Annotated in this window: 85 protein-coding genes and 3 pseudogenes (2 of these 88 only partly in view); 40 read left to right on the top strand and 48 right to left on the bottom strand. The window is 49.7% G+C overall.

The features are described from left to right. The 8 genes from AC6I4B_RS10530 to ycgN all read left to right on the top strand — a co-directional run. Window positions 1-313: the 3' portion of a tail assembly protein gene (locus AC6I4B_RS10530; protein ID WP_497771509.1), read on the top strand. 281 nt of this gene lie to the left of the window's left edge; only the last 313 of its 594 coding nucleotides appear in the window; the start codon falls outside the window, past its left edge; it ends in the stop codon at window positions 311-313. A gap of 58 nt (window positions 314-371) precedes the next feature. Further along, window positions 372-3,614 carry a TipJ family phage tail tip protein gene (locus AC6I4B_RS10535; protein ID WP_497771511.1) on the top strand — a complete coding sequence of 1,081 codons (3,243 nt, stop codon included), beginning with the start codon at window positions 372-374 and terminating at the stop codon, window positions 3,612-3,614. Window positions 3,615-3,931: 317 nt separating this feature from the next. After that, complete coding sequence (locus AC6I4B_RS10540) at window positions 3,932-4,582, top strand: DUF6453 family protein (RefSeq protein WP_497771512.1); 651 nt, start codon at window positions 3,932-3,934, stop codon at window positions 4,580-4,582. A gap of 10 nt (window positions 4,583-4,592) precedes the next feature. Beyond that, window positions 4,593-5,219, top strand: coding sequence for a hypothetical protein (locus AC6I4B_RS10545; protein ID WP_497771513.1), 627 nt, complete (start codon window positions 4,593-4,595; stop codon window positions 5,217-5,219). A gap of 443 nt (window positions 5,220-5,662) precedes the next feature. Then, window positions 5,663-5,908: a basic helix-loop-helix domain-containing protein gene (locus AC6I4B_RS10550; RefSeq protein WP_497766791.1), complete on the top strand. Its 246-nt coding sequence runs from the start codon at window positions 5,663-5,665 to the stop codon at window positions 5,906-5,908. A gap of 310 nt (window positions 5,909-6,218) precedes the next feature. After that, on the top strand, window positions 6,219-6,503 hold the full coding sequence (locus AC6I4B_RS10555) for a YcgL domain-containing protein (RefSeq protein WP_497772107.1): 285 nt from the start codon (window positions 6,219-6,221) through the stop codon (window positions 6,501-6,503). A 54-nt stretch (window positions 6,504-6,557) separates the two neighbouring features. Then, window positions 6,558-7,217 carry a fumarylacetoacetate hydrolase family protein gene (locus AC6I4B_RS10560; RefSeq protein ID WP_497771514.1) on the top strand — a complete coding sequence of 220 codons (660 nt, stop codon included), beginning with the start codon at window positions 6,558-6,560 and terminating at the stop codon, window positions 7,215-7,217. Between the two features lie 93 nt (window positions 7,218-7,310). Next, window positions 7,311-7,757: a cysteine cluster protein YcgN gene (gene ycgN / locus AC6I4B_RS10565; RefSeq protein ID WP_497771516.1), complete on the top strand. Its 447-nt coding sequence runs from the start codon at window positions 7,311-7,313 to the stop codon at window positions 7,755-7,757. Between the two features lie 153 nt (window positions 7,758-7,910). Here ycgN and dsbB read toward each other — a convergent pair whose 3' ends face one another. Together dsbB and nhaB are read right to left on the bottom strand one after the other, a co-directional pair. Next, window positions 7,911-8,441, bottom strand: coding sequence for a disulfide bond formation protein DsbB (dsbB, locus tag AC6I4B_RS10570; RefSeq protein WP_497771517.1), 531 nt, complete (start codon window positions 8,439-8,441; stop codon window positions 7,911-7,913). A 139-nt stretch (window positions 8,442-8,580) separates the two neighbouring features. Beyond that, window positions 8,581-10,134 carry a Na(+)/H(+) antiporter NhaB gene (gene nhaB / locus AC6I4B_RS10575; RefSeq protein WP_497771519.1) on the bottom strand — a complete coding sequence of 518 codons (1,554 nt, stop codon included), beginning with the start codon at window positions 10,132-10,134 and terminating at the stop codon, window positions 8,581-8,583. A 212-nt stretch (window positions 10,135-10,346) separates the two neighbouring features. On the opposite strand from nhaB, the gene fadR reads away from it, so the two are divergent. Beyond that, window positions 10,347-11,066 carry a fatty acid metabolism transcriptional regulator FadR gene (gene fadR / locus AC6I4B_RS10580; protein ID WP_497771520.1) on the top strand — a complete coding sequence of 240 codons (720 nt, stop codon included), beginning with the start codon at window positions 10,347-10,349 and terminating at the stop codon, window positions 11,064-11,066. Window positions 11,067-11,142: 76 nt separating this feature from the next. Here fadR and AC6I4B_RS10585 read toward each other — a convergent pair whose 3' ends face one another. Continuing rightward, window positions 11,143-12,675, bottom strand: a complete 1,533-nt coding sequence (locus AC6I4B_RS10585; protein ID WP_497771521.1) for a SpoVR family protein — start codon at window positions 12,673-12,675, stop codon at window positions 11,143-11,145. Between the two features lie 320 nt (window positions 12,676-12,995). Between AC6I4B_RS10585 and AC6I4B_RS10590 the strand changes: the two genes are divergently transcribed. Both AC6I4B_RS10590 and dadX read left to right on the top strand, forming a co-directional pair. Then, entirely contained in the window at window positions 12,996-14,294 is a 1,299-nt protein-coding gene (locus AC6I4B_RS10590) for a D-amino acid dehydrogenase (RefSeq protein ID WP_497771523.1), read from the top strand. A gap of 9 nt (window positions 14,295-14,303) precedes the next feature. Next, window positions 14,304-15,374, top strand: coding sequence for a catabolic alanine racemase DadX (dadX, locus tag AC6I4B_RS10595; protein ID WP_497771524.1), 1,071 nt, complete (start codon window positions 14,304-14,306; stop codon window positions 15,372-15,374). A 44-nt stretch (window positions 15,375-15,418) separates the two neighbouring features. Here the strand turns inward: dadX and AC6I4B_RS10600 are convergent, their stop codons facing one another. Both AC6I4B_RS10600 and ldcA read right to left on the bottom strand, forming a co-directional pair. Continuing rightward, window positions 15,419-17,152, bottom strand: coding sequence for a potassium/proton antiporter (locus AC6I4B_RS10600; protein WP_497772109.1), 1,734 nt, complete (start codon window positions 17,150-17,152; stop codon window positions 15,419-15,421). Between the two features lie 95 nt (window positions 17,153-17,247). Beyond that, complete coding sequence (gene ldcA / locus AC6I4B_RS10605) at window positions 17,248-18,162, bottom strand: muramoyltetrapeptide carboxypeptidase (protein WP_497771526.1); 915 nt, start codon at window positions 18,160-18,162, stop codon at window positions 17,248-17,250. A 93-nt stretch (window positions 18,163-18,255) separates the two neighbouring features. Here ldcA and emtA point away from each other — a divergent pair, with 93 nt between their 5' ends. Next, complete coding sequence (gene emtA, locus AC6I4B_RS10610) at window positions 18,256-18,867, top strand: membrane-bound lytic murein transglycosylase EmtA (RefSeq protein WP_497771527.1); 612 nt, start codon at window positions 18,256-18,258, stop codon at window positions 18,865-18,867. Here the strand turns inward: emtA and ycgR are convergent, their stop codons facing one another. Beyond that, window positions 18,868-19,599 (bottom strand): flagellar brake protein YcgR, encoded by a 732-nt coding sequence (gene ycgR, locus AC6I4B_RS10615; RefSeq protein ID WP_497771529.1) that lies wholly within the window; start codon window positions 19,597-19,599, stop codon window positions 18,868-18,870. A 269-nt stretch (window positions 19,600-19,868) separates the two neighbouring features. Here ycgR and AC6I4B_RS10620 point away from each other — a divergent pair, with 269 nt between their 5' ends. The 3 genes from AC6I4B_RS10620 to AC6I4B_RS10630 all read left to right on the top strand — a co-directional run bounded on the left by AC6I4B_RS10620 (window position 19,869) and on the right by AC6I4B_RS10630 (window position 23,789). Then, window positions 19,869-20,123 carry a GlsB/YeaQ/YmgE family stress response membrane protein gene (locus AC6I4B_RS10620; protein WP_106927628.1) on the top strand — a complete coding sequence of 85 codons (255 nt, stop codon included), beginning with the start codon at window positions 19,869-19,871 and terminating at the stop codon, window positions 20,121-20,123. Between the two features lie 151 nt (window positions 20,124-20,274). Then, the gene (locus AC6I4B_RS10625) at window positions 20,275-22,380 is read left to right on the top strand and encodes a TonB-dependent siderophore receptor (protein ID WP_497771530.1); all 2,106 of its coding nucleotides are present in this window, start codon (window positions 20,275-20,277) and stop codon (window positions 22,378-22,380) included. A gap of 512 nt (window positions 22,381-22,892) precedes the next feature. Then, window positions 22,893-23,789 (top strand): flagellin N-terminal helical domain-containing protein, encoded by an 897-nt coding sequence (locus tag AC6I4B_RS10630; RefSeq protein ID WP_497771532.1) that lies wholly within the window; start codon window positions 22,893-22,895, stop codon window positions 23,787-23,789. A 67-nt stretch (window positions 23,790-23,856) separates the two neighbouring features. Here the strand turns inward: AC6I4B_RS10630 and AC6I4B_RS10635 are convergent, their stop codons facing one another. Next, complete coding sequence (locus AC6I4B_RS10635) at window positions 23,857-25,479, bottom strand: hypothetical protein (RefSeq protein WP_497771533.1); 1,623 nt, start codon at window positions 25,477-25,479, stop codon at window positions 23,857-23,859. Window positions 25,480-25,564: 85 nt separating this feature from the next. On the opposite strand from AC6I4B_RS10635, the gene AC6I4B_RS10640 reads away from it, so the two are divergent. From AC6I4B_RS10640 to AC6I4B_RS10665, 6 genes are all read left to right on the top strand, one after another. Next, entirely contained in the window at window positions 25,565-25,930 is a 366-nt protein-coding gene (locus AC6I4B_RS10640) for a hypothetical protein (protein WP_497771535.1), read from the top strand. Between the two features lie 372 nt (window positions 25,931-26,302). Beyond that, window positions 26,303-27,691 carry a hypothetical protein gene (locus AC6I4B_RS10645; RefSeq protein ID WP_497771537.1) on the top strand — a complete coding sequence of 463 codons (1,389 nt, stop codon included), beginning with the start codon at window positions 26,303-26,305 and terminating at the stop codon, window positions 27,689-27,691. Continuing rightward, the gene (locus tag AC6I4B_RS10650) at window positions 27,688-29,595 is read left to right on the top strand and encodes a hypothetical protein (protein ID WP_497771538.1); all 1,908 of its coding nucleotides are present in this window, start codon (window positions 27,688-27,690) and stop codon (window positions 29,593-29,595) included. Before AC6I4B_RS10645 ends, AC6I4B_RS10650 begins: the two co-directional genes overlap by 4 nt. Beyond that, window positions 29,585-32,239, top strand: coding sequence for a helicase C-terminal domain-containing protein (locus tag AC6I4B_RS10655; protein WP_497771540.1), 2,655 nt, complete (start codon window positions 29,585-29,587; stop codon window positions 32,237-32,239). Before AC6I4B_RS10650 ends, AC6I4B_RS10655 begins: the two co-directional genes overlap by 11 nt. A 210-nt stretch (window positions 32,240-32,449) precedes the next feature. Next, on the top strand, window positions 32,450-33,286 hold the full coding sequence (locus AC6I4B_RS10660; RefSeq protein WP_497771541.1) for a hypothetical protein: 837 nt from the start codon (window positions 32,450-32,452) through the stop codon (window positions 33,284-33,286). Between the two features lie 169 nt (window positions 33,287-33,455). Continuing rightward, window positions 33,456-33,893 carry a hypothetical protein gene (locus AC6I4B_RS10665; protein ID WP_497771543.1) on the top strand — a complete coding sequence of 146 codons (438 nt, stop codon included), beginning with the start codon at window positions 33,456-33,458 and terminating at the stop codon, window positions 33,891-33,893. 18 nt (window positions 33,894-33,911) lie between these two features. Here the strand turns inward: AC6I4B_RS10665 and AC6I4B_RS10670 are convergent, their stop codons facing one another. The 6 genes from AC6I4B_RS10670 to AC6I4B_RS10695 all read right to left on the bottom strand — a co-directional run bounded on the left by AC6I4B_RS10670 (window position 33,912) and on the right by AC6I4B_RS10695 (window position 40,282). Beyond that, the gene (locus tag AC6I4B_RS10670; protein ID WP_497771545.1) at window positions 33,912-34,202 is read right to left on the bottom strand and encodes a Bor family protein; all 291 of its coding nucleotides are present in this window, start codon (window positions 34,200-34,202) and stop codon (window positions 33,912-33,914) included. A 168-nt stretch (window positions 34,203-34,370) separates the two neighbouring features. Beyond that, entirely contained in the window at window positions 34,371-35,036 is a 666-nt protein-coding gene (locus AC6I4B_RS10675; RefSeq protein WP_497771546.1) for a fimbrial biogenesis chaperone, read from the bottom strand. Between the two features lie 56 nt (window positions 35,037-35,092). Further along, window positions 35,093-36,439, bottom strand: coding sequence for a fimbrial protein (locus AC6I4B_RS10680; protein ID WP_497771548.1), 1,347 nt, complete (start codon window positions 36,437-36,439; stop codon window positions 35,093-35,095). After that, on the bottom strand, window positions 36,439-38,967 hold the full coding sequence (locus AC6I4B_RS10685; protein ID WP_497771549.1) for a fimbria/pilus outer membrane usher protein: 2,529 nt from the start codon (window positions 38,965-38,967) through the stop codon (window positions 36,439-36,441). Before AC6I4B_RS10685 ends, AC6I4B_RS10680 begins: the two co-directional genes overlap by 1 nt. An 18-nt stretch (window positions 38,968-38,985) precedes the next feature. Continuing rightward, window positions 38,986-39,708: a fimbrial biogenesis chaperone gene (locus AC6I4B_RS10690; protein ID WP_497771551.1), complete on the bottom strand. Its 723-nt coding sequence runs from the start codon at window positions 39,706-39,708 to the stop codon at window positions 38,986-38,988. Window positions 39,709-39,751: 43 nt separating this feature from the next. After that, complete coding sequence (locus AC6I4B_RS10695; protein WP_497771553.1) at window positions 39,752-40,282, bottom strand: fimbrial protein; 531 nt, start codon at window positions 40,280-40,282, stop codon at window positions 39,752-39,754. A gap of 901 nt (window positions 40,283-41,183) precedes the next feature. Here AC6I4B_RS10695 and AC6I4B_RS10700 point away from each other — a divergent pair. The 4 genes from AC6I4B_RS10700 (at window position 41,184) to AC6I4B_RS10715 (ending at window position 44,683) form a co-directional block, all read left to right on the top strand. Then, on the top strand, window positions 41,184-42,665 hold the full coding sequence (locus tag AC6I4B_RS10700; RefSeq protein ID WP_497771554.1) for an EAL domain-containing protein: 1,482 nt from the start codon (window positions 41,184-41,186) through the stop codon (window positions 42,663-42,665). A 329-nt stretch (window positions 42,666-42,994) separates the two neighbouring features. Continuing rightward, window positions 42,995-43,441 (top strand): DUF3290 domain-containing protein, encoded by a 447-nt coding sequence (locus AC6I4B_RS10705; RefSeq protein WP_497771556.1) that lies wholly within the window; start codon window positions 42,995-42,997, stop codon window positions 43,439-43,441. Between the two features lie 7 nt (window positions 43,442-43,448). Then, window positions 43,449-44,084, top strand: coding sequence for a DUF421 domain-containing protein (locus AC6I4B_RS10710; protein WP_497771558.1), 636 nt, complete (start codon window positions 43,449-43,451; stop codon window positions 44,082-44,084). Between the two features lie 284 nt (window positions 44,085-44,368). Next, window positions 44,369-44,683, top strand: a complete 315-nt coding sequence (locus tag AC6I4B_RS10715) for a hypothetical protein (RefSeq protein WP_497771559.1) — start codon at window positions 44,369-44,371, stop codon at window positions 44,681-44,683. Window positions 44,684-44,752: 69 nt separating this feature from the next. Here the strand turns inward: AC6I4B_RS10715 and AC6I4B_RS10720 are convergent, their stop codons facing one another. The 5 genes from AC6I4B_RS10720 to AC6I4B_RS10740 all read right to left on the bottom strand — a co-directional run bounded on the left by AC6I4B_RS10720 (window position 44,753) and on the right by AC6I4B_RS10740 (window position 50,163). Continuing rightward, window positions 44,753-44,932 (bottom strand): hypothetical protein, encoded by a 180-nt coding sequence (locus AC6I4B_RS10720; protein ID WP_497771561.1) that lies wholly within the window; start codon window positions 44,930-44,932, stop codon window positions 44,753-44,755. Window positions 44,933-45,390: 458 nt separating this feature from the next. Beyond that, entirely contained in the window at window positions 45,391-45,744 is a 354-nt protein-coding gene (locus AC6I4B_RS10725; RefSeq protein ID WP_497771562.1) for a DUF1294 domain-containing protein, read from the bottom strand. Between the two features lie 72 nt (window positions 45,745-45,816). Continuing rightward, on the bottom strand, window positions 45,817-46,431 hold the full coding sequence (locus tag AC6I4B_RS10730; protein WP_497771563.1) for a TetR/AcrR family transcriptional regulator: 615 nt from the start codon (window positions 46,429-46,431) through the stop codon (window positions 45,817-45,819). Continuing rightward, a complete protein-coding gene (locus AC6I4B_RS10735) occupies window positions 46,424-49,555 on the bottom strand; it encodes a multidrug efflux RND transporter permease subunit (protein WP_497771564.1) in 3,132 nt (1,043 codons plus the stop codon). Before AC6I4B_RS10735 ends, AC6I4B_RS10730 begins: the two co-directional genes overlap by 8 nt. A 158-nt stretch (window positions 49,556-49,713) precedes the next feature. Continuing rightward, entirely contained in the window at window positions 49,714-50,163 is a 450-nt protein-coding gene (locus AC6I4B_RS10740) for a nuclear transport factor 2 family protein (RefSeq protein WP_497771565.1), read from the bottom strand. A gap of 322 nt (window positions 50,164-50,485) precedes the next feature. On the opposite strand from AC6I4B_RS10740, the gene AC6I4B_RS10745 reads away from it, so the two are divergent. Next, complete coding sequence (locus AC6I4B_RS10745) at window positions 50,486-51,463, top strand: DUF1852 domain-containing protein (protein WP_497771567.1); 978 nt, start codon at window positions 50,486-50,488, stop codon at window positions 51,461-51,463. Window positions 51,464-51,518: 55 nt separating this feature from the next. Beyond that, window positions 51,519-52,547, top strand: a pseudogene (locus AC6I4B_RS10750) (methionine synthase); the annotation flags it as partial. Between the two features lie 105 nt (window positions 52,548-52,652). Here AC6I4B_RS10750 and AC6I4B_RS10755 read toward each other — a convergent pair. Next, window positions 52,653-53,534 carry a LysR family transcriptional regulator gene (locus AC6I4B_RS10755; RefSeq protein WP_497771568.1) on the bottom strand — a complete coding sequence of 294 codons (882 nt, stop codon included), beginning with the start codon at window positions 53,532-53,534 and terminating at the stop codon, window positions 52,653-52,655. A 160-nt stretch (window positions 53,535-53,694) separates the two neighbouring features. Here AC6I4B_RS10755 and AC6I4B_RS10760 point away from each other — a divergent pair, with 160 nt between their 5' ends. The 9 genes from AC6I4B_RS10760 (at window position 53,695) to AC6I4B_RS10800 (ending at window position 62,872) form a co-directional block, all read left to right on the top strand. Beyond that, window positions 53,695-54,546, top strand: coding sequence for a Vmh family MBL fold metallo-hydrolase (locus AC6I4B_RS10760; protein ID WP_497771570.1), 852 nt, complete (start codon window positions 53,695-53,697; stop codon window positions 54,544-54,546). A 169-nt stretch (window positions 54,547-54,715) separates the two neighbouring features. Further along, a complete protein-coding gene (locus AC6I4B_RS10765) occupies window positions 54,716-55,276 on the top strand; it encodes a fasciclin domain-containing protein (protein WP_497772110.1) in 561 nt (186 codons plus the stop codon). Window positions 55,277-55,423: 147 nt separating this feature from the next. Beyond that, entirely contained in the window at window positions 55,424-55,972 is a 549-nt protein-coding gene (locus AC6I4B_RS10770; protein WP_497771572.1) for a sigma-70 family RNA polymerase sigma factor, read from the top strand. Beyond that, a complete protein-coding gene (locus AC6I4B_RS10775) occupies window positions 55,969-56,646 on the top strand; it encodes an anti-sigma factor (protein WP_497771573.1) in 678 nt (225 codons plus the stop codon). Before AC6I4B_RS10770 ends, AC6I4B_RS10775 begins: the two co-directional genes overlap by 4 nt. Window positions 56,647-57,445: 799 nt before the next feature. After that, window positions 57,446-58,075: an aKG-HExxH-type peptide beta-hydroxylase gene (locus tag AC6I4B_RS10780; protein ID WP_497771575.1), complete on the top strand. Its 630-nt coding sequence runs from the start codon at window positions 57,446-57,448 to the stop codon at window positions 58,073-58,075. 47 nt (window positions 58,076-58,122) lie between these two features. Next, window positions 58,123-59,262 (top strand): MFS transporter, encoded by a 1,140-nt coding sequence (locus AC6I4B_RS10785; RefSeq protein WP_497771577.1) that lies wholly within the window; start codon window positions 58,123-58,125, stop codon window positions 59,260-59,262. Window positions 59,263-59,433: 171 nt separating this feature from the next. Continuing rightward, window positions 59,434-60,807 carry an ATP-binding protein gene (locus AC6I4B_RS10790; protein ID WP_497771578.1) on the top strand — a complete coding sequence of 458 codons (1,374 nt, stop codon included), beginning with the start codon at window positions 59,434-59,436 and terminating at the stop codon, window positions 60,805-60,807. 87 nt (window positions 60,808-60,894) lie between these two features. Continuing rightward, window positions 60,895-61,341: an eCIS core domain-containing protein gene (locus AC6I4B_RS10795; protein ID WP_497771580.1), complete on the top strand. Its 447-nt coding sequence runs from the start codon at window positions 60,895-60,897 to the stop codon at window positions 61,339-61,341. 133 nt (window positions 61,342-61,474) lie between these two features. Next, on the top strand, window positions 61,475-62,872 hold the full coding sequence (locus AC6I4B_RS10800) for a hypothetical protein (protein ID WP_497771582.1): 1,398 nt from the start codon (window positions 61,475-61,477) through the stop codon (window positions 62,870-62,872). A 312-nt stretch (window positions 62,873-63,184) separates the two neighbouring features. Here AC6I4B_RS10800 and AC6I4B_RS10805 read toward each other — a convergent pair whose 3' ends face one another. The 15 genes from AC6I4B_RS10805 to AC6I4B_RS10875 form a co-directional block, all read right to left on the bottom strand. Next, window positions 63,185-65,737 (bottom strand): hypothetical protein, encoded by a 2,553-nt coding sequence (locus tag AC6I4B_RS10805; RefSeq protein ID WP_497771583.1) that lies wholly within the window; start codon window positions 65,735-65,737, stop codon window positions 63,185-63,187. A gap of 11 nt (window positions 65,738-65,748) precedes the next feature. Continuing rightward, window positions 65,749-69,813: a contractile injection system tape measure protein gene (locus AC6I4B_RS10810; protein WP_497771585.1), complete on the bottom strand. Its 4,065-nt coding sequence runs from the start codon at window positions 69,811-69,813 to the stop codon at window positions 65,749-65,751. Then, window positions 69,810-72,176, bottom strand: coding sequence for a hypothetical protein (locus tag AC6I4B_RS10815; RefSeq protein WP_497771586.1), 2,367 nt, complete (start codon window positions 72,174-72,176; stop codon window positions 69,810-69,812). The genes AC6I4B_RS10810 and AC6I4B_RS10815 overlap by 4 nt, the downstream gene beginning before the upstream one ends. Before the next feature lie 8 nt (window positions 72,177-72,184). After that, window positions 72,185-73,015, bottom strand: a complete 831-nt coding sequence (locus AC6I4B_RS10820; RefSeq protein WP_497771588.1) for a hypothetical protein — start codon at window positions 73,013-73,015, stop codon at window positions 72,185-72,187. Then, window positions 73,008-76,979: a baseplate J/gp47 family protein gene (locus tag AC6I4B_RS10825; RefSeq protein ID WP_497771589.1), complete on the bottom strand. Its 3,972-nt coding sequence runs from the start codon at window positions 76,977-76,979 to the stop codon at window positions 73,008-73,010. Before AC6I4B_RS10825 ends, AC6I4B_RS10820 begins: the two co-directional genes overlap by 8 nt. Then, the gene (locus AC6I4B_RS10830) at window positions 76,979-77,428 is read right to left on the bottom strand and encodes a GPW/gp25 family protein (RefSeq protein WP_497771591.1); all 450 of its coding nucleotides are present in this window, start codon (window positions 77,426-77,428) and stop codon (window positions 76,979-76,981) included. Before AC6I4B_RS10830 ends, AC6I4B_RS10825 begins: the two co-directional genes overlap by 1 nt. Window positions 77,429-77,457: 29 nt before the next feature. After that, window positions 77,458-77,757, bottom strand: coding sequence for a PAAR domain-containing protein (locus tag AC6I4B_RS10835; protein WP_497771592.1), 300 nt, complete (start codon window positions 77,755-77,757; stop codon window positions 77,458-77,460). 19 nt (window positions 77,758-77,776) lie between these two features. After that, window positions 77,777-79,570, bottom strand: a complete 1,794-nt coding sequence (gene vgrG, locus AC6I4B_RS10840) for a type VI secretion system tip protein VgrG (RefSeq protein ID WP_497771594.1) — start codon at window positions 79,568-79,570, stop codon at window positions 77,777-77,779. Window positions 79,571-79,584: 14 nt separating this feature from the next. After that, window positions 79,585-80,238: a CIS tube protein gene (locus AC6I4B_RS10845; protein ID WP_497771596.1), complete on the bottom strand. Its 654-nt coding sequence runs from the start codon at window positions 80,236-80,238 to the stop codon at window positions 79,585-79,587. Window positions 80,239-80,263: 25 nt separating this feature from the next. Continuing rightward, window positions 80,264-80,434, bottom strand: coding sequence for a hypothetical protein (locus AC6I4B_RS10850; RefSeq protein WP_497771597.1), 171 nt, complete (start codon window positions 80,432-80,434; stop codon window positions 80,264-80,266). A gap of 2 nt (window positions 80,435-80,436) precedes the next feature. Then, a complete protein-coding gene (locus AC6I4B_RS10855; protein ID WP_497771599.1) occupies window positions 80,437-80,913 on the bottom strand; it encodes a phage tail protein in 477 nt (158 codons plus the stop codon). A gap of 48 nt (window positions 80,914-80,961) precedes the next feature. Further along, a complete protein-coding gene (locus AC6I4B_RS10860; RefSeq protein WP_497771600.1) occupies window positions 80,962-81,432 on the bottom strand; it encodes a phage tail protein in 471 nt (156 codons plus the stop codon). 78 nt (window positions 81,433-81,510) lie between these two features. Beyond that, window positions 81,511-83,070: a phage tail sheath family protein gene (locus tag AC6I4B_RS10865; protein WP_497771602.1), complete on the bottom strand. Its 1,560-nt coding sequence runs from the start codon at window positions 83,068-83,070 to the stop codon at window positions 81,511-81,513. Between the two features lie 583 nt (window positions 83,071-83,653). Further along, a complete protein-coding gene (locus AC6I4B_RS10870) occupies window positions 83,654-84,418 on the bottom strand; it encodes a hypothetical protein (RefSeq protein WP_497771603.1) in 765 nt (254 codons plus the stop codon). Then, window positions 84,419-85,003 (bottom strand): Pvc16 family protein, encoded by a 585-nt coding sequence (locus tag AC6I4B_RS10875; RefSeq protein ID WP_497771605.1) that lies wholly within the window; start codon window positions 85,001-85,003, stop codon window positions 84,419-84,421. It lies immediately after the preceding gene. A 410-nt stretch (window positions 85,004-85,413) separates the two neighbouring features. Between AC6I4B_RS10875 and AC6I4B_RS10880 the strand changes: the two genes are divergently transcribed. After that, window positions 85,414-86,529 (top strand): hypothetical protein, encoded by a 1,116-nt coding sequence (locus tag AC6I4B_RS10880; RefSeq protein WP_497771606.1) that lies wholly within the window; start codon window positions 85,414-85,416, stop codon window positions 86,527-86,529. Window positions 86,530-86,930: 401 nt separating this feature from the next. On the opposite strand, the gene AC6I4B_RS10885 is transcribed toward AC6I4B_RS10880, so the two are convergent. The 7 genes and pseudogenes from AC6I4B_RS10885 to pth form a co-directional block, all read right to left on the bottom strand. Next, on the bottom strand, window positions 86,931-87,368 hold the full coding sequence (locus AC6I4B_RS10885; RefSeq protein ID WP_497771608.1) for a lipocalin-like domain-containing protein: 438 nt from the start codon (window positions 87,366-87,368) through the stop codon (window positions 86,931-86,933). Between the two features lie 37 nt (window positions 87,369-87,405). Beyond that, window positions 87,406-95,790 (bottom strand): SDR family NAD(P)-dependent oxidoreductase, encoded by an 8,385-nt coding sequence (locus AC6I4B_RS10890; RefSeq protein WP_497771610.1) that lies wholly within the window; start codon window positions 95,788-95,790, stop codon window positions 87,406-87,408. Between the two features lies 1 nt (window position 95,791). Then, window positions 95,792-97,396 carry an acyltransferase domain-containing protein gene (locus AC6I4B_RS10895; RefSeq protein WP_497771612.1) on the bottom strand — a complete coding sequence of 535 codons (1,605 nt, stop codon included), beginning with the start codon at window positions 97,394-97,396 and terminating at the stop codon, window positions 95,792-95,794. Between the two features lie 65 nt (window positions 97,397-97,461). After that, complete coding sequence (locus AC6I4B_RS10900; RefSeq protein ID WP_497771613.1) at window positions 97,462-101,493, bottom strand: AprA-related methyltransferase; 4,032 nt, start codon at window positions 101,491-101,493, stop codon at window positions 97,462-97,464. 367 nt (window positions 101,494-101,860) lie between these two features. After that, window positions 101,861-101,989, bottom strand: a pseudogene (locus tag AC6I4B_RS10905) (4'-phosphopantetheinyl transferase superfamily protein); the annotation flags it as partial. 398 nt (window positions 101,990-102,387) lie between these two features. After that, window positions 102,388-103,482, bottom strand: a complete 1,095-nt coding sequence (ychF, locus tag AC6I4B_RS10910) for a redox-regulated ATPase YchF (protein ID WP_497771615.1) — start codon at window positions 103,480-103,482, stop codon at window positions 102,388-102,390. A 171-nt stretch (window positions 103,483-103,653) separates the two neighbouring features. Beyond that, window positions 103,654-104,238: an aminoacyl-tRNA hydrolase gene (gene pth / locus AC6I4B_RS10915; protein ID WP_497771617.1), complete on the bottom strand. Its 585-nt coding sequence runs from the start codon at window positions 104,236-104,238 to the stop codon at window positions 103,654-103,656. 279 nt (window positions 104,239-104,517) lie between these two features. Here pth and ychH point away from each other — a divergent pair, with 279 nt between their 5' ends. Beyond that, entirely contained in the window at window positions 104,518-104,802 is a 285-nt protein-coding gene (gene ychH, locus AC6I4B_RS10920; protein ID WP_497771618.1) for a stress-induced protein YchH, read from the top strand. A 108-nt stretch (window positions 104,803-104,910) separates the two neighbouring features. On the opposite strand, the gene lysC is transcribed toward ychH, so the two are convergent. Beyond that, entirely contained in the window at window positions 104,911-106,272 is a 1,362-nt protein-coding gene (gene lysC, locus AC6I4B_RS10925; RefSeq protein WP_497771620.1) for a lysine-sensitive aspartokinase 3, read from the bottom strand. 608 nt (window positions 106,273-106,880) lie between these two features. Here lysC and AC6I4B_RS10930 point away from each other — a divergent pair. Together AC6I4B_RS10930 and AC6I4B_RS10935 are read left to right on the top strand one after the other, a co-directional pair. Then, window positions 106,881-108,266, top strand: coding sequence for a diaminobutyrate--2-oxoglutarate transaminase (locus tag AC6I4B_RS10930; protein WP_497771622.1), 1,386 nt, complete (start codon window positions 106,881-106,883; stop codon window positions 108,264-108,266). Window positions 108,267-108,280: 14 nt separating this feature from the next. Continuing rightward, the gene (locus tag AC6I4B_RS10935; RefSeq protein WP_497771624.1) at window positions 108,281-109,744 is read left to right on the top strand and encodes a pyridoxal phosphate-dependent decarboxylase family protein; all 1,464 of its coding nucleotides are present in this window, start codon (window positions 108,281-108,283) and stop codon (window positions 109,742-109,744) included. A 43-nt stretch (window positions 109,745-109,787) separates the two neighbouring features. Here the strand turns inward: AC6I4B_RS10935 and AC6I4B_RS10940 are convergent. The 6 genes and pseudogenes from AC6I4B_RS10940 to sapD form a co-directional block, all read right to left on the bottom strand. After that, window positions 109,788-109,925 (bottom strand): annotated as a pseudogene (locus tag AC6I4B_RS10940) (IS4 family transposase); the annotation flags it as partial. Window positions 109,926-110,038: 113 nt separating this feature from the next. Beyond that, window positions 110,039-111,973, bottom strand: a complete 1,935-nt coding sequence (locus AC6I4B_RS10945) for an exoribonuclease II (protein ID WP_497771625.1) — start codon at window positions 111,971-111,973, stop codon at window positions 110,039-110,041. Between the two features lie 93 nt (window positions 111,974-112,066). Next, the gene (locus tag AC6I4B_RS10950) at window positions 112,067-113,212 is read right to left on the bottom strand and encodes a CMD domain-containing protein (RefSeq protein WP_497771627.1); all 1,146 of its coding nucleotides are present in this window, start codon (window positions 113,210-113,212) and stop codon (window positions 112,067-112,069) included. A 201-nt stretch (window positions 113,213-113,413) separates the two neighbouring features. Then, window positions 113,414-114,202 carry an enoyl-ACP reductase FabI gene (gene fabI / locus AC6I4B_RS10955; protein WP_497771629.1) on the bottom strand — a complete coding sequence of 263 codons (789 nt, stop codon included), beginning with the start codon at window positions 114,200-114,202 and terminating at the stop codon, window positions 113,414-113,416. A gap of 172 nt (window positions 114,203-114,374) precedes the next feature. Further along, the gene (gene sapF / locus AC6I4B_RS10960) at window positions 114,375-115,181 is read right to left on the bottom strand and encodes a putrescine export ABC transporter ATP-binding protein SapF (RefSeq protein WP_497771630.1); all 807 of its coding nucleotides are present in this window, start codon (window positions 115,179-115,181) and stop codon (window positions 114,375-114,377) included. A 1-nt stretch (window position 115,182) separates the two neighbouring features. Further along, window positions 115,183-115,343, bottom strand: the end of a protein-coding gene (sapD, locus tag AC6I4B_RS10965) for a putrescine export ABC transporter ATP-binding protein SapD (RefSeq protein ID WP_497771632.1). The gene runs 832 nt beyond the window's last position; 161 of the gene's 993 nt are visible here — the last part of the coding sequence; its start codon lies beyond the right edge, outside the window — the gene reads right to left on this strand; its stop codon occupies window positions 115,183-115,185.

The raw sequence follows: 115,343 nt of genomic DNA on the forward strand, positions 1-115,343 counted from the left end.
CCAGACAATTCTGGGGGCCGTAATGGTTGTCGCCGGGATTTTTGTTACAGGCATGTCTTTTGGTAGTGCTGGGGTCGTGGGTGCTGGAATGGTCTCTGCTGGTATCGGCATGATGGCTGGTGGCATCTATCAGATGTTGTCTCCACAACCAAAAGGTCTTCAGGGGCGTGACGATCCAGATAATAAGCCAAGTTATGCCTTTGGTGGCTCAGTGAATACCCTGGCAATGGGTAACCCTGTTGCATTGCTTTATGGTGAGCGCGAAGTTGGCGGAGCCATTATCAGTGCGGGTATTGTTGCTGAAGACATTTGATAACCCTTTCTAACTGAATATTAAGCACCCTGTCGGGTGCTTTTTTTATGGATGCGATATGACAACGATAACTGGTGCAAAGGGTGGAAGCCAGAAACAGCATACGCCTGTAGAACAACCTGACTCTGCTCAGTCAATGGCACGATGCCGTATGCTTCTGGCGCTTGGAGAAGGTGAGTTTGCTGGCGGGCTGGATGCAACGCGCATTTTTCTCGACGGCACGCCGCTTGGCAATACTGATGGAACGATGAATTTTGAGAATGTGGCATGGGACTTTCGTCCAGGTACGCAAGTTCAAGAGCCGATCCCCGGCTTTCCTGCTGTTGAGAACGAGACGACGGTTGGGGTTTCGCTAACAAAGGTTACGCCTTGGACTCGGGCTATCAGCAACACGCAAATCGATGCCGTTCTGGTGCGTATTGGGATTCCCGGATTGCAGCAGCAGGAGAGCGACGGCGATATTGTCGGGACAACCGTTCAGTACCATATAGATATTGCTGTTGACGGTGGTGCTTATTCAACCGTTATGACCAAAGTGGTGACGGAGAAACTCAGTTCGCTCTACGAGCTTACCCACCGAATCAATTTGCCCAAAGCCAGTACCGGCTGGCAAATCCGCGTTGTTCGTGACACCGACGACAGTACAAGTCAGATGCTTCAGAACAAAACGCAGGTACAGGCGATAACCGAGGTGATTGATGCGCGGCTTCGTTATCCGCATACGGCGCTGCTGTATGTGTCATTTAACGCTAAGTCATTCAACAATATTCCGAAGATTTCCTGCAAGCCAAAAGGTCGCATCATCCGCATCCCTTCTAACTATGACGCCGTTGCCCGAACATATAACGGCTCATGGGATGGAATATTTAAATGGGGCTGGACGAACAACCCCGCGTGGATATGGTTCGACGTTCTGACGGAGCCGCGTTTTGGTCTTGGGCGCCGGGTGACGGCTGACATGCTGGATAAGTGGGAGTTGTACCGTATTGCTCAGCGCTGTGATCAGCTTGTGCCGGACGGCAGGGGCGGAAGCGGTACTGAGCCGCGTTTCATGTTTGACGTATACATTCAGTCGCAGGCGGACGCCTGGCAGGTCATTAAGGATATTGCGGCTGGGTTTAACGGCATGACGTTCTGGGGTAACAACATGTTCAATGTTGTCTCCGACATGCCTGCGGATGCGTCGAAGCTGCAAATCCTTACCCGAGCCTCAGTGGTTGGCAAGCCTGCATACTCAAGTGGCAGCGAAAAAAACCGCTACAGCTCGGCGCTTATCAACTTCAGTGACCCGGATAACCACTATCAGGATCGCACTACGGCGGTCATGTTTCCTGACCTGGTAAAACAGTTCAAATTCAGGCAGACGCAAATTACCGCTATCGGCTGCACGCGTGAGAGCGAGGGGCAACGCCGTGGTGGGTGGGCAGTATATTCCAACTCACTGGACAGAATTATTACGGTGCAAACGGGGCTTGATGGCTTTATCTATGTTCCGGGCACTGTGTTTGCTTTTGCTGATGAGCGTCTTTCCGGGAGAATATATGGCGGTCGTATAACCGATTACGATGCATCGTTAAAATCTGTGATTACCGACCGTGGCACTAGCGCGGTGACGGGTGATACGTTGATGATCCGCACTCAAGGGGGCGCTGTTGAGAGCCGTATTATACAGGCGGTTAACGGCACTCAGTTGATTCTTGATTCGACATTCTCGGCTCCTCCAGCACCTAACGCTGTGTTTGTTATTGATGCTGGTCAGTTACGGCTTCAGTATTTCCGAGTCACCAACCTGGCATTCAATGATGAGGAAAACACCTTCACCATCACTGGTGCGGAGTACAACGCATCCAAATATGATGCTGTTGATAACAATGCCCGCCTGGATGAACCACCCATCAGCCTGATACCCACCGGCATTGTCGCCCAGCCTGGAAATATTCAGGTGTCGAGTTACGATTCGGTACGGCAGGGTCAGCGCCAGGCCAACCTCGTCGCAACGTGGGATGCTCCGGTAGACAATGACGGGAAACCGCAGTCAGATATTGTCGCTTACCAGATGCAGTGGAAGCGCGGTAATAACGAATGGATTAACGTGCCGGAGACGGGGCTGCGCAACATCGAAGTGCCGGGAATCTTCGAGGGTGACTACCTTGTCAGGGTTCGGGCCATCAATACCGGCGGAGCTTCCAGCCTGTGGGCGTCGTCGGCGCTTACCCACCTAAAGGGGCGAGCTGGCGACGTGCCAAAGCCGGTAGGTCTAAAAACAACGGCTATTAACTGGGGGATTCAGGTTGACTGGGGATTTCCTGCCGATACGGAAGACACCCTCCAGACCGAGCTGCAATATTCCGTCAACAGCAACGGAGATAATCCATTGCTGCTTGCTGGCGTTCCTTACCCACAGCGAAACTATACTCAACTGGGATTAAAAGCCGGTGTCGAGTTCTGGTATCGGGCCAGGCTGGTTGACCGTATAGGAAACCAGAGTGACTGGACAGACTGGGTCAGGGGCATGTCGAACGACAACGCCGACGATTACCTGGGCGACATTACAGGTGATTTTCTGACGTCAAAAGACGGTGACGCGCTGACGAGCGCGATAGACCAGAACATTGAGGGCATTCTGCAAAACGCGCTGGCGAACAACTCAACCATCGAGCACCAGTGGGCACAATATGGGACGGTTCGTGCAGATATTCTCGTTGTGAAAACCACCATTGCCGAAGTTGATAAATCCCTTGCGGAGCTTTCAACAACCGTACAGGCGCAGATCGACGATGTAACAGCCACGCTGGAAGACAAACTGACTGCGACCGTCGATGCTGATGGTGCTACAGCGATTCATACGCTCAAAGCGGGTGTCAGAATTAACGACGTATTTTACAGCGCCGGGATGAGTATTGCCGTGCTGGCTGAAAACGGTAAGCCGGTTGTCACCCGTATTGGATTTAATGCGAACCAGTTTGTATTAATGAGCGGTACTGGTGATACACAATACTCACCGTTTGCCGTAATTAACGGTCAGGTATTTATCAGCAGCGCATTTATTCAGGATGGAACGATTACTAATGCCAAAATCGGTAATTACATTCGCTCGAATAATTATGTTGCTGGCGCTACAGGATGGAACATCCCTAAAGATGGCTCACCTGAATTTAACAATGGCACATTTCGTGGTGCTCTTTATGCATCATCCGGCGCATTCAGTTTTAACGGTGTGAATAATACCGTTGTGCTGAATGGTAATGGTGTGACCGTAAATCTTTCAAACGGCGGGCGTATTGTGCTCGGGGAATGGTAATGGGATGCCAAGAGGATTATTGATTGATTTAAATGATGGCCGACCGATGGCTATTACTGCGGGGCTTCGTGCCCCGGTATTTAGTACGGGGTTTCTGGTGGCTTTTATGGTGATGGCGATGAGGTTTCATATGTTGATACACCTGGATGGGGAAATGGTTATGAATCGGTCTATATCCCCGTAGAAACGGTCGCCGCCTATGAAGTCGGACAGGACTTGTACCCAACGGTTGCCTACCTGACCAGTGTAACGCAGGAGTCAGGGCGCTTACGCCTTACCTCCGGTTCAACCAGTGGACGCCCGCGTAGGCGCAATCTGTGGGCGGCCAGGTCTGGTTCATCACCCCGGCCTATCAATCTGGCAACTCAGGCCTGCTCATTGAAAATTCAACTGACTTCACCGCAATACCCACAAATGCCAATCTTGGAAGCTGTGTGTGGTATGGCGACGTTAATATAAACGGCGCATGGGATATACCTGTTGACGGCATGGTATTCGCTTACTGGGATAATCCCGACGCAGTGCTGTCGAGAATGGGGAATACCATTTATTGCACTCTCGACCAGAATATTTACGAAGAAACCAGCGGGAATATCTGGGTGCGTATCGCGATATTTGCGAATGTTGCCCCATATCCTGGCACCGGGCTTAATTATTTCAACGCCGCAGGTCAGTGTACTTTCTCAACTACGCGCAAACCATTTGTGATTCAGAGCTTTTTCTACCCATCGACCAACTGGCAGGGCGCTGGCGGCATGGTTCCGCTCGGGACTTGTGGCTGGTCGGTGCGACCCGCCACCAATTCAGCAAGCTGGAACATCGTCAGGATGAAAGGGCTGATGATGAGCGGCGGTAATGTCAGGGCCGGATTTGGCAGGATTGTCAGGCAAGTTTCACGCCAAAATTTCGATATTCAGTCTGAGGGCGTGTCGGGCGTAAAACTCCCCGTCATACCGAACTTTTATTAAGGAGTAGGCAATGTCCGCTGGAACAATTTCCATTCAAAATAATGCAGCGGCGGTGGCCGGTGATGGAACGGTATTCACCACTGAACTCTCCGCCGGTGATTTTATTGTTATTACCACTGGCGGGGTTACCTATACGCTTCCGGTGAAATCTATCGAGAGCGATACCGCACTGACTCTAGCCCGAAACTACAACGGCCCGTCGGTAACAGCCGGCGCATGGACAGCGGTGCCGCGTGATACGCTAAACCGCATCAGCGGACAAATGGCAGCGGATACTTCCTACGCTATCCGCCAGCGAGTTCTGGAAATCGATAACTGGTATCAACTGCTGGAAGTCAACGGTGACGTAACCATTAAGGTGGCTGACGGCTCGACCTACACAGGGCCATCCTGGCTCAAGATGATTGATGCCATGAACAATCCGACCTGGGCGCTGGCGAAAAGCAAAAACCTGTCCGACCTGGAAGACCGCGATGAAGCCTGGATGAATGTTCGCCCTACAGGCCCGACACCGCTGGCGGCGGCTCCTGTGAGTGAGGGTGACGCGGCGACAAAGGGATATGTTGATAATAAGAAAATAGATATTGCGCACGGAGGAACCGGGGCGACGACAGAATCGGGGCGAGAGAAGCCTTAAAGCTGACATCAGCGGCCACAACTGAAATAGGGACCAGTGGTGCAAAACTTCCGCTTCTGAATACAGCGAATACATGGGGCGCGACTCAAACTATAAAATCGCCAATGGTGGTCGCTGCCGATGGACCCGCCAGCCCGGTATCAGGGCAGCTTATTAATAGCCCTGTGTTGAGAATGCGTGTTAACGGACGCGGTGCTAATGGTGATGCCCTGGTGAAGTTGGCGATATATTCATCCAGGAGAAAGTAGGTACTTATGTTGCTTTAACATTCAATATTAGCGCTTTTTCTGATAACAAATTCTGGAGTATGAATGCTTCTACGGGAAACCTTCTCCCCTTGGAACTCTCGCGGTTCAGGGGTCTGACGTTCGTATCAAATATAATTTCACCCCGCCAAAATCGGCGCATGGAAACGCGTAGAAGCAATCGGCATCTGCGAATATATGTATAACGGAAGCACCATCCCGCAGCGCGGTTTTCTGGCGCAACAGATGGGTGAAGTTGATGAGATGTATGTGTTCGAATCATCTGTCTCTACCGCGAAAGACGCGGACGGTAACGCATTCAACATTCTGAATGTCAATGACCGTGCTGTGATGGCGGATATGATTATCGTCATTCAGGAGCTACAGAAGAAAGTCACAGACCTGGAAACACTGGTGGGGAATAAGGTGGCATCTGGTAGTTAATGTGAGATGGCAGCGGTCTGTCGTATGCAAGCGCAGGCTGCTGGCTGGATCTGACGTAAGGGGAAGTTGGTGCGGTGCACGCGGGAAAAAAATTAGCGCAAAACAACTCAAAACCGGCGAGGTGATGATTCGTCTTGCGCTAATGCTTTGTGGGTTGCGATGCGCTGTGACGAGAATGTGCCAGAAAATTGGCACAGTGTTGATGAAGGCTGCAAAAATCTGCAAAAGAAAAGTGGAGGCGGCTGGCTTGTGGTGCGGGTTTGATTGATGTTAGCGTATGGCAAGTTTACGCATGAAAAAGAGTAAAAGTATGTTTTGTGTAATTTATCGTAGTACCAAACGTGACCAAACCTATTTATATGTCGAAAAAAAAGACGATTTCTCACGAGTACCTGCGGAATTGATGCAGGGATTCGGTCAGCCGCAGTTAGCGATGCTGTTTCCGCTGGACGGTCGTAAGAAGCTGGTCAATGCCGACCTGGAAAAAGTGAAACAGGCGTTAAGCGAGCAGGGATATTATTTGCAGATCCCGCCACCGCCTGAAAATTTGTTAAAGCAGCATTTGGCGGAGTCGCAAAATAAGGGCGAAGAGTAATCTTCGCTTCCGGCCAATGTGCGTCCATGGTTGAACAACAAGTAAGGGAAAAGAATGTATCAGCATCATAACTGGCAGGGTGCTCTGCTGGATTACCCGGTAAGCAAAGTTGTCTGTGTTGGCAGTAATTATGCAAAACATATCCAGGAAATGGGCAGCGCAACGCCGGAAGAACCCGTACTGTTTATCAAACCGGAGACGGCGCTGTGCGATATTCGCCAGCCGCTGATCCTGCCTCAGGGGCTTGGCTCGGTACATCATGAAGTCGAATTGGCGGTGCTGATTGGCGCTACACTGCGCCAGGCCGCGCCGGAGCACGTACAGCAGGCGATTGCCGGCTACGGCGTCGCACTGGATCTCACCTTGCGTGAGGTGCAGAGCAAAATGAAAAAAGCCGGGCAGCCGTGGGAAAAAGCCAAAGGGTTTGATAACGCCTGCCCAATTTCCGGTTTTATCCCGGCCAGCGCTTTTGATGGCGACCCGCAAAATATCATGCTTGGCCTGAGCGTCAACGGTGAAGTTCGCCAGCACGGTTCAACCGCCGACATGATCCACAAAATCGTGCCGCTGATTGCTTATATGAGCCGCTTCTTTACGCTGAAACCGGGTGACGTGGTGCTCACCGGCACGCCAGAAGGCGTTGGCCCGCTGCACAGCGGCGACGAACTCGACGTACAGTTTAACGGCCTTTCCCTTAATACCCGCGTACTGTAACCCTCGCTTGCCGCCCCATTTGGGCGGCAAAACTTGCATCCCCGTGCCAGACTGGTTATAAGATGCAACCCGATTTTTGATGTGGACATCCTGATGAGCGAAATACCTTTCTGGCAGAGCAAAACCCTTGATGAAATGACCGACGCCGAGTGGGAGTCGCTGTGTGACGGCTGTGGGCAGTGCTGCCTGCATAAGCTGATGGATGAAGACACCGACGAAATTTATTTCACCAACGTTGCTTGCCGCCAGCTCAATATCAAAACATGCCAGTGCCGCAACTACGCCCGCCGTTTTGAATATGAACCCGATTGTATCAAGCTCACGCGCGATAATTTACCGACCTTCGAATGGTTGCCGCATACCTGCGCGTATCGCCTGTTGGCTGAAGGGCAAACGCTGCCGCAGTGGCATCCGTTACTCACCGGTTCCAAAGCTGCGATGCACGGCGAGCGTATTTCGGTACGCCATATTGCGGTGAAAGAAACCGAAGTGCGTGACTGGCAAGATCATATTTTAAATAAACCCGAGTGGGCTGAGTAAAGCGCAGTTGCGTCTTGCTGCAATTTGAATGATTGGGCGGGTAAATCCCCGCAAACTGTTATGCGGGTGTCGGGCTATGGAATTGGGTTTATAGCAGGGTAGTGGTCTTGAAACGCACTGCCAGCCGCAGACGCCGCTGGCAGTGGTGAAACATTAACGACCGAACAGATCGCGTCTTTTCGGTTTGAACGGTTGGGCAATCAGCACCAGCAGCGCAACAATCAGATAAGCGGCGAAGATGCCGACCAGCCATTGTGGCATTTCCAGCGATAAAAACTTCCACTGACGCACCGCGCAATCACCATAGGCGACGAACATCTGTGGCAGCCATTTATCCAGCGGCAGCCAGCTCGGGAAACGGACCATAAAATCACAGGTCATGAACGGCGACGGATACAACTGAATCATGGTGTGTTCCCACGCCAGTTGCAGGCCGCGAAAGGCGCTGTATAACCAAATCAGCAGGGCGACGTAACGCAGCGGGCTTTTCGGGGCGATGGCGCCCACAATACCCGCACCCATCACGCCCAACAGCGCACAGCGCTCATAAATACACAACACGCATGGCTGCAATAGCATCACATGTTGGAACCATAATGCCACTAACTCAAGCGCAAAAGCGGTTAACGCCAGTAATAACCAGGCACTGCGGCCACGTGAGCTCTGGTTTAAATATCGCAACATAATCATTTCCCTGGAACGAGCTTTGAAAAGGCAGTGTAAACGAAAACGTTAGCCATGCCATCGGGCTATACGCAATTATTCGTAAATGAAACATTAACGCCCGCGATAAATCTCGCGGGCATCAATAATTTTCTCTTTTTTAAGGCGTTATGGTTGGAAGTGCCAATAATCCCTGGTTCATCATCCAGTCGATTGCGGGCTGTAAAGTGAACTCGACGCACAGCAGACCGACCAGCGTTAACACCAACGTATAGGGCAACGCCATCCACACCATTCTGCCGTAAGAAAGGCGAATCAGCGGCGCAAGTGCGGAGGTTAACAGGAACAGAAACGCTGCCTGACCGTTCGGCGTCGCCACCGAAGGCAGGTTAGTCCCGGTATTAATCGCCACCGCCAGCAGTTCAAACTGCGGCAGGCTGATAGCGCCGTTATCGAGCGCGGTTTTGGCCTCGTTGATGTAAACCGTACCGACAAACACGTTATCGGAAATCGACGACAGTACGCCGTTGAACAGATAGAACAACGAGCGCTGGGCGTTCGGCGATGCCTGTAACACGAAATCGATAATTGGCGCAAAGAGATGCTGGTCGATAATGACCGCCACCACCGCGAAAAAGACCGTCAGCAGCGCGGTAAACGGCAGGGCTTCGGTAAAGGCTTTGCCGATAGCGTGCTCGTCAGTGACCCCGGTAAACGAGGTGGCAAAGATAATCACCGACAGGCCAATCAGCCCCACTTCCGCCAGGTGCAACGCGAGCGCCAGCACCAGCCAGACGCCAATAATTCCTTGCACAACCAACCGCATATTATCCTGCGCCGAACGCTGCTTACGGCTGCGTTCATCATAGTCAGCGAGAATTTTGCGTACCGGTTCTGGCAACTCTGCGCCATAGCCAAAGGCTTTGCATTTTTCCAGCAAGAAACAGGTCAACATGCCGCAGAAAAAGACGGGCACGGTCACCGGAGCCATCCGTAGGAAGAACTCGCCGAAGTGCCAGCCCGCGACCTTCGCGATAATCAGGTTTTGCGGTTCGCCGACCATCGTCATCACGCCGCCGAGCGCCGTACCGACGCCAGCATGCATCATCAGGCTGCGTAAAAAGGCGCGGAACTGCTCCAGCACTTCGCGTGAGTGCACATCAATGTGGCTGTCGTCCAGCAGATCCCCATCGTCCGGGCGGGCAGAAGCGACCTGATGATAGATGCTATAAAAGCCCACGGCGACGCTGATAATCACCGCCACCACCGTCAGCGCATCGAGGAAGGCCGACAGGAACGCGGCGGCAAAACAGAAGGCCATTGATAACAGGCGTTTACTGCGAATGCTCAGTAACAGACGCGTGAAAATAAACAGCAGAAGCTGTTTCATAAAGTAGATGCCCGCCACCATAAAAATCAGCAGCAGCAAGACTTCAAGATTAGCGGCGATTTCATCGCGTACGTGACCTGCTGAGGTCATACCGATAAATACCGATTCTATAGCCAGCAGGCCACCGGGAATCAGCGGATAGCACTTCAGCGCCATCGCCAGGGTAAAGATAAACTCAACGACCAACAGCCAACCAGCGACAAACGGGTTGAATAAAAACACCAGTGGGTTGATAACGAGAAACGTCAGTAATAATAATTTATACCAGTCTGGGGACTGACCAAGAAAGTTCCGCCACAGGGCGCGACCGTAAGAGATTTCCATGACTATTGTCTGCCTCCTGAAAAGATGCCATTTTTTACCATTAAATCGGTGTCACTGCCAGAAGTCCCCTCGGAAGAGTCCTTTCCGCCGCTAGAAAGAAATATGAAAAATGAAACGGCGATCCCTTTTTAATTCACGCATCCTGCTATCTGCACTATGTTGGCTCTGGTATGATGAGTCTAATTGCAACGCTGTGTAATGGAATTTTTACTATGGTTATTAAGGCGCAAAGCCCGGCGGGTTTCGCGGAAGAGTATATTGTCGAAAGTATCTGGAATAACCGTTTTCCTCCAGGATCTATCCTTCCGGCTGAACGTGAACTCTCTGAATTAATTGGCGTTACCCGCACTACCTTACGTGAAGTGTTGCAACGTCTGGCACGAGATGGTTGGTTAACGATTCAGCACGGTAAACCGACGAAGGTGAATAACTTCTGGGAAACGTCTGGCCTGAATATTCTTGAAACGTTGGCGCGTCTTGACCACGACAGTGTTCCGCAGCTGATTGATAATCTGCTGTCCGTACGCACTAATATCGCCACGATTTATATTCGTACCGCGTTCCGTCAAAATCCTGAAAAAGCGCTGGAAGTATTAGCAACGACGCGCGAAGTTGAAGATTATGCGGATGCTTTTGCTGAGCTGGACTATAGCGTATTCCGTGGTCTGGCATTTGCCTCCGGCAACCCGATTTATGGCCTGATCCTCAACGGCATGAAAGGGCTGTACACCCGTCTGGGGCGTCACTATTTCTCCAGCCCTGAAGCCAGGGCGCTGGCGCTGGGTTTCTATCACCAACTGGCGCAACTGTGTGAGCAGGGCGACCACGAAAACGTCTATGAGACGGTGCGTCGCTATGGTCGTGAGAGTGGTGAAATTTGGCATCGGATGCAGAAAACGCTGCCAGGCGATTTAGCGCTGCAAGGGCGTTAATATTGTCCGATGCCGCGCGGCTCGGTAAGCGAATAATAAAACACCCCGGTTATGCCGGGGTGTTTTGCGTTCAGGGCTACAGCGCGTTAGGGCGCGGCGGGCAGCGTTCCAGCAGTTCAACGCTGCCATCGGCGTTCTGCTGCTCCAGATGGACATCAAACCCCCATAAGCGATGCACATGTTTAAGCACTTCCCGGCGCCCCTTATCCAGCGGAGCGCGGTTGTGCGGCACATAGCGCAGCGTCAGCGAACGATCGCCGCGCAGGTCAACGTTCCACACCTGAATATTCGGCTCCAGGTTACTGAGATTGTACTGTGACGAGAGCTGTGAGCGAATTTCGCGATATCCCTCTTCGTTGTGAATCGCCGAAATCTCCAGATAGTTATTCCGGTCGTCGTCCAGCACGGTGAACAGGCGGAAATCCCGCATGATTTTTGGCGACAAGAACTGGCTGATAAAGCTCTCATCTTTAAAATCACGCATCGCAAAATGCAGCGTGGTTAACCAGTCGGAACCAGCGATATCCGGGAACCAGTATCTGTCTTCCTCGGTGGGATTCTGGCAAATACGTTTAATATCCTGGAACATCGCAAAACCTAGCGCATACGGGTTAATTCCGCTATACCACGGGCTGTTGTAAGGTGGCTGGAACACCACATTCGTATGGCTATGCAGGAACTCCAACATAAAGCGATCGGTCACTTTTCCTTCATCATACAGATGGTTAAGAATGGTGTAGTGCCAGAAGGTCGCCCAACCTTCGTTCATTACCTGCGTCTGCTTTTGCGGATAAAAATACTGGCTGACTTTGCGCACGATGCGCAAGATCTCACGCTGCCACGACTCCAGCAGCGGGGCGTTTTTCTCCATAAAATAGAGCAGGTTTTCCTGTGGCTCGGAAGGATAGCGGCGCGCCGACTCAATGGCTTTTTCTTCGTCGCGCTTCGGCAGGGTGCGCCACAGCATATTGACCTGGCTTTGCAGGTACTCCTCGCGGCTTTTCTGCCGCGCTTTCTCCTCCTGCAACGAGATTTTTTGCGGGCGTTTGTATCTATCCACCCCGTAGTTCATCAGCGCGTGACAAGAGTCGAGCAGCTTCTCCACTTCATCCACGCCGTAGCGCTCCTCGCACTCGGTAATGTACTTACGGGCGAACAGCAGGTAGTCAACAATTGAGCTGGCGTCTGTCCAGCTACGGAACAGGTAATTGTTTTTAAAGAAAGAGTTATGCCCGTAACAGGCGTGCGCCATCACCAGCGCCTGCATGGTAATGGTGTTTTCTTCCATTAAATAGGCGATACACGGGTTGGAGTTAATCACTATTTCATAGGCCAGCCCTTGCTGCCCGTGTTTGTACTGACGCTCGGTTTCAATAAACTTTTTGCCAAAAGACCAGTGCGTGTAGTTAATCGGCATCCCGACGCTGGAGTAGGCATCCATCATCTGCTCGGAGGTAATCACTTCAATTTGATGCGGATAGGTGTCCAGCCGGTAGAGTTTCGCCACCCGATCGATTTCTGCGAGGTAGGTCTCCAGCAGCGGGAATGTCCAGTCGGGTCCATCGCTCAGACGAGTTGTGTCCTTATTCATCGAGTCAATCGTAGCCATTAGCGCGCCCTCATTGTTGGCGACTCTCTCTGTCTGGAGAGCCTCACTTCAAGAATAGAACACCGCAGAAAAACTGTAACAACCGCCATTTCTTTTCTTCATGATTTATTCATTTTAGCGGCGATAATTTTGCAGTTTTGCAGAACTTTATGCTGACAAAAAATAGCGGGTAGCAGGAGATCGCAAATTCACCGCCACCCTGTGGCATGGGCGCTGTGTGAGGTAAGTCACCATAAAAAAAGCCTATGTTGAATAATATTTTCATCTGGGTTATCAATTTGTAATCAGATGATTGTTCTTTTGCTTATTCTGGAGTGGCTATGCACGTTGTCATACTGGGAAGTGGTGTAGTGGGCGTAACCAGCGCCTGGTATTTAAGTCAGGCAGGACATCAGGTCACGGTGATTGATCGCGAAGCGGGGCCGGCGCTCGAAACCAGCGCCGCCAACGCCGGGCAAATCTCACCGGGTTACGCTGCGCCGTGGGCGGCGCCAGGAGTGCCGTTGAAAGCGATTAAATGGATGTTCCAGCGCCATGCGCCGCTGGCTATCCGCCTTGATGGCACGGGGTTCCAGTTGAAATGGATGTGGCAAATGCTGCGTAACTGCGACACGCGCCACTACATGGAAAACAAAGGGCGGATGGTGCGCCTGGCGGAATACAGCCGTGACTGCCTGAAAACCCTGCGCGACACCACTGGCATCAGCTATGAAGGGCGTCAGGGCGGGACGCTGCAACTGTTCCGCACCGCGCAACAGTATGAAAATGCCACCCGTGACATCGCCGTGCTGGAAGAGGCCGGCGTGCCGTATCAACTGCTGGAAGCCTCGCGTCTTGCCGAGGTAGAACCGGCACTGGCCGACGTCGCGCACAAACTCACCGGTGGCCTGCGCTTGCCGAATGACGAAACCGGCGACTGCCAACTCTTTACCCAGCGGTTGGCGAAAATGGCGGAACAGGCTGGCGTACAGTTCCGCTTCAATACACCGGTTGATAGTCTGATTCAGGACGGCGAGCGTATCATCGGCGTAAAATGTGGCGATGAGCTGGTAAAAGCCGATGCCTACGTGATGGCCTTTGGTTCCTACTCAACGGCGATGCTGAAAGGGCTGGTGGATATTCCGGTTTATCCGCTCAAAGGCTACTCGCTAACGATTCCTATCGTTGAAGAAAGCGGCGCGCCAGTTTCAACCATCCTTGATGAAACCTACAAAATCGCGATTACCCGCTTTGACAACCGCATTCGTGTGGGCGGCATGGCGGAAATCGTCGGCTTTAATACCGAGTTGCTGCAACCGCGTCGGGAAACGCTGGAGATGGTGGTGGGCGATCTGTTCCCGCGCGGCGGTAAGATTTCAGAAGCCACGTTCTGGACGGGGCTGCGCCCGATGACGCCAGACGGCACGCCGGTTGTCGGCAAAACGGCCTTTAAAAACCTGTGGTTGAACACCGGACACGGCACGTTGGGGTGGACCATGTCCTGCGGGTCTGGTCAATTACTCAGCGATTTGATGTCCGGGCGAATGCCTGCTATTCCCTATGATGACCTCAGCGTTGCGCGTTACTCGCCAGGCTTCACGCCGGCGCGCCCACAGCATCTGCACGGCGCTCATCAATAAGGAGAAGGTATGTCACGTCCCGTACTCGCGAGCCTTGATTTACAGGCACTGCGGGAAAATTTAGCGATTGTGCGCCGGGCTGCTGCTGGCGCTCGCGTGTGGTCAGTGGTGAAAGCCAATGCCTACGGTCATGGTCTGGAACGGGTCTGGAACGCGCTGCGAGAAACCGACGGCTTTGCGATGCTAAACCTGGAAGAGGCTATCTTGCTGCGTGAAAAGGGCTGGAAGGGACCGATTCTGCTTCTCGAAGGGTTCTTCCACGCCGATGAACTGGAACTGTTTGATAAATACCGTTTAACGACCAGCGTACACAGCAACTGGCAGATTAAGGCGTTACAAAATGCGCGCTTACATGCACCGATCGACGTTTATCTGAAGGTCAACAGCGGTATGAATCGGCTGGGGTTTGCCCCGGATCGCATCCACACCGTCTGGCAGCAGTTGCGTGGCATCCGCAACGTCGGTTCCATGACGCTGATGTCGCATTTTGCCCAAGCGGAAAACGCCGACGGCGTGGTTGAACCGATGCGCCGTATTGAGCAGGCGGCAGAAGGGCTGGAGTGCCCGCGCTCGCTGGCGAATTCGGCGGCAACCTTGTGGCATCCTGAAACCCATTTTGACTGGGTAAGGCCGGGGATTGTGCTGTACGGCGCGTCACCTTCCGGCCAGTGGCAGGACATTGCTAACAGCGGCCTGAAACCGGTCATGAGCCTTAGCAGCCAGATTATCGGTGTTCAGAATCTCAAGGCGGGGGATGCGGTGGGCTATGGCAGCCGTTATCGCGCCAAAGAGGAGCAGCGTATTGGCATTGTGGCCTGCGGTTACGCCGACGGTTATCCGCGTATTGCGCCAAGCGGCACGCCAGTGTTGGTTGACGGTATTCGTAGCACCACGGTAGGGACTGTCTCGATGGACATGCTGGCTGTCGATTTAACCCCATGCCCACAGGCGGGGATCGGTACGCCGGTTGAGCTGTGGGGGCAGGAGATTAAAATCGATGAAGTGGCGGCGAGCGCCGGAACCGTGGGCTATGAGCTAATGTGCGCATTAGCGCCACGCGTGCCGGTAGTGACGGTGTAACTTTTATATCGCCCGGCAGCATGACGCTTGCCGGGCAAAACCGCTTATTCGACCTCTTCCTCGGCGACACGTACACCGACTTTCAACACCTGGTTCTCTTCTTTTTCTGCGACAGTCCACACCATTCCGGCAAACTCCACCTGGTCACCGACCACCGGCGCAGCCCCCAGCAAGTGCTCGACAATATCGCCCAGCGACTGTTGGCTATCGCGGAATTCCTCACCGCCGTCGAGGCCGTAAACCAGCGCCACATCAGCAAACTTGGCTCTGGCTTCCAGAATAAAGTCACCGAAGAAGCGTTGATCCAGCGACACCGGCGGCGATTGGCTAAACATCTTGCCCAGCGAGGGCAAATCACGCTCACGACCAATTACGCACAGAATATCGTTTTCCCGCAGGCGGGTGCTGCCGGTCGGGTGCAGCAGCACATTGTCGCGAAACAGGGCGGCAATGTGGGTTTGCGGTGGCATCTGCAAGTCGCGCAGCGCTGCGCCAACGCACCATTTTTCGGCGCTGAGCTGGTAGACGAACTGTTCCCACGGGTTATTCGGATGAATATCCAGCCCTACGCGGGAAATCGGCCAGCCAACCGGCGGAACCACCACTTTGGCTTTTTTTGCCGCCCACGACAGCGACGTACCCTGCAACAGCAGCGACACCAGCACCACGAAGAAGGCGACGTTAAAGAACAAACGTGCGTTTTCAAGCCCTGCCATCATCGGGAACACGGCGAGAATAATCGGCACTGCGCCGCGCAGACCCACCCAGCTGATAAAGGTACGCTCACGCAGATTAAACCCACGGAATGGCAGCAGACCGGCAAACACCGACAGCGGGCGAGCAATAAAGATCATCCACATAGAGAGCAACAGCGCAGGAACCGCAATGGGCAGTAAATCTGACGGCGTGACCAGTAGCCCCAGCACCAGGAACATAGCAATTTGCGCCAGCCAGGCAAGGCCATCGAAGTTTTGCAAAATGCCGAAGCGGTTGCGAATAGGACGGTTGCCTAACAGAAAACCGCACAGATACACCGCCAGAATCCCGCTGCCGTCGAGGGTAGTAGTGACAGCAAAAATCATGATCCCGCCGCTTAATGCCAGTAACGGATACAGGCCTGGCGGCAGGGCGATACGGTTGATCATCTGCAACAGCAAATAGCCGCCGCCAATACCGATAATAATCCCCAGCCCGAACTGCTGAATAATATGCACCAGGAACATCCAGCTCAGGCCGGTTTCATGTTGCTGGATCATCTCAATTAAGGTGATGGTCAGGAAGACCGCCATCGGGTCGTTACTACCGGATTCAATCTCCAGCGTTGAGCCTACGCGCTCGTTCAGCCCTTTGCCGCCCAGCAATGAGAACACCGCGGCGGCGTCGGTCGAGCCGACAATCGCGCCAATCAACAGGCCATCCATCAGGTCGAGGTGGAATAACCACGCCGCCATCATGCCGGTAAGCCCGGAGGTTATCAGGACGCCGATGGTGGCTAATGACAGCGCGGGGCCAAGTGCAACACGAAAGGAGCTTGCCTGGGTACGCATACCACCATCAAGCAAAATCACCGCCAACGCCAGGTTACTGACCATGTAGGCGAAAGGGTAGTTATCGAAAGGAATGCCGCCAATGCCGTCAACACCCGCCAGCATCCCAATGGCTAAAAAGATAACCAGAATAGGGATGCCAAGACGGGAGGAAAATGAACTTAAGAGAATACTACAGGTTACTAAGACCGAACCTAAAATAAAGAGACTAATGACTGCCGTGGCGTCCAATGTATACGCACTCCCCTGTAACGTGCCTGCTAGTGACAAAACGTTACCATATTTAGCGCGTAAACATTGGATTAATAAGCGCTGATTATCGTTTTTTATCCAACTAATATCGGGTGTCCGGTCATGGTCAGCGATGAATGGCCCGCAAAGTGACGCAACTGTGCCTGCGCGCCCAGCGCCAGCGTTACCGTGCGTTGCTCATGACCAAATTCAAGGCCGGTAATCAGCGGAATCGACAGCCTGGATCGCACATAGCGATACATGGCGTCCAGGTCATAACCCGCGTCATAATCATTCGGTTTCGCGCCGCTAAAACTGCCCAGCACAATCGCTTTCTGGCGAGGCAAAATACCTGCGTACAGCAGTTGCAGCAACATGCGCTCAACGCGGAATGGATGCTCGTTAATGTCTTCCAGTACCAAAATACCGCCGTCAATCTGCGGCATCCACGGCGTACCAATTAGCGAGGTCACCATCGCCAGATTGCCGCCCCACAGCGTGCCCTGAGCTTCACAATGGGGGCCATCACCGTGCCAGTCAACGCTATACGTTGGGTTGCGCAGCGCCTGCCAAAAGTGCTGCTCGGTGAATGTATTCAGGGTTTCTGCGCCAAAATTCCCCGCCAGCATCGGGCCGCTAAAGGTGACAACGTTACTTTTCGCCAGTAACCCCAGTTGGATAACGGTGAAATCGCTGTGCCCGCAGATAAGCAGCGGGTCGTGCTGTTGGCGGGTTGCGATAGCCTGCCAATCAATATCTTCCAGCAGACGGCTGGCGCCATAACCGCCACGCACTGCCATCACAATCTGATTTTTGCCGTGCAACTGCGCCAGGCCGTTGATATCGCCCAGCCGTTCAGACTCTACGCCTGCAAATCGACGGTCGCGGCGGGTAATCACCTGCTGGTTATTCACCTGATGCCCGGCCTCCTCTAATCGCGCAGCCCCGCACTGTGCGGCGGGTTGATTAATGCAGTACCCGGAAGGGGCGATGAGATGAAACTGAGACATGGCATTTCCTTGCTGATAATGAAACGGGTATCATGCCGCCTGAGCCAGTGGTTGTCATTAGCGGCAACAAAGTTCAGTCAAAAGGATAGATGCGTGAAATTGAGATGGTTTGCTTTTTTAATTGTATTACTTGCCGGATGCAGTTCGAAATCGGATTACCGTAATCCACCGTGGAATCCTGAAGTGCCGGTTAAACGAGCAATGCAATGGATGCCCATCAGTCAACAAGCGGGTGCTGCCTGGGGCGTTAGCCCACGCCTGATTACCGCGATTATTGCGGTGGAATCAGGGGGTAACCCAACGCTTGTCAGTAAATCTAATGCGGTGGGATTGATGCAGCTAAAAGCATCAACATCGGGTCTTGATGTTTATCGCCATATGGGCTGGAGCGGGCAGCCGTCTACCAGCGAGCTGAAAAACCCGGAGCGTAACATCTCAATGGGTGCGGCATATCTGAGTATTCTGGAGCACGGTTCGTTGGCCGGAATCAACGACCCGCAGGTGATGCAATATGCGCTGGTGGTGTCGTATGCGAACGGAGCAGGCGCGCTGTTGCGAACCTTCTCGTCCGATCGCAAAAAGGCAATTTCTAAAATTAACGAACTGGATGCGGATGAATTCTTCGACCACGTGGTGAAGAATCACCCCTCACCACAAGCTCCGCGCTATATCTGGAAAATCCAGAAGGCGATGGATGCGATGTAACTAGCGAACGTTATTAGCCCGTTCGCGCGCTTCACGCTCCAGCGAAAAAATAATTAGCTGGAGCGAGCGCTCAAGCACCGGCGTCATATGCAGAAACCGGAAGCTTAAACGCGGCGTAACGATGGTTTCATTTTTGCTGTCCACCACTTTGCGCTCGCTAATCGCCAGCAGTTGCGCGTCAAAACGAAAACGCCCCCATTGCCCCATATCCAGTTCAATTTGCGACAGCTCCATCCCCGGGATGAGGTTGTCCGGCGGTGTGATGTCCAGCAAAGCGCCCATTCCACCGAGCGACAGGTCATACAGCCGAAAGCGCAGGGCGCTTTTATCCGGTAGCGTGGCTTTACCGTAGTAGGCCGGATGAAGCGGCGCAGAAATACGGAAAAACTCACGACGCTGGATATACCAAACCGTCGGCGGCGTCGGCATTACAAACGCCGGTAGCCCCTGATACATCTCGACTTGCATCTGCGAGACGGTAAATTCTATTTTCGCGCCGTTAGTTTCCGCCACCAGCGAGATATTTTTCGCCGTCTGTGCGGCGTTGTTATCTTCCTCCCGACTGCCGAAGTCGATAACCAACTGTTGCTGACTAACATCGAGGATTCGGCTAATAAACTGCCGCGAACCCCAGCTCACGCGCAATACGGCATTACCATGCTGTAAATCACGCAGAATATTTAATACCGCCAGTGGGTTTTGCTTTAGAAACTGTGCGTTGTGCTCACTCACCTAAAATGGCTCCTGAATGGCAGACTCTCTCATTGGTATCGGCGGGGTAAAAGAGAACTTCAGCGTTGAAATAGAAATATTTAACATCTTTATGGGTTTGCGCTGAGAAATGCACTTAAGGCAGCGTCTACGTCAATTTTCGACTTTATCTGGATAAAATATCATCGTCACTGCCAATTTTTTAAGAACTATTACCTATACTTGAAACATTAACGGCGCAGAATGTCAGCGCTTTTATTGTTGTTAATGGAACTGAAGAGGTGGGAAAAATGGGTATTATTACCTGGATTATTTTTGGTCTGATTGCCGGTGTTATTGCCAAACTGATTATGCCGGGGCGCGATGGGGGTGGATTTATCCTCACCTGTATTCTGGGGATCGTCGGTGCGGTAGTGGGAGGCTGGTTAGCCACTACGTTTGGCATCGGGGGTAGCGTCACCGGGTTTAACCTGCACAGCTTCCTGGTGGCGGTTGTTGGTGCCATCGTAGTGCTTGCCGTTTTCCGCCTGATTCGCCGCGAATAATGAACTCTCCAAACGGCCCTGCAAAGGGCCGTTTCTTTTTGTAGTCAAATGTGATCTGAATCACATTCTCATACCCCTGCATAAATTGGCGTTGAATAGTTATCGGTAATGATAATAATTATCGTTCTGTTTTCTTTTGGCCAATACGATAATGATGCACACTGGTTTTCGCATTTGTACGCTTTCAGGGATGATTGCTCTTGCACTTTCAACACAGGTTTACGCTGAAAAAAGTGAAACCACGATGGTCGTCACCGCCTCTGGCGAGGGGAGTGAACTGCCGGGCTGGACGAACAGCGCCACCAAATCTGCGGTAGCGGAAAGCAAAACCCCGCAAGTGATTAACACCCTTAGCGAGCATGAAATCAGCCTGCGTCATGCGACGTCGGTTAATGAGATTTTGCGCTACGTCCCCGGCGTATCGACCGAACCGCGCGGCAACACCAGCTATATGAGCGAATATAAAATTCGCGGCTTTACCGTCGATAACGAGTTCTACAACGGGCTACAGCTTCCTTATAACGTGACCGGGAATACCAAAGCGCGGATAGACCCACTGCTGATTGAAAGCGTCGATGTGCTGAAAGGGCCGTCCTCGGTGCTGTACGGCAATGGCTCGCCGGGTGGGCTGGTCAATATTCAGGGCAAAAAACCGCAAACCACGCCGCGCACTGAAGTTGGCTTTAACACCGGTACGCGTAATCTGAAAGAGGGGTACGTTGATTCCACCGGACGTATCGCCGACAGCGACTGGAGCTACCGCCTGCTGGGTAAAGCGACAGAAGGCGACGATCAGCCGCACACCACCAAATACGAAGATTATCTGTTAGCGCCCAGCGTCACCTGGCAGCCGAGCGACAAAACCCGCCTTACGCTGGATGCCCTCGCGCAGAACACGCCAAGCCTGACGCCCTCAAACCCGCTGCCGCTGGCCTATTTGCGCTCCGGTTATGCCAATAAGCGCGATTTCGCCGGTGACAAATGGAGCGGCTTTAAGCAACGCCAGTGGATGGTGGGCTACAGCTTTGAACATGAGTTCGATAGCGGCTGGGGCGTGACCCAAAAAGCGCGGTATTTCGATATCGATACGCACCAAAAAAGCGTCTATTCGACCGGCATTAACGGCGAGGTTTATCAGCTCGATCGCTTTGCCTACGCCACCGATGAAGATTTGCACAGTTTCAACATTGATAACCAGCTAACGCGTACCCTGGTGCTGGGCGACTGGCAGCATCATCTGCTGGCGGGCTTTGACTATCAGAAGCTCAATTCGCACTATCACTACCGTTACGCAACCACCACGCCAGGCATTGATATGCGTCACCCGGACTACGGGCAGGTGCATGAAGATGCGCTGGGGCTGTACACCGACCAGAAAAATCGCCTGTCCTATAACCAGAAAGGATATTACCTTCAGGATCAAGTAGCGTTCGGCGGCCTGAATCTGCTTGCCAGTTTGCGCTATGACGAGTATCAGTCGGCGACCACCGACTATCTCAATAGCGGTAAAAAAGAGTGGATCTCGCAGGATCGCGTCACCAAACGTCTGGGCGCGTTGTATGCTTTTGATAACGGTATTTCGCCGTTTATCAGCTACTCGGAAGGGTTTAAGCCGGTATCGCCAAGCCGTAACTTGACGGCGAGCCAGGTGAAACCGACCACCAGTAAACAGGTGGAAGGTGGGGTGAAATATCTGCTGGAAGACTACGCCACGACCTTCACGGCCTCGGTGTTTAACATTCGCCAGAAAAATGTCCTGAGCCTTGATCCAAGCTGGAATTACCATCAGACCGGCGAAATCGAGTCGAAAGGGGCGGAGCTGTCGATGATTAGCCGCCCGACGGATAACCTCAATCTGATTGCTAATTACGCGTACACGCACGCCATCAATACGGTGGATGAACGTTATCAGGGCAAACGCCCGACGCAGGTCCCGGAAAACGCCTTTAACTTGTGGAGCGATTACACCTTTGATAACGGTATTGTCCGTGGTTTGACGGTCGGTGCGGGCGCACGTTACACCGGCCCGATGGAGATCTCGCCGAATAACGACGAGGGGAAACTCGGCGGAACCACCCAGTATGATATGTCGCTGTCGTACGACATGTCGGCGGTTGACAGTCGTCTTTCCGGTCTGATGCTGAAAGCCAGCGCGCAGAACCTGACCAACAAAGAGACGCTGACCTGTTATGACTGCACCAACTGTTGGATTGGCCGCGACCGTACCGTGCAGGTTGGCGCAAGTTATACCTTCTGACCGGTGAGATTGCCGGATGGCGGCTCGCGCCTCATCCGGCCTACGATTGTAGGCCCGATAAACGCAGCGCCATCGGGCAATCACCGTCAATATTCCCCCGCCCACCGCAAGTGCAGGCCGACGAGATTAAATAACAATAAACCTTATCTTTTAAATAACGAGGAATACGTAATGTCACTTAATCCAGAGGAATAAAATCAACTGGAATCATTACTTATTATTAGCCGTGACTTAAATAATTTTGATATTACCGAAGAATAATTCTCGCTGGCAGCCAGTTGGCGTAGGAACAGAATATTAACCAACCGCACAGCGAAGTGAGTTTTAATTATTCACCGGCTCGCCGTAGCTAAACGTGCATATGTAATGCAATAAAGATGCCGTGGGAATAAATATCCAGGCCGCTCACTCTATTTATTTTAACTTCCCCTTAATTAACTCATCCGATGTGTCGCTAGATTTTCGGTAATGGAAAAAGTCTGGAACTCAGGCTTTATTAAGGAGAAGTAAACGTGTCTTTATCTATATTCACGAGCAGCTCATCAATGGCTTCGCTCAATGCGATGAATCAATCTAACAACGTACTCTCAACAGCAATGGAAAGGCTGGGTACAGGGAAACGTATCAACTCTGCGGCTGATGATGCGGCGGGCTTGCAAATAGCCTCGCGTATGCAAGGCCAAACCCGTGGTATGGCGGTTGCGCAGCGTAATATCTCTGACGCGACGGCGTTGCTCCAGATTGGTGAAGGGGCGTTTGACGAGGTCAGCAATATTCTGTTCCGTATGAAAGACCTGGCGACGCAGTCCTCGAACGACACCAATACCCAAAAAGACCGTGATGCGATTAACGTGGAGCTGACGGAGCTAAACGCTGAGCTGGGTAATATTATGGGCAGTACCACATTTGGTGGTGAAAAACTGTTGGGTGAACTGCTGCCGAGCGGCAACATCGATTACTCAAACGCCAAATTATACAAAGAGATGAACTTCCAGATTGGTGCCAGCACCGATGAGAGCATGAAGGTCGATATGAGCGATGCGCTGGATACCACCATGATCGCAATTTATGAAATGACCGCCGATAACTTTGATACCGCGAGCGGCGGCTTCACCATCAGCGATAGTTCAGGCGCGCAACTGCTGATGAATCGTATTGATGGTGCATTGGCGCAGACCGGGCAATTCCGTGCAGACCTGGGAGCAACGATTAACCGCCTGGGTCACAGTGCGGCGAACCTCGCCAATATGAAAGACAATACGGATCTGGCGTTAGGCAACATTCAGGATGCCAATTATGCCACCGAGGCATCGACGATGTCCCGCAACCAGCTATTGGCGCAAACCAGCATGTCGATGCTGAAGCAGTCCAACAGTATGCAGGGCATGGTGATGTCTCTGCTGGGATAATGTTCTATCGCTAAATAACCGGTGGGAGCGCGTTCAGGCTCCCACCTTATTGCCGTAGTTTAATCGACTATTCGATGGCCGCGAGGATCAATGCCTTACAGCGTGGGGATTTTTCAAACTCGAAGAATTCATAGGGTGCGTGGATATTTACCAAAGCATAAAGATCAACGGCGATGTCCAGACTCTCACTCAGAGAGAGGCGTTTACTGAAGGGGAGCGCCTGGGGTGTGCGGAGGATATTTTTGTCAATTTTCTTTTTAAACACGGGCAGTAACTCGGTGATGGGTAACTCATTGTCTGCACATGTTTCTAACGCCGCATGAATTAATTCAGCCAGTTTTTTAAACGGGCTCACGGTATTATGTCTATGGCGCTGATTGAAGAGACGGAACAACCGCACCATCATCAATTCTTCATCATCAAAACTGGCCACTAATTGCTGAACCTTAGGGTTGATTGTCGCGATGAAATCCAATTCATCAGGGAGTGTCATAATGATTTTAGTGATATCTTCTGAAAACTGTCCGTGCTGCATTTTCCCATTAATTGCCCAGTAAAGAACCACTTTATGCAGTAGGTTATAGGAGTTAAATCGACCTAAATGCACGGACTTAGCCAGCTCTTCAACAGTTAAACAATGTTGATAGGCGTCATCAAATTTCCCCTGATCAACATATTGATACATGATCCAGTAATGGGTGAGCGCGACAGTGAGCGGGGTACTGTTCAGAAGGTCATCTGCATGCAGACATAATAAAACGGTTAATGAGCCTTCATCAGGCCAGGCGGGGTCGTTATATTGGCTTTTGATAACGTCGATAACGCCAGGATAGCTCGGTTCCAGTGAAGAAAAAATAAAATCATCAAGACGTGTAATAAGCTCACTTCCTCCCCACTGGAAAAGGGTATCGTTATGGTTGGCGACCATTATTTGGCTAATTTCAAGATGCAGGGCCAGTAGTTCCGTGATGTCGTCATGATGTAATTGGGATAGCTGTTCTCTGACCAACATTAAATAGGCATCGTTTCCATTATCTTCTAGCCGTCTGATGATCATGGCAGCATGATAAACGGCGGATACCCGCAGCAATATCTCTTTTTGTTCTTCGACAGGTAAATGATTTATTTCTCCGTGCAGAATGGCAAGATTATTTTTTATTGTTTCTCGGCTTTGCACGCTATCACCACGAATATCGTTGACCTGCTGTGTAAATAATGGGGCTTTGATTTCATATTGTTGTTTTATCGCCTCCTTGACCCATCGAGCACGTTCACCAGGGGTTTTACTGCTTTCCCATGTGAGAAGTAACCTGCCAATATGATTAATTGGCGTAGGCTGGGTTTCATCATGGCGGAATGTAAAAAGCAGGGTCGCTAACATGGGAGCAAAAAGGCATTCCCAGTAAACGTTTAACGCCGCATCAGGCGATAGCTCGGTTTCATAAGGGGCTTCATTAAGATGACAGAAAAAATGCTGGGCATTGGCGAGGTAATTTCTCAACACAACAGCGTCATCGCCTGCCACGAATGACAGTAACAGCGGGGTCATATCGCTATACGCTTGCTGGTGTCTTGGTAGCGCCCGATGATCCTTGTAGGCCAGTTTAGTATTGCGGGGGCATTTCTGAGCGACATCAAGGCTATCGTATAACCCACTAACGATTTCCAGCATATTGAATGGAACAAACATGGCTTACCCTTATTTTACGGCAGACGAATCTGAGTGAGTGGTTTAGTTTGACTATACCAATTAATTCAATCAGTAAGGAGCCGTTATGAGCAATAAACCGACGCAAATCGTTATCACAGGACAGACAATCTTTAATGCCGTACATACCCAGGCAGGGACTATCCGCATTTACCGCAAAGACGATCGAGCGGGAAGAATGGCGCGTGCCGGTCGGCACACCAATTGGGGGTACTCGGGCTACTATCTCGCCAGCATTTATGATGGTGAAAACTGGCGTAAGCTGCAATTTAATGCGTTGGTTCCCTATGAGCAACGCTGTTACGAGCAGGCGGGTGAGTGTGCGTATGTTGAAGCGCATTTGCAGTCTGTGATTGCAAGCTGGCAGGGATTAGTCGCGAGTTATGACTCGGATCTGCGTAGCTTCCGCATCCCGGGCCATGAAATTGCCTAGCGCGTGTGGCTACCTGTCAGGGTAGCCACTCTCTCACGGTTTTAGTGAACGAATAGTTAACATCAATCCATTCCAAATAATAACGTTAAGAAATAATGTACATCACTGCATTATGCGTATTTTCTGAGCAAATAATATTACAGCGCATTGTGGGGGAATAAAGTATTGCCGCCTGACATTATCTTTGCTTAGCGTGGATTAACGATATTTTTATGGCTATTGCGGATTATGTAGACGATCGTTCTGTGCTGTCCGGCACAGACAAATTAATAATACCGATAATGAGTAAAAAGAAACTCGATTTAATTTCCCGGTATTGTAAAGTGCGGTGCAAAACAGAGGCGTGGATAGCAATAAGGTTTTTGTAACGCAATGTATATAGAACAATTTCTAACCGCTTACGATGATTCGTTAAGCGCCGATTCGAAGATAGATCCGCTAGGGCAGTTAGTTATCTGGTCGTCCTGGGGGCAGCATATCTTCAATAGTCGCATTACCTCTATTGCTAACGATGTTCGGCAGTACACGCTAAACCTGTTGCATCACAGTGTGATGCGCCAGCTATTGGCTGATGATAACCAGCAAACAGCCGGAGCGATGAAAAGCCGTTATGGCAAAAAACAGCTACCGGAGTTCAGAGCCGCTTGCTTAATCCACATGGAGAATATTTATATTTATTCTATGCTGGCGGAAGAAAAAAAAGGCGTGGAGTTGACGGGGGTGCAGGGCATCAATAAAGCCCGGCCAAAATGGATACCCGGAGAGAACAATCCGGTGCTGTGTTTTGGTCATGACCATCATAGTGAGCTATTGAGAAACCAGCTCGCCTTAGGAACCAATGGCCGCTATAAATCACCGATGATGAATATGGGCTTTTTCTCAACCGACTACCGCTACGACTTACCGAAAAATAAAGCAGTCTGGCAGGACGCAGAAGCCTTTATTAAACGTACCCCGGTGCTGAAAAAGTTGCGTGCAGAAGCATTGAATTACTTGCAATCACTGATGCAAGTCTCGGGGAAACGCGGGTTGAATCCGTTGTTCAAAGAGATCTCTCCTGCGCTCAAAAAAGCCTATGTCAACGCCTTCCGCGATCCGAAAATGGTCGGTGATTATGCCTGTGATTTTTGGCTGCGCATGACGGGGCTTAATAAAAATGCCGCAGGGGCGATTTATCACGTGCTGGAACAAGAACGCCAGCGGGGCGATGAGGTGTATTACTCCCCATCAGAGGTGTTCAAACTGGCGGAGCGTCAGGCGAAAAAGAGGCCTGAGATCAACGGTGACGCACTGATAACGTTACAGCATATTCGCCACGCCGAGCCTTTTTTATCATTGATTGATCTGATGTTTTCCGGCCTGCGTCGGCAAAGCAGCCAGACGCTCTCGGCGTTTGGCCAGTTTTGGCAGGCGCGCGGCCTTAATAGCCAGCATTTGCCGCAGTTGGCGGCACAAATTCAGCAAAATAATGCACTACTGTCTTCGCTATCGGGGACACCGGCGTGGCGTTTCCAGCGGTTACTCGTGTTAGCCAGCGCGCCGACGCTAGAACAACAAGTGCAGGGTTTGTTGGCCTACCATCGCGATTTGATGGAGGCTCGCGGGCAGTTCCCGTGGCTGGTGTTGGAGGGGGAGAACATTGTTTTGCATATCCCGCCACAGACGTTCGACGAGAAACGGCAAAATGATGATTGGGTGAATCACTACTATCTGCCCCAGTTTAGACATTTGCTCAAAGGACTTTGGGGGACTACCGCATGACGCTTTTAGAGAATTTCAGATTACAGCTCGAAGAAATCGGCGAGCTAAAGCGAGTGTGGCTGACCACCTTTAATCTTGATATCTCTTTTGTGGAAACCTGGGTGCTGCCTGCGGTATTGGGGATGGATGCTCCCGTTAGCCGAATGGATTATGAAGGCTTACAGCACGAACTTAGCGAAAGCGGCATCGATTTTCGTATTTTCTGCGACCCACGCATGATAGCCAAAGAGAAGCCGAAACGGACGTCGATTGCGGTTTACCCCGTGTCGCTACGCAATATGACGCCGCAAGAGGACGTGTATCTTGATACGCAAAACGGCTTGTTCCACCCTAAAGTGTTTTATCTCGAAGGGAAAAACCGCAAGATAATTCTCGGTGCAGGGAGCGCGAACCTTACGCTAAGCGGTTGGGGGCGCAACCAGGAAGCCGTTGATTTCCGCTGGATTGCCACCAGGGCGCAATTTCAGCAGGCTAAGCAATTTTTTACCGCCATTGATGAAAGCCTGCGCGATGAATTCCCCGCATACCCTAAATATTACTCAGATGACGACGATACAGCGTGGTCATTTATCCATAGCCTGTCGCGGCCAACCTTATTAGACGCATTACAGGATGGCGGTGAGCTGGAAACGCTCAGCGTCTGGTCCCCTTATCTGGCGGGCGATTTAGCCGGGCTTATCGGCAAACTCGGCACGGATGTCCGGGTAAAACTGGTTCCTGACCTCGTGTCAGGGCGCTACCTGCGCACCCGCTGGAATGCGAGTCTGCAAGCGCTGCTCGATGACCAAACGTTGATGTTGCATCACTCGCCAGCGCCGAAAGACGATCGCGCATTAATGACCCATGCCAAAATTTGGCTGGCAAAAAATTCACACAGCCGACAACTGGCGGTGGGATCGTGGAATTTTACCGGCCCGGGATGCAGTAGCCTGCCAGAGAATAACTGGAATGTTGAAGCCGGTATCGTGCATCCCGTTTCATCAGGCGTTGAGATTTGTGGCAAGGCGTGGCAGGCGGTGAGCGAAGCAGATTTTGCCAGCGATACACTGCTGGAAGAAGAGGCGCTACAGCCGGGTGAACTGCCTCCGTTCGACCTTGCCGTCGTTTTTGATTGGGCTAACGGTGAATATCGCATTACCGGTCGGTGTGTTAACGCAAAACCTGAAGCGGGTTATCAGTTGATTCTGCCAGGAGTAACGGAACCGTTTGAACTGGTGTGGCAGAAAAAGGGCAACGGACTGATAAAAAGCCCTCCGCTAGTCTGTTCCCGCAGTGATGCGTTGCTGGATAACCCCTTCTATACCTTGCGTAAAGCGGGCGTAGCCGACTGGCAAGGCATGATCAACGAAACGGGCGTTAAATTCCGTCGGGCGCTAAGTTTTGCCAGCCTGGATGATCTGCTCAATAGCTATTTGAATGGTGTGAACGCCGCCGATAGCGATCGCCTGGTGCTGCGTAGTGCGCTGGGGCAAGACGAATCCCAGGCCGAAGGGGAGACGGTTGACGATTTGGCGATGCCGGAGGCGACCAGCTATTTCCGCCTGTTTAAAGCAACGCAACAGCGTCGCAATGAATTTACGGCGATGAGCGAGGGTAACCCGCTGTATCGCGCTTTATTTAGCGCGCCAGGGTGTTTACTGGAGCTGGCAGAAATCGCCAGAGAACGCACCGAACAAGCCCCGGAGTCGGTTTTTAATTGGTTCCTCGCGCAGGAAGTGAACAGCCTGGCGGCGTTGGCCAGAAAAAGAGTGAACCGAGTCAGACGTGAAAAAGGGGCTGAGAGTCTCTCTGTGGCGGCTCACCAGTGGGCGTCGCTTCAGGTGAAGGTTCCTGCATTAACGGATGATATAAAGAGTCTGAATTATCTCGCGGCTATTCGGGAGGCTTGTGAATATGGGGAATAAAATCAATAAAAGCATCACGCCCATCGATGTTTCCGCGATGATGAATTTCGATGTCACGCAAGAGACCTGGCACTATCAGCCCGGCGAAACCAGCATGGCAGCGAAGCAAGCCGAAGGTGTCGCCGGGCTGTGGAACTTACTGAATACGCAGCGTTTAGCGCTCCTTGCCGATGAAGTCGGCATGGGGAAAACCTATCAGGCGGTAGGCGTCATGCTGCTGCACTGGTTGCGAAAGCCCAATGCCCGTATTTTAGTCATGGCGCCCAATAAGACGCTGTGTAAGAACTGGGAAAATGAGTTTGCGAACTTCACAAAGGAACACTATCGGGCGGCGGATAACCCGTTTACCTCTGAGAAGGGCAAGGCTAAATATAGTCCGCAAACTCACAGCAAATTGAGTGATTTAGCGGCGGCTGTCGCAAAGAAAGAACACCATTTTTACCTCACGACGATCCACTCATTAAGTGGTTTAGTTCCGCAGGATGAAAAGACAGAGGCTCAGAAAATGGCGCGCAACTATGGCGCTCGGTTCCGGCGTCAAATAAAGCAAGCGCTGGGCAATGTCGGCTTTGATCTGATCATTATTGATGAAGCACATTATTTCCGTAACCGTAGTGGCTCTCAGCGTGCCGCCGCCGCAGAGGCGTTCTTTGGCGATAACGGAGACCGTTTGGCAAAAAATGTTCTGCTTTTAACGGCAACACCTAACCATTCATCGTCGCGCAATATGTACGATATTTTGAGTTATTTTAAACAGTTGCCGAAGAAATACGCCGAAGATGACGTTCGGGCTTTAATGAGTGACTTCGCCATTCGACGATTACGTAAAATGCAAAGCCGTGGGGGTAGCCGCAGTAAGTATCAGTATCGTCACGAGCAGGCCAGCGGTTCGGGTTTTGCCGGGCAACTGAATGCCGAGTTATTCTTTGCGTTATACCAAAAAAAGCTGGTGATGCAGTTGGATAAAGAGGCTAAATCTGGCGGTGACCGGCGAATGCTGTATGGCTATCTTGAAGGGTTCGAGTCTACCGGGAGTTCGCTTAGCGAGCAGAATAGTTCGGATGATGACAACGAAAAAATCCATAACGATTTTAATTCCGCCCCAGACTCTTCGGTGTTGAATCAATTAACTCGCCAATATCATGATATTTATAAATGCTTCCCCGATCATCCCAAATATGATGCCCTGGTGAACGCTTGTATAAAGGGTGACCCTTTCGACTCACGGCCTCTGCACGACGATAAACATCTGGTCTTTGTTCGCCGTATTCCGTCAGTGCGTGAAATTACCCAGCGTATCAATGCCCGTTACGACGCCATGATGGCAGAAAAGCTGATGGATGCGTGGCAATTAACGCCTGAAGAACGCCAGGTATGGCAAGGCGATAATTGGTCACGAGAATACATTGTCGCTTTGTTGCAGAGAAAACAGCAAGGACGGCTCGAAAATGAGGAACTGGATGATGAGGATATTGGTGAAACTGATATAAAAAACGAATCGAAACTTTCCAGTCAGATTGCCGATCTGTTCGTGGTTCGAAAAAATGGCTTACGCCGTACTGACTGCGCCAACGTCAGCCTGCGTTTTCGCCGCCCTGAAAATATATTCTCTCTGTTCCTTGAGCCTGCGCAGGACGGCGTGAAAGGGGGCTATCACTATTATTACCGCAAAGTGTCTGGTAACCGTGACAGTTATAGTGATGCCGCTCGTGATGCCCGTTTAATGGCAGAACCAACCCAAAAATGCGAGAACTATGCTCATCCGTTACCAACCGCCTGGGGGCTGATGTTTGATAGCCTGCCGCCAGAGGCGAAACAGCAGTTGCTGGCATGGCGAGAAATGCCAAACGGCATGGCGATTATTGATAATTTCGCCAACTATCTGCGCACGGGATACCTGTTTGCCAGCCCGGTCATGGTTGAACTTTATTGCTGGTTCGTTGAGTTCAAAAATGAGTTAAAAGATGGCGGAAAAGAGCATACCGCCCAGCCGTTTTATCAGCAGTTTACTGAATGGGTTGCGCCAAAATTAGCGGGCTCTTTGATGTTCCGCTACTTTGTTGCTGCCATTGAAACCTTCGAAACGTTGTGCGTGAAAATTGTCGGACAACCGCTGGATAACCGCGACGTGAGCTGGCGTTGGCTCACCGGTTTGGGCAATCCTGGCTGGTATGCCAGCGGGCAGTCTGAAAACCGTGAACGCCTGATTTACGGTTTTAACTCACCTTTCTACCCTAATGTGTTGGTCGCCACGTCGGTGATGCAGGAAGGGGTGAATCTGCATTTACAGTGCCACCAGGTTCATCATTATGGTATTGCCTGGACACCTGGCGATAACGAGCAACGTAATGGCCGTGTTGACAGGCTGTTTGGGCGGATTAACCGCTTATTGCAGACCGAGGATGAAGCCGAAATGCGGATTAACTATCCCTACCTGGAAGGGACGTTCGACCAGGATCAATTGGCATCGTTTATTCGCCACAAGCACAGTGTTGAAGATAAGCTGGATAGCTGTGAGCCGCAGGGCTTTGATAGTGAAATCGATCTTCAGGAAAGCTCACAAGGCTGGAAAAAATGGCTACGTCAGCCAGATACGGATGGCGTAACGCAAGATCCGTACCCCGCAAAATTTGAGCCAGAATAACCCTGTTGTGGTGAGTTTCTGATATAAAAACGGTAGCCCATTCGCTGCCGTCCTTTCTTCTGTTTTATTTTAAAGTCTATTTCTGTTCTGTTTTATTATCCTGTTTTAAATAATATCTCATCAATCATTAGTTATATTAATATATAATTTGACATGATTATATGTGAAGCATACAATTTATTGATTATTCGCGTATGGATTTCTGTCATCATGCAACTTCTGATTAACGTAAAAGTTAACTCGTTAAGAGAAAGCAACAAAAGCGTTACCTTTGAATCAAATCAACACGGCTTATTTAATGTTTCGGAACTTCATCGCATATTTAATGAAGCGAAACATCGGTTAGATTTAGCGGATCCCAATTCATACATTAATCAATTCCCTGATATGTATGATGCCAATTCAAAAACATCGCATCAACTAGCCTCTGAAGTAATGTTACAAAGCCTGGCTGATGGCGACGATTTCCTACTGCAAGATGGCAAAGGGGATTACTGGTGTAACGCCTCGATATTCAAGTTTCTCCTCAAAGGCGCCAGCCCACTCTACGCTGACGGTATTAACGCCATCGAAAGCGGCAACTGCGTATCTTATAAAGATTATGCTATTCAGGACGCGAAAATCTACACCGTGTTACGCACGATGGATGAAACAACAGAAGGCTATAAAGCCTATGCTATTCATACGCTTAGTAAACTTTTTCGTGATTTAGAACAACTGGTCGATTTTATTGCTTCGCTAAGCGTTCATTTTGATCAGCTATGTGAAAAAAATAATTTCACCGGCGAACAATACGATAATGTCATCAAAGCGTGCTGGCATACCGTGATGTTCAAAGTGAATGATTTTATTGGTGAATTAAATAAGTTTGACCCTGAACTGCGGGATGTTGATAGTTTTTGGCTGCGCTATAGATCAATGCTCCGATCGCTGCGTGAAGAAATTGATGCGCGCTATGACCCCTGGACTGCGTCGGCCAATGTGCCAGCGGCTCCTGCGGCTCCTGCGGGCAGCAAAATCGGCAACTTCTTCAAAAAATTCAAATAATAAGATGCAAAGTAAAAACGCCATGTTAAGCGATGGCGTTTGACGCCGCAGCGGAAAGCCGGTGGCGGCTACCGCGCGGTGAAGGGCACATCTTTCCCGTCGCCTCATTTAATATTGCCGTTATACGTGCCGCTTTGAAGGAGGAAAGGGTCTTAACGGAAAGAAGAAAATGGCAAAAATAGTGTTACTGGTGTTGGCATCGCTGCTGTTAAGCGGTTGCGCCACTATTGTGGGGGAGCAGTCGCAAACCCTGTATCTCGAAAGTAACCCAAGCGGTGCGAATTTTGTCATCTCTGACAATCACGGAATGGTGCAGGCTCGCGGAACCACGCCGCAGTACGTCACGCTACCGAAGGCCGACAACAGCTATTTTGGCCAGCTCACCTATACCGCAACATTTACCCATGAAAACCATTACCCGCTGCTGGTTCCGCTAGAATCGAGGGTCAACGGCTGGTATACCTTCGGCAACCTGCTGTTCCTGGGAGCGCCGGGCTGGTTAGTGGTTGACCCGTTCAATGGGGCGATGTACACGCTCTATCCGGCTCAGGTTCACGCTATTTTGCAGCCTTGTCCACGGGGGCCGTGGCGTCACACCTGTGTCTAGGTGCGACGCGCTAAACGGTTAGTTGAGGCAGTAAACGCGTGCTTCGCGCGGGCTATAAATGCCAAACGTGACGGCGGATACCAGGCCATTAAGCGCGGTTTGCTCAACCTCAACTTTTGCGACCTTCTCGGTGCTGCCACAGACGGCGGCGGCATCCAGGCTTTTTTGCTGCGCAATCCCATTGAAGAAGAAGTGCTGAGTCTGTGTCTGACGTGGGGTAAGTGCAACACCGCTATTGACGGTAAAAGTCTGCTGCGCACAGCCTGTGAGTAAGATCGCGGCGATGATGCCAGTGAGCCATTTTTTCATAACGTTTCCATAGGATTAATTAATTGATCCTAATGGTAAAGCGGCATCCGCTCGGTGTACTTAAGCGCTGGCGGGGGTATTTATTCTTTTTGCGTGCTGGCGCACTCTGCGCGGTATTAAGCGCCAGGAACCAGAGAAGTGCATGGATCCTGGCGCTTACGATGCAGTTCAGAACTTTTTAACGATATTTTCTATCTCGCCCTGGTCGTTAATCAGGTTAAAGATCAGCCGGTTTCCTGCCTCAGACGGCGGTTGGGGTATTTTTGTCAGCGAAAAAGAGCTTTCTGAGAACGGGGCAATCATTAAATCAAGGTTGCGGGTCGCTTTATATTGCTGGTTATCAAAAACAACATCAATCTTGTTATACGATAAATAATAGCCCGTATTATTACGGCAAACTAATTGCCCCCGGTTGTCCGGTTTAATTGAACAAACTACTGCCTGGCCGGCCAGGCTCACACCGGTGGTTAATTGTGCCGGACGATAAATCAATTTGATTTGGGTTTTCATCGACATCAGAAGATACTGCTCTTTAGTGAGTGTTTGCTTAATCGCCGGGACTTCATAAATATTAATCCAGTACAGGCTTTCTCGGTCAGTCGGCAGGGGAGTGCCATTATAAATCAGTTTGATCGATTTAATTCCATTACTGCGTAAGTTAAAAATAGGCGGGATAAGTATAAACGGGGCTTCTGCGCTCTGTTTAAAATTATCCACCTCGCCAAAATCCACCCATAGCTGAACGAACGAGGGATAATCATTAACGTTCATAATAGTCATGCCTTGAGTGTTTTCACCGGCATTAAAAATGACTCGTGTCTTATCCACTAACATGCCCGCAGGGCTGCTTAGCGCGACCAGCAGTATAAGCAAAAAAGAGTATTTAAACATTATTGAACCCTTACCCAAACATAGGCTTTCGCGCTGACCTTCCCGGCGGTGACCGTTTGCCCCGGTATTTTTTTCAGTGTCGCGGTAAGCACGGTATTATAATGGGTATAGCCGCTTGCCGAACTACCGGCGGATGCCGCACCGCTCAGCACGGAATACCATCCTACATTGTTACCGCCCGGGCAGGCCGTAGCGGTGCATCCTCCCCAGCCGAGAAAATTCATGGCGCTACCCGTGGTGGTATTACTCAGTGCGATACCAACGCCGGTGGCAATAGTGGGGTCCGTGCCATAGCCATCGGATAATAAATAACTTACGCCACCGGATGCATTAACCAGCCCCAGATTTTTAGCCGCTAAAAAACTCTCGTAGGGAACCTGTAATCCTAATGCCGTTCCACCTGAAGAAACACCAGAGACGACCGCATTATCGCATTCGATAGACACCGTAAAATTAGATTGTGATACGCCGCCATTATCCAGTGACTGGATGCTAATTGTCGGCAATAAAACCAACGGCGTAACATTACGGGCCACACAGGTGGCGGCATGGGTGAGGGTTGAAATAGGCGATGTTCCCATCCCCATGGCTATCCAGCGGCCAGTGCCCCAGGTGGCATAATTATAAGCCGAGTCTGAACCAACAGGATCGGTCGAAATACCAGGGCCTTTAAACGTGACATAGGCATTCGGTTGCGTGCAGCTATAGCTTGAGGTTCCTGTTGGCGAGGCCATTCCGGCATAAGGGTTGCTGGAGCTGTAGGCTCCACAATAATAGCTTCTGCCTGCGCCGGGCAGGGTACTGATTTTAATCAGGTCGGCGCGTATTGCGCTAAAATCTTTCACCCGTATCTGTATTTTATTACCGACCGTTGCGTAGTGGGTAATGGGGGACTGCTGCCAAAATCGGGTAATCGGTAGCCCAGAATTTATATGGGTAAGTTTTAGCCCAACATAGGGGAAATAGGTGGCATAATAATCAGGATTACCGTCTGTCGTACCCAGATCGTAAAAACCACCCACTCGATCATCACCGTTGGTGGCGAACATCTCATAAATATTGCCCGCATCAGAGGCATCGCACTCATATAACACTAAATCACCCGCGCCGCTGCTGCTGTATTTTGCTGCGGTAGTGATACTAAAAATGGAGCTTCCCAATGGCGCGCCGACGGGTTGTAAATAGGCACTGGTGATATTGACATTACCCAGCCCAATACCGACGCCGCAGCTATCGCACCCTGCGTCAATTGCGGATTTGCGGGTACATGTCGCCTGCGCCTGGCCGACAGAAAATAAGATGAAAATGAACATCCAGAATAAGACATAGGGCTTTGGATAGGTCATTAATTACATTCTCCCTGTGTTTTTATAATCGTGGCATCTTGTTGTGAGTCTGGAATACGGTAATGCAGAGTGCAGGATTGATTGCGCCCCCATTTTACAATTAAGTTATCTGCCAGTTTGTCATTGCGAACCCAGGCCTGATTATTCTGGCCAACCGTGCCTACCGGTTTATTATCCTGGTTGTAAACACTGGCCCCAATCGGGATATCCCCCTGATAACCGATGTTGATTAGCATTGGGTAGCCGTGTATGACGCTGAATTTAACCCGCACCATAGCTCCAGCAATCGGTGCGATACGCTGGCTGCCGGATACCACTTCGGCGTTGGTATTGATGTTTGAGGAATCAAGGGCAATATTATTGTACTGATAAGGGGCGATCGACGGCGTTAAGGCAAAACCAAATCTATCGACAACGGTATTTTGGCTGCCTGATATTTTGGCTCCGTTAGCGCCTTTAGCCTCAATTAAAGCAAAGGTGTCACCGAGATAAGGTCCGGCCGTCACACCGTCTTTATGGATAACCACGGCGCCTTGTAACCCCGCCGAGCCTTGAGAATAACTTTTGGCATGAGACAGTGTGCCCTGAACCGAGCCTATTGAGGTCGAGGTCTGTAATGTGCCGCCCACAGAATTGTTGTGCGCATAATCACGGGAATAGGTGAGGCCATAACTGATTGGCTGCTGGGTATCCGTTACGCCTGATAACGTGGATTGCAGTGAAGAACCCACGCCATTTTGTTGCGTATAGGTATTACTCATCATGCTTTGGCGGTTAAGCCCAAAAGGAATTGATACCGATATTGAGGTGAGCGTTTGTTGGTTATTAGCATAATAGTTATTGATGTAGTTATCGTAGCCAATGGTTTCATCTGCGGTGGTATGCAGTGACTCACTGTATCGGGTGCGCGCAATAGAAGCGTTAATCGTGACGCCATTGGCGAACTGCTTGTTGTAACCGAACTGATATTGGCGATCATTACTTCTGCCGTCGCGATAGGCTTGAGACGATCCTGATAGCCAGATACTGCCCAGCATGTCGAGATCCTGAGTGACTGAAACTTCAAAACGTGATGACTGATTTAAGGTCGTGGATGTCCAGTCAGGGTTATTTTCATCCCAGGCTTTACGAATCCCCAGTACGTCCGAAAGGTCACGATATCCGGCAGTAGAATAGCGATAGCCCGCAATAGCAATCGTGGTGTTAGTTGGGACAATGCGCTTACTGTAGCTGGCATGGAACATCCAACCGGTTTGGTTGCCGTTCGGTAAATGAGATTGTGAAAAGGTGGAGTCGAGGCCAAACGCACCGAGTTCAGATGAATAAACCGTACCGATAACGCCAGATAAATAGCCTTCGGCGATACGGCTTGCCATATTCGCGGTAATACGGTTGTTTACCCCGTACTGCAAGGTTAATTCAGCGAAAGGGTCGTGTTCTCCGACGTAGCGTGATTGCCCGACAATAGTCGAATATTTAAACATGCCTGGGCGTACCGATTCAGGGCCTGCTGCATAGGGCACGGTAAACGTATTGACAGTGCCATCAGCCTCTTTTATTACCACACTTAAATCACCGGAATACGAAACCGGATAGAGATCGTTAATCTCAAACATTCCCGGCGGCACGGTGTTTTCATAAATAATGGCCTTTCCCTGACTAACGGTGACTTTGGCATTACTTTTAGCGACACCACGAATAACCGGCGCATAGCCTTGCTGAGATTGCGGCAGCATACGGTCGTCAGAATTCAGCGAAATACCGCGAAAAGCAATACCGGAAAAGAGATTGGTCGTCGAGTAACTATCGCCAATCATCATATTACTTTTAAGTGGGATAATAGCCCTTTGTGCGTAGGCGCGGTTAGTTGTCCAAAGGGTTCTTCCCGGATTGCTGTGCGTCCAAGAACCCTGGTGGCGAAACTGCCACTCACCAAAATTGATGGCATTATTAAGCCCAACCCACGTGGATTGATAACTGCTCGCGCTGGAGGAGTTAAAGCGCGAGTAATATTGGTTAACGCTGTAGTTAGAGAGAAACATCGTCTCACCGCTGGTGAGGTTCTCTGGCTCGACGTAGCCTCTGGGATTTTTTTTGAGTTCAATTTCAGGCAGGCTGATTTCGACTAGCATTTTTCGCATGTCAGCCACGGCAGAGGCCTTAGGCAATACCTCACTGAGAAAAATACAGGCCTCTGAACCGCTAAGGGATATTTTGTTTTTTAAAGGCAACTGCGCGAGCTGTTCTGCTGAAAAACATGGAGCGCTGTCGCCTTTTTGCTCCTTGAATATTACGTCATCGTGAAATAGATACAGGCCATTGAGCTGGACGTCCATAGAGTAACGTCCCGGTTTAACTTTATCATTCGACAAATAGTTAACCACATCATCAACGGGCAGGGCGCTTCCTTTCAGAAGGGTGATGTCAAAAACATAGTCATTATCATTTTTGCCTGGTGTATCGCTATCAGCATCAACGGCAAACGATAGTGGGTACGTTAGAATGATTAATAAGGTTATTTTTGACACACGTTCCATCTATGTCGGTCACTTCTCTTGAATCGATTGTTTTTGCACGACGCCGTAGTCATTGATATAGCTTATATTGATGTCGCGTTTCTCTTTTGTGCTCGCACAGGCCGTGTGGGCAGAGAATGACGACTCTGGCGCCATCATCTGCATGACGGACTCTTTTTTGGCTGAGCCGAACGTTGTCGAGAGCTGAATGCTATTCAAATAGTACGGTGATTGATTGCTAATGACTAAACGGCAGCCAGAGGCCTCTTTTGTGACCTGATAGTGAATAAAATCAAACATTTTGTCGTGGGGGATAGCGGCGTCCGTGGGGCGTAAAAAAATCTTCACGACGCTATTAACAATCAGAACCAGTTTATTCTTATCGCGTTCGGTGGATAAAACAGAAGGCACTTGGGTGAAGTGCAAATAATAAATTTGTTCTTTATCGATTTTCTTTTGCGCATCAGTATAAAGCAGGTTGATAACCTGATCCTGCTTCGGCTGCATTCTGAAAATAGCTGGAGAAATGGCAAATGGGAGGCTGTCGTTATTCGATATCTTCCCATCTTCGGTTGTCGAAACCCATGTCTGCACGATATAAGGAAAGTTATCGGTGTTAGTAAACTTAATGGCTTTTTGCGATGTCTGGGCATCGTAAACAACACGGTTGCCTTGCATCACCACGCTGGCATTTACCGGCGGCAGAACCGCTGTAAATAGAAAAGGGAGGGTGTAGAGTATTTTTTTATTCATCTTAGCCTTCCTCTACGGCACATATTGCTATGTGCCGATAGATTTACTGGTAAGCAATAGAGTACTGAGCCGAGGCAATAACCGTACCCGCGCCGACGCTGGCTGTTTCGGCGAAGTATCGGGCGGTCAGCTCTTGTGAGGCGGTGGTTTCACTTGATACTTTGTCAAATGACGTGGTTTGTACGGTAGCACCATTAATAAATTTCAATGCCGTTGAACCGTCGCTATCGAGAATCTGAATTGAAACATTAGCTGCCGTACCAGTGTTCCCCAGATTACCTTCGCTGGTGATATTACTACCGGCGAAAACGGTCTTAATGGTTGCGGCGGAAGCTGAGCTACAGCCCGTGACGTTTACCGTGAATTTAGTATCACCGGCAGTTGATTTTGCCGTTTTTAGGTTATCTGTAGATACCGCCGGTAATAATACGATAGGCGCAGTAGGATTACCGTTAATATTTACTGAGCAGGTTTGTGAGTTTACTTCACCACGAAACTGTACGGTGTTGTCAGAGACAGCAAAGGCTGAAGTTGAAATAGCTGCTAATGAGAACGCCAGAAGTTTAATATTCATGATACTTCCTATATTTATGGCCGTATATTGCGTTGGCTTACAGCAGGTTAATTGCTGTAAATGACATGATGTTGTGTTTTACAGGTGATTGGATACCTGTAATATAGAGGGCTATGTATTTATCTTGCGGTTTTTGTTGTCTGCGATGGTGGCTCTCCCTTTCTACGGTATCCCCAGGTTAAAACTGACGTTTCTGTTTAATGAATAAACAACGCTGTCTGTCAGTGCTTGATGGTAAAATAAAATTAAGCACCTTGCGTTAACAAGATTTATGATAAGTCCAACTTCTCTATAACTTTAATCTTTTCAATTTTTTTACATAAATTCGGATTCTTCCCAAAAAAGCGAGGCGGAAAATTGTCCTTTGGGAAAAATCCTAAAACGTGTGAATACCACTATAAAATTTGTTATTTTCTAATTGTTGCTCATAATGTGGAGAAGTAACATCAATGAATACAAGCGCTTAACTATGTTGCAATGTTTGAGGTGATGCATGGATATGCACCGCGTAGTTGAGGTTAGTAGGCTATTGATGAGGTATCTGTCGTTGCCGGGAAGGCAATTTCCATGGTTGTAGTCATCTGACCTCTACTATTTTTTTGTGTGATCCATAAAACATGGGGCTGTAAATATCATCATTACTCACTTTTGGGTATGGCTAGCTGTGCATAAAATAAATATGTTTAGGTTTTCGAATATTTATTAAATAAAATTTAATTTTACGCCGCGCATGAATAAACAATGTCTGCATTGTGTTTTTTAAAGGTTTATTTTGTCAATAAATTGTTGTTTTATTTTGTCGGCCATGCGTAGGTGATTTAATACTATCAAGGAAATTTCCGATTGTTCGCTTTTAGTGTGAATAAATAAAATTGATTTACATAAGGTTAGTGAGGCAAGGATGTTGTCTGAAAATATAAGTCATGACCAGATGAGACAAGTTGATTATATTTTATCCCCTTGTAACTTTGCCACTCATGGGCTACTCGCCATGTTAGATGATAACAGTGATGTGGTAGTGCTCAATGTTGAAAATCATGCTGATATGAATAATCTCAACGTTGAGCGAGATGAGCGAGTTGTCGCTTTTGTCCCCACAGAGCCATACGGAATGCTATCAACGCTGAGATATTTGATCTCACTATTAAATAATTCCAGTGAAATGTTTTGGCTTCTCATCGTTAGCCGGATCCCGTCATCCTGGTTGTGGAGTGTGATAATGTCTCAGGTGACCAAAGGTAAATTATCGCGCTCTGCTATTCATATCGCACCATCAGACCTTCCATGCGATAAACTATCCGAGTTATTACTACCGGAACGAAAACTCTGCCCCTATATCAAACAGGTTGCTATGGCAGAGAATTATTTTTTAGGTAAATACCAAGATATGCCATGTAAGAATAAAAAAGACGGATTATCCAAAAAGGAAATGCAGGTAATGGCGGACTCTTTTTATGGTTCTGATATTACAGAGCAGGCCGCATCTCTGGGGGTGAGCAAAAAAACGCTTTATAATCAGCGTTTGTCCGGCATAAAGAAAATGGCCGCAGTCGTGCCATTTTTGTTTTCAAGTATCCGTGAAAAGCCAGACGTGGCTACAGGAGATATGATTATGTTGAATAAACTTTCTTCATTTGAGAGAGAGTTTGCACATGCCTTATATTGCAATGAATTGTTCGTTGTTTTCCAGCCAATTATCAAAGACACTAACGAACTCCAGGGTTTTGAGATACTGCTCCGCTGGTATAGCAAAGGTCAGGTGTTAAAGCCAGCCGAATTTCTACCTAAATTACATTCTACTTATGTGTGGATTATCCTTACGGCCTTCCTCATCCAGAAAGCGGTAAGCTATATTAATCTGTATGAAGGCAAATACTTCTTCTCTATCAATATTGAGTCCAGCACGATTGATAATGAAGGGCTGATGAGAATGCTAAACACCGCGAAAAAACAGCTACATTCGCCGGAGTGGGTGAAGCAATTCGTGTTGGAGATCGGCGAGCGCAACGATCTCTACCAAAATGAACAATCCATTCGCAACTTGATTCATTTGCAAAGCCAGCAGTTTAACATCGTGCTTGATGACTGTTTTTCGGCTAATAGCGTGATTTTCCCGGTGAGAAAATTTCAGTTTAATGGCTACAAAATCGATATGAGCATCGTTAATGTGCTGAGTCAGGATGAAGACGCGTTAGCGTTGGTGAAAAGCCTTTCATATTACTGCAAGCTGACCAACCGCCATTGCATCGCGGAAGGCGTGGACAGTATCGAAAAAATGAAGATCCTGCGTGAATCCGGTATCACGTATTATCAGGGGCATTATATTTCTGCGCCGATAACAGCCGATGACTTGCAAGATTTTATTATCAACTTTACCGCGTAACTTTACCGAGTAACTTAGCCTGCCTTAGCCAAACTTCTCTGTGCCGGGCGGTGTCGATAATCACCGCCGATTATCCTCACAATCCTCCATTTATGTCGCACTGCGCATAATGGCAAGTATCGCCATCCTGGCGAACCCTGCTTTTTTAGCTATCTGACCTAACATAGCGATAATTCATACTTCTTATCTCTACCTCCACTTAAAAAAGCCATGACAAATGCCAGTTGATAATGGATAATTATTAACCATTGTGTAACATTAGGGTGAAAAATGACAGTGTGTCACTATAATAAGGATTGGGTTCTTAAAAACACAGGAATTATGCTTGTATGAGATTTTATGGAATAGATTATCTGCAAATGCAGTCTAATATAAATGATTATTTAAAATACATCGTTATATTTAGCACTTTGTTTGTCCTGATCGTTGTTTTTAGCCTGTATATGCGCCATCGCCTGCAAACTAAATATCGGGATTTAACGATAATCGCCTTTTTATTTTTACTCTTTATCTCAGGCGTTCAGTATGCAGATTATACGGATAGCCAAAATATACACTCACAATCATCGCAAATGGTTAATTTTGTGAGGTTGTTATCGAAAGAAAAAGAGGTGAGCATAAATTCTATCTTTTCCAGTTCAGTACAATTATCGGATGGTATCATCGTTAAAATTAATGATCTCTATTACCGTGTTAACTTAAGTGCGGATCAAAAAACTTATAGCTTAGTCGCGGTCTCATTAGTAAACCCCGAAATAGAAATCATCAAGAAATGAGGAATACATGATTATTTATACACCTATTATTATAAAATTGGGGCTAGGGATACTGTGTTTGATTATCCAAATAAATCTCATGGGAAAAGGTAATTTGGCCCCTTCATCCGCTATGGATCAGGTTCAAAACTATGTGTTAGGCGGGATTATCGGTGGGGTGATTTACAATGAGTCGATAACAGTACTACAATTTGTACTCGTGTTAATTATCTGGACTTTTCTTGTTTTTGTTCTCAAGTTTTTAAAAGAGAATAATCGCTTCGTTAAACGAATTATTGATGGCAAACCTATTACTTTGGTACATAATGGTAGCGTCAATGTTAAAGAGTGTTTACGAAATGGTGTCTCTGCCAATGATTTGATGTTTAAATTAAGAGCAAATGGCATTTATGAAGTGGAACAACTAAAACGCGTCGTTCTCGAGCAGAACGGGCAGTTGACTATTATCCAAAGTGGTGATGAGAATATTCGCTATCCTATTATAGTAGATGGGTTAGCTAATCATGACCTGCTAGAAATCCTTAACAAAGACAATGATTGGTTAGAAGGGGAAATTGCCAAGCAAGGCTTCAGTAAAGTCAGTGAAGTCTATTTAGGTGAATATTTGTCGGGTAGGATCAATTTATACGGATATGAAAAATGATATCCGAAATTAAGCCTGACTTATTATTGGGCTGTATTGATAAAATGATTTTACTATCAAAGGCGAGACTTTTACGTATGTCCGGGCATACTGATATTAATCTCCGCTTCTGGCATGGCGCAGGCCGATCAACAAAGCGTTATTAAACACAGTGACTATAAGGCCGGTAATTGTACTTCCCCCATGATGTTCTTATAATCTTTTTGAGGGAAATTTGACGGGCAGGTGAAATCGACCTGATCATTTTGTTTCTCAGGTAATTATATTCTCTGCAAGGATATGCAATGCGCTATACACCCATTTTAATTGTTCCTTTATTAAGTGCCTGTAGTTTCAGTTTTATTAAGTTTGATAATGACCCTCTGGTACAAGCGGCCTATGCGTCTGATGCGACTAAACCTTCGGTTATTGCTGCGGGTGGCAAACCAGATAGTGAGATTAATGTTCCCGAAATCAATGGGACTTGCATTAACTACACGCTAAGAAAAGGTGAAGAGACGATGCCTTTTTATGTGGCGTTCGATAAGAATGGAAAGCGAAAACATTTTGGCTATATCTCCTGCCAACAGGCGAGAGCTAAGGGAGTCTTTGGTCAGTAATTTTGCTTAGAATACCATTCCTCTTCTGTTGATAAAAACAAGAAGAGGGATGTATGAATCATTTAGATATCAGTAGCCTGCGGCTCTGTTGGCTTCTTTAATACGCTTATTTCTTGCGTCTTTGTCTTGTTGGTCTTTAGCCTGCATTATCCCACTTGCCGCATCTACCCAATCATTTGCGGTACAGCCTGACAATACCATACTTAACATTAGTGCAAACGCATACTTCATTTTAGCTCCATCACTCATTATTGTATAAATCACGTCCGTGTAATACTCAATGTATTTGACGCTTATGTGGCTAATTTAACAAAGAATCATATTTCGGGCAAGGTGATGATTTCGCCCCCCGTTCATGTAACGGGTAATTCATCATTATTAGCTTAAATAATTTGCGGCGCAGGGTAGAAAGTTGCGCTGCTTGTAAATGGCGTTACGCGATTGGGGGAATGTACTTCTTATCCATAAAAAGAATCAGGTTATACCGACTTTTATTGTTAGCCTGAGCATCATGATGTTTTGGGGAAATAAGCTGGGTAATCTGGATACGAAAAAATCCCTTAACCATGCCGATTCAGCGAGTGACAAATAGCTCATAGCGTCACTTTAGATAAGCGCATTTGAAATGAGATAACCCGCCGAATGCTTACCGACGGTGTATTGCGCAATATTCGCCGATTTTGAGCTATTGCTTAAACGACATTATTTCATCGATGTTCAGTCAGGAGGACAGGGATGGCGTAGTAAACCGCCGCCATCACTGAAACGCTGATGATGACACTGAGGATGAAATAGGTTTTGAACGGCTGTTTTTGTGTTTTATGGCGAAACAACTGTTGACCCATAATCGCGCCAGGCCAGCCGCCGACCACACCAAACGCCAGTAATGTCAATTCTGGCACTCTGCGCCAGGCCTTCCGCGCCGCCATTTTGTCTGCGCCGTAAATCACCAGAGTCAGAATATTGGCCAGCAAAAACCACGCAACCAAAGGATGCGGCGTAAAAATGCTGCCGATCGCCGCGAGGATCAGCAGTAAATAACAAAAACGATTGAGATTCATATCATCAGCCACAGCAATAAATGAAGCCGCATTATACGCTGGGCTATCGGCGGGAAGAAACGCTGAATGGGTTTAGTGATACCGCCATGCCCTGAGAAACACATCGATAGCCGATTGTGCGAGCGTATCCAGCCAGTCTTGATCGACCGGCGTTTGGCCTATCAGCGCAGCGGGAAGGGGATAACCCATAATCGCCCCCAGGAATGCCGTTGACTGTAGATGGGCATCGTCTAACTGAATTTTGCCTTCGGCATGGCATTGCGCCAGCACCTGGGTAAGCGTGTCGCGGATCCTGCCCGTCGGGCGTTGTGCGAGACTTGAAAATATTTCAGGACGCTGGACTAACACCTGGATAAGCAGGCGTTGAAAGTGGATATTTTCTGGCGAGAAAAAATAGCGCTGGATCATTTTCGCAATACCGTGCAGCAGCGCTGGTAAATCATGCTGCTTATCGTTAATTAACTGTTGTAACGGTAATTGCAGTTGATCGTTGAGAAAGCTGAAGGTTTCAACCAGTAGTTGGTCTTTCCCGCCGGGGAAATGGCTATAGAGCGTGGGGCGGGTGGTGTTCGCTTTTTCGGCAATTACATGCAGCGATACGTCCAGACCGTGCTCCAGAAAAAGGGCGCGCGCGGCTTCCAGGATCCGTGGGCGGGCTTTCATTGGGCGACCTAATGGCTTACTCATTCACTTTTTCCTTTTCACCGTTAAGCGAGACATGCGCCATTCTTTTCGCGCCCCGGCAGATAACAATAAACAACAGAGGCACAAAAATAAGCGTTAATAGCGTGCCGGTAATCATGCCGCCGATAACGGCAATCCCAATCTCCTGGCGGCTGGCAGCACCGGCCCCAGAAGAGAGTACCAGAGGTATCACCCCTGCAACAAATGCCAGTGAGGTCATAATGATAGGGCGTAAACGCAAACTTGCCCCTTCAAGCGTTGCCGCAACAATCTGTTTTCCGCTTAGGTATTGCGAGTGGGCAAATTCGACTATCAGGATGGCGTTTTTGGCGGATAACCCCATGGTGGTTAACATGCCCACCTGGAAGTAAATATCGTTGGTTAATCCGCTTATCCAGGTCGCAAAAATAGCGCCGGAAACGGCGAGTGGGATAATCAATAATACCGCCAGCGGAATGGCCCAGCTTTCATACAGCGCGGCAAGGCACAGGAAGATAAACACGCTGGTGGCGAGGTAAATCCACAAGGTTTGTCCGCCAGATGAATGTTCCTGGTACGACAGGCCGCTCCATTGAGAGCCGAAACCGGGAAATTGTGCCAGCATCTCTTCCATAATGTTCATGGCAGAACCGGAGCTGACGCCTTCGGCGGCGTTGCCCTGAAACTGGACGGCGGAAAGGCCATTAAAGCGTTGCAGCATTTGCGGGCCGGTTGTCCAGCGCACGGAGCTAAAGCTGCTGAAAGAGGCCATGTCATCGTGACTTCCTCGGACATACCAGGCGGAAATATCCTCTGGCGCGGTTCGCCAGTCGGTATCGCTTTGCATATATACCCGTTTTACCCGGCCACGATCGATAAAGTCATTGATGTAAACGCCTCCCCTGGCGGCTGACAGCGTGCTGTTGATATCGGCCTGTTCAAGCCCCTGAGCCTGCGCTTTTTGCCGGTCGATATCGACCTGGAGCTGGGCTTTTTCTTCCAGGCTGTTAATCCTGACGGCGGAAAGTCTGGCGTCGTCTGCCGCCAGGCTTAGCACCTCTCGTTGCGTGTTCAGCAATGCGTCATACCCGTTTGCACTTTGATCCTGCAACCAGACTTCAAAGCCATTTGATTGGCCTAACCCGCGCACTGTGGGCGGTGCGGTGACATTGATAGACGCTAACGGATGGTTTTTAAAATGCTGGTTAGCCCTGGCGATAATTGATCGCGCGCTGTTAGCTGTATTGCGACGCTGATCCCAATGTTTTAGCTCGGCGAAGGCCATGCCCACGTTTTGCCCGCTGCCCGCGTTGTTGCGCCCCATCACCATAAAAATTACGTTCAGGTTGTCGCTTTCTTGCTGGCGAAAATAGCGGGTGATTTCATCGCCCACGGCCTGCGTTTGCGTCAGCGGTGAGCCGACGGGCAGGGTAAACTGCACCATCACCGAGCCTTGATCTTCCTCCGGCAAAAAGCTAGTTGGCAGTTTGAGGTAAATCCAGACGGTCAATATGATAAGCATTAATGCGAGCAGATACAGACGCACCGGGCGGGCGATGCTGCGTTGCAAAAGCGTGAGGTAGGCGTTTTGGCTTTTCTCAATGCCTTGATTCATCGCGGTAAAAAAGCGGCCTTGCCGATGCGGAACTGGCTTGAGCAGATGCGCGCAAAGTGCCGGAGTGAGCGTTAGCGCCACCAGCGCTGACAGCACCATCGACGAAACAATTGTTGCGGTGAATTGCCGATAAATAATACCGACTGAGCCGCCAAGAAACGCCATTGGGATGAACACCGCAGACAGCACCAGCGTAATCCCCACCAGCGCACTGGTGATTTCATTCATCGACCGTAGCGTGGCCTCGACCGGGCTACAGCGTTCGGTTGCCATAATGCGCTCGACGTTTTCGACCACCACAATGGCATCATCCACCAAAAGCCCAATTGCCAGCACCATTGCAAACAGTGTCAGTGTGTTGAGGTTGTAGCCCAGCACGCTCAATATCGCGAACGTGCCGAGTAAGACAACGGGAACAGTGATGGCGGGAATCAGCGTCGCTCGCCAGTTTTGTAAAAACAGGAACATCACCACCACGACCAGTAAAATGGCCTCGATCAAGGTGTCAATCACCCCTTCAATCGAGACGAGGACAAAAGGGGTGCTGTCTCTGGGATAGGCCGCCACCAGGCCTGACGGGAACTGGGGCGTTAGCCGTTCTATTTCGGTGCGAATATTTTCCGCCGTTTTTAATGCATTGGCTCCTGAGGCCAATTGGATGGAGATTCCCGCCGCCGGATAACCGTTCAGGGTGGTCACGTTCTGATAGTTTTCGGCCCCAATTTCCACTCTCGCTACATCGCGTAGGTACACCGCAGAGCCGTCGCTATTGGTGCGCAGGAGAATATTCTCGAACTGTTCTGGGGTTTCAAGGCGTGACTGTACCGTTACGGTGGCGTTCAAATACTGATTCGCTCTCGCCGGTTGGGAGCCAATTTCCCCGCTGGTGACTTGTGCATTTTGCGCTTCAATCGCGCTTTGGATATCCGAGGGCATCAGCCCAACGTTATTTAACTTGTTCGGGTCTAACCATATGCGCATCGCGTATTGCGCGCCAAACACGGTGGTTTCTCCCACGCCATCGACTCGGCTCAGAGAGTCTTGTAAGTTACTGACCAGAAAGTCATTGATATCAATATTGTCGAGTTGCCGCGAGGTGTCATAGAGCGCCACGACCATCAGGCTGTCTCCCTGTGATTTGGTCACGGTGATACCTTGCTGCTGAACTTCCTGCGGCAAACGTGTAATGGCCTGATTAACCGCATTCTGAACCTGAACCTGTGCAATATCGGGGTCGGTTTCCTGCGCAAAGCTCAGGCTGATACGAGCCTGACCGGCTGAACTGCTGGTGGACGAGAAATAGAGCAGCCCATCGATACCTTTAATCTGTTGTTCAATGACTTGCGTGACGCTGTCTTCAACGGTTTTGGCGGCAGCACCGGGATAATTAGCGGTGATATTCACGCCGGGTGGCGCGATATCGGGGTATTGCTCTACCGATTGTGTCAACAGCGCCAACACGCCCGCCGCCATAATGCAAATGGCGATGACAGCCGCGAATACCGGGCGTTCAACAAAGAATCTGGCCAGCATGGAAGGCTCCGTAAACAGATTATTTACTTAACAGTAAAGCAAATAATCTGTTTAAACAATCGCCAACGTTAAAAAGTTGGGCTTAGCTAAGGCGTAAAAAAGTGCGAAGGGGAGTTAAAGATAAGCAAAATCAGTAAATAAAGTGAAGTCGCTTATCGTTAAAACATGCCGTTGGGGTTGGCAGATTTCTCCGGTACGGTCTGGATGACATCCCAATGCTCAACGATTTTATGCTGCTTATCGAGGCGGAAGATATCGACAATCGCCTGCGTGACGTTTGGCTCACGCCCTGTAACGGCAACATGTAAAACCACATAATCGCCATCGACCAGCGCACGTTTAATTTCACTGTGCGAGTCCGGGTACTTGTTTTTCAGGAAGGCGATGAAATCCCTGAAGCCGTCAATGCCATCCTTTGCCGTCGGGTTGTGCTGTTTGTATTGTTCGCCAAGAAACGGTTTTGCCGCCGCAAAATTTTTATCGTTTAACGCGTAGTCATAAAACTTCAGCACGTTGTCTTTGTTTTGCTGTTCATCCGGCACTACGGCAGCAAAAGTGGTGTTGGCGATGAACAAGAGTGCAAGCGTAAGTGATGATCTCTTTAACATTACATTTCCTCATTGATAACGACAGTAGCGAGTCTTTGTATAGCAAATAACCCCAGAGGACGAAAGCGCGTTTTAACGAGGATGTGCCTGAAGGCAACGCCAGTCGTGGTTCTTCGCGGCAAAGGGGCGGCGTTGGGCGATCATGAAGATGGCTCATGTTGCGATGAAATTAAGTCGCTTTCTCTCGGCCAATGGCTCTGGCATAAAAGATAAATATTAACTTATTGACAACATGAACGCTGCGAAACGAACACAACCGATGCGTCGTGAAAACACGAGATACGCGCAGTTTTGATGTCAGAATCCAGGGGCCAGAGCAACCATGAATAATCATTTTAGCTTTAAGATTAAGCGCAGTTTTTTCGACGAAAATTATAACCCTTCGGAAAACACGCGTATTACGACTAACTTTGCCAATTTAGCCAGAGGCAAAAACCGTCAGCAGAATTTACGCAACACGTTAGTGATGATTGATAACCGCTTTAACTCATTAGCGTGCTGGGATAACCCAAAAGGCGACCGTTATTCTGTCGAGCTTGAAATTATTTCAGTCGAGATGAACATTGAAAATAGTGGCGATGCTTTTCCGGCTATCGAAATACTAAAAACGAATATCATTGATAAAAAGACCCATCAACGCATTGAAGGTATTGCGGGGAATAACTTCTCATCTTATGTGCGTGATTATGATTTCAGCGTATTGCTGTTAGAGCACAATAAAAACAAAACGGAGTTTAGCATTCCTGAAAAATTTGGTGAATTGCATGGGAATATCTTTAAGCATTTCATCAATTCAACGGAATACAGCGATAACTTTAAGAAATCGCCGGTGATATGTCTAAGTGTCTCCAGTAAAGACACCTATCAGCAGACGGGGAATCAGCACCCGGTACTGGGTATTGAGTATCAGCAAAATGGGACATCATTAACCGAAAAGTACTTCAATAAGATGGGGTTACAGGTTCGCTACTTTATGCCGAAAGGCAGCGTCGCCCCGTTAGCTTTTTACTTTGTGGGTGATTTGCTGAGCGACTATACCCCCCTTGAACTGATCAGCACTATCAGCACGATGGAGACATTCCAAAAGATTTACCGGCCGGAAATTTATAATGCAAATTCAGCCGCTGGCTTGGTTTATCGACCGGATCTGAATCATGATGATCACTCATTAACTAAAATTGTTTATGACCGTGAAGAACGCAGCCAACTGGCGATTGAGCAAGGGAAATTTACGGAACAGAACTTTATTAAGCCCTATACAACTATTCTTGAGCAATGGTCTACTGACTACGCGCTTTAATATATTAAAAACCTATCCTACTGGGATAGGCTCTAAAAATAAAAGGTCATTTATTATGAAAACATTGCTCCCAACTTCAACCGCGGGCAGTTTACCGAAACCGTCCTGGCTTGCTCAACCGGAGACGCTGTGGTCGCCGTGGAAATTGCAAAACGAGGAATTAATCGGCGGAAAACAAGACGCGCTGCGCTTATCGCTGGACGATCAGCTGCGGGCCGGTATCGATATCGTCAGCGATGGCGAGCAAACGCGCCAACACTTCGTCACCACGTTTATTGAACACCTCAGCGGGGTGGATTTTGAGAAACGCGAAGTCGTTAAAATTCGTAACCGTTATGATGCAAGCGTGCCGACGGTTGTGGGGGCGGTAGAGCGTCAAAAATCTGTTTTTGTGGAAGATGCTAAGTTTTTGCGTCAGCTAACAAAACAGCCTATTAAATGGGCGTTGCCGGGGCCGATGACGATGATCGACACCCTGTACGATAACCACTATAAAAGCCGTGAAAAGCTGGCCTGGGAATTTGCCAAAATTCTGAATCAGGAAGCCCGTGAATTAGAGGCGGCGGGCGTTGATATTATTCAGTTCGACGAACCGGCATTTAACGTGTTTTTTGATGAGGTCAACGACTGGGGTATTGCCGCATTAGAAAGAGCGATTGAAGGGCTTAAATGCGAAACGGCGGTACATATTTGCTACGGGTACGGTATTAAAGCCAACACCGACTGGAAAAAAACGTTGGGTTCAGAGTGGCGACAATACGAAGAAGCCTTCCCGAAACTGCAAACGTCGAATATCGATATTATCTCGCTGGAGTGCCATAACTCGCGCGTGCCGATGGACTTGCTGGAATTAATTCGTGGGAAAAAAGTGATGGTAGGGGCTATTGATGTGGCGACTAATACCATCGAAACCGCCGAAGAAGTGGCGAATACGCTGCGTAAAGCGCTCCAGTTTGTCGATGCCGATAAACTGTATCCTTCAACCAACTGCGGCATGGTACCGTTATCTCGCCAGGTAGCTACCGGCAAACTGAATGCGTTAAGTGCGGGGGCGGAGATTATTCGTCGCGAGATTTTAGCGAAATTACCTTCCTGCCGATGGGATGATATCAAGGCCTGCCCGGCTGTATTTAGCAGGCGTTATGACCGGGCTTAATGATGCCCGGTCTTGATAGCGCCTCGGGATACATTACGCTTTTCCCAGATGCAGTTTAATCGCATCCAGAAACAGACTAAGCGCGGCATGTTGGTGGTCGCGTGACTGATAAAGCCCGTAAATGCCCAGCGCCTGTGGCTCCCGTTGCGGCAATACGCGTACCAGGTGGCCGCTTTCCAGACGCGAGCGCGCCTCAATTTCTGGCACCATCGCCAGGCCAACATCCGCTTCTGCCATATCGCACAGCAGCGACGAGATCCCCGCACTGAAATTGCCGCTCACCGGTACTGATATCACGCCTTTTTCTGTATCGCGAAAAGACCAGGATTGACCGGAAAAACGGCTGTAATGTAAGCCATTATGCTGCGCGAGGTCTGCGAGCGTTGTTGGCACACCGGCTCGCTTTAGATACCCCGGCGAGGCGCACAGCACGGACTGGCATGTGCCCAGATAACGGGCGATAGCCCCCGGTTCTGGGTCATTGGTGATGCGAATGGCCAGATCAATGCGTTCCCCCACTAGGCTTACCGGATGGTTATTGATATCGACCTCAATACGTAGCGCAGGATATTGCGCCAGAAAGGGCGGGATAACCGGCCCCAGAATATGCGTCGCCGTAAAATGAGCACAGGCGACACGCAATGTCCCCGAAGGCGTGATTCCGGTGGCATCATCTTCAATCCCCTGCGATAACAAGGCTAACTGCCGCGTTTTCTCCAGCGTCTTTTCCCCCGCAGGCGTGATGGTGAGCCGTCGGGTTGAGCGGTGAATCAGCCGCGCACCGGCCCACTTTTCCATCTCGTCGAGATAGCGGCTGACCATGGGGCGCGATATGCCCAGCGAACGGGCTGCTGCACTCAGGCTTCCCAGCTCACAAATGCGGTTGTAAGTGATTGCCGCCATGATCCTGTCCATTGCATCCCCATTTGATCGTTTTATGAAACTCAGCATGTATTGTTTCAGGAATTCTAGCAGAAGTATAAATCCGTAAAATGATGCTTATCTTAATAACGGGGCTGTCAGGCTCCGCTCTGGTGATAACGCCACCCATTCGGATAAGCAACTAAGGATCTCCATGAACATAAAATCACTGTCGCTGGTCTTGTCACTGGCTGGCGCACCGGCATTTGCCGCGCCATTGCACCTTGATGTTTACAACCCGCAGGACAAAGGCATTTTCCCGGTATCGTCCACCCTGGTTTCTGGCCCGAAAGAAGCCGTGCTGTTTGACGCGCAGTTCAGCGTTAAAGACGGTGAGAAACTGGTGCAGATGATTAAAGCCAGCGGCAAGACACTCAAAGAAATCGTGATAACCTCCGGTGATCCTGATTTCTACTTCGGGCTAGAGCCGCTGGTGAAGGCTTTCCCGCAGGTGAAAGTGGTGGCTTCTCCGGCTGTGGTGGAGCATATCAAGGCAACGAAGGATGCCAAACTGGCGTTCTGGGGTCCGCAAATGAAAGACGGCGCACCGACAAAAATTATTGTCCCACAGGCAACAAACGCCACGCGCTTTACCGTTGACGGTGAGCCGCTGGAGCTGAAACACACTGGAGATTATGCCGCGTACGTCTGGATCCCCGCGAACAAAGCGATTCTGGGCGGTACTGGTGTTGCCTCTGGCATTCATGTCTGGACGGCGGATACCCAAACCCCGGCGATTCGTCAGGGCTGGATGAAGGTGCTCAGCGAGATGCAATCGCTGAAACCGCAGCAGGTGATCCCAGGGCATTATTTGGGTGAACGCCCGGCAAACGATGCCGCTGTCACGTTTACCCATGATTATCTGCAAACCTTTGAGCAGACGCTGGCGAAGCAAAAGGGATCAGCCGCCGTTATTGCGGCAATGAAAGCCGCCTATCCGGGGCTTGCAGATGAAAGCTCGCTTGAGCTGAGTGCAAAGGTGAATACGGGCGAAATGAAGTGGTAGTGGGGCGCTAATTTCTCATTACGGGGAAACGGCCAAACCTGCTCTCTACTTCGCTAAAAATAGGGATGCAAAAAAAGATAAGATTTTTTGCATCCGTTGACTTCACTCATTCGTATTAACAGTTAAGGGCACATCAGCCCTTTCTGAAACGTCGATGAGGGAAGTGAAAATGAAACAACTCCTGCCAACTCTGTTTATTTCTGCTCTGGTTTTCAGTAGCGCCTCTCAGGCTGCAATGATGGACAACAACACCGTGATGGTCGGTGGTGCGGCGATGTACCCTTCTAAAAATATTGTACAGAATGCCGTAAATTCGAAAGACCACACCACGCTGGTTGCCGCAGTCAAGGCGGCCGGTCTGGTTTCTACGCTTGAAGGAAATGGCCCGTTTACGGTTTTTGCACCTACCAATGCGGCCTTTGACAAACTTCCTCCGGGCACTGTTGACTCGCTGCTGAAACCTGAAAATAAACAAAAACTCACTAATGTTCTGACGTATCACGTGGTGTCTGGAAAGTTGGACATGAAGGCACTGGAGAAGAAAATTAAAGCCGGTGGCGGAAAAGCAGAACTGAAAACCGTCAACGGGGCATCTCTGTGGGTGATGGCGAATGGGCCACACAATATTCAGCTTAAGGATGTGCACGGCAATATGGCGAATATTACGACTTATGATGTGAACCAAAGTAATGGTGTTATTGATGTCATTGATACAGTGCTAATGCCATAACGCGTTCCTATACTGGGTGTAGCCACAACATCAGTGGCTATACCCATTATTCTTCAAGTCGCCTGAGTCAGTTCCTGGGGCTTCGCGAAGTTGCCGCCTGCAAGCAACTCGAATTATTTTGGGTATACACCTTTAATAAGGAAGCCAATGACAAAAAATGTGCCGTATATTCATGCAGGATTAATGAACCAGATAGCCTGCGGCGATAAAGATGCGCTGTCGCAGCTTTACCGCATCCTCTCGCCGAGACTGTTTGGCATTATTCTGCGAATGGTCAGGCGCCGCGACTGGGCGGAAGAGATCCTGCACGATACCTTTATTCAAATCTGGCAGTCGGCTATCTATTACGACGAACAGCGCTCTGAACCGCACATCTGGCTCAGCCATATTGCCCGAAATCGGGCGATTGATTATCTGCGAAAACATGAACATCGTTGTTGTTCGGTGGATGAAATAGGTGAAGCGGAAGCCGGTTTCGAAACGTTGCTCCCCACCGATGATATTCACCAGGAGGCTCGTCGCCTTCAGCATTGTATGGATCATTTGCCTTCAGAACAGCGCCAGAGCATTGCACTGGCCTATTATCGTGGCCTGTCGCAAACCGAGATTGCGCTCTCCATGAGCCAGCCTGAGGGAACCGTAAAAAGCTGGATTCGCCGTGCGTTAACCCATCTCAGGGAGTGTATTGGTCTATGACTGATTCAGAACACGAGAGCCTCGCTGCGGCGGAATATGTGCTTGGACTTACCGACGACAAAACCCGGCAACAGCTCAATAAACGCCTTAATGATGATGCAGAATTTGCAGCGCAAGTGCAGCGCTGGCAGAAAGCATTCAGTGGTATTGATGCCACCACCCATGCCGTGACACCGCCTGCGGCTATCTGGCAACGGATTGAACTCCACCTCAAAGGGCCGCAGAAAGCCGCTAACGCCGCACGAACCCGCACGCCATCGCTGCTCTGGCTTGGCTGGGGGCTGGCGGCGGTAATGACGGGCCTTGTTATCTTCACCCATGTGATGAAACCTGATACCCCGGACGTCCTGCAACCCATTGCGGTACTCAGCGGGACACAACCTGATGCCCAGTTTGTGGTGAGTCTGGATAAGTCAAAATCAGTTATTCAGGTTTCGGCGCTGAACGTAGCGCTGCCGCAGAATAAAAACTTACAGCTCTGGGTGATTAAGGGCAGCGCTGCGCCACAATCCCTGGGGCTTATCAACTCGCCCAACAGCAGCGTTTTTCCGCTATCTTCTGGGCCGCTGGATAACCAGACCGTGCTGGCGATAAGCCTGGAACCCATTGGGGGTTCCAGACAAGCAGGGCCGTCTGGGCCAGTGATTTTCCAGGGTAAAGTCACCGCACTGTGATCTTGCTCGGCCTTCAGCGGATGAGGGCCGATTAAGCCGCACTACACGACATTTTATTTTTAATAAATCGAATGAAATCATGATGCTATTTATGTTGATGCCGCGCGCAAAAATGAAATTTTGGCACGCGGCATCACAGGGTGAGCTTGCAGTTCGTCCAAAATAACTTACCGCGCTATCGATAACGGACGAAACAACTTTACGGCTAACGATAGTGGTGTATTTAACTGGTCTGACCTCGAATTGTATTATTTTATTCTTTTTATTAATTGCATGTTGCGCTAATGAATTCATTTGGTTAATTATTAATACGTTCCGGAACGAACCCAAATACAACAAACAACATTCTCTTTTAAGGAAACGTAAAATGAAAAAAGTTGATACTGCAAAACTGCTGAAAATCAAATCTCCTCTGTCTGGCTGGTCTTTCAGCAAATAACAGTCAAAGCGTGGATTTGAAAATAGATCACGCTCATCAGGGCGTGATTTTTTTTGGGAGCTTGCTATGTTTAATATCGTTTCACCAGATTATGATCATCAAGCCGCGCGCTTGTTTTTTACAAACAGCCTGCATTCGTCAGTTGATTACTTAATTGATTTTTATGAAATTAATGAAGTTAAAAAATCCCCGGCGCTGACATGGCAAATGTGTGCCGCGCACTATCTCGCAGCCAAATGTGCTGAATCAGAGGATCATGAAGCGGCGATTAAATATCTCCATTATATTGAATCAATTCCGGCAGCGAATGACATTATTGTCTCGCCACTGACATCGGAAGATACATCTTTCGATAAAGAAATGATTCTGAAAATTATTCGGGATGATAAAGAACTGGGTTTTGGATTTTGCGATGATCCGGTGCTGGCTCATTCGGAATCTGAGAAAGTTTATCGTGCGCTTGAGGTTATTCGCCAGAATGTCCCTGAGGCCTATAACGAAATAACAACCTATATTCACGCTATTCATCTCACCCAGGAAACGGAAGACGGCTCGCGCTTTATGCGGTCTGGAACCAATTTCTATATGTGGGGGATGATGTTCGCATATGTGCATGACGACCATACCGTGCCGTATTACGTTGATATCCTGGCGCACGAATGTGGGCATACTGCCCTGAATATTATCAACTCCTTTGATGAACTGGTGCTCAACGATCCCAGCGCCACTTTTGTGGCTCCGTTACGTGTCGATAACCGGCCAATGATTGGGATTTTCCATGCATTGTTTGTCCTTTCACGCATTTGCTACGTGTTCGACCGCATTATCCAGAACGGGAGCAGTGAGTATGTCGAAGAGTGCCAGGAACGCTTTAAGCAGGCTTTTCAGAAACTCAGCGATACACATCAAATCGTGAAACAGCACGGTAAATTTACTGAGATAGGCCAGGTTATCTATAACGACATCTGCACACTCTGGAACCTGAAATAAGCTAGATGGCACCATAGTGGTGCCATAAAACGATATGTAGACGAAATATGAGCATTTACCGACATCTTTTTGAGCGCGAGAGTCGTGCTATAAATCTCTGTTTTCTGTTTAACGCCATCGGTTCGACTCTGCTCATGCCTCTGGCGTTGCTTTATCTTGCTGGCGGCAGCCTGAGCGCAAAAGAAATTCTTTATCTTGGCACCATGAAATTCTGGTCATTTTCGTTGTCCTATTTTCTGGTTATTCCATTGATCAGTCGTTTCGATGTGAAAAGAATGATTGTCGGTTCATTATTCTGCAAATTATTGTCACTGGTTGTACTCTTTAGCGGGCAAAGTTTTTTGACCTGCACGTTAGTGATGCTAACAAATGGTCTGGCATCATCATTTTTCTCTACGGCGTCCAAAATCTATGTGCGGGCAACGTCTAAAAATATCAGCGAAAGCTTTTCGGCGCGAATGACGCTCAGCAATGTCGGGGCGGCTATTTCTCCGCTGGTGATCAGTGTGCTGGTCTTTTTTAATGTACCGTTTCGCCCAGCGCTGCTGAGCGTGATAGTGCTGTATACGACAGGGGTTGTGGTGGCGACAGCGCTTTCTCATTGCCCACGAGCGCCAGCACCGGACGCCAGCGCGGGAAGAATGTCGGGGTTATTGACTAAAGAATCAGCCACGGTGGCGATGCTGAGCATTGTTTTTGCGATGCTTTATTATACGTTTGAAACCGTTGTCCCTCTTGAGTTTGTCCAGAACAACCAGAAAAGCCTGATTGGGCCAGTTATGCTGTTTAATACGGGAATCATTATTGTGGGGCAAATTCCCGTTTATCAATATTTCACCGCAAAATTTGGCGTGGTTAATGCGCTGATGATCGCCACGGCCTTGTGCATTTTTCTGTTTATTCCGTGGTTCTTCCAGTTTGCTGAACTGAGTGGCTTGCTGTTGATTGTTGCTGGCGTCACCTTTCTGGAAATGTTTTATGGCGCGGGGATCGATACGGTTATTGCATCTGCCGACAGTGATAAAAAAATCGCGCTGCTCGACGGGGTTTCCAGCGTGGCGCTTTCTGCTGGCGCGGCGCTGGCGGCAGCCATTTATGGCGACCCGGTCATGTTTATCCCATTCGTGATGACGCTCTTTATACTCAGTTTCTTTTTTGCTCGCGGAGAAATCAGGAAGATTGCCTGAGGCAAATTTCCCCTCTGGATTTCTACTATTCTTCCGGTGAAATATGTCCGTGCGTTAACGTGATAGGGGGCAAAACGAGCGGTTTAAATGACGTGCTATACTGGGTTCGTTGCATACGCTTCTGGCAAACAGCTGTCTTAATGTTAACGCTTCCTTTTTTAAGGATGTGCCATGTCCCCACAAGCCGATGTCGAAAAGAATCAACAAGCAAATAACGTTATCGTGCTCTATCGCGAGATGGCGTGGCTGTCGCAGGTTATTCATCAGGTTATTTGCAGCTATCTCAAACAAGACGGGCATGAACGCCACTGGTTAGATATTTCACCGCCGGAGCTGGTAAACGGAACCCCTTATGCCGATCTGATTACGGACTGGCAACTCTCCATTTTCGAACGTCTGGCGCTGGCACTTGCTATGGCTCCCAGCGTGAAACCCGATACCCTCGATATTTTCTTTGGCCTTAACAGCCTTATCGATCGTCCTTTTACGGAATTTGGTGGCGTCAGTGACAAAGCCTTTAGCGGGTTTATTCCGACAGGACAAACGCTCAATTTTCTTATCAGCGCCAATGATCCCGACTGGCGCATCTACGCTCACGCTCTCTTTTCCAACAAACATCGCCTGATGGCTGAGCAGGTCACCCAACTGCTGTCTGTTGATGACGGCGTACCCAAATGGGCCGGTATTTATCGGCTAAACGACGAGTGGCTGCACTATTTTACCACCGGTGAGCGGCTGCGACCGGAACTCAGCGCCAGCTTTCCGGCTCATTTGCTGGAATCACCGTTGGAATGGGACGATCTGGTGCTGGATGGCGAGGTAAGGGCGCAAATCGACGAACTTCATGCGTGGCTCAGGCATGGGCACACGCTGATGGATGAGTGGCAACTGGCGAAAAAGGTGAAACCGGGGTATCGGGCGGTGTTCTTTGGCCCGCCGGGAACCGGTAAAACGCTGACCGCCGCGTTGCTGGGCAAGGCCACGGGGCGGGATGTTTATCGCGTGGATTTATCTATGGTGGTGTCGAAATACATTGGTGAAACCGAGAAAAACTTATCTCGCGTTTTTGACGCTGCCAGCTACAAAGAGTGGATCCTGTTTTTTGACGAAGGGGATGCGCTGTTTGGCAAACGCTCGGAGGTGAGTTCCTCCAACGACCGACATGCCAACCAGCTAACGGGCTATCTATTGCAAAAGATAGAAGATTTTCCCGGCACGGTGATTATCGCCACCAACCTGAAAACCAATATGGATGAAGCCTTTACCCGCCGTTTTCAGAGCATGGTGCAGTTTACGATTCCTGGGCCGAAAGAGCGCTTGCAGCTATGGCAAAACGCCTTTGATGGGGCGTGCGAGCTTGCAGAAGAGGTCAATTTACCCGCCATCGCCGACCGCTATGAAGTGGCTGGTGGGCAAATTATTAACGTGCTGCGCCAGTGTGCTTTAACGGCCATTCAGCGGGGGGAACGCACGGTAACGCAGGACGATATTATTGCCAGCATTCGCCAGGAATTCAGGAAAGATAACAAAATTTTCTTTGAGTGAATGCGCTGTCACATCACGGACAGCAGGTAAGTGGGAAAGTATCGCTAACGCTCTGATACAGCAGGATTGATAACGGGGAGGGTTGTTATGTTTACAAAACAAAAGCCACAACATCAATCAAGGCGCCAGGCTATTTCGCAGCGCAAAGTGAGCCATGCTTCGGCTACTTTGGAGGATAACCGCACGCAGACCGTGCAAAGACAGCCCAATAAAACCGGGCTGCCCGACAACCTGAAAAGCGGGATGGAAAATCTCAGCGGCATGAGTCTGGATCACGTGCGAGTGCATTATAACTCGGCAAAACCGGCAGCCGTGCAGGCACATGCCTACGCGCAAGGCAGCGATATCCACCTCGCTTCCGGTCAGGAAAAACACCTGCCGCATGAACTGGGGCACGTGGTGCAGCAGGCGCAGGGACGGGTTTCTGCGACGACTTCAGTTGCCGGAATGGCGGTAAATGATAGTCCGGCGCTGGAGAATGAGGCGGATGTGCTGGGAGGGCGGGCGTTGCGGGGAGCCCAGAATGCTCGGTGAAAGTGAGATGTGCTAATCGCGTCGTCATTTGAGAAACGTTTTACATGCCTTGATAAAAACTAGTGCATTGTGACTGATGCACTATTGAGTATAAAGAAAACTTAAAGTAACTCATAAATAGAAGGCTTGATAAATGTATAAACAAGCAAAAAAAAAGATAAGTAAGCGCAGAAGTGTTTCTGACTCTGGTACAAGGACTAAAGGTGATGAAACACGAGGTGCCGAGTTTGTTGATAACCGATCTGTTGCTGTTACGCAACGAAAAATAAAAAATATATTGAGCAGGGAGATGTTTTTGAATGAAAAAAAAGGATTCTCAAAAACTGATGGGTGCTCTAGTCCTGGAGTGTCTGAACAAATTACCACATGCCCATCACCTTACATAATGCAAAGAAGAATAGCTTTTGAAAATGCTGATGATGAAACAAAGGAAAATACAGCTTATTTTAGAGTCAAAAACAACAGCCTTGTCAATAAAATAAGAGAGGATGATAAGCATACTGTGAATATTGGTTTTGTACCAGTGGGTACAAGATATACTGCTAAGAGTAATGTGACGATTGAGGGGGGGCAGAAAAAAATAGGAGCCATTGTTAAAATTCCTGGTGAAGAACCGGAGTCAACTACAGAAAGGCAAAAGAAACTTTATGAAGTAGGCACATTACATGAGTTAATACATGCTCAAGCTATTTTTAATGATGCTTTTAATATAGAACCAAAAGTAATTCATTCAGTAATGCTTGACGAAGTGGTAAAATACAGAGAAATAATACCTTTAGAAGAAGCGCTCACGGTAGGATTCAAAAACAAAGATAGTGTAGTGCATCAACTACATGATCCAAATTCGCTATTCTTATTAAATGATATAATGAATGATGAGACGAAATGGGGTGCCTTTGTAGGTAATATAGAACAGGCCGAGGCTTTACGGAAAAGATATATAGAAGTGTATGGACCGGTTGGGAAGGAAGAAGTTACGTATAATACGAGTGAAAATAGTGTAAGAGAAGATAGAACATTAGAACTCAGAGAAACTTATGCAAAAGATTTAACTGTTGATGAGGGTTGGAATGGATCTCCTGATGAGGATTTCTATAGGCGATTGGATATGCTGTCAGAGGAAAAAAAGAAAGAGGTATTAAAAGATAATCCACCAGATAAAAATCCGATTCGTCTCCCTGGGTTTAAGTCAAAATTTGAAATAATTAATTCTGAATTAAAACAGTTGAAAATAGATTTTGATTTTTTAAAAATTAATTTTGATGACATACCAAACATTATTGACAGTTATAATGGTGAAGACGGACCTGGTGGAAAGAGTGTAGATGAAGATTTTTTTGGGATAGGGCTTGCAATTTCTGTTACGACACCTGAGTTACCAGAGATTGATAAAGATGACCTAGAAACACTTCTGGAGAAAATTTGTTTAGTTCTGAAGGATGAGGGTGAGTTCAGGGATAATGTTAAGGATAAAGGGAATATTGATTTTTGGCGGCAATATTTAGAGATTGGAAAAAAATTACCGATATAAAAGGTAAGAATAAGATCCTCGATTCAAAAAACATGGAGAATCTTAAAGTATTTAAAAGAAGTAAATCGCAAGATTAAAAGGAAATATCTTAATGAGCGATAAGTTAAATTACAGTCTCATAAGTTTATTTTTTTGGTTGGTTTTGAAGTATTCAAGAATAAGTGTTGAGACATTGTATGTATCAAATTGATATATGTTCCTGTTTAAAATGGGATGGAGTGATTTATTTTATGCTTGTCGATACATTTGTACCAATATGTGCTGGGAATGGGGGGGGGTACATGCTATTCCCCCCATATCTGAAATAATACCCTAAGGTTTATCCCCCTCCTTCCTCACCATCCTTACCGCAAACAGTATCCAGCCAATCACTATCATAAAGATAATCAGAATCGGCCCTTGATAATCCTGGAATGCAGGATCGGCGACAAACACCAGCATCAAGCCACTGATGGATAGCGACGTTAGCGCGACAAAAGGGATCCCACTTAAATGTTTTCTTAGTCGGAACGACCAGATACAGATTATCAGGAATAGCAGAATAAAGAGGAACGACACAAACAAACCGGTTCTCAACTCCCAGCGGTAAATACAGATCCAGTTCAACAAGTTAGTGAGGCTACTTAGCACCTGATTGATTGGCTGCGGATATTGTGGTGTTACCGGGAAGAAGGTTTTATCAATCAGCTTCTCATTGGCGTCGCTTAATGGCAGCGGCCAGTAACCCGCACCCAAAAATGTCCAGCTGGAAAGATTAACCAGTTGGGTCAGGGGCTGCGTTTGATTGCGGTTATCTTCACTGATTAGCATAGGAACCAGTTTTTTATACACCTGCTGGACATCCTGCTGATTTGGCTGGTCACTGAGCCATTGCTGTAACGCTTTTATTTGGTTGAGTTCATCACGGGCTTTATCGCGCGTTGCCGGTGAACCGGGTTGAACAATCAACAGGTTGGTGCGTTGTGATAATGCCTCGAAATTATTGAAACTATAAAAACGGTTGTTTGTCTCTACGACATTTTTTATAGGGACAATCACGCTCAAATAATATTTATCCCGGTGGCCGGTTGGGTCATTTACGTCATGGGCGCTGGACTGGCGATAGTCGCTTTGACGGAGCGCGATCTTTAACTTGTCGAGAAACGAGAAGAACGCCTGCTGGCTCTCTGGGGTGTCTAAGCGGGAAAGGTCGATATCCAGCGTAATCCCGTCAGCCATCGACGGCACGTCTTCAAGCCCGAAACTTATCCACGGCCTCAGGTTATTAATGATGTATTTATCCATTGGCATCGTAACGGACGCTACCAACTGTTTAACCATATCGTCGGTAAATAGCCCGGTTAGTTGATCCCGGGAAAGATCGCGTGGCGTGGTGACGACCAGGTCGAGTTTGGTGCGATAGCGATGAGCCGTCTGACTAAACTGGCTGAATGTGGGCGCGGCTAGCCAGTTCTGGGGCAGAACCAGCGTCGCGACGCTTCCTTCCGGTTTCATCACGGCGCCCACATAGCCAATGCGGTCTAAGCGGCTGAAATCAATCGATTGTCCTTTCTCAAGATGCTGCCAGTAAGGGTAAAAACCGTAAAAAGTACCCATATTAAACAGCGATTTGGTACTGTCCTGACATCCACAGTCTGGCGGCGCTATCCAGTTTACGGGCACTGCGTGGGTGGGGTTTAGGCCACTTTTTCGGGCGAGGGCGAAAACGCCTTTGTTATGCAAACTGTCCGGCGCAAGACCCGCTTCATTCACCGCCATTTGCAGTAGATAAAGACTCGGGAAAACTTCATTTTGCAGGGGCTCCAGCGTTTTCAATTCCTCTTTCGATAAAGCCGTGATGCCTAATTGCTTGATCGTTTTATCCAGCTCATCCGAATTGAGTTGCCACACTATTTGTGGCGCGCTGGTTTGCGTGTCGCTTTGAGTACTGGTTTCAGTCAGTTGCGTTGACGTACTGGGGGCATCAGTGCTTTTGTCATCAGCATTTGGTGTCTCTGTTGTACTGGTATCAACTTCATTATTGGTGATTTGACTGGTGCTGGTGCTGGTGGTCGCACTGGTGCTGGGCTGCGAGCTTTCTATAGTGTAAGAGTCAATTAAGTTATCGATATTCAGCGGTGGCGCAATGGGAATCTCCAGTTGAGTGAATAAATCACTGAGCTGATTATAAAGCTGGCTGCGCTGGTCAAACTGTTGCTTCGCTAATTTGGCAAAGGTGGCCAGTACCGTCTCACGCAGCGTCAGGCTGGCAAAGTCTTTTTCGGTGAGCTGGTAATAATAGGGCGTTGTATCGCTGGCGGGACTTTCTGGCGCTGAAGGGGCTGCGGGTTTGGGAGTATCAGCGCTTTTACCGGCGTTAAGCCCGAGTTTTAACTCTATCTCAGCGGGCGTGAAATTAAGCAGCTCCGGCGGCGTTATTGCCGTGCGCCATGTGGGATAAAGCGTATTTCGCTCGGCGGCGCGATTTAACGCAATCATTAATGATTCAACAAAAACCTGGTGCGGGTCGTTGGATGATTCTGGCGCGGTGAACGCAAATTCACCGCAGAAATAGTCCAGCCAGTAGCGCGTCGTGGGGCCGACGATGCCATCGTTAAGCCGTTGGCCTCTTTTTAATTGCGCCTGAAAATCACGGTTGTTTTGATACAAATCCGCAAGCTGCGTTTGTATCTCTTTCCCCAGATTACGTTTATCGGTTGCCGTGAGCGTCTTGCTGCACGTTTTCAACGGCTGGGGGCTAGCGGGCTGTGCGGCGTAACCCAACGCGGGTATCGTGCAAAGCAATAGCCAGCAGGCTGTGCGTCCGACAAAGCGCAGCGTGAGCTTATGAATGCGTGATAACAGACTGAAACCAGGATTTATCATTGTTTTTATCCTTAGCGCCATGACACAAAAAGAGGGATATCCATCCAGGGGTATTTAATGGTCTGAAAACTCCACGGTAATTGGTCAAGCAGCATGTCAAAAGTGCCGGGGATGATATTCAGCTGCCAATGTTTAGGGGTGAAGGTGAGCACGCCTTCACGTTGAATAAAGGTGGATTGCAGCCCGCTGATAGAGGTGTTTCCCAGAGAGCGCCAGTGAGCAATAAGAGCAGTGAGCAAGTCCGCGATGAGCGTTTCTGCTCCTTCCGGTAGCGCGACCTGTTGGGGGATAGCCGTGGCTGGCGCAACCCCGCAGAGAACCTTATTCAGCAGCAGTTGATACTCAGGCGCGCTGTTGGTGTTATTTGTCATCCACTGTAGGCAGAACAGTGCTTGCAGTTGCGCCGGGGAATCAACAAATGTGCGCCCGTCGGTCAGCGCTAAACGCTGAAATAACCGTGGAATAAAGGCTGAAGCGATAACTAATCCCGCATTATGAATGGTGACGGATTCTGACTCGGCTTCTGCGTTATCCTGCGGTTTTTCCCACGGGATCGCCGCATTTTTCTTCACGTCCTTGTCTGTCATATCAATGGCCTCAATAAGCTGTTTAATTTCTGGTTGCTGTTGATTCAGGTGCGCCGCCCACGACGCTTTTTTCGGCGGGTTTTGTTTCCCCTGGTTTGCGATGTGGACTAACGTTCTTCGCTGTGATGTTGAGGATATTTGCGGCAGTAAACGCTCAATTAGCGCGGCAACCGACGTATCAGCAGCGGTTTTGTCCTGATGAGTATGGGTTTGCCATCGCTGATTTAAGGCGATCAGTACATTCTGCATAAACGGGGCGCCGGTGATGGCTAGCCCTTTGAGCCAATGCTGGTGATAGAGCGTTTGCCAGAACAGGTAGTCACCCCGTTTTTGCGAGTCAAAGAGTGAGCAAAACGCCCGGCGCAATGCCAGCAAAGCAAGCGTGGCGCTGGTTAACGTGGGAAATAACATCGCCTGATGTGTATCAGTGGGCACTTCTTCTAGCCAACGTTGCATATGGCGCGGATTCGCCAGGGTACGCTGTAACCATTGCCGTAATGGATGCTGCGGTGAGTACTGCAATAAACCGGTCAACACGCCCTGCGTCGGGGCGGGGCTTTTACCGTCAAACCACTGCTGTAACCCTTCAAGCAGCGCGTCCTCGGGGAGAAGGCTATCTAACCAGCGTCTGCGTTCCGCCAGCTGTTGATGAATATCGTGACTGTTGAGGATTATCTGCTGCAACTTCTGGTAGTGCGCCCCGTTCGACGACGCATTGCGTTGGTTCATTTGCTGCAACAACCGTTGCAGCCATTGCTCCGCTGTCGCAGGGCATTCATGGCTAAGCAGCAGTGGGTAAAACCATTGAAGCGGTAATTGACATTGCTGGACGATCGCAAGCAGTAAAGGCAGCAGAGCGATGGTGCGCTCACTGAGTCCAGGCTGCATGAGACGGATCAGGCGTGTTAACTGTGGGGCGTTCCATGTTTGTAGCTGTGTTGCCAGCGCACTGGCATTGATGACGGCATAGTGCTGTAAAAGGGCGCGTTGCGCCTGGCTGATGACCGGCTCGTGGGCATCGGACTGAATATTCGCGAGCCACTGAGGGGCTGTGACGGGCGGCTTTTTATGATGTTCGATAAGCGAAACCAACTGCTGGCGCCATAAAAAGCCGCTATCGCTCAGGCTTAACCACTCGTGAATTAATACCTCAACGTGAATCTGGTAGCGGGCAGAGAGCTGCTCGGTGATATTCAGCAAATATTGATAGTGATTAAATTCACTTCCCCGGCGGCTTATGACGAAGTGCAATGTCAGTTCCCATAGGGCATTTCTGGTATTACGCGTATTCAACGGATTAGCGACGTGGCTAATGGCGGTGCTGATCGTTTGACTCTCGCGAATAATCGTGTGTACGGCCTCTGTTGCCTGTGGATTGATAATCGACGTTAATGTGAATAATGCGGAGTCATCAAACTTAGCCACCCAGCGAGTTAATACGGGAAGCGAACGCCCCAAACGTAAAATAAGCTGCGGCAACTGTTTTGCATAGTGGCGCTGCCATTGATGAATGTGGCTGTCCCATTGTGTTTTACTGGCACTTTGCAGCGTCGTGATGATCTCTTCGATGTCGGTCAGTTGCATCAAGGAGAGGTCGCTTATTCGCGCCAGCGACAGCCGGAAGAAAGAAGGCGACGGCTCAGTAGGTTGCGCGGATTTCTCCAGGCGCTTTGTCGAAGTGAGTTCTTCCAGCAGGCGAGCCAGCGAGGTTCCTGCCAGAGAAAAATCACCGCGCTTAATGACGTTATTTCTCAGTGCCGCTAACTGGTCGATCTTCGCGATATTACGCCAGGCGGCCATCTGCTGAATTAAATAACGCAAGTAACTTTTGGGCTTAAATGCGCCGCCGCTTTCCACAATCAGGAATGCAAAAGTGAATTCCCATACATTGGTTACTGTTGCGCGCTCGGTGGTTATGGAACCCTGGAGGGCAAACAGGCGATGCTCCGCAATCAGGAGGCGTAATAAAGGCGAAGCAAGCGGCTCCAGTACCTCGGCCAGCGTGAATAGGGTTTTATCCGAATAGGTTTCACACCAATGGCGGCGCACATATTCCAGTTGACCACACCAGCGTAATAAGGCAGCAAACGGCGGCGAAAGAGGCGGCCAATATAATCTGAGCTGCTGCTCCTGGCCTGAACAGAGCGCTATCAACAGTTCGTTAATATAGGGCAATGGGGCGGTGCTGATCGACGGCAGTTGAATTGCGGCGTCGGGCATGGGTATTTCAGCGATCGCTGGTGCGTTTATCAATGCCGGTGAAGCAATCATTGGCTCGATGGTATGGAGTAAATCCAATAATTGCCCCCGCAGAGTGCTGTCGAGGGCGGTGCTGTTCAGCGTTGCAATTAACGACGCCAGCAGCGTATCTGCCTTTTGGTTTTGCGCATTGGCCATCTGAACCACCAGACCGGCCATATAACTTCGGCGGTTGAATACGCTGCCACGATGAATTAACAGATACTGAAGCGTAAAAATCCATAGCTGCGGGTGGATTTGCGATTGCGGTAATATGGCGATGGATGTCTCAGGCGTGATGGCAACGTCGCGCGCAGTGACGACAGGGCTTTTTATCTGCCAGCACTCTGGCCTGTGCAGAATAGCGCTCAAAAAAGGGTATTCCTGCGGCGTTAATTTGCTCAGCAGGAGCAGGCGCTCAACTTGCGTTAAATCACGCACCAGATACCAGGGGAGTTGGTTATCGGTGTGTCGCTGATAGAGGGCTTTAATAAGCTGCGGCGCAAACTGGTGAAGCAGTTTTTCCCAATCGGGGCGAAGCGGGGCCAAATTATGCTGTGTTAATAGCTGCGTGAAGCGGGTAAACCACGCCTGTGCCAGCCGATCGGTTAAATCGCCCTGGCGGCTTTTGGGATGCGCTAACAAAAGTGACATGATTTGCCATTGCTGCGAAGGCGCTAACGCAGGAAATAAAGCCGCAATATAGTGGGCGGGAAATTGCTCAACGAGCCGTCGTAATATGTGCTCTGGCTGATGGCTATGATTGAGAGCGTTAACCAACCGCGCGGAATGCTCGCTCAGCATGTCAGATAACCCGAGCGATTCCAGCGCCTGTTCACCGGAAACCGACCACGGGAGCGCGCCGGTGCTGAGAAAATGCCAGAGCACGTTCCAGCGCTGTTGTTGCTGGCTTCTCACCTGTACGCTGAGGGACTTTGCGGAATCCGTGGATGGCCGATCCTGCCCGGCGTTCTGTAGCTGCGAGCGCAGGGTGGCTTGCAGCATGTGTTTGAGTTTTTCGGGTGCTAGCTGGTAAAACGTCCTGGCGTTAAGCTCACCGAGATCGAGCGTTAGCGTGTCGATAACCAGGGTTTGATGCGCTGGGCAGACCTCGTCAAATACCGCCTCCACCACCGGGAGGAACTGCTGTATAACCCACTGTGCGGCGTGTGACGCAAAGGTTTCGGCATCAGCCATTCCGGTAAAGCAAAATTCGATGCGGGTGTGGTTAATTTTGTGTAATTGGCTCATAGGCTCGGCGCCTCATCGGTTTCATTGCGCGCGTGCTGAATAAACCGGTAAAGCTGTTGAGCGATGGCATCGCACTCAGGCTGATTTTCTTGGCGTTGTAACGCGCTGGCTTTTGCGTGCCGCCATTGGCTGTACAGCGTTTCGAATTGGCCAAAAGCGGAGAAATCCAACCACAAACATTGCGTCAGCAGATGCGCGGGGCTGTTTTCAATCATTAATTGCGCCACCTGTTCCCGAAACCGGAGGTTGCTAAAGCGCGCGCTGTAACCCGGAAAAACAAGAATCACCCGATTGGCATAGTCGCTTAACAACACGTTATCGCCGCCTGTGCGCAGTAAAATCGGTTCAACGACGTACAGCCCTTCGCTGTGTTGGTTAAGCCCAATCAGCCAATGTTGTAGTTGATGGCAAAGCTCGGTGAGTGTCTGTTTGTTAGGGTGGCTGGCAATATAAAACCACTGCCGGGAACCTTCGATATCGGCGTTAAAAAACAGTTGATAATCATTAGACTCTGCGCGTGGCAGCAGGCGGTATCGGCGGTTATCGATACCAAACTGCAATAGTAGTTCAGGCAGCGTTTGTTCGTGGAATAGGGCGGCGGTGAATAAGATGTGCCGGATATCCTCTTCATTCGGGATTACCGTTAAGCGGTTATCGGCTAAAGGCAGCAGATTCGCCTGTTCTTCAGCGCTGAGTAACCCGCCAGTATCGCGGGCGAAGTTGAATGGGCCTGACACCAGGTTCAGTGAGTGTCGGGTAATTGCCTGCGTGTAACTCCCTCGGGCAGACGTCGGTGGCATTAGCCCCAGCAGTAGCGAAAGACGCTGGCCATATCCGCCCTGATGCTCTGGCTGAAGCAAATTATCACCAATCCCCCGACCATTGGTCATCGTGACGATATTCAGGATAAAGGCCTGTTTATATTTCAGAAGCTGTTTTTCTAATGTCTGGGCTGAAAAATAGGGATTGAACTGGCGATGTAACCACTCAGGAAACCGCTCGCTATAAAGGGCCAGTAAATAATTAAAAATACGATTTTTCCGCTTAGGATAATCATCCAGTTGGGCGCGCAATTGATCCAGCCGCGTGCTGGCATCCTGCGGATAATGTTTGCCGATATTATAAAACTCATCATCTTGTAAGCGATGAGCGTGATAGGTGGCCTCGGTGGTTAATGAGAGCGAGAACAGCGTTTTTAAGCCAGCAATATCATCACAAAAATTAGCCATTAGCTGGTCAAATAGCAGTAAGTAGCTGCGGAGTTGATGCCGTTGAGCCTGTTGTTGTGCATGGTATTGATTCGGCATTCCCGGTGCTAAATGATAATTACGCGGGAACAGGGTTTGAATGGATTCATATTGGCTGAAATCAAAATATTGCCCTACAGGCAGCGCGGGGGGCGTGGCCGTTTTAAGCTGAACAGTACGCTGCTGGTATTGGATCTGCTCTATTTGAATGGCGAGATCGGCATAGTCGATATTGACCGTGTGCTGGAACTGAATGATTTCAATGCCTGAATGCGCGGAGGGTTCCGGCAACGTTAAATAAGAAAACGGGGCAATATTATCAATCGGAGTGGGGTCGTCGTCACCTGAGTGGCTACTGTGCTGGATAAACTGTAGCCGATCGATTTGTAAGATCCCGTCTTCTGCGAGCAGAGATTCTTTAATCGCATTCACGGGTGTGATTTGCGCGTTTGTTTGCAGCCAAAGGCCGATCCGATGATAAATGTTGGCGGTAAGCCAGGTGACATCCTCGATATCGTCACTCACGTGGATGACGGCACTGAGCGTCAACGGGTGCTGGCCGGTTAATTCAATGGCGGATAAATCCTCCCCAACTGCCCGAACCCGATAAAACGCCTGACGAATGCGCTGAATAGCGGCATGTTGCTGGGTATAAACCGAACTCTTCCCCCCCTCTGAACGTTGCTGGCTTAATGCGTAAAAATGGTTGAGCTGCGCATTAAGGGTGTAAATCCCCCGTTGCGGGGCATGTTCACTCCTGCGTAACCACACTTTATCAAGCTCAGGAAGGCGGGCTAACAACCATGTCTCATATTCTTTAGGCTGCTGCGGGTAGGCCGGGATGATGTCCGGTGCTAACGCTAATCCATGAGCCAGATAATCAATGTTCCCTGAGGGGGCGCTGAGATAGTCGGCTACCTCAAACTCACAGCGGTAGATAAGGTCGGTCAGGGCGTAACAGACCTGCTCCAGGATAGTCATCCCCGGATCGTGCGTATTGTAGTCGGTCCACTGACGGCCACTCAGTTGCTGGATGTACGTCAGGCCAAGCTGATAAAGATGCGCAAAACTATTCGGATTATCATGATGGTGTTGTTTCGAAATAGTCTTAGACATGATTGAATTTACTCCCCCGTCACCTTGCGTTGGCATTGCTGCATAAAGGGGTCATTCCATAATTGCGTAATGTGATATTGGATGGTTTGGTCTTCCCCAAATGGCGTATTGGTACGGATTTGCAATGCGTAAGGGCGAACCGTGCCCCGGTGGTTGTGCTGGCGCCAGCGCAGTTGAATTTTGTCGGCCGAAGAGTGAAAGAAGGCCTGCGTCAGATGAATCGGGTTTTTATCTCCCCAGTGCCACCAATGTTTATTGGGAGCGCAGGTATTCATGGCGATGGCGTGCACCAGGGCATAACGCCCGCTGAATCGGATGCCGATCCCGGCAACCACCTCGAACATATGGCATCCTTCCAGCTCGGGGGTGATATCGTGCCATTCGCCATCGGCGGGGATGGGCGTATCAATCAACACGCTACCCATTCTTCCCTGTGAGGCAATCGTCCCATTGACGTCAAGCATCTGCTGAGGCGTCGCGGTATTGATCCCCACATGACCTTTGGGCGTCATCGAGAGATTGATGGCCTGGTTTTCTCCGCTACCCTCCAGGCTTTCATCCGTGATATCCGCAGCTGGGTTGGCGAAAACGTGCAGATTAATACTCTGGGGAGCAAACCCTACGTGCCACAGCGGGGTATCGGGGCTATTTTGTTGGTAAAAGCTCAGCAAATGTTCCTGATCTAATGCTCTTAGTTGAAGGCCGGTTTCCGGTGGCTTGATAAACCCTTCATCACTCTGATTCACGCATGAATCAATTAAGTCCGAAAAATGTTCGGCTGACGGCATGGTCCCATGACGAAAATAATTCTTAAGCGTGCTTCGATTACGTTTAGCCATTATTGTTTTCGCCTTTAGGGTTAGACGTTGGGGATGTACTGACAATAAATTGCTCCCCGATCACCAATTCGCCAATACCGACGGTGACGGGTTTATGGGTAAGGTTATCGGGTGAAATTTGAATGTACTGATGCTCTTCTGGAATCAACAAATACCACGGATAGGCAGCACGAATAGGCTGAACAGTTGCCGCACTGTCCTGGAGTGTGTACTCCGTATCTTCATCCATACTGATTTTTAGCGCGGAGAGTGCGCTGACCTTAACGACGTTTTCTTGCCGGAGAATAAAAGCGCTGAGCTTCTCCAGTGATAAGCAGAATCCTAACCCTGTATTCAGCGTATCCGGCTCCCAGGGGCATAATTGCGATTTAATCGCATATTCCAGCCTTCGCAAAGCGGGGCCATGACTCACACCTTCCTTTAACGTGACTTTGCAGCGGATCTGGATTTTTTCGTAGCCAGGGTTACGGACTTCTATTTGCACATGTGAGCGAGACACTGATAACAGGAAACGGCGAATAGTGAGAAGGTATGAAGAATCTAATTGCTTTGGCGAACAGAGCGCGTGATCGCAATGGGTATCGACTGGGGTCACAATGACCAATACCCGGCCTGGCTCTTGGGTATGAGAATAATAGCTGCGGGTCGGGAAACAGTGTACGGAACCCACTTCCGGGAAGTTTTCCAGAATAAGATGTTCGTAATCCCACGGAGTTAAGGCTTTGCCTTTGTGACGCAGGCTTTCACTGACGCGCATCTGAAAGTGTTGATCGCTCTCAGTTTCAGGGATTTTTATCATCGCATTGAGCTGTGCGATGGCGGCCAGATTCGCCTTTCGCGGCGTGCTTCGCCAGGCAGAAAATGAGCGCGGGGTGACGCTATCGTCGGCAAGCGGGGCGCCTTTACCCACCACTTTTACCACGTGCGTGGCAACATGCAGGCAGTCAGGATACTTGTCGATCCCTTTATTGGTACTGACGCGGAGCCAAAACAGACCTGACGGCATCACGGTGTGGTCGGTATTGATCTCATTCGGTAGATCTAAGGTGACAATACCGGTCGTGAGAAAATTGAGGGTCGTGTCATGGATAATCTGATGTGGGTTGAGTGCCTGCCAGTCATTATCCACCAGGTAATACCACTGATAGGACGTCGATGGGTAGGGCATTAGCAGCCGAGAGCTGCCGTCAAACACGAAGAAAATATTTAAATACCCCGATAATTCGCTCGCCGTGATACCGATAAAGCAATGGCTATCTTCTTTGTAATTCGGGAAGAAGCGCGGTCTGTGGATCTGGCGAGTTTGCTTTGGCGGATAAATAACGTTTTCGCCAAAAGGGTGCAGGTGAATAATTTCACTCTGGCTATGGCTTTCGACGCTTAATAAATCAATGGTTGATTGTGCCGAATAGTCGAGGGCAATTCGGGTGACTAACGGCGTATAGGGCTGATTAGGCAACGTTCTTTTATGTTTTTTGGTGACGTTATATGTCAGCGTGTCACTGAGTAAAGGCGCATAATCTTTGTGGCCAAATGCCGGTTCCGGGCCTGTGAGCATGAGCTTAAAAAGACCGTTACGTAATCCTGATTGGCTACTATACGGCGTCTTTGGCCAGGGGCGAGTCACTGGCGTATAGCCGTTTCTTATATTCGGAAAATGAAGATGGCGGTCATGGTGAATAGCGCCATTGGCTGGCGTAAATAACGGTAAGACAGATGGGCCAAATTCAACCCACTGCCCATTATTAAGTACTTCCGCACGCATTTGAAAACTGGCGTTAGTGTAGGGGTAAGAATATTGAGCATAGTACTGCCGGAAACCATCTGAACCCCGAGGCAGATTTCCCCAGTCAAGGTGTAGCGATAATTGAGTGAGGGATTTTCGCGCAATCTCTTCGTTAGCAATGACCACATACGCATCAATATAAGGTTGAGAACCCAATAAAAAGAACGGCTGTGAGGAGTCAACTTGCCCCTCGGGATTAAATAATTGCATTTGCGTTACGCCACTCACATGCGTTGACATCGCCAGTTTTGATAATTCAAAATCGCGGAAAATCGCATACGGGAAGCAGTTACTCTGCCGCTTCAGGGTTATTTTTAGTGATGCACTGTGCGGAAGATGCGCGTGGCGAGGAATGATGGGCGCAAAGCCGGTATCAACATGACATTTCACCTTGAATCCTATTTGACACTCATGGGCGGTGCAGGGGTAAATCTCAACGTTATCCAGCACCTCCCAGCCATTCTCGGTTGAGGCTTCAATGTGGAAAACCCCCTGGAATAGTTGATAAAAAGCCGCCGTAGTGGAGTGGCTCAGAAGCTCTTTGATCGTGGTATAAGCCGTGGCTTCGTCTGCCAGTATGGGCGTTAAACGCGTGAGGATTTCCGCAATATCGGATGGGGTTAACCACGCCACTGTATAAAGACAGCGGCGGCTGACTATCTGACCGACGACACGAAAAATAAGGTCTATCTTAGAAAGACCATATTGCATCCCTTTATCCGGGGTTGAGCATAAAACCTGGAGCATTTGCAGATAAAATAATTTATAGGCAACCCAGACGCGTTCTGACGCTCTGAGATGCCGAAACTGGCTGAGTTGATCCGGTGTTAGCTGTTTTACCAGCGCGCTGATGGTGATCCGCGCGGCCCAGTCCTCCAGCAGGTGGGTATGCAGGGTGAGCAATTGCGTAAATATTCGCGTTAATGCTGCGCGGGTTTTTGTCTGATCATCCACCGCCAGTAATTCCTGCGCAACGATGCTCGAACGCACTTCGTTAAGATGAACCACAATATCGATGCTGCGGTTGCCTTGCTGCATCGAAAATAGGGGATCGGTGATAATCAATCCCATCGGTTGCGTGCTGTTTTCCGTTTTATACTTGTTATTGAATATATTAAATTGCTGCGTTTGCGGGAAATCGTCCCCCGTGGCGCTGGCCGTTATCAGCAGGCGCTGTCCGCTAACGTCGCAGACCAGGCCAGACTCTTTCTCGGGCGAAACCAGCGGGTCGCGCTGTAGGGTGAGGTTGAAGATGTGAGAAACTTCGGCATCCGTAACTTCAATCGGATAACAGCTACGATAAACGATGGGGTTAAAGTCAGGATCATCGCCGGGGCTGAATTCGGCGCCTTGCTCAAATTGAATCGTATTATTGGTTGGGTTATTTAATGAGAGCTTCAGGTACACCGAATTCTCTGGAGTGGTTTTCTTCCCTTGTTGCAGAACCTGCTGGTAATAAAATTGCAGATGTTTTTCTGTGAATTGATTAAGGCTTTGTTGGGCGCGTTCAAATAATTTCAGGAAGGTAAAATAAAGCGCTTGCTGCGGGTTATTTTCCTGATGCACTAAAGCCGCCTGTAGTACCTGCTGGCTTTGCGTTTTGATCTGTTCAATGACATAGATTATTTTCGCAAAGCAGTAGCATGTTTGTTCGCTAAAACTGCTGTGTTGCAATACCGGCGATGCGGTATTCAGCGTGTATTGATCAAGGTTCCATAATGGATCAAGCGCTTGTACACGATGGCGGAATTGCTCGGGTAAGCGCGTAATCACCAGGCTTAGTGGCAACGAGAGGTGATACTGATATTCATGCAACAGGTAGTATTTAAACTGGTAAGCGGTCTCTGGTGTGCTCGGCAGGTGTTGATACCACTCCTGCAACCGTGTTAACAAGATGAGTAAAAACTCAACGGCCCCGTTTTTGTCGTGTGCCAGGACTTGTTTAAATTGCGCCTGAATATATTTTGTATTACAGGTGGATATCGCGGCACATACCACGATTTCACTTTTTTGAAATAAATTCCCCCAATGACCATCGGCCTGGTCGTGCAAGTTCCTGAACGGCAACTGTTGAGCAAATTGATGTGCCCAAACGACTAACTGCTCAAAGCCGAGTTCGTGGGGGTGAAATAGGGATGAGTTTATCGCCTCATCCTGCCGCTGCTGCCGTGAGGTCATTATGCGATATCCCACTCGTCAGCTAATGGCAGGAGTCGCGGCGATATCAGCGTGCCTTCGTTTAAATAGAAGGGATAAACTATATTGCTACGGGTGTTGGTAGTGATAACGCTGTAATCAATTTGAATAAGCAATTTCCCGGAGAGCGGTTCGGGTAAAAAATGAACGTCCTCAACGTTGATGCGCGATTCGAAAAATAAAATGGCATGGCGAATTTCAGCTGCAAGCTGGGTCAAAATTGTCTGTGTGAGTTCTTCAAAGACAAAATGATTAATCCGGCAGCCGAAATCGGGCGACATAAGACGCTCCCCAGGCGTAGTGGAGAGTAGAATCGTTAAGCTCTGTTCAATATCCTGAATATCAGAGCTCATGACGACCTGATGATTTGGCCCGGTAAAGCTGGGCGGAAATGCCCAGCCGGTCCCCAAAAATGCGTTGTCGTTTGCCATAAATTTCACGCTATTCTCGTTGATAGCGGTTAACCGCCAATAATGACCGTGGGGCATCCTAGCGTGATGGTTCCTCCGTGGCTGGTGGTGTCACCCACTCTTGCCGCCGGTTTGCCGCCAATCAGCACCGTGGCGGAACCTTTAATAATGGTCGATGGTGGCCCCACGCAGATGCAACTGTCCCCCATCACTGCGGCGGGTAAATATCCAATTAATACCGTGGGCACTCCAGGCCCAATGACAGGGCCGCCAACATGAGGAATTGGCGGGAGCGCAGGGGTTGCCATCGGACACACCTGTAAGTCTGTAATTCTTGCGGCAAAGGGCATATATCAACTCCGCTAATCGCTAATTAATTTTGACCAGACCACCTTTAACGGTCGTGATCCCTGAACAGGAAAGTTCCGTGGTTGCATTTCCTTTTAGCGTTAATCCGGTACTGGCTTGCGCTGAAATATTTAAAGCGGAAATTTTTGCATCGCTTGTGGCCTTAATGGTTGTATCACGCGTCGAATTAATATTGACGGCGCCTTTCGCTGAGATAGTGATATCTTTACTGCTGCTTAACGTAATGCCGTCTTTATTCATGGTTATCGAATTGCTATTTTGGTCAGTCAAGGTGATAGATTTATCTTTGTCGCTGATTACGATGGCATTGCCGTTGGGCGTATTTAATGTCATCACGCTATTCTTATCGTCAAAAATAACTTTCATCTTACTTTTGGTCACGAGGGTTTTGATACTGTTATCTGCCTTAATCTCTTCGGGCATTTTATTTTTACTGCTATACAGTGAACCAAGAATAACGGGGTTGCTGGGATCCTGATTGATACAGCCAACAATCACTTCATCGCCGACTTCAGGGATGAAAAAGTTTCCGCAGCCTGATGAAGCATAATAGGTGGCTAATCGCGCCCAGATTAAATTGGATTCGCTGTTCAGCGTTGGCAGTTTTATCTGGATGCGATAATTTGCATCCGGGTCGCCATCCAATTTGGTCACTACGCCAATTTGCAGTCCATCAACGGGCGGTAAATACCCTGAAGCCGGTGGCGCGCCCATATCACGGTGTTCCGCCGACCACATCGGCGACAGCCCCAGCTCGGCGGTGGTAATCCACTGACCTTTCTCAATACAGTGGTGAATACCGCCAACATAATGTGAGCCGTTATAGCGAGCACCTACGCCCGCCAGTTCCAGTAAGCTGTTAATAGTCGCGCTAGCGTTTCCCTGAAAAGTGACGCTGCCTCGAACTTTACTCAGCATGGCTTTGACCTGCTGACCACCCGCCCAGCGGGTCAGTGAATCTGTCGTGATGGTTGAGGCGGTTTGTAGCGTGTAATCACTAATGCCCAATACTTTCGCCAAATCACCGCTCGTGAAGTTGCCTTGCCCTGAGATGGACTGCGCAGAACCAGTGCCTGTCACCATATTTTGTTTGGCTGAATCCCAGGCGGTTGCGGTGACAGAACTTAGCTGGTTTCGCGCATCCACTTTTGCCGAGAACGACATTAAATCCGTTCCATAGGTCACTACGAGGGCTGGCGCATCGCTTATTGCTGGTTTATCAACCGTAACCTTATTGGACTGGTTGGTGACCACAAAGCCATTTGCCTCAGCCCGCGTGAGGATAAAATCCCAGTCAGTGCTGTTGAACTGGACGAGTTCGGGGTAGGGGTCGCTAATGCTACCGACCGAGCTGGTGATATTGGGATATTTTGCGAGCAGACTGCTAATAATTTTACTGTCAGATTTAGCAAGAAAACATTGGCTGTGCCTGGCAATCGTCATCGCAATGGCCTGATCTTTACAAACAACATTGAGGAATGAGCTGTTATTCGACGTGATTTCTATGCCATGACTAATAATAATACCTTCGAAAATCGACTCTTCATCACTGGCATAGCCAGCAGAAATCGAAATGGTTGATCCTGGTTTAAACGTATCGGCATCACTGACATCAAAGCGTTGAGATGGCATATCGCCATCGCTAATGGTTATCTCTGCGGTCGCAATATGATTTATTTTGTTATGAACATGGATGGCGATAACGCCAATTGAGCTATCAATGGCTTTGCCATTCACTTTAATTGTGTAGGTAATGACGCCAGTACTTTCGTTATTTAATGGAGATGTTGCCATGATTGACCTGATGTTTAAATTAAAGGAGGGAAGTAAAGTTTTGTGCCGGGCTTGATCTGTCTTGCACTGGTTAATTTATTCGCCCGGGCAACCTCAATATAATAACTGCTATCGTTATAGATTTTGTGGCATAGCATAGGGAGAGTATCTCCCGCTTTAAATTCAACCATGTGGGTTAAGTCAGGAGAGGACTGTTTCTTTAACGCACTTTTTTCTTGCTGAGTTAGATATTTTGCAAAGCTAAGCGATACCGTCGCTCGCAGCGGATTACCGGAAGAATCAAAAAGAGAGTAATTGATACTGATAGAGGTTAAGCGGCCTCGAAAACTGACCGATGAACCCCATGATATGACTACCGGGTAGGGTTCATGCTGCTCACCATTATAGGCGTAAGTCACTTTTTTAAGCGTGGCAAGCTGCTTCTGCACGGTGTTTGTGCTGGTGTTGCCCGTGACTCCGGTTCCATCAAGCAGAAGTTCGAATTCCAGTTTTTCGCTTTCATAACCTTTAAATGTCGTGGTTGGCGAAATATCGCCTTGCTGCTGTGGGCCTCTATTGGTGTAGGTAATGCCAAAATTATGCTTAATGCTATTAGGATTTAGCGTTGCCGAAAATGTTTGTGCGACATTTCCCTTAGACGTCACTGACTTTATTGTTATTTTTTCCATGCTGCACTCCCTTTATTTAAATCACTTATCTTTCTCTTGCCTCATCAGGTGAAGTCATAAAGTGATAAGCGGGCGTTTTCTCCGGCAAGTTTTCTTCAGGGTCATAGCCCGACCGCTCAGAGTCAAAAAACGCATTTTTATTATCATCATTTGTCATTGTTGATTTAATCACTAGTTGCTTTATTTCTAATGGCACGGTTATAAGTTCCTTTTTAAATGATTAAAACAAATTTCAATTTCTTCAATGGCAATATCATTTTGAGTCGAGTTGAACGGTGCCATTTTCAATTTTACTGGATATGCATTTGAGGCAGTCCAGCTTTTGCAGGTAGTTCCTTTTTCGTTCAAAAGATTTATCGACACGCTTTTAGTGACAATCGGCTTTGATAGCTCATCATTCAAAATACCAAGACACCAGGTAAGCAACTTAGATGCTTTATCCGTCACCGCCCGTTTTAGCGTTAAGTTGCTACTTTTTATGGTCTTGGGCAGATGGTAGACCAGGTTATTTCCTCCCTCCCGATACTCTTCCGTTTCTATCTGGAACTCTAGCCCTGAGACTTCCTGAAAGGCTGTGTCATCAGCACAGCCACTGATAGAAACGCTGAAGTAGAAAGCCGGAAGAGGCCAGTCGCCATCACCCTGAGCTGCACCTGTACCTTTTTGGGTTCCCATGATGATACGTTCTCTATTCCGGACATAACATTTTGCTCAATGAAGAAATCAAACCGAGATTTCTAATCCTTCATGGGCAAGCTCAATGGTTTCAACCGCCACTTCATTACTGTCCGACTTTAAATCGGTGCCAGTAATTTTAGTGGGCCAGGCATTTTTTAACTTCCAGCTCATTACTGGCGCGCCGCTTTCATCTAATAGGTTTATGGTGACGGCCGTTCGGGCGATGGTGTTCATTTTGATCTTCGAATACCATGTGTAGAACTTATTATCACTTTTAAAAATACCTTTCTTCAGCGTGATGTTACCGCTTTTTATTAATCCAGGCATTTTTATAGTCGAAAATACCGGGCTATTACCCGCGCGATATTCGATAGGTTGTGATTCTAAATCAAGTCCAGATACTTCTTGAAAGGCTGAAACCATTCCAGCGCCAGCGCCGCCATCCCATTTCACTTCGAAATGAAATTTCGGCATCGGCCATACGGTTTCGGATTGAGCTGAGCCGTCATCTGCCATGGGAGTCTCCTGAAAAACTATGCACGTTATATTCGACTATATGGAAGGCTAACCACACATTAATGCAGAGGTCAGTCTCTATGATTCCTGCATCTTTTGCTGGAAAGTGATTTCGATAAATTCCGCTGGTCGAACCATAGCGACCAACACGGTAATACGCAGAATACCTTCCAGAATATCGTTCCCAGTCATTGTTTTACCCAGACCGACGCTCACATTGTAAGCCTCACCTGGTGTTGAACCTGCTAATCCGCCTCGTTTCCAGATACCGTACAAGAAGTTACCCAACATGCTTTCCATAGAAACCCAAGTGTTGGCGACATTAGGCTCAAAAACATACGCTTTTGAAGCAAGCTTAATGGACTCTTGTAACATAATCATCGTGCGTCTGACGTTGATATAACGCCAGTCTAAACTGTTGCCATCCAGCGTTCTGGCTCCCCAGACTAATGTGCCTTCACCGATAAATGGCCGAATCGCGTTGATCGATTTACCCTGGGTCGTGACGTTCAAATCTTCTTGCTCATCATCGCTGATATTAACGGTTGGAGAAATCACCGCATTGACGCTGACGTTGGCTGGGGCTTTCCATACACCGCGAGAGTTATCGACCATGGTATAAATACCGGCCATCGCCGCAGATGGGGGGAGGATATTTTGCTGGAATTTAATGTCCGCCATAATGGTTTGATATAACGGACTCATATTCGACAGGATCTTATGTAGCAGCACGGCATCGGGTCTTGATATATCACTGCTCAATTTAGCCACTTCGTCGAGCATCGCCTGTTTGCGTGTTGCCCTCAGTTTATTGCCGCCTGTGCTTAGCTCCTCTTCCGAAAGGCCTTCTAAGTCGCTGAACATTGCCGCGATCTCACCATTCAGTAATTCTGCCAGCTTATCCACATTGCTGATGTTGAGGAAACTGACGTCGCTGTCTTGCACGATTGAGGTGTTGAGCCACGGATAATAGGCGGAGGAGTAATCGAGATAATTAGTGCCCAGTTTAGAACGGAAGTTTTCAATACAGTCACCATCAGGATGCTGACGGTCTTTGTAGCCGTTCCAGATATCCAGGATAGCAATGCGGTTTTTCATCTTGCCGCCGCAATGGCCGAGCATGGCCTGCTCGACGTTAATGCAATCATCTTCTGCCAGTTGTATTGCTTCAGGGATAAGCAACATGGTGGGTTCAGCTTCTTTAATCAGAGGCGCAATGCCCCCTTTTAATGCTCCGGCATCGATATCGTCGCTATAATTACCGACTGAAACGATATAACAAGGGCCACCACCATTTTGAAAGAAAAAGAGCATACTGTAATAAAGATGATGGCGGGTGTTTGACTGAGTTATCTGGTAGGTTTTTCCTGACTGTTTGAATGCTTCTCTGGTATTGGCATCGGGAGTTGTACCGATTTCGGATATTTCAAATAAATGTTGAGGCTCGCCACCGAAATATTGACGGTACTCCGACATCGAAGTAATACGCCATCCTTGATTGCTTAATGATTTACCGCCGTTATCAGCTTTTTCTGTATATCCAATAAATGCGGGAACCGCAGTGGCAACTTCAACAACTGAATTCGGGAATGCATTCTGCTCAACAATATATACGCCAGGTGTTTTCATTACGCCCATAGTTTGGACCTTCATGTAATTGATTGGCAACCATGCCCCACTGTTAACACACAGGAAAAAGCACTGTTAAGAAAGGCATTCAATAAAAAACTTTCGGACTAGCAATGGATATATCTGGTATAACGTCTGCTGTGTTTTCTGTCAACTGTCAATGTTGAGAAATTCTAGCTACATTTTACATATTTACCAGTAGGTGATGCGGGCAGTAGTCTGGCCTGATGGTTAGACAAAATATATCATTTTAATTCGTTGATAATAATGGATAAGTTCTTTCTGCATTGACGGTGAGAAAATTTATCATGGCATAAAATTGCCCCGTGCCAGCGACGTAACGGAAAAAGAACACAACAGCTTATCCTGATGCCTATAACCCAGTATCATTGCGTTTCTCCTGACCTGGCATTCCCATATAAAGTCATGCGCCCACCAACATTTTTTAGCGAGTTATTACGTTTTTTTTAACGCTGCGTACATAAAATTTCATGATTTATACCTATCGATACGTATCCAAAATTTATTAAATCATTGCCGCATTATGGGCTTTCGTACGATTGATATAAAAAACGTATATGTCACAGTTTTATCAGTTGACATAGAGATGAGCGATAGATTTTTTTATGCCATCGGTGATAAATGTTGAAATATTGTCTGGCGTTGGATAAGGAAGCGATTTAATAATAACGTTCTTATCATCTGACAGTGAGAAGGGGGCAGGATAAATTTTCCTTAAGGCTATTGGATCGTTGGACATAAAAACTCTTGCCGTCTTATTGGCGAGTATTTCATGTTCTTGTTCTGTAAATGCGTGGGCAATGTTGAGATTTTTTTTACCGGATAACGAAAATATATAATATTTCCAATAGGCCGAGATGCTGCTGAATCGAACAATGATCGATTTTTTTTCTAAGGTGAGGTGGCGCTTTGGAAGAGTGATAGTGAATATACCGATTAAATTTTTGTTATAGATGGCAGCGCCATTTAACCGATTTATATCAACCCAATCCTCTGCGTTGATATCCAGCGTTGGGCTGTCGGTAAACACGGCATTTATCGTTGAAATATCGAAGGTGTTGGGCATTTTTGTGATGTTTCTGATGGCGGGATCAGCACTCATAAAATTGAACCTTAAGGTAAATCCATCAGTTAAATTGGCTAAATCGCTAAACTGTTCGGTATCGACTATCAGTTGTGCAAACCCTCGCGTTGATCTCAGTAAAATGTTGTATCGCCTGAGTAACAATGCTGTTTCCCGATCGGGGATGAGATCAAAGGGGGCTAATTCATTACTGCTTGCGTTGTAGTAATCATGCAAAACACTAATCGCTAAGATTGATTGATAGTCTGCCATTTAAATTTCTCTCTTTGCTGTGGTGATGTCTGACAAATGGATGTTACCCGCCTGAGACAGAATCGATTCACTATCCGGTATCAGCGCTCGCACACGATAAATACACGAAGGTAGGTAGTGCGAGCCGAATATTCCCCACATGTGGTTCAATTGTTCACCCGGTATGGACTCCAGTTCCATGTTAAGTTGCTCAATGTTTTTCGGCAGATCGGGGGAGTTTTGTCGATTGAAACTGTTATGACGGTTGAAGAAAGCAAGGAAATGGGAAAGCACTTTTAATCCGTCAGAATAATGGTTTGTACTAAAGTTAGCCGCGACGGTCACTGTCATGGTGATAAAAAGCGGTTGTGATGATATGGCTGCCCTGGTGTTATTGGTGTGGTAACCCTGGCGGTAACTCTTTGAAAATGAGTCTTTTTCGATATTGCTAAGGAAAATGAGGATCTTATTTTGAATTTTAGACGATTTTGAGCCATCGAGGTCTGTTGGTGGGGAGACAATTACCAGATCATCAGTTAAATCAAAGACGTTTTTAGCGGATTGGTTCATCCTTTCTTTTAAGTAATCGAGGCATAGATCTAGCATGAGATGCTCCTGATTAAGAACAGAAAATGACTTTCTGAATGCGGATTTATAGCTATAACGCATTTGTCTAAGGTTTTACAACCTTTTACGATTTTATCCAGGAATCAATCATAGAGTGATGTTCGGCCTAGGCCGCGCCTGAAAATGAGATGTCTATTATACTGAACTCGGCATATACGCTTTTAGCAGAAATATCGCTAAAGGATTGGTATTCTTTTCATCTATCCACTAAAGTCACATTGCAACTGTAGAACCTTGGTTGGTTAAAAAAGGAAAATGCGCAGTTAACAAAAAAACAATCTACCTCTTTTTAAATCTTTAGCGATTGAAAACATCTTTCAGCCATATTGTTATAAGAAATAAAAGAAAACTCATATCAACTGATGAGGATAAATCAAGAGGGTTGAGATATGTATAAACAACTTGAAAAGACGAAAAAGAATAAAAGTAAAACGGTTGATAACTCTGTCGCTCAAAAGAAAAACAATGACAAACAAGGGGTTGGGCTTGTAGATAATCGACCTGAATTTATGTCTCAAAGAAAGCTGCAAGAAATTGGGAATAGCGTCGCATTAGGTACTAAGACACAATTGAAGAGTAAAGAGCACTCCTATGGGTGTGGTTGCCCGTCCTGCACGAATAGCCATCAGCCTTTACAAGCCAAAAAAATATTGAGTAGTGGAATTGTTCAGCGAGTCACCACCGTTTCAATTGAAGATAAATTCGGTAAGAATGCCAGTGGTCAAAGTGGTAATGAGAGTTCTACTCGACGTATTTTTAACAAATGGCCAGCACTCAGCAATAGTTTTGAAAGTCATGTGCATTCCGTAGATATGCCGGTACTTGATGAAGACGGGAAGGAGACGGGCGGTACTTATCCGCGGAATAGGTATATGTGTGCAGAACCCAATGCGTTATCGTCTTTATTAAACAAGTATGACGCTGTGGAGCATCCTTTAAATAATGACTGGCTTGCCGATGTTGAGTTTCCTGAACTAGCTATTGATAATAAAACAGGTCAAAAGATAAAACCATGTCCTGTTTGTTCGCAGTGGGTTTCAGATATTGCACCAATGAAAATTAAAGGTCTTGATGGTGGTTCTTTTACCAACGAGACTCAACAAGAGCATAAGAAAGAGCTTGCCCGCCAGGAACATCTCCGACAAGAGCAAGAGGCCGAAAAGGCTCAGGAAAAAGAACGAAAAAAACAGGAGCGGCAGGGTGCTCAGAATGCGCAGGAGGCTAAACTGGAGGTGATACAAGAAATACAGAAAATTGATGCTATGACTATATTTAAATTGATAGATTACATTCCTGATGATGTCGCTACAGAATGGGGGATTTATAAAAAGAAGAAAGAGGTAAACATGGTGAATTTGAAGGGTTTTACTGATGACTGTATTTCAAGATGGATAGCAGGGTTAAGTACAACCGATGTCAATGTGATTAAATTATATAAAAAATTCAAGGATGATGGTGGTTTTAAAAATGATTTCAATGAATGGGCGAAGAGGGACTTAGTATAAAGAAAAATCCATAGTAAAACGTAAATAATTAAGATGGTTCTATCTCGCTCGTTATAATGGAAAACGATTTCCGGTTTTTCAGCCATCAGCCGGTACTGTCCCCGCGTCAGGTTATTCCGGGATTTATGTGACCGTTCGCTGTTATCTTTCGTCAACCCGAGCTCTGTCATTTTCCGTGTTTTATTCAGGGTTCTGCACAGATAAAAATCCACTCTCCCGTCCAGTACCCGGGGCGACCACCCGATTTGGTGTCCCCCGGGAACCCAATCCTGGTGTCTCCCCTAATGCATCCGTTTAAGTAAACGGTGTTAACGCGTCGGCGTGGATTTTTTGACCTTCAGAAAAAGCATCGTCTTATCGTGTCATGGCGCGACGGGGGATTCCGGCCGACAGCGCTCACGTTATGAACACCGCTCCCAGACCAGTTCGCCGGTTTGCATCACGTTATTCATCAAGATGGGCGGCGTAGATAAATGTAGTTTTCCGTCTTCAAATCTGAAATTGCGCAACTGTTCGCCATCAATCCAGTTGGGGAAAAGACTGCCTTCCACAAAATGGGTGATCGTCTGTTTTTCGACATCAAGTTGATAGCGCCCGAAGTAACAGACTGAAGAGGTATAGGCCTCTCTGATCTCTTTATCGGTGGCCGTTGCCTGATCCCCCTGGCTAAAAGCGGTACGACCGGCACGATACAGCTGTGCGCTCATCCCGCCATCCACATCATAATGCAGCCTGCCCACCACTCGGGGGCCTAGCGGATAAAGGATATTGCCATCGCTTAATTTGAATTCTGACGACACTAAACGCCAACTGCCGAGAAACTGAGAAACGGTTATCATATGAGATCCTTTTTTGCTGTCAGAGAAAAAACAAAAGTCATAATGTTTTCAACCAGTTTTGAATCTGGCTGGCGGTGGTATTGGCATGTTGATGGATCATGGAAAAATGATCCCCCGGGACATCTATTTTAGCTTGCACCTCGGGCCATTGGGCTTGCCAGCTTTCACGATGGGAGTGTGGCAGGCCAGGTAAAGGCGCCTGAGCCCGCAGGAAAAGCGTTGGGGTGGTGGTCGTGGGCAAAGGCGAGTCGGTTAATAATCTTTGATACCATGAAGCGGCGATTATCTGGTCATCCGCAGGGGGCAACTCCGACCATAATTCCCCTAATGTGCGCATTAATGCATGGCGCAGCGCCGTACTCATACTGCCAGGAGGGTAGCTATCAATCAGTACCTGCGCGACGGGAAAGATATCCTGAGATTCCAGATGAGCAGTCAGCGCGTGAGCTAACACGCCGCCACCGCTGTGCCCGGCTAAAACGAAGGGCGCTTTCCCGGTGCATTGCGATATTGCATATTGATAGTATTCAACTAATTGCCCGATGCTTCCAGGCAATGGGGTCTCTTTTGAAAAGCCCGGATTTGGCAATACCCATATCTCTCTGTCCTGCTCGAAGCTTGCCGCCAGCTCGGCATACTGAAATATCCCCAGTGGCATGTAAGGCGCAATGCAATAGATCGCCGGTTGACGTGTCCCGGATGCCAGTTTAATCGCTGGGCTGCCGTTGAGTGGGAGGGCTTCCCGTGTCAGGGGGCGAGCCATCTGACCGATAACGTCCATCAGTTGCAGGCCATGGTCAAACTGTTGCTGAATAAATGCCTGAGAAACCAGTTTGCTCAGCCCTGGCGCCAATATATCAGTGGTATCCGACGGGCGCTCATCGACAACCGCAGCACGACCAGAAAATGTGTGTTGAGACAGATAATCAATGAGCGTCTGCGGCGTGGGGTAGTCGAACAACAATGCGGGCGATAACGTCATTCCTGTTGCCTGGGTAAGGCGATTTTTTAATGCGGTCGCCATCATGGAATCCAGCCCCATTTCCTGTAACGAACGATCGGCCGCGATGGTGTGGTTAGCGTCAAGGTGCATGACTTTTGCGATAGCACTGTACACGATGTCGTCTATTGATAACGGGCGTGCGGTTTGCGACGGCAATGGTGTGAGCTTTGCTGCCGGTGAGGCTGTTGCGAGCGACCGGAGCGAGACGCCGTCTGGCCCGTCCAGCCAGTAACGCTGGCGTTGAAAGGCATAAGTGGGTAGCTCGATGAGGTGGCAGCCATAGGGTTCAAAAGCCGCCGACCAGTTAACCGGGCAGTGGCGAATATGCAGCCGAGCTAGCGCGTTCATCAGCTCATCGGTGTCCTGACCGCCCCGACAGAGAGGGCTGATAAACTCAGCATTTTTGAGCTGATGCGGTTGCAGGCAGTGCTGGGCCATGGTGGTCAAAATACCTTGTGGCCCAATTTCAAGGAACGTGACTGGCGCGTTGTCGTCAAATTCCTGTGCCAGGGCGCAGATCCCATCCAAAAACCTCACCGGGGCGCAAACGTGTTCAACCCAATATTCTGGATGGCAAATTTGTTGTGCACTGGCGAGTTGGCCGCTCACGTTCGACATCAGCGGGATCTGTGGAGGATGAAAAGTCAGTGAGGCAATCTGTTGGCGGAAAGTCTCCTGCATCCCTTCCATGTGCGGTGAATGGAACGCATGACTGACATTCAGGCGAGTGGTTCGACGTCCCCGAGCTGAAAAGTACTCGGCTACCTTGAGGGCCGTTTCCCGATCCCCCGAAATCACCGTTGCCGCCGGGCCGTTCAGCGCGGCAATCGCCACCTGCCGTTCATAGCCGGAAAGCTGCGCAACGATTTCCGCTTCGCTGGCCTGTATGGCTATCATGGCTCCTCCGGCCGGTTGACTCTGCATTAATTGCCCACGTGCAACAATCAGCTGACAGGCATCCTCCAGCGACAATACGCCAGCAACATGTGCGGCGGCGACTTCCCCCACGGAATGGCCTGATAACGCATCAGGCTGGATACCGAAATGCGCGAGCAACCGGAATAAAGACACCTCTAGCGCAAAGAGCGCGGGCTGGGTAAACGCGGTTTGCGCTAACAAAGAGGGCATTTCCTGTGGCTCAGGGGTGAATACAATCTCCCGCAAGGTGCGCGCATCGGGCAGGTTAAGCAGAGCGTCCAACTGTTCGCATAGCGTATCGAACGACGCGCGGAACACCGGGTAGCGTTCATATAACGCTTTTCCCATGCCGATGTATTGACTCCCCTGACCGGTAAAGAGCATCACCAGTTTTCCAGGGCGGCGTTGTTCAGTGGTAACGGTATCTGGCGCTATTTCATGGTTAGCCAGTGCCTGGAGTGATGATAATAAATTCGCACGGTTATCGCAGAGGAGAGCCGCTCGATGGCTGAAATGGGCGCGGCTTACCGCCAGAGAATAGGCGAGATTGCTTAGCGATAGCGCCGGGTTATGGTTTAGTAACCCGATGATTTTCTCAGCTTGCGCGCGTAACGCGGGCTGATTTTTAGCAGACAGCAGAAACGGAAATTGGCCATCATCTTGCGGGTCAGCCGTGGCGTTTTTTTGCGCTGGCGCTTCTTCCAGAATCAGATGCGCGTTAGTACCGCTTAATCCAAATGCCGAAATCCCCGCTCGCCGAGGGGCCGATTTAACCGACCAGCGTACGGTTTCAGTTAACAGCTTGAGCGCGCCGGATGACCAGTCGATATGAGGCGATCGCGTGTTGGCATGTAGCGTGGGAGGCATTTTTTCATGCTGCATTGCCAGTACCATTTTTATCACGCCCGTCACGCCAGCGGCGGCCTGGGTATGACCAATGTTAGATTTTACGGACCCCAGATAAAGTGGATTGGCTGCTGTATGCTGTTGACCATAGGTTGCCAGTAAAGCGTCGGCTTCAATTGGGTCCCCCAACCGCGTGCCCGTACCGTGCGCCTCAACCACGTCGATGTCGGCGGCGCTCAGACGGGCATTTTTCAGCGCCTGGCGAATAACGCGTTGTTGAGCCAGGCCGTTAGGCGCGGTTAAACCCTGACTTTTACCATCCTGATTCACCGCCGAACCACGAATGACAGCGAGAATATGATGGCCATTTTTCCGGGCGTCACTCAACCGCTCCAGCAATACTATGCCCGCGCCTTCAGCCCAGCTTACGCCGTCGGCGTCGGCTGAAAATGATTTACACCGCCCCCCCACGGACAATCCCTGCTGGCGGCTAAATTCGGTAAAAGCCCAGGGCGTGGACATCAGCGTTACGCCGCCGGCCAACGCCAGTTGACACTCTTTTTGCCTGAGCGACTGGCAGGCAAGATGCAGCGCGACCAGTGACGATGAACAGGCTGTATCGACGGTGATAGCGGTACTTTCCAGCCCTAATGCATAGGCGATACGCCCGGATGCGATACCTGGAGCACTACCTATTTGCAGATGGCCTTCCAGTTCGCTCGGCGTTTGTATCAGGCGAGCGCCATAATCGCTGTACATATTGCCGATAAATACGCCGGTATCGCTGCCATGCAACGTCGTCGGATCGATACGCGCCTGCTCAATGGATTCATATGCTATCTCCAGCAGCAGGCGATGCTGCGGATCCATGCTTAACGCTTCACGGGGCGTAATGCCAAAAAAGTCGGCGTCAAACTGGTCGCCCTGATGCAGAAAACCGCCCTGGGTGCTGTAGGTTTTACCGAAAGCATCGGGACTTGAGTCAAAAATCTGTTCGCTATTCCATCCCCGATTATCAGGGAAATGGCTAATCGCATCGGTTTTCGAAAGGAGTAATGACCAAAAATCTGCGGGCGTATTGACCCCGCCCGGATAGCGGCAGGCCATTCCAACAATCGCAACCGGTTCTGTTCTTTGCGCCCGATTGGCGTCTAATTCGTCCAGTGCGCGCTCAAGGTAATGACGTAGTTTGTTTTCAGTCTCAGTCATGAAATTCTCCCTTATTTTCGCGGAAATGATCATCAAGGCGTGCAAATAACTGCTCATCGGTTTGGCGGATGAGTGGCTCAGACCGCGTAGACTCGGGTTTTTCAGGCCTGACAGGGGCAGCCGTTTTCTGCCCCGAGGGGGGGCTGTTGAGATTGCCGTGCTTAATCTTTTTGCCAGCGACTGGCACGTTGGATTTTCAAACAAAAGCGTGACGGGCAGACGTAAACCGCTGCCTTTACTCAAGCGATTCTTTATTTCCACCGCCATCAGGGAGTCCAGGCCCAGCTCCTGTAACGGCCTGTCTGGTAGGGGGGCGTCTTCTGGCGCGATCTCCAGAACCTGGGTGACTTCATTTGTTACCCAACGCAATACTTTTTGGTAACGATGCGTCTCATTAAGACCAGAAAGGCTCTGCTGGATGGACCGCTCAGCACTCTCGACTCGTTGCTGTTGTGAACGCGCGGGCGTTTTTCTGGCGGAGAGTAAAGGGGCTAACAGAGGGTGCGGCTCTTCACTCTGGCGGTTTAAATTGACCGGAATGGCGTCAGTGTTCGGGGAATGCAGCGCGGCATCAAAAAGCGCCAGACCCTGTTTGAGAGACAGCAGAGAGACGCCCATTTTTTGAATACGGGATAAATCTATCTGATTAACCCGCGTCGCCATGCCTTCATTCCATGGCCCCCAGGCTAATGACAACGCGGGTAGACCGGCGGCGCGGCGCTGGTGGGCGAAGGCATCAAGAAACGCATTGGCGGCCGCATAGTTTGCTTGCCCGGCAGTGCCCAGTAAACCGGCCATGGATGAAAACAGGACAAACGAAGATAGCGGTGTATCACGGGTCAGTAGATCAAGATTAAGGGCCGCATCAAGCTTGGGTTTTAACACTTCGGTTAAATCCTGAGCGGTCATGGAGTCGACCAGCCCATCGCGAAGAGTACCGGCTAAATGAATGACTGAGGTGAGTGGGAACTCGGTGGGAATAAGCGCCATAGCCTGTTCAAGTGAGGCTTTATCGGCGACATCACAGCGCGCGATGACGACCTGAGCACCGGACTGCATTAGATCCTGGCGTAGCTTATTTGCCCCGGGCGCCGCTTCCCCCTGGCGAGAGAGCAGAAGCAAGCTTTTGCACTGGTACTCAGTGACCAGGTGGCGGGCGATGAGCATCCCCAATTTTCCCGTTCCGCCGGTAAGCAGCACGGTTCCGTCTTTGTCGAAACGGAATGACGAGGCCGCGTGTGGTTCGCTGGCGATTAAAACGGGGCGATAGAGTTTGCCTTTTCGCAGCGCCAGTTGGTTGTTATCCGAAGATAAAGCCCGTGAAATAGCGCTGAGCGACGCCGGATGATCATCGATATCCAGCAGCCGTATCTTTCGGTCGGGGTGCTCGTTTTGCGCTGAACGCAGTAATCCCCATATCGGGCTTTGATTCATATTCACGATGTCTTCATCCGGCGTGAGGGCTTGCGCCCTCTGAGTGACGATCACGAACCGGCTATTGGCAAACTCTGGCGCGGCAAGCCAGTCTTGTAATTGCCGCAAAATATCTGTCGTGACTTGATGAGCGGCGACGGCAGGGGGCGTGGTTCCCTGCGCCGGGCAAAACAGCACGACATCGTCAATGTTATCCGCCGGTGTTTGCGAAGCGGCAAAGGCCAACGGCTGCCAATGCAGGTGTAACAGCCCGACGGTGGGCGCGGTGGCAAAAAAACGCTCGGCGGGCGCCCGGCGAGTGGTGATGCCATCGAACCAGGCAAGAACCTGACCATCGTCATTACAGAAGGCGATATCCGCCAGCGTATGGTCATCGGAGGGTTTATTCTGCGGGCGTAGGGCATGTTTCGCCCAGGTTGCTCGCTGATGGTGTCCTGACCAGTAGACGTGTTCGATGGCAAAGGGAAGCTGCGGAACCCCATCAGACGCCAAATGGCGCGCCAGAAGCGAAAAAGCAAAGGCATTATCCACCAGGCCGCCCGGCACGGGGGCATCATCCGTAGCGGTGTCTGGTGGCGGCGCGAACCGCCCGAGCGTGGTCTGCTCATCGACCCTGAATGCATCAGTTAGCCACTGCCATTGGTTTCCCCAGTCAACTTGCATGGCGCTCAGCCGAGCGAGGATATCCGCGCGTCCGTTAAACAGCGGGGTACGCTGGCTATCCTGGAGCTGCACGGTTGTGTTGGGCGGTGGTGCGGTGGCGCGGTTCATTGTGGCGGTCAGTAATGCGATCCACTGTGAATCTTTCTGCACTGATAGGGTGACTGAAAATCCGGCCTGTTTGTCTGATATCGGCGTGAGGAGGAGGGAAAGCGTCAGGCTATCGGACGGCTGCTCGAACGCCAGAGGGCGCAGGAATTGTACATCGTTGAGCACGATCGCTTCCGTTGGCCAGTGGGACTCTGCGACGGCCAGTAATACCGCCACGTAGAACGCGCCTGGCACGACAATTTTGCCATACACTTTATGGTCAGCCAGATAACGCTGGCGTTCGGGGCCGATATCCAGTTGATGCAGGATAGTACCGTCCGGCAGCGGGATTTGTTGGCCGCTAAGAGAATACCGCCCGGCGAGAGTCTGCGTCTTTAATGGTGCGGTTTCTATCCAGTAACGTTTGCGCTGGAAAGGATACGTCGGTAAATCCTGACGCTTGAAAGCCCAGGGTTCAAAGACAGTTTGCCAGTCAACGTCTTCACCGCGAAGATAACGGGTAGCCAGAGGATGGGTGTCCGGTGAAAGCGGCAATGCGTCACTGACGGCGTATTCCGGCTTATCGACGTTGATACCGTCGGCGTGCTCGCCTTGTGCCAATAGACGTAATGCGTCAAGTAAGGTTTGCCTGCGGTGAGTCACGATGACGGCTCGTTGTCCGAAATGACTTCTGCCTGTTGCCAGGGAACCCGCCACATCGAGAAGGGCACATTCAGGCTCAGCCATCAACCAGTTGTACAATTGACGAGCTTGTGCAGAGAGCGCGGGGCGTGTTTTTGCCGAAATCACAAACGGCAGGATTACGTTCGAAACCGCTTTATTGCGCGACTCCAGCGGTATCTGCGGAGGTTCTTCCAGAATAACATGCGCATTTGTCCCGCTTAATCCAAAGGCAGACACGCCCGCTCGACGGACTCTTCCTTGCGGCTCACGCAGCCAGGGCCGCAGGCTGTCCGTGACCCGGACGGGTAGCTCAGACCAGTCGATATGGGGATTCGGCGGTGTGGTGTGCAGCGTCGGCGGCAACGCCTTATATTGCATTGCCGCAATCATTTTTGCCACGCCGGCAAGTCCTGCGGCTGATTCCAGATGCCCGATATTGGTTTTAATCGCGCCGAGTTGCAGAGGATTCTCCGGTGTGCGGTGCGGGGCATAGACCTCACCGATTGCCCGTACTTCAATCGGATCGCCAAGCGATGTTCCCGTACCGTGACATTCCACGACATCAATATCACCCGGATTAAGATGCGCGTTTTCCAGTGCGGCACGTAAGACCGCCTGTTGGGAGCGGCCATTCGGTGCTGTAATGCTGCTGCTGGCTCCGTCGTGATTAACCGCCGTGCCGCGAACGACAGCCAGGATATTCCGGTTAAGGGCTTTTGCATCACTGAGACGTTCCAGCGCAACGACGATGACGCCTTCACCGCGCCCGTATCCATCGGCATGTGCTGAAAAGGTTTTTGACCGTCCATCGGCGGCTAGCGCTTTGGTTCGAGAGAGCAGAATAAACAGCGCTTCATCCGCCATCACCTGTACCCCTGCGGCCAGCGCGACTTCACACTCTCTTTGGCGCAGAGACTGACAGGCGAGATGCAATGCGACCAACGAGGAAGAGCAGGCGGTATCGATGGATATCGCCGGGCCATGAAGCCCCAGGCAAAACGCGATGCGTCCGGCGGCAAAAGAGGTGTGCGTGCCGAGAATGCGATAGGCTTCAGACTCTTGGCTGAACGCCTGTAGCGTCTCGTAGTCGCTAGGGCCAATGCCTACGAACACGCCGGTTTTACGCTGTTTCAGCGTGCCGGGAACAATCCCTGCGTGCTCCAGCGCTTGCCAGGTTCCTTCGAGCAATAGCCGATGCTGAGGGTCAATATGTCTGGCTTCACGGGGGCTGATACCAAAGAAATCCGCATCAAATAACGCAATATTCTCTAAAAAGGCCGCATCACGAACATAGCTTTTTCCTTTGCAATCAGGATCCGGATCGTAGCTGTGCTGTGCGTGCCAGCGGTGTTCAGGAATGGGGCCGACGGCATCGCTACCGCTTTTCAACATCTCCCAAAGACTCGACAAATCAATGATGCCGCCGGGCAACTGTAATCCAATACCGACAATGGCGATCGGGTCGTTGTGTGTTTGTGCCGTATGGCGTAACCGTTCAATTTCATTCAGCGAGGCAATCAGAGCCTCGCGCAGTTTGTCTTTGGTGATGTCGCTCGTGGGTTGTTGAGGCGTCGTCATTTTATTTTTCCCCTCTGAGCAATGCGCTGGCCGCCGCGAGTAAATCATTATCATCCAGTGCGGTAAGGTCTGCGTCAGCCCCCGACGTCACCGCTGTTGCGGATGGGTGATGAGGCGGTGGCATGGAAGGTGATTGCGGTGGCTGGAATTTTTCTGCCAGTAATTGTGCGACGGCTTCCGGGGTCGGGTAGTCAAAAACCAGGGTGTCTGGCAATTTGATGCCGGTGGCTTCATGTAACTGCCAGCGCAGCTCAACGGCCATAATGGAGTCCAGCCCCGAATTGAAAAATCCAGCGTCGGACGCAATGCGCGTCGTCTCCTTAAACCCCAATACCTGAGCCGTGTTATCCAACACCACCGACAACATGTGTGCCGTGCGTTCGCGTTCGTTTAATGCCTGCAATTGTTGTTGTAGCTGCATGAAGCGCTGGTGGTTCTCCATTTGCGTGGCGCTAATCTGAGGTTGGGGGCGTTCGGCCTCTCGTGATTCTGGCTGTGGCTGTGCGTGCGGTGTTGGAGAGTCACCCAGAACATTTTTAGCCACCTCAACCCAATAGGATTCACGCTGGAAAGCGTAGGTTGGCAAGTGGATGCGTTGCGATGAACCGGGAGGAAATACGGTGAGCCAGTTGGGCGTCTGCCCGTGTAAATACAACTGCGCCAGCGCCGCCATCAGTGTGGGGGTATCGTTGCCCTCACGCCCTAACGGGGCGATGGAAACGACGGCGTTATTATTCAGGCTGGCTTGTGCCAGCGAGGTTAGAATGCCCTGAGGGCCTATCTCAAGGAAAGTTGTCACACCTTGTTGTCCGGCGGCGTAAATCCCCTCGCTAAAGCGCACCGTAGAGCGCACGTGGCGAACCCAATAATCCGCAGAGCATAACAGAGTCGCATCGGCCAACTTGCCGCTCAGGTTTGAGATTATCGGTATTTTGGGCGGATGGAATGTTAACCCGCTGAGCACCTGACGAAACTCGTCGAGCATGCCATCCATGTGAGGAGAATGAAAAGCATGGCTAACCGTTAAACGCGTTGCTCGACGCCCCTGAGACTCGACTTGTGCGGCAATCGCCATCACTGGGGGTTCATCTCCGGCGATGACCGTGGCGTGGGGGCCGTTGAGCGCGGCAATTGCCACCCGCTTTTCATGGCGAATGAGATAGGGCTGAACCTCGGCTTCGCTTACCTGGAGCGACACCATTGCGCCGCCCGTGGGTTGAGCCTGCATCAGGCGCGAGCGTGTGGTGACCAGGGTACAAGCATCCTTCAACGACAACACCCCGGCAACATGTGCCGCCGCGACTTCACCGATGGAATGGCCGATCAGCAGATGGGGTTTAATCCCCCAGTGTTCAAAAAGCCGGAACAGCGCCACTTCCAGAGTGAAAAGCGCGGGCTGGGTGAAAAGCGTCTGGTTCAACAGCCGGGCGCGCTCGCCGCCTGGTTCGGCGAAGATAATATCCCGCAATATTGTTTGCGGCTGAATTTCCATTAAAGGTCCCAGTTCCGCGCAAACGGCATCAAATGCCTGCTTGAATGCAGGGAACTGTTGGTAGCACGCATAGCCCATGCCCGGATACTGACAGCCCTGACCAGTAAACATCATGGCGAGTTTGCCGGTGTGGGAGATGTCTGCCTTCTGAACCTCCGGCAGCGCGGTTTCACCACGGCTCAGATGCGATAAACCTTGCAGTAACTCCTGGCGTTGTGCGGTAACAATGGCTGCGCGGTGGGAAAAATGACTGCGCGGTGGGAAAAATGACTGCGCGTTGTTGCCAGCGACACGGCCACATCCGTCAAATTTATCTCAGGAGAATCCGTTATCTGTTGGTGCAATTTACCGGCTTGTTGCTGCAAGGCTGTGGCCGTTTTGGCTGAAAGAACAAAAGGTAAAGTGGATGCGGGGACCGCATCTGAACCACGGGGAGAAGGCGCTTCTTCAATAACCATATGCACATTGGTACCGCTGTAGCCAAAAGAGCTAATCCCTATACGCGGGCGTGAAACAGGTTCCAGAATGTCCATGGCGGTTTGATTGATGGTAACGGACATGCGTTGCAGTTGTTTGTCCACTAAAGGATTTAACGTGGAAATCGATGGCGTTGCCGGAATATTGCGATGCTTAAGAATGAGTATCGACTTAATTAAACCCGCTAAACCGGCGACGGCTTCCGTATGGCCTAAATGGGTTTTGACTGAACCCAGCACCAGCGGTGCAGCACGTGTCGTATTATCGGCAGCGAATACATTCATCAGGGCTTCAACTTCAACCGGATCCCCTAGTGAAGTCCCTGTCCCGTGGGTTTCAACATAGGTAATCTCATGCGGAGCAACGTTTGCTTGCGCTAACGCGGCACGGATAACCGCTTCCTGAGCATGACCGTTTGGTGCTGTTAATCCATTACTGGAACCGTCCTGATTAATGGCGCTGCCCTTAATAATGGCCTGAATAGTATCTCCAGCATCAAGGGCATCCTGCGCTCGTTTTAGAACCACCATCGCGCAGCCTTCACTGCGGACATATCCGTCGGCGGAGGCGTCGAAGGTCTTACATTTCCCGACCGCCGACAGCATATTCGCGCGACCAAACACCAGACTCAGCTCCGGTGTGAGAATTAAGTTTGCCGCCCCCGCGACCGCCATATCGCACTCGCCATGCTGTAGGCTTTTGCAGGCCTGATGAACGGCGACCAGCGCCGATGAACAGGCGGTATTCAGCGATATCGCTGGGCCGTGAAAATCATAGAAATAGGAGAGCCGCCCGGCCTGAACGGATGCGGAACTTCCCGTGGAAAAATGAGGCTGGTAGTCATCCCAGGTATGGGACTTCAACTGGAGTGATTCATAATCATGCCCAAAATGACCAATGAAAACGCCGGTTTGACTACCTTTTAGTGAATCTGGGGCGATGCCCGCATCTTCAAATGCTTCCCAGGAGGTTTCCAGTAACAACCTTTGCTGTGGATCCATATTGATAGCTTCTCGCGGTGAAATGCCAAAAAAGGAAGCATCAAACAGCGAGACATTGTTCAGGAAACCACCATAAGACGCGCCTTTGACGCCGCTGGTGATGGCTGGGTCCCAGCGTTGCGTTGTGACCATCGATGCAACGTCATCCGCGCCTTGCAAGTACTGCCACAATGCCGCTTTATCATTAATATTCTGTGGAAAATGGCAGCCAACACCGACGATGGCAATATCCTGGCTATCTGGGCGATATTCCGTGGTGGAGGCGAGCGGTCGGGGGATATTCTGTTGCGTAGGTTGAGGTGATTCGACGGGGGCGGATGCCTGATTTTTAAGCCTGTTAAGGTAATCAATCACGCTGGCAGGCGTCGGGAAGCGGAAAAATATCGCGGCTTCCAGGCGAGTATTCAACAGGCGGTTAATCACCTCGCGCAATTCCGTGAGATCAAGGGAGTCTAATCCCATATCCCGAAACGAGGTAGTAGGGCGGTAGTGTGAGAGTTTTTTCTTACCCAATAGCGTTTTGAGCCTGACGGTAATGGCCTGGTCTATTTCAGCATCAGAATAGTGCGCGAAGGCTTTTGGCGTTTTGCTCATCGCCTGTGTGCTGTCGAGTTCATTTCTTACTGCGTAGCCAATCAGTACGCCGTGACCTTCGTTCTCGTCATCTGCGGGGCGGTAATGGCGGGCAATACCTAAAATATGCGCGCCGTGGGACAGATGGAAATGTAAGATAGGGTCGCAGTGCTGCCCGTCTTCCTCTGCCTGGTTAACATACTGTTCGTAGCTGACCTGCTGCCGATGGTGTAGATAATCTTTGCAGCGGGTGACGCCGACCACTTTTTCGACAGTATCCTGAAGCGCGGCGACCCGTAGCAGATGGGTTAGCAGGGTGTCTCCGAGCGCCATTTGCTGGCGCTGCGGGTGAATATTGATTGCCAGCAATTGGAGCACCGGTGCACCTTCTTCATGCAACAGATGAACCTGGCTTGCGGAGGTATGGTAAAGCGCCTCCTCTGAAGTAATGCGCTGCGTATAGCCTACGCCGACCACTTCTCCCCCATAATCGATAACGATATTACCTTCCGGGTTTAGGGAAATTCTGCGGGTGAGCGCTTGCCTGTCAGCGCGCAGCCCGTCCGCCCAGCACAGCGTTTCCAGTTCCAGCAGCGAGGGAATATCTTCCGGCGTGGCGTAACGCAGTTTATACGTCTTTTTCCTGAACCAATTCAGGCTGACTCGCGTATACGGAAAGGCGCGAGGAAAGCGATGGTGAAACTCCGAATCGCAGAATAATCCGGCCTCAGCCGCGACCTGCGCAAAGGTGGCGGCATCCAGTAAATTCTGCCGGGAGAATGAATGAATGGCATCAAAGTGAAAGCTTTCGTTGGACGAAAAGTAGCGCTGAACTACTCGCGCCGGCAGTGTGTGAACTTCCAGTATCAGGATGCCGTGCTGTGAGCTTGCTTGCGCCCAGCGCGAAAAGTGTTCTACGTAACGCTGGATAATATGCTGAGGGTTCTGTAATCCGCCTTTATCGGTAACCGAGATAAAGCGTGGCGAGGTCGTGACCCTTTTATCGGCGGCCTGCGGATTATCTACGCCCTGATAGGGGATTTCATGATCGAGAAATGAGCGGATGTGCAGAATGTTTTGCGGATCGGTAATGCCGTTGGCTTCCAGTGATTTCAATAGACAATCTGGTTTGGCAACATCCCCTTCTAGCGTGAGATGTGGAATGTCCTTTAATGTCACTTCCGTTTGGCGTAATGCTTTTTGATTGAGGTCCGCACCGATCAGCAACAGAGGATGGGTGGCGAGATTTTTCCCGCGCAGGGTGTTTGCTGCCACAAAGGTATAGACGCGGTGCAGGAATGCGCCGTCGCCACAGCCCATATCGGCAATATATTTAGGCTGATTATCCAGGTCGTTGTCGTCGAAGAGTTGGCTTAGTATACGATCGACACTGGAAAAATATTTCTCATGTTGAAAGCCACTGGCGATGACATTGAGTGTCCGGTCAATATGTGATTCATGACTGTTTTCATCGTGAGCGAAAATAGTCTCTGGATGGCCAAACAGCAGTTCATGCATCTGTAATAGCATCGGTCTGTAGGATATTGTCATGCCAAGGTTATAGGCACGTTCCAGTATAAATTGCCCCGTCGCATTAAGTTCGCCGTGTTCTACCCATCCCTTGAGGGAAAATAATTCATTGACGGCCGCTAATAATTCGCCAGAAAGCGTTTCGGCTAATACTGTCGATGTTATAGCCAAATCACCGATGTTTTTTTTCAATACTATCAGTAGCGGTGCTATCATCGGGCCATCAAGCAAGTCTTGTTCTATTGGGGCGTCGGTGGCTTTTTTATTCCGTCGAATATTTTCAATCCATGCTTTGAGCAGGCTTATATGTTCATTATTTAAAGGGAAACTAAGAATATTGGAGTGGTAGGGCTGGATTAGCGCGTCATCAACCTTATCGATAAAGAATAAAAAACGATCTCGTTGAATGAGTTGAATGTGATTGTTGGTAATTGAAATCCAGCCTAAAGATTCAAGTGTTTTCAGCGCGGCATGAAAATTACCAGAGTTTGCCGATAACTGTTGCTCAAACTTGTTTATATCAATATTGTTTTGGGTTTTTAATATTGTGGGGAAAGGCGTAGATTTTAATGTATGCACTATGGGAATAAAAACATACCCATGAGCATAAATATTGATAATCTCCAGCATATAAGTCACCTCATCAAGTACTAAAATTTAGCCTTAAGAAGTTTAGTTGGGATTTTCGCTAACGCGATCCAGAAGCGTAAAAAATTGTAGCCAACGGTGATGTATCACGCGAGCTATGGTGGCAGGGGCTGGTGAGGTCACTGAGGTGCTCAGATTTTGCGCGGTTAGATCGAGCTGACTTAAAAAATTAATTTGCAATGAGGGTTATAATATTTTGTCGATCATTATAATAACGCCCCTCAATAATTGTACCGGCCGGTATCTGCTGTGTAAGTGCTTGCGTGAGACGTAAGGAAAATCGTTGATATTGCTCATCTATCTTTATGATTTCAGCATAAGAGAAGTCGAATAAATATTTCACTGTTGGTCATAACGCTTTAAATAAGCTTTCTTTGCCTGAAAAAGAGATGGCTAATGCCAAATCGTAAGGTGGCGGTAATGTATTTAAATACTCTCTTTCCGCTGGGGTGGTAAACTCTTTCGCCAGAGACATAAAAGTATCTTGCCTTCTTTTTTTCTACATCAATACCTATAAAACTAAATAGTTATCGCTGTGGTAGATAATGCCGAAAAATATATTAGCGGGTGATTAATCTCGATATCCAGATTAAATATGGCGATAAAACTGGTGTTATTCTTTGGCATGAATGGCTCCTCTTATCATCACCATTATTTTATACGGCGTGCAGTATTATGCTGAAAATCAGTCAGGACACAAACCGCTGGGCTTTTTATGGGACTACACTCATCAACGCTATAAACAGGAGAACATTTACTTTCCATAGCAAGATTATATAAGACGCCATGAAAAAAAATCCACGCAATGGCGTGGATTTTATCGGGGAGTGTGGCTTCATGAGATTCAACGAAACCTCATGAGACAACAAATTTTATTTAGACGTTAAACAGGAAGTTCATCACATCGCCATCTTTCACGATGTAATCCTTACCTTCCGCACGCATTTTGCCGGCTTCTTTCGCGCCTTGCTCACCTTTGTAGGTGATGAAGTCTTCAAACGCGATGGTCTGAGCACGGATAAAGCCTTTTTCGAAGTCGGTATGGATTTTACCGGCGGCCTGTGGAGCGGTTGCGCCGACAGGAATCGTCCATGCACGAACTTCTTTCACACCAGCGGTGAAGTAAGTTTGCAGGTTCAACAGTTCATAACCTGCGCGAATCACACGGTTCAGACCTGGTTCTTCGAGGCCCATTTCAGCCATGAATTCATCACGGTCAGCATCGTCCAGCTCAGCGATATCTGCTTCAATAGCCGCACAAACTGGAACCACCACAGAACCTTCTTTTGCGGCGATAGCGCGAACCTGGTCGAGGTATGGATTATTTTCAAAACCATCTTCATTGACGTTAGCAATGTACATGGTTGGTTTCAGCGTCAGGAAGCTCAGGTACTTAATCGCCGCCTTGTCTTCATCGGTCAGCGTGGTCAGTGCGCGCAGCATACCGGCGTTTTCAAGCTGTGGCAGGCATTTTTCCAGTGCCGCTTGCTCCGCTTTCGCGTCTTTATCACCGCCTTTGGCTTTTTTCTGTACGCGGTGCAGGGCGCGTTCACAGGTGTCCAGGTCAGACAGCGCCAGTTCGGTGTTAATAACGTCGATGTCGTCAGCCGGGTCAACTTTATTGTTAACATGGATGATGTTGTCGTTTTCAAAGCAACGCACAACGTGACCGATAGCTTCTGTTTCGCGAATGTTGGTCAGGAACTGGTTGCCCAGGCCTTCACCTTTAGATGCGCCTTTTACCAGGCCCGCGATATCCACGAATTCCATGGTCGTTGGCAGGATGCGCTGAGGTTTTACGATTTCCGCCAGTTGGTCCAGACGCGGATCGGGCATCGGGACAACACCCGTGTTCGGCTCGATAGTACAGAACGGGAAGTTTGCCGCTTCAATACCTGCTTTAGTGAGCGCATTGAACAGGGTGGATTTGCCTACGTTTGGCAAACCAACGATACCGCATTTGAATCCCATGTTTAAATCACCTTAATCTCTTGAAATTCAACCTGTTAGTTTAAACAGATTGTAGAAAAGTAAATAACTCTGCCTATTATACACGTGATACGGCAAAAATACCGTATACACGTTATCCTTCACGTTGCTTCGACAAATGCAACGTGCAGGAGATTGTCTACAGGCGGAGAATTATTGCGCCTTAAAGGCGTGTAAACGGTTGGTCGCTTTGGTCAGGCCATCTTTCAACCAAACCTCGGTGCAGCGCGCCGCTTCGTCCACCGCGTCGTCGATCAGCTTCTGCTCAGCCGCTTGCGGTTTGCCTAAAACAAAACCGACAACTTTGCTTTTATCGCCCGGATGGCCGATTCCGATGCGTAAGCGATGAAAATTAGGGTTATTGCCCAATTTGCTGATGATATCTTTCAGTCCGTTATGGCCGCCGTGACCGCCGCCGAGTTTAAATTTCGCCACCCCAGGTGGTAAATCCAGCTCATCGTGAGCGACCAGAATTTCATCAGGATTAATACGATAGAAGGTTGCCAACGCCGCCACAGCTTTGCCGCTGAGGTTCATAAAGGTGGTTGGCACCAGCAGGCGTACATCTTCACCCGCAAGGTTAATGCGTGAGGTGTAGCCAAAAAATTTACTTTCTTCACGTAGCGGGGCGCGAAAACGCTCTGCCAGCAAATCAACATACCAGGCACCGGCGTTATGACGCGTCCCCGCGTACTCTGCGCCGGGGTTCGCCAGGCCGACAATCAGTTTAATCGTCACGTTCTTGTTCCTGAGTGGGCAATCTTTACGGCGGCTAGTTTACGTCGTGGCGACGCACTTGACAAAAATAAGCAGTGAAAGGCTGGAAAACGAAATAGTTTACCTACGGTATAATATGAATTAAAAACCACATCAGTAACTTAAATGTAAAGTTATGTTGATCAAATGTGCCCATTTGTGATCGCCGACGCACTTATTTCTCGTAGTGTTGTCTATACTTTACACATAAGGAATAGGGATATATCCCTAAACCCAAAGCCAATCTACGGAGGTGACACTATGAAACGCAAAAACGCTTCGTTACTCGGTAATGTGCTCATGGGGTTAGGCCTGGTCGTTATGATAGGCGGCGTCGGTTATTCAATTTTAAACCAAATGCCACAACTTAACCTGCCTCAGTTTTTTGCGCATGGTGCCGTATTAAGTATCTTCGTCGGTGCGCTCCTGTGGTTAGCCGGTGCGCGTGTCGGCGGGCATGAACAGATCAGTGATAAATACTGGTGGGTTCGCCACTATGACAAACGTTGTCGCCGCAACGGCGATGCACCCCATCGTCATAGCTAAAGCATCGCTCCATTAGTGTCATCAAGGTGACATATAAAGAAAGCCCAGGCCAAAAGCCTGGGCTTTTATCATTGCTATGCCTCGCTCTGAACAGTGCGAGAAGGGCGATTATTCAAATAATCGTTGATGCAGCATTTTGATGGCGCAGTCGGCGGCATCGCCTGGCAGCAAGAAGCTCAGCGTATTATCCGATGCCCCGTGACAAACCATGCGTACGGCATGGTTGTCCTGACAGGCAAAAATCTCGTCGCACACACCCACTGCTTGTGTGAGTTGGTTGCCCACTACCGTCACCAGCGCCAACCCAGTTTCCACCTCGACTCGACAATAAGAAGATAAGGCTGTTAACAATGCCGTGCTGAACATTGGGTCTTCGCCAGAGGTCGCATGGGTGGAATCCAGCACCAGCGCGATGCTGTTTTCCGACGTCGTCGCAATATCCGTGGCTACCGCATGTTCCGCCAGCAAGGTGAAAATCTGTGCCAGGAAAAGGTTGGATGGCTGCGTAGTCAAACGGTGTAACCGCAACAGTGTTTGCTTGCGCCGCACCGCCACTGCGCGATATCGCGGTGAGTCTTCCGTGGTGTTACACACCAATGTGCCGCCAGCTGCGGTGTTTTTACTGCAACCAACAAACACCGGGATATTTTTACGCATTGCCGGTAGTAACGTCGCCGGATGCAGCACCTTCGCGCCGTAGGCCGCCATATTGCTGGCCTCTGAAAACGAGATATGGTCGATACGTTTTGCCTGAGCGGCAATTCGCGGGTCGGTAGTATAAATACCGGCTACATCAGTCCAGATATCCACCCTGGCGGCATGCAATGCCTCGCCGAGCAAAGAGGCGGTATAATCACTGCCTCCGCGCCCAAGCGTGGTGGTATGCCCGTCGGGGCTGCGGCCAATAAATCCCTGAGTGACGATGATTTCTTGCGCAATGCGTGGGCGCAGGTGGCTTTGCGCCAATTCGCTCAACGTGATCACATCCGGTTCGGCACAACCGTGGTTGGCGTCGGTACGGACTACGCTTCGGGCATCAAACCAACTGGCCTCAACGTCATGCTCACGTAACACTTCAGTGAACAGGAGGGTAGAGATCAACTCCCCATGGCTGACCAATTCATCAACCAGTGCCGCAGAAGGTGAGATAGCGACGGTTTGAGCTAAATAGCTTATGTTTTCAAGAATATTATCGATTTCTTTGCCAATAACGCACGGGTGCTTGAGGCGAGAAATGATGTTGTATTGAATGGCGCGTAAAGTCTCAAGCTTGTCTAATCTCTGAGCGCTTTCCAGCCCTTCAGCAAGTTCAACCAGTAGGTTAGTGACCCCTGCCGAAGCAGACAAAACGACTAAACGGATATTTTTATCAGCAAGAACAATGCTGGCGCTGCGGTTCATCGCGTCATAATCAGCGACGCTGGTGCCGCCAAATTTGGCAACGATGAATTGTGGATAAATGCGAGTCATAACAATCTCATATCAGGGCGCCATAATGACATGGCTAGAAAATTTTCATTCTCGGCATAAGGGAAATGTTTTCACCTTACGAAATGTCCGCCCGCGAACATTTCTAATAACAACCCAGGAATCATTCCTGTTGTCGATAACGTGTTGTGCCTGTACTCGCTACCGGGTGCTGCGCATTAGTTCTTTATTTACAGAGCCTGCAAATAAGCGCGCCATAGTAAGTGATTTATTGTTAGGGATCGACTTTTTTATTCTGTTTTTCGTTAAGTGGATAAATTGTATGATTTAACGAGCAAATCTCTGGGTTATTAATGGTAAGACCTGATAGAAAGCTAAATAACCGCGAAAAGGTAGCGGTTTATTGCAAGGTGAGTAATGTATCTAGTTGTAGCTATTTAAGATAAATGGTAACAAGGCGGGTGGGCTATATCGCGGTTTGTCATTTGTTACTGATTGATTTTTAAATGAAAAGATAACCAATATCAATGGTAATAAATAAAACGTTGAGTACTTAGTTAAAACAACATATATTGGCCGCGCTTTTTTACAGGCAATCCTTTTAACCTTATTCAATCAGGTATTAATCCAAGCCTGGTTGTAGGAGTGATATGATGACGGATAAAGTCCGTATTGATACTTTAAGTGCTAATTCATTACCACAACGCAATGCTACCTTTTTAGCAAGACAAGCTGAGTTTGAATCAAATGTCAGAAGCTATCCCCGCAAACTGCCACTGGCTATTGCCAAAGCGCAGGGTGTCTGGATTACTGACGTTGAAAATAATCAATATCTTGATTGTCTCGCGGGTGCAGGAACATTAGCACTAGGCCATAACCATCCTGATGTGATTCAAAGCATTCAAAGTGTCCTCTCCAGCGGCTTACCGTTACATACACTCGATCTCACAACCCCATTAAAAGATGAATTTTCATCTTATTTGCTTTCACTATTACCGGGTGAAGGTAAAGACTATTGCCTGCAATTCACCGGCCCGTCCGGTGCAGATGCCGTCGAAGCCGCACTTAAGCTGGCGAAAAAAGTGACGGGTCGTTCCAGCGTTATTAGTTTTTCCGGCGGCTACCACGGTATGACTCACGGTGCGCTGTCCGTTACTGGCAACCTGTCACCGAAAGAAGCCGTTAGCAACATGATGGCAGAAGTGCAGTTTATGCCGTATCCGCACCAGTACCGCTGCCCGCTGGGTATCGGCGGTGAAGCGGGTGTGAAGGCGTTGACCTACTACTTCGAAAATCTGATTAACGATGTCGAAAGCGGCGTCCGCAAACCGGCGGCGGTGATCCTGGAAGCTGTTCAGGGCGAGGGCGGGGTTAACCCAGCTCCGGTTGAATGGTTGCAGCGCATTCGCAAAGTGACTCAGGAACACGGCATTCTGCTTATCATCGATGAAGTCCAGGCGGGCTTCGCGCGTACCGGTAAGCTGTTCGCTTTCGAACATGCCGGTATTGAACCTGACATTATCGTGATGTCCAAAGCGGTTGGCGGCGGCTTACCTCTGGCTGTGCTGGGGATTAAAAAGCAGTTCGATGCCTGGTCACCGGGTCACCACACGGGGACATTCCGTGGTAACCAACTGGCGATGGCGACTGGCCTGACGACGTTGAAAATCCTCAAAGACGACAAGATTGCCGATAAAGTTGCCGCTCAGGGCGAGTGGCTGAAAGGCAAATTAGCCGAGCTGCAAAAACGGTATCCGGTTATCGGCCACGTGCGTGGTTTGGGGCTGATGATCGGTATTGAGATTGTTAAGCCGCACGAAGCACAGGATCACATGGGCTGCTATCCCGCTGATGGCGAGCTGTCGGCGCTGTTGCAGAAAAAATGCTTTGAGTCTGGGCTGATTCTGGAACGCGGTGGCCGCGAGGGCTGCGTGTTACGTCTGCTGCCATCACTGCTTATCACTAACGATGAGCTGGAAATATTCCTCGATAAATTTGAAAACGCCTTACATGGCGCTGGCGTGAAGCCGGTTTAAACGGAGCGGATCACATGTCTGACATTAATCCGATTCTGTCCGGTTCGGCGCAAAGTATCGCCGCGTATCAGGATGCTATCGAGCAGAGCAGTAAAGCGGTAGTTGAATGGTTAAAACAGCCTGAAATGTATCAGGGTAAAACCGTTGAGCAACTGCGTGAACGGATCAACCTTAATTTTACCGCTCAAGGCCTGGGAAACCAGGCGGCCATTGAGCGGGCGGTTGACTATTTCCTGAAAGACAGCCTGTCGGTGCATCATGCGCAATGCGTTGCCCATTTGCACTGCCCAAGCCTGGTGATTAGCCAGGCCGCAGAAGTGCTGATTAACGCCACGAACCAGAGTATGGACTCCTGGGATCAAAGCCCTTCGGCGACCATTATCGAGATTAAACTCATCGAATGGCTGCGTGAGCAGGTTGGCTATCCGGCGGGGGATGCTGGCGTCTTTACCAGCGGCGGCACGCAGAGCAATTTGATGGGGCTGATGCTGGCGCGTGATGCTTTCTTTGCGCGCCAGGGGCACTCTGTGCAACAGCAGGGTTTAACCGGCGACTTGCGTAAAATCAAAGTGTTCTGTTCTGAAAGCGCACACTTTTCAGTCCAGAAAAATATGGCGCTGATGGGGCTGGGCTATCAGTCGGTGACTCAGGTTAAAACCGATGCCTTCTTGCGAATGGACATCAATGACCTGAAAACCAAACTGGCGCAGGCGAAAGCCAACGGTGAACAGGTCATGGCGATTGTCGCGACCGCTGGCACAACCGACGCCGGGGCTATTGATCCGTTAGCGGAGATTGCTGCGCTGGCAGCGGAACAGCACATCTGGGTTCATGTCGATGCGGCATGGGGCGGGGCGTTGCTGCTTTCTGAGAAGTATCGCCACTTCCTGAATGGCCTGGAATTAGCCGACTCCGTCACGCTGGATTTCCACAAGCAGTTCTTCCAGACCATCAGTTGTGGTGCGTTCTTGCTAAAAGATGCTCACCACTATGAACTGATGCGTTACCAGGCGGCTTACCTGAACTCGGACTTTGACGAGGAACACGGTGTGCCGAATCTGGTGTCGAAGTCACTGCAAACCACGCGTCGTTTTGACGCGCTGAAATTGTGGATGGGCCTCGAAGCGCTGGGTAAAAAGCAGTATGCCGACATTATCGATAACGGCGTAACGCTGGCGCGCGATGTGGCAGCGTTTGTCGAAACTCAGCCGCATCTGGAGCTGGTAATGCAGCCGCAGCTGGCGAGCGTGCTGTTCCGCTTTAGACCGGAAAACCGCGATACTGCGTTTGTTGCCTTGCTGAACCAGCGCATTGGCGACGTATTGCTGGCGTCCGGTAGCGCTAACGTTGGGGTAACGGAGGCGGATGGGGTGACTTGCCTGAAGCTGACGCTGCTGAACCCGACGGTATGCCTGGAGGACGTTAAAGTTCTGCTGGCAAGCGTGAAAGCGACGGCACAGCAACTACTCAGTGCCTAAAAAAGAGGTAAAAAATGGCTCCTGCGGGAGTCATGCCAGTCAGTTAAGCAACTGACTGGCTATTTTTATCCGCCTTCGGTATTGATAAGGCCTTTCTTTCACCGTTCTCGGAAAGGCTCTCTCCCTTCTTAGCGGTTTGCCCCAGACTCTCAATCGCTCTCATTAACTCCGGGATTCGACCAGCGCCTGATCAACAGGCATAAAAAATCCGGAAACGGGTGAGCATTTCCGGATTTTTACACAGCCACAGGATTGACAGACATAACCCCGTGAAGCGCCGTTATGTCATGCCTATCAGGCGACTGGGCGGGCGATAACGCTGCGTGTTTCCATGCGAACTTCCGCGATGGTGACATCAATAACGTCGGTGACTTTGTACGCCACTTCGCCTTTGATTTGTACCGTGCCACTTTCCTGGCTGCACACCAGTTCATCACGCACTGCGTGTAGGAACGGCGCAGGGATGAAGGCGACCGCACCGTTATCGACCAGACGTACACGCATACCGCCACGGCTGATGTCGATTATCTCGGCGGCAAAGCGAGTCTCTTTGCCTGCCATTGGGCTAAGGTAACGCGCGTACAGCCAATCCGCCACATCACGTTCTGCAATGCGGTTCAGGCGGCGACGTTCAGCCATTTGCACGGTGATGTCGTCCTGTGGACGTTTGGCGCTTTCACCTTTGATAATCGCTTTCAACAGGCGATGGTTAATCATGTCGCCGTACTTACGAATAGGAGATGTCCAGGTGGCGTACGCCTCAAGGCCTAAACCGAAGTGCGGGCCTGGCTCGATGCTAATTTCCGCAAACGACTGGAAGCGACGAATACGGCTGTCGAGGAAACCAGACGGCTGAGCATCCAGCTCACGACGCAGTTTGCAGAAGCCTTCCAGCGTCAGCACTTCAACCGGATCAACGTGGACGTCGTGAGTTTTCAGCAGCGCTGCCAGCGCTTCGGTGTTGTCTGGCACAAAGCCGGTGTGGACGTTGTACACGCCGAAACCGAGCTTATCGCGCAGCACACGTGCGGCACAGATGTTCGCGGCAATCATCGACTCTTCCACGATACGGTTGGCGATACGGCGCGGTTCTGCAACGATATCCAACACTTCGCCTTTCTCACCCAGCACGAAACGGTAGTCAGGGCGGTCTTTGAACACCAGCGCGTGGGTTTTACGCCACTCGCTACGCACCTGGCAGACACGTTGCAGCAGGGTAATCTGGCGCGCGATAGCGTCGTTTTGCGGCTGCCAGCTACCGTTGCCTTCCAGCCAGTCAGACACTTCGTCGTAAACCAGTTTGGCTTTTGATTCAATGTTCGCGGCGAAGAATTCAATGTTGTCTTCGATAGTACCGTCGGCAGAGAGCGTCATACGACAGGCGAGCACTGGGCGTACCACATCGGCGCGCAGAGAACACAGGTCGTCAGACAACTCACGCGGCAGCATCGGGATGTTAAAGCCCGGCAAATAGTTAGTGAAGGCGCGAATCTTCGCGGCGTTATCTAACTTGCTACCTTCAGCAATCCACGCTGTAGGGTCGGCAATGGCCACGGTCAGCAGCAGCTTACCGTCAGCGCCTTCCTCAACGAACAGCGCATCGTCCATATCTTCGGTGCTGGCGCTGTCGATGGTAACGAAGTCCAGCGCGGTCAGGTCGCGGCGCTCAAGGCCTTCGTCCTGCATTTCGGTTGCCACGCCGTTTGGCGCTTCTTTTTCCAGATTATGACGGGCGAGGGTTACCCACCACGGCACAAAGTGGTCGTCACCAAAGGTGATGAATTGGGTCAGCTCAGCGTAGAAGCTACGGTCGCCTTTCAGCGGATGACGGCGCATTTCAGCAACGGCCCAGTCACCCTCTTTAAAATCGTGTGTCACACCGCGTTCAGCGCGGCATGGAATGGCATCTTTTAATAGCGGATGATCGGGAACGATAGACAGTCTGTCGTCTTTGCGATGCACCTTGCCCACAAAGCGGGTCAGGAACGGCTCGACCAGTTCTTCCGGCTCGGCGCTCTCTTTCTCTTTTTCAGAGTGGATCACCGCAATAATGCGGTCGCCGTGCATCACTTTTTTCATCTGTGGCGGCGGAATAAAGTAGCTTTTTTGCGCATCGACTTCGAGGAAACCGAAACCTTTTTCCGTGGCTTTGACGACCCCTTCCGCACGGGGCGTTTGGGAGTGGAGTTGCTGTTTTAGCTGCGCAAGCAGCGGGTTGTCCTGAAGCATATTGATCTATTTTCGTGGCCAAAAGAGCGGCTGACATTTTTACGCGATTCTATAGGTTGCAGCAAGCGCTCTTTCATCCTTTTACGCAACTTGTTACGCCCCGCCCAACGCAATGCGCAGTCGATTCAACCAGCCGCAGAGTGCGCTCCAGGCAAGCAGCGTCATGGCATCTGGCGTGGAAAGCCCCTGTTCGAAAAGGGGGGTAAGCTGCGCGGCGCTAAAGCGGTCTGGCGCGCGGGTTAATAACTGAGTCGCCTGGGCGACTGCGCGCTCGCAAGGGTATTGATGGCTCCAGGCCTGAATCGCCCGTTCACCGTTGCGCACCGCCTCCGGCAGACCGTGCGCGCCTTGCCACAGAGTGCTGTAGTAATTAAAACAACTGACGCTGCCGTTGATTCGCGCCGCAATGAGCGACGATAGCGGCTGCAACGGATGAGCGAACGACAGCGCATCAATCAACTGGCCCAGGCCGTTGAGTAATTTGTCTTCATGCGCCAGCACGGGGGCGAGGGCAGATAACTCGGCCAGCGGCTGCCAGCGCGCCAGGCTAGCGCTTTGTGTGGTGTGTGTGTGCTGAGCCTCAATGCCGTTCAGGTCGGTATGCCATTGTGCGCTTTCGTTATGAAAACGCTCGGCGTCGGCGTCTTCCTGGACTGGCATACCGGGCAGCCAGCGTACCGGGAAGCCCAACTGCGCCTGGAACAGCGCAATCACTCGCGCCTGGAAACCGACAAAACCGACAATCTGGTTAATCAAAATAATGTCGTTCAGCGTCAGCCCTACGTCGTCCAGTTGCTGGCGTGAGCGAGGGGTAATAATCGACGGGGAGCTGGCCAACTGGCGGGCGTATTCGGTTATTTGCGCCAGACGGCGGTTACTTTCGCGGGATGAATCGGGGCCGAGCTGCGGGGCCAGACGAGCGGCGTAATGGTTACACAGGCGTTGTACGCCAGAAACCTGCGCCACGGTTAACGCGGTACTTAAGCGATCGTAAGCGCTAAACGTGTGCAGCCTGCTGGTGGCGACGCTATCAGGGAACAGGGTATTCGCCAACTGGCGAGCAATGCTCAGCCACTGCTGACAGGCGCTTAGCAGGGCATCGGGCAACGCCAGGTCGAGCAGAAATCGGTCGTCAACGTGCGCGGCTTCGGGAACCAGCGGCATCACATCGCTGTGTTGGGTTCTCGACTGGGTTTCGTGATACCAGTGATTTTTGCCGGAATCGCGGCGTGGCTCCATGGGGGTTCCTTGATCTGAAGGTGGCGAGCCAGCCACGTCAAAGGTGATGTTGCCGGATCGTTATAGCTAAATATCCTGGCGTATGAGTGACGAGGGAGAAAATATTGTTCGGTGCTAATTAATAACTGACTGGAATAACAAAGACGGGAATGGGGTGGGGAAAGGGAATAATCCCTCCCGCAGCGCGGGAGGGAAAAGAACTTATTTCAGTTCCAGTTCGTTCATTGCCGCGATGCTGAAACCGCCGTCAACGTGCAGAACTTCACCGGAAACACCGGCAGACAGGTTAGAGCACAGGAAGGCTGCGGAGTTACCGACATCTTCGATGGTCACAGTGCGACGGATTGGGGTTACCGCTTCGCAGTGTGCCAGCATCTTACGGAAATCTTTGATGCCAGAGGCCGCCAGAGTACGGATAGGGCCTGCGGAGATGGCGTTAACACGGATGCCTTCTGGGCCCATCGCGTTAGCCATGTAGCGCACGTTTGCTTCCAGAGAGGCTTTTGCCAGACCCATAACGTTGTAGTTAGGGATAGCGCGCTCTGCACCCAGGTAAGACAGGGTCAGCAGGGCGGAATCTGGGTTCAGCATACTGCGGCAGGCTTTTGCCATTGCCACGAAGCTGTATGCGCTGATGTCGTGAGCGATTTTGAAGCCTTCACGGGTTACCGCATTCACGTAGTCGCCATCTAACTGGTCAGCCGGAGCAAAACCGATAGAGTGAACGAAACCGTCGAATTTCGGCCATACTTTAGCCAGTTCAGTGAACAGGGATTCGATGCTTGCATCTTCAGCTACGTCGCACGGCAGCACAATACTGGAGTCCAGAGAGGCAGCAAAATCTTCTACACGGCCTTTCAGTTTGTCATTCTGATAGGTGAACGCTAGTTCAGCCCCTTCACGGCGCATCGCCTGCGCGATACCGTAGGCGATGGACAGTTTGCTGGCAACGCCAGTAATCAGAATGCGCTTACCGGAAAGAAAACCCATAGCTATTAATCCTTATATTCATTGTTAGGGCAGCCTGTTAAAAGCGCAGGCTGCCGTTAAATCGCGGCGATTCTAGCATGAGTTACCGGGAATCGTAATCCGACGTGTTATACATGCTATCTATCAAGCGAAGCGCCCGAAGTTTGGGACGGCTGGATAATTTATCTGTCGATCAGCGGTCTTTGCGCCACGCATCGGCGGTGAGGGCTTCACCAAAATGCCCGGCAATCAACCGCTTGGTTAAATCATGCAGCGGTGAGGCCAGCACGTCGGCGGTGCTGCCGCGCTCGACCACTTCCCCCTGATGCATCACCAACACCTGGTCACTGATATGTTTCATCATCCCCAAATGCTGCGTGACATAGATATAAGAGATACCTTGTTTCTCCTGTAATTCCAGCATCAGGTTAACAAGTTGCGAACGCATCGACATATCCAGCGAAGCCAGCGCTTCGTCACAGATAATGACTTTAGGGCGCAAAATGAGCGCGCGCGCCAGCCCCAAACGCTGTTTCTGCCCTGGTGCTAGCATGTGCGGATAATAGCTCACGTGGTCAGGTAACAGGCCGACCAGTCGCAGTGTATCGATAATCTGCTTACGCCGCGCTTCCGGCTCCAGGTCGGTGTTCAGGCGCAGCGGGAAATCGAGGATTTGCGAAATACGCTGACGCGGGTTCAGCGAGGTGCTTGGATCCTGGAAAATCATGCGAATACGCTGGCTGCGGAACGAATAGTCGCCGTAGTGCAGCGGATGATCGTCAATGAACAGCTCGCCGGTGGTCGGCTCAACCATGCCCGCCAGCATTTTTGCCAGCGTTGATTTCCCCGAACCGTTCTCGCCGATAATCGCCAGCGTCTGTTTTTCACGCAGGGTAAAGCTCAGCGGCTTGACTGCCTGCAAGGTCTGGCGATGGAACCAACCGGTACGATAGCGAAAAGTCTTACTCAGATTTCGCACTTCAAGCAAGGTTTCGACCATGTCACTCTTTCTCCATGTTCAGCGGGAAATGACAGGCGAACAGGTGGTTCTTCGCTCCCGTCAGACGCGGGGTTTCAATACATTTGCGTTGGGCATACGGGCAACGAGGCCCCAGGCGGCAGCCCATCGGCAGTTGCTCAAGCAGCGGAATCGCACCAGAAA

The organism is Kluyvera fluvialis (assembly GCF_059725275.1).

What these genes read in the sequence shown, in the direction of transcription:
- lysC (WP_497771620.1), bottom strand. Translation starts at nt 106,272, where the DNA reads ATGACTCGCATTTATCCACAATTCATCGTTGCCAAATTTGGCGGCACC.
- AC6I4B_RS10640 (WP_497771535.1), top strand. Translation starts at nt 25,565, where the DNA reads ATGAGCAATAAACCGACGCAAATCGTTATCACAGGACAGACAATCTTT.
- AC6I4B_RS10695 (WP_497771553.1), bottom strand. Translation starts at nt 40,282, where the DNA reads ATGAATATTAAACTTCTGGCGTTCTCATTAGCAGCTATTTCAACTTCA.
- AC6I4B_RS10755 (WP_497771568.1), bottom strand. Translation starts at nt 53,534, where the DNA reads ATGGACAGGATCATGGCGGCAATCACTTACAACCGCATTTGTGAGCTG.
- AC6I4B_RS10785 (WP_497771577.1), top strand. Translation starts at nt 58,123, where the DNA reads ATGAGCATTTACCGACATCTTTTTGAGCGCGAGAGTCGTGCTATAAAT.
- AC6I4B_RS10620 (WP_106927628.1), top strand. Translation starts at nt 19,869, where the DNA reads ATGGGTATTATTACCTGGATTATTTTTGGTCTGATTGCCGGTGTTATT.
- ycgN (WP_497771516.1), top strand. Translation starts at nt 7,311, where the DNA reads ATGAGCGAAATACCTTTCTGGCAGAGCAAAACCCTTGATGAAATGACC.
- AC6I4B_RS10760 (WP_497771570.1), top strand. Translation starts at nt 53,695, where the DNA reads ATGAACATAAAATCACTGTCGCTGGTCTTGTCACTGGCTGGCGCACCG.
- AC6I4B_RS10930 (WP_497771622.1), top strand. Translation starts at nt 106,881, where the DNA reads ATGATGACGGATAAAGTCCGTATTGATACTTTAAGTGCTAATTCATTA.
- AC6I4B_RS10665 (WP_497771543.1), top strand. Translation starts at nt 33,456, where the DNA reads ATGGCAAAAATAGTGTTACTGGTGTTGGCATCGCTGCTGTTAAGCGGT.
- AC6I4B_RS10815 (WP_497771586.1), bottom strand. Translation starts at nt 72,176, where the DNA reads ATGTCTAAGACTATTTCGAAACAACACCATCATGATAATCCGAATAGT.
- AC6I4B_RS10875 (WP_497771605.1), bottom strand. Translation starts at nt 85,003, where the DNA reads ATGCTAGATCTATGCCTCGATTACTTAAAAGAAAGGATGAACCAATCC.
- AC6I4B_RS10880 (WP_497771606.1), top strand. Translation starts at nt 85,414, where the DNA reads ATGTATAAACAACTTGAAAAGACGAAAAAGAATAAAAGTAAAACGGTT.
- AC6I4B_RS10590 (WP_497771523.1), top strand. Translation starts at nt 12,996, where the DNA reads ATGCACGTTGTCATACTGGGAAGTGGTGTAGTGGGCGTAACCAGCGCC.
- AC6I4B_RS10555 (WP_497772107.1), top strand. Translation starts at nt 6,219, where the DNA reads ATGTTTTGTGTAATTTATCGTAGTACCAAACGTGACCAAACCTATTTA.
- AC6I4B_RS10680 (WP_497771548.1), bottom strand. Translation starts at nt 36,439, where the DNA reads ATGACCTATCCAAAGCCCTATGTCTTATTCTGGATGTTCATTTTCATC.
- dadX (WP_497771524.1), top strand. Translation starts at nt 14,304, where the DNA reads ATGTCACGTCCCGTACTCGCGAGCCTTGATTTACAGGCACTGCGGGAA.
- AC6I4B_RS10865 (WP_497771602.1), bottom strand. Translation starts at nt 83,070, where the DNA reads ATGGGCGTAATGAAAACACCTGGCGTATATATTGTTGAGCAGAATGCA.
- AC6I4B_RS10765 (WP_497772110.1), top strand. Translation starts at nt 54,716, where the DNA reads ATGAAACAACTCCTGCCAACTCTGTTTATTTCTGCTCTGGTTTTCAGT.
- dsbB (WP_497771517.1), bottom strand. Translation starts at nt 8,441, where the DNA reads ATGTTGCGATATTTAAACCAGAGCTCACGTGGCCGCAGTGCCTGGTTA.
- AC6I4B_RS10550 (WP_497766791.1), top strand. Translation starts at nt 5,663, where the DNA reads ATGTATAACGGAAGCACCATCCCGCAGCGCGGTTTTCTGGCGCAACAG.
- AC6I4B_RS10645 (WP_497771537.1), top strand. Translation starts at nt 26,303, where the DNA reads ATGTATATAGAACAATTTCTAACCGCTTACGATGATTCGTTAAGCGCC.
- AC6I4B_RS10825 (WP_497771589.1), bottom strand. Translation starts at nt 76,979, where the DNA reads ATGACCTCACGGCAGCAGCGGCAGGATGAGGCGATAAACTCATCCCTA.
- ychH (WP_497771618.1), top strand. Translation starts at nt 104,518, where the DNA reads ATGAAACGCAAAAACGCTTCGTTACTCGGTAATGTGCTCATGGGGTTA.
- AC6I4B_RS10635 (WP_497771533.1), bottom strand. Translation starts at nt 25,479, where the DNA reads ATGTTTGTTCCATTCAATATGCTGGAAATCGTTAGTGGGTTATACGAT.
- ldcA (WP_497771526.1), bottom strand. Translation starts at nt 18,162, where the DNA reads ATGTCTCAGTTTCATCTCATCGCCCCTTCCGGGTACTGCATTAATCAA.
- AC6I4B_RS10795 (WP_497771580.1), top strand. Translation starts at nt 60,895, where the DNA reads ATGTTTACAAAACAAAAGCCACAACATCAATCAAGGCGCCAGGCTATT.
- ychF (WP_497771615.1), bottom strand. Translation starts at nt 103,482, where the DNA reads ATGGGATTCAAATGCGGTATCGTTGGTTTGCCAAACGTAGGCAAATCC.
- AC6I4B_RS10775 (WP_497771573.1), top strand. Translation starts at nt 55,969, where the DNA reads ATGACTGATTCAGAACACGAGAGCCTCGCTGCGGCGGAATATGTGCTT.
- fabI (WP_497771629.1), bottom strand. Translation starts at nt 114,202, where the DNA reads ATGGGTTTTCTTTCCGGTAAGCGCATTCTGATTACTGGCGTTGCCAGC.
- AC6I4B_RS10820 (WP_497771588.1), bottom strand. Translation starts at nt 73,015, where the DNA reads ATGGCTAAACGTAATCGAAGCACGCTTAAGAATTATTTTCGTCATGGG.
- AC6I4B_RS10730 (WP_497771563.1), bottom strand. Translation starts at nt 46,431, where the DNA reads ATGAGTAAGCCATTAGGTCGCCCAATGAAAGCCCGCCCACGGATCCTG.
- AC6I4B_RS10690 (WP_497771551.1), bottom strand. Translation starts at nt 39,708, where the DNA reads ATGAATAAAAAAATACTCTACACCCTCCCTTTTCTATTTACAGCGGTT.
- nhaB (WP_497771519.1), bottom strand. Translation starts at nt 10,134, where the DNA reads ATGGAAATCTCTTACGGTCGCGCCCTGTGGCGGAACTTTCTTGGTCAG.
- AC6I4B_RS10670 (WP_497771545.1), bottom strand. Translation starts at nt 34,202, where the DNA reads ATGAAAAAATGGCTCACTGGCATCATCGCCGCGATCTTACTCACAGGC.
- AC6I4B_RS10780 (WP_497771575.1), top strand. Translation starts at nt 57,446, where the DNA reads ATGATTCTGAAAATTATTCGGGATGATAAAGAACTGGGTTTTGGATTT.
- AC6I4B_RS10705 (WP_497771556.1), top strand. Translation starts at nt 42,995, where the DNA reads ATGAGATTTTATGGAATAGATTATCTGCAAATGCAGTCTAATATAAAT.
- AC6I4B_RS10935 (WP_497771624.1), top strand. Translation starts at nt 108,281, where the DNA reads ATGTCTGACATTAATCCGATTCTGTCCGGTTCGGCGCAAAGTATCGCC.
- AC6I4B_RS10650 (WP_497771538.1), top strand. Translation starts at nt 27,688, where the DNA reads ATGACGCTTTTAGAGAATTTCAGATTACAGCTCGAAGAAATCGGCGAG.
- AC6I4B_RS10735 (WP_497771564.1), bottom strand. Translation starts at nt 49,555, where the DNA reads ATGCTGGCCAGATTCTTTGTTGAACGCCCGGTATTCGCGGCTGTCATC.
- AC6I4B_RS10710 (WP_497771558.1), top strand. Translation starts at nt 43,449, where the DNA reads ATGATTATTTATACACCTATTATTATAAAATTGGGGCTAGGGATACTG.
- AC6I4B_RS10950 (WP_497771627.1), bottom strand. Translation starts at nt 113,212, where the DNA reads ATGGAGCCACGCCGCGATTCCGGCAAAAATCACTGGTATCACGAAACC.
- AC6I4B_RS10535 (WP_497771511.1), top strand. Translation starts at nt 372, where the DNA reads ATGACAACGATAACTGGTGCAAAGGGTGGAAGCCAGAAACAGCATACG.
- AC6I4B_RS10770 (WP_497771572.1), top strand. Translation starts at nt 55,424, where the DNA reads ATGACAAAAAATGTGCCGTATATTCATGCAGGATTAATGAACCAGATA.
- AC6I4B_RS10700 (WP_497771554.1), top strand. Translation starts at nt 41,184, where the DNA reads ATGTTGTCTGAAAATATAAGTCATGACCAGATGAGACAAGTTGATTAT.
- AC6I4B_RS10860 (WP_497771600.1), bottom strand. Translation starts at nt 81,432, where the DNA reads ATGGCAGATGACGGCTCAGCTCAATCCGAAACCGTATGGCCGATGCCG.
- AC6I4B_RS10545 (WP_497771513.1), top strand. Translation starts at nt 4,593, where the DNA reads ATGTCCGCTGGAACAATTTCCATTCAAAATAATGCAGCGGCGGTGGCC.
- AC6I4B_RS10810 (WP_497771585.1), bottom strand. Translation starts at nt 69,813, where the DNA reads ATGAGCCAATTACACAAAATTAACCACACCCGCATCGAATTTTGCTTT.
- fadR (WP_497771520.1), top strand. Translation starts at nt 10,347, where the DNA reads ATGGTTATTAAGGCGCAAAGCCCGGCGGGTTTCGCGGAAGAGTATATT.
- AC6I4B_RS10790 (WP_497771578.1), top strand. Translation starts at nt 59,434, where the DNA reads ATGTCCCCACAAGCCGATGTCGAAAAGAATCAACAAGCAAATAACGTT.
- AC6I4B_RS10890 (WP_497771610.1), bottom strand. Translation starts at nt 95,790, where the DNA reads ATGACGACGCCTCAACAACCCACGAGCGACATCACCAAAGACAAACTG.
- AC6I4B_RS10655 (WP_497771540.1), top strand. Translation starts at nt 29,585, where the DNA reads ATGGGGAATAAAATCAATAAAAGCATCACGCCCATCGATGTTTCCGCG.
- AC6I4B_RS10870 (WP_497771603.1), bottom strand. Translation starts at nt 84,418, where the DNA reads ATGGCAGACTATCAATCAATCTTAGCGATTAGTGTTTTGCATGATTAC.
- AC6I4B_RS10740 (WP_497771565.1), bottom strand. Translation starts at nt 50,163, where the DNA reads ATGTTAAAGAGATCATCACTTACGCTTGCACTCTTGTTCATCGCCAAC.
- vgrG (WP_497771594.1), bottom strand. Translation starts at nt 79,570, where the DNA reads ATGGCAACATCTCCATTAAATAACGAAAGTACTGGCGTCATTACCTAC.
- AC6I4B_RS10835 (WP_497771592.1), bottom strand. Translation starts at nt 77,757, where the DNA reads ATGCCCTTTGCCGCAAGAATTACAGACTTACAGGTGTGTCCGATGGCA.
- AC6I4B_RS10900 (WP_497771613.1), bottom strand. Translation starts at nt 101,493, where the DNA reads ATGCTGGAGATTATCAATATTTATGCTCATGGGTATGTTTTTATTCCC.
- AC6I4B_RS10745 (WP_497771567.1), top strand. Translation starts at nt 50,486, where the DNA reads ATGAATAATCATTTTAGCTTTAAGATTAAGCGCAGTTTTTTCGACGAA.
- AC6I4B_RS10830 (WP_497771591.1), bottom strand. Translation starts at nt 77,428, where the DNA reads ATGGCAAACGACAACGCATTTTTGGGGACCGGCTGGGCATTTCCGCCC.
- AC6I4B_RS10715 (WP_497771559.1), top strand. Translation starts at nt 44,369, where the DNA reads ATGCGCTATACACCCATTTTAATTGTTCCTTTATTAAGTGCCTGTAGT.
- AC6I4B_RS10560 (WP_497771514.1), top strand. Translation starts at nt 6,558, where the DNA reads ATGTATCAGCATCATAACTGGCAGGGTGCTCTGCTGGATTACCCGGTA.
- AC6I4B_RS10720 (WP_497771561.1), bottom strand. Translation starts at nt 44,932, where the DNA reads ATGAGTGATGGAGCTAAAATGAAGTATGCGTTTGCACTAATGTTAAGT.
- AC6I4B_RS10855 (WP_497771599.1), bottom strand. Translation starts at nt 80,913, where the DNA reads ATGGGAACCCAAAAAGGTACAGGTGCAGCTCAGGGTGATGGCGACTGG.
- AC6I4B_RS10945 (WP_497771625.1), bottom strand. Translation starts at nt 111,973, where the DNA reads ATGCTTCAGGACAACCCGCTGCTTGCGCAGCTAAAACAGCAACTCCAC.
- AC6I4B_RS10845 (WP_497771596.1), bottom strand. Translation starts at nt 80,238, where the DNA reads ATGGAAAAAATAACAATAAAGTCAGTGACGTCTAAGGGAAATGTCGCA.
- AC6I4B_RS10625 (WP_497771530.1), top strand. Translation starts at nt 20,275, where the DNA reads ATGATGCACACTGGTTTTCGCATTTGTACGCTTTCAGGGATGATTGCT.
- AC6I4B_RS10675 (WP_497771546.1), bottom strand. Translation starts at nt 35,036, where the DNA reads ATGTTAGTGGATAAGACACGAGTCATTTTTAATGCCGGTGAAAACACT.
- AC6I4B_RS10800 (WP_497771582.1), top strand. Translation starts at nt 61,475, where the DNA reads ATGTATAAACAAGCAAAAAAAAAGATAAGTAAGCGCAGAAGTGTTTCT.
- sapF (WP_497771630.1), bottom strand. Translation starts at nt 115,181, where the DNA reads ATGGTCGAAACCTTGCTTGAAGTGCGAAATCTGAGTAAGACTTTTCGC.
- AC6I4B_RS10885 (WP_497771608.1), bottom strand. Translation starts at nt 87,368, where the DNA reads ATGATAACCGTTTCTCAGTTTCTCGGCAGTTGGCGTTTAGTGTCGTCA.
- AC6I4B_RS10585 (WP_497771521.1), bottom strand. Translation starts at nt 12,675, where the DNA reads ATGGCTACGATTGACTCGATGAATAAGGACACAACTCGTCTGAGCGAT.
- AC6I4B_RS10805 (WP_497771583.1), bottom strand. Translation starts at nt 65,737, where the DNA reads ATGATAAATCCTGGTTTCAGTCTGTTATCACGCATTCATAAGCTCACG.
- AC6I4B_RS10895 (WP_497771612.1), bottom strand. Translation starts at nt 97,396, where the DNA reads ATGATGTTTACTGGTCAGGGCTGTCAGTATCCGGGCATGGGCTATGCG.
- AC6I4B_RS10660 (WP_497771541.1), top strand. Translation starts at nt 32,450, where the DNA reads ATGCAACTTCTGATTAACGTAAAAGTTAACTCGTTAAGAGAAAGCAAC.
- AC6I4B_RS10725 (WP_497771562.1), bottom strand. Translation starts at nt 45,744, where the DNA reads ATGAATCTCAATCGTTTTTGTTATTTACTGCTGATCCTCGCGGCGATC.